Genomic DNA, 114,671 nt, shown 5'->3' with positions numbered 1-114,671 from the left:
CGTGCGGGGATCATCGTCGCTGCGATTCTCGACCTGCTTGACGACACGAGTCTGCGCTTCTTCCGAAGAACGTGTCTCGATCACGTCTGTCGGGACACCGTCATCATCGTCGTCGTCATTGTCCTGCACTGTTGCGCTCGGGGTGAAACCGCGGGCCGGCAGGACCGTTGTGGCAGCTTCTTCCTCGGACTCAGGTTCGGCCCCATCGACTGGTACTTGCCCGCTGGCCGACTGGTCATCGCTGCCCGGCTGGTCATCGCTGGCAGGCTGGTCATCACTGACAGCCTTGCCTTGGGTCTCCGACTGATCCAGCTCACCTGGTTGGCGCAGATCAGCGCCGAGGTCAACTCTCTCCGTCTCCACTCCGTCATTGCGCTCTTCGGATTCCCGACGCCCCCCAGCCTCTGGGACGAACCGTTCACCCGACAACGGGACGAACCGGACCCCGGGCTCGGGAGTGAAATCCTCATCGTCGGCTGTTGAGGCGTTCTCGATCAATTCTTCGTCTCGCGACTGCGCGGACTGCGCCTCGTCTGATTCCTCGGACGGATTGCCCACGACGGCCTCGGAGGGCTGACTTGCAGCCACCTCGGCGCCGGTTGACGCACCGGTGGCGACACCTGCATCGGGGGCGGACGCACTGCCCGCCTGCCGCGGCAAACGGGTGCGGATGGAGGTGAGGATTCCGTCGGTCAGTTCATCCTCGGATACCGATGCGTCGAGGACGACGTAGCGGTCGGGCTCTTTGTGTGCACGTGTCAGGTAGGTCTGCCGGACCCGCTGGTGGAACTGCTGGTTCTCCTCGTCGAGGTAGTTGTTCTCGCCGCGTGCGCCCATCCGCGCTGCGGCGATCTCGGGATCGATGTCAAGGACGATCGTCAGGTGCGGGACGAGACCCTGAGTCGCCCATTTGCTCAGCGCCAGGATCGTCTTCGGGTCGAAGTTGCGGCCAGCGGCCTGGTAGGCGATCGTCGAATCGATGTATCTGTCGGTGATGACGATGTTTCCAGCGTCGAGGCTCGGATCTACCAATGAGGCCACGTGGTGGGCGCGGTCGGCAGCGAAGAGCAGCGCCTCGGTGCGAGGGCTGGGCGGTTCGGAGTCGAAGAGGACAGAACGGATCTGTCGCCCCAGCTCGGTTCCACCTGGTTCGCGCGTGGCTTCGACGTTGTGGCCCTCATCGGCGAGAATCCGTGAGATCCGCTTGATCTGTGTACTCTTGCCCGAACCGTCACCGCCCTCAATGGCGATGAAGAATCCGGCTCCCAGCCGTTCCACGGAGTTTCCGATGCCGTCGTTCGCCCCGTTCTCGAGGGTGCTGGGCGGACGGAATCCGTGCACGATGTCAACGGACAGGCCTTGTAGGCCGTGTGGGTCGAAGATGAAGAGTCCGATGATGCCGGCGACCAGAGCGGCCAATCCCATGATTCCGAATGCAACGTCGCTGGGGGCCAACAGCCATTCCATGGCCGAACCGACAGGGACGGCGATGCCGAGGTCGATGGAGTTGAGGATGAGGGCGACAACTGCACCGCCGACTGCCCCGACCCGCCGCGAGAAGTCGTAGGGCTGTGAACGCACGCCGACTCCGACGAGGAAGGCGATGACTGCGGACAGGACGACCTTGCCGGAGAGCTCATTGATGGCTCCCGTAGCGATCAGCAGAATTCCTGACACGGCCAACGCGAACGCAGAGACACGCGGCCTCGACATTCCGGGAGCGAAGGTGGGCCCCATCTCGAATCCGATGGCCCAACCCACCAAGCACGACGCAATCATGAGGGCGAAGCCCGCTTGTCCGAAGCTGTGTTCGACAGCGGTCGGCTGCGCGAGGATGACTGTGGTTCCCAGCACCGCGAACAGCGCGATGCAGACCCACGGTGTCTTGATGGTCGCGGCAGGTCTGGCCACGCGAGCCTTGATCGCGGGGAATGCGCCAGTTGTCGCTGATTCGGCGTGGAGAGCGCGCTCGGGAGTGAGGAAGATGATCACGGCGCCGACGGCCATGGCGACGCCCACCAGGAGACTCATCCACCCCAGAGCCTGAGTGCCAGCGACGGAACCACCGATGATCTGGAAGGCGAAGGAGACGAAGACGAGGACCGCCGCAGGAATGCCGACCCTACGCCACGGCTTCTCGTTCGTGAAGGGATTGATGCTCAGCAGAAGGCCGACGACGGCTCCGAGGAACAGTGCGGTGACCCAGGTCAGCCAGGCGCTCGGCGCGAGGCTGAGGACGATGAGAAGCCCTGCCTCGACGACAGCACCAATGCTGAGTGCGAGTTTGCGGGCGGCTGGGCCCCTGCTCGCCAAGATCTTCTGCGGAATGAACAGTCCGGCGCCGGCGAGAACGAAGACGATGAGAAGCGACAGGCTCCCCAGCTGATTGTCGAAGTCTCCCACACCGAGACTGTCTGCCGTTGCAGTAAAGGCCCTCCCGCCGATCGTGGCGAAGAATCCGCTGGTGCCCGCCACGACATAGCTGATCGCCACAAGTACGATCAGTGCGCCCCAGGCAGCGGTCTCGGCAACCAACCGGCCAGGGGCTCCGGGAAGTCGATGTCCTGTAGTCGTCAACATACTCACAGACCTACAATATCTGCCGCGACTGACATATCTCTTGGAACCGACCGGATCTCTTTGCCCAGATGCCTGATCCTCTACTCTTGATTGCGTGCACACAACGAATACCGCCATGTCAGCAGTAGCGACCACCGGACTGGGCCCGATCGAGGAACTCGCGTTCGCCAGAGTCCTCCTCGATTCGGTCAAACATGGCAGCCGCGGGGCGACGCTGCGGATGTACCGGCCCGCACCGACGGTGGCATTCGGGGCCAGGGATCGTTTCCTCCCCGGGTTCCCGACAGCCATCGAAGCAGCCCGAGATCACGGTTTCACTCCAGCTCTGCGCAGCCTCGGTGGGCGAGCCGCCGCCTATCATCGCGGATCGCTGGTCATCGACCACATCGAACCCAGTGATGCGTTCATCAAGGACACGACCGCCAGGTTCACCGGGTTCGGGCAGGACTACGTCGAAGTGCTGCGAAGCATCGGGGTCGACGCCCGCCTCGGCGAGATTCCCGGGGAGTACTGTCCCGGTGAGCACAGCGTCAACGTGGCCGGTCGGATCAAAGCGATCGGAACCGCACAGCGGGTGGTCTCGGGGGCGTGGCTGTTCTCGTCATCTGTGATCGTCGAGGACCCTGATCCCATCCGTGCCGTCCTCACCGACGTCGAGGCTGCTCTGGGCATCGAGTGGGACCCGACCACGGGAGGCGCGATCAGTGAAGCTCACCCCGAGATCACGACCGACACCGTCGCCGAGGCGTTCGCCTCCTACTATGCCCACGCCGATCCGCAGACTCCCGGTGAGCCCACCGCTGACGAACTCGCGGCGCTGCCGGACAAGTCCGGCACCCACGTGCTGTAACACCCCCTGCATTGTGACACCCTCCGTGCCATGACAACTCTGCACTGCGACACCGAAGCGATTGGAGACCATCACCTCATGAATGTGCGCGAGGCGACACACAACGACCTGCCGGACATTCTCCGTCTGGTCCATGCTCTGGCCGTGTACGAAATGGACCCCGAAGCGGTCGAAGCCACCGAAGACGACTTCGCTGCAGTGATGTTCCCAGACGATGGGCATCCGAACACCTACGGACTCGTCGCCGAGGTGGAAGGGCAGATCATCGGTATCGCGATCTGGTTCCACTCGTTCTCCACCTGGACGGGAAAGAACGGGATCTGGCTAGAGGATCTGTTCGTCGACCCCGATCATCGCGGCGACGGGGCGGGCAAAGCCCTGCTGGGGCGATTGGCTCAGATCTGCCAGGAACGGGGTCTGACCCGACTCGAGTGGTGCGTCCTCAAGTGGAACGAGCCCTCCATCGGGTTCTACCGCTCACTGGGTGCGAAGGCTCAGGACGAGTGGGAGACCTTCCGTCTCGACGGTGAAGCCTTGGACTCATTTGCCGCCGAGTCGGCAGAGCACGAGTCGAGAGGCTGACAGGTTTCACCTATCTGATTTCTGTCGCCGCGACGTCACCAGCCCGAGTTACCGCCAGCGGGAGTTACCGCCAGCGGGAGTTACCGCCAGCGGGAGTTGAGGAAGAAATGGGCCGATTCTCCGTCTAGATATCGTCCCAAAACTTCCACAACTCGGTGTACTGCTGACACTTGCAACGCCCACCGCCCAAACGACCCACCGTCTAGACGAGGAGGGGCCGCGCGGCCTCAGGGAGTCTTCGGCTTGGCCGCCGTTGTCTTCTTCGCCGCGGTCGTCGACTTAGCGATTGTCTTCTTCGCCGCGGTCGTGTTCTTTGCCGCTGTGGTTGTCGACTTCGATGCCGTGGTCGACTTGGCAGCAGTCTTCGCCGCCGTTGCCTTCGCCGTGGTCTTCTTCGCCGCCGTGGTCTTCGCCGCAGTTGTCTTCTTGGCGGGAGCCTTCTTGGCGGGAGCCTTCTTAGCCGGCGCCTTCTTCTTAGCCGGTCCCTTCGCACGCTTCTCGGCCAGGAGCTCGGCGGCACGGTCGATGGTCATCGACTCGACGGCGTCGTCCTTGCGCAGTGTGGCGTTGAATTCGCCGTCGGTGACGTAGGGACCGAAGCGACCGTCCTTGACGACGACCGGATTCTTCGAAATGGGGTCTTCGCCGAGTTCCTTCAGCGGTGCTGCCGCTTGGCGACCGCCGCGCTGTTTCGGCTGGGCGTAGATCTTCAGTGCCTCGTCCAAGGTGATGTTGAAGATCTGATCTTCCTCGGTCAACGACCGTGAGTCAGTGCCCTTCTTCAGATACGGGCCGTAGCGGCCGTTCTGGGCGGTGATGTCGGTGCCCTCTTCATCCTGGCCGACGACTCGGGGAAGGCTGAGCAGTGTCAGTGCAGTCTCGAGGTCGATCGAGTTCAGGTCCATGGACTTGAACAGGGAGCCGGTGCGAGGCTTCGGTTTCTTCGCTCCGCGCTTGGGCTTCTCTTCGGGCTCGGGCAGGATCTCGGAGACATAGGGACCGAATCGCCCGTTCTTCGCCACGATCGTGTGTCCGGTCTCGGGATCGACACCGAGTTCACGGTCGCCATCACCCTGCGATTCGATGAGTTCAGCAGCCTTGGCTGCGGTCAACTCATCCGGGGCCAGGTCTTCAGGCACAGACACACGTTTCGGGTCCGCGCCCTCTTCGGAGGCCGGGACCTCGAGGTACGGGCCGTAGCGACCCACACGCAGATTCACGCCTTCGCTGATGACAACGGTGTTGACCTCGCGGGCATCGATGTCGCCGAGGTCGTCAACGACTTCCTTAAGTCCTTCGCGGTCCTGGGACTTGTCGCCGAAGTAGAAGCGAGCCAACCACGCCTTGCGGTCTTCCTCGCCCATGGCGATACGGTCGAGCTCGGACTCCAGGTCTGCGGTGAACGCGTAGTCGACGAGCCTGGTGAAGTGCTCTTCGAGGAGGCGGACGACAGAGAACGCCAACCAGCTGGGAACCAGGGCATTGCCGCGAGTGGTGACATAGCCGCGGTCCTGGATCACGGAGATCGTGGCTGCATACGTCGAGGGTCGGCCGATGCCGAGCTCTTCGAGCTGCTTGACCAGGCTGGCTTCTGTGAAGCGTGGCGGTGGAGCCGTCGTGTGACCGTCGGCTTCGGCCTTGACCACGGACAGGGCCTGACCTTCGTCGACCTGCGGCAGGCGTGACTCACCGGATTTCGTGTCGTAGCGTCCGGCGTCGGTGCCCTCTTCGTAGGCTGCGAGGAATCCGCGGAAGGTGATGACGGTGCCGCTGGCACTGAAGCCGGCGTCATGACCGTCAGCAAGGTCGGCGCGGACTTTGATCGTTGCTGTCTTGCCCTTGGCATCGGCCATCTGGCTGGCGACGGTGCGCTTCCAGATCAGGTCGTAGAGACGGAACTCGTCGCCGCTGAGTGACTTCGAGACCTGGGCCGGTGTGCGGAAGGAGTCACCGGAGGGACGGATCGCCTCGTGGGCCTCCTGCGCCGACTTCTGCTTGCCCGAGTAGGAGCGAGGCGACTGCGGGACGAATTCGGGACCGTAGAGTTCGGTCACCTGTTTCCGTGCCGCGGAGATTGCCTGACCCGACAGTGCGGAGGAGTCGGTACGCATATAGGTGATGTAGCCGTGTTCGTACAGCGATTGGGCGGTGCGCATGGCCTGTCGGGCGCTCATGCGCAGCTTGCGCCCGGCTTCCTGCTGCAGGGTCGAGGTCGTGAACGGTGCGGCTGGTTTGCGTGAGTACGGCTTCGATTCGACGGCCGTGACCGTCAGCGCGTTCTTCGCGGTGCCGTTGAGCTGTGTCGCCAGCTCCTCGGCCTTGGCTTGGTCGACGACGGTGGCCGAGGAGTTCTTCAGCTCACCCTTGTCATTGAAGTCGCGGCCCGAGGCCACACGAGAGCCATCGAGGGTCGTGAGGTTCGCGGCGAATGCGCTGCTGCCATCGGGCAGCCCCAGGTCGACATCGAGGTCCCAGTAATCAGCGGAGACGAAGGCCATGCGTTCGCGTTCGCGTTCGACAACGAGACGTGTCGCCACAGACTGGACACGACCGGCGGAGAGTCCGGCACGGATCTTGCGCCACAGGACGGGCGAGATCTCGTAGCCGTAGAGGCGGTCGAGGATGCGGCGAGTCTCCTGTGCGTCGACGAGGGCGACGTCGATCTCGCGGGTGTTCTCCAAAGCCCGTTCGATGGCTTCAGGGGTGATCTCGTGGAAGACCATGCGCTTGACGGGGATCTTCGGCTTGAGGACTTCGAGAAGGTGCCAGGCAATTGCCTCACCTTCGCGGTCCTCATCTGTTGCGAGATAGAGTTCGTCGGCGTCTTTGAGAAGACGCTTGAGTTCAGTGACCTTCTTCTTCTTGCCCGGGTCGACGCGGTAGTAGGGATCGAAATTGTTGTCGACGTCGACAGCGAACTTTCCGTATGGCCCCTTCTTCATGTCTGCCGGGAGTTCGGACGGGGTGGGAAGGTCACGGATGTGGCCGACCGACGCCTCAACGTCGTAACCCTCTCCGAGGTACCCAACGATCGTTCGCGCCTTCGTCGGGGACTCGACGATGACGAGACGGCGGGGCTGCTTCTCGGTTGTGGTCACGCTTTCACATTCCTCTCACGGCGCCGGTTGATCGAATAAACGGACGATCCGGCCCAATGTAACACTGATGATCGTGCTCGACCTGCATCGGGTTGATGCAGTGAACCTCAACGGCAACGGTTTTCGATACTACCGTTATTCCTGCTTCCCATCGTGCACAGGCAGCAGTGCACCGGCAGCAACGAGCTGTCTCACCTGAGCGATGAGCTGGTCTTCGAGCGCGGTCGGGTTGACATCGAGCAGCTGCGCAAGAGCCACCGCTGTCTGCCGCAGAGTCAGGCTGCCGTCGGCGACTGAGACGAATCCGGCCAAGGCTGTGTCGAGGTCGAAGACCTGTCCGAAGCCGATGCCCTGTTCCAGCGTGATCGAGCTCGGATCTGATTCTCCGGGCATATGGTGGCGGTGCTCGACGAGGTCCGGAGAGCGGGTGAATACGGTGTTCGCGATCTCCTCGGCTGCAGCAGTTGCCAGCCACGACCTCAGCGCGAACGTGGTCGTGACGAACTGTGCGAGTCCATGCGGATTGTTCGCAATCGCCGAGGTGGTCCTGACCTTGGTCTTGAACGTCGACGGCGGTTGCCCCGCATCGGTGGCAATCCCATGATCGGCAATCGCTGGGGCAGCATAGTCGGCCGTCGACGCGTGTTCTGGCTTGTGCATGATGACGTATCCGAAGACGACCTCTCTCACGTCACGCGTGTCGAAGTCGTCCATCCAGGCTGCGGTTGCCGCGTTCCAATCCTGGCCGGCACGAGGGATGCCTCCGTCCCGGATCCACGTCTCTGCATAGGCGATGGGGTCAAGTGCCTCGCGTTCGATGACGAGCACCGAGGTGTCCGGGTCCGTGACCCAGGCCTCCGGTCCTGCATCCACCGCCGAGGTGGTCTCCCAGTTCCCGAGGCACACGGACCGCCCGCCCCGTTGGAGATGGTCGGGTATCGCGGTGAACAGGGACCGCACCAGCCGGTCGCCGGTCATCCCGCCGTCCCTGTATTCGAAGTTGGCCACGGTGGTGCGCGGGGTGATGACGAAGGGCGGGTTGGACACGAGCAGATCGACCTGTTCGCGCAGTGGTTCGAGCATTGATCCTGCCCGGAGTTCGATGTTGTCGACGCCGTTGAGTCCAGCGCTGAGTCTAGTCAGGTGCAGAGCACGCTCGGAGATGTCGGTGGCGATGACGCGGTCGCTGTGACGGGCCAAGAGCAGAGCCTGGATCCCACACCCGGTGCCGATGTCGGCGGAGATGGTGACGTGGTCACGCGGCGTCAGTGACACGAGCGTGCGTCCCGCCCCGCCGAGTCCGAGCACGAAGTCACCGTCGAGAACATCGGGATTGATGAGAGTTCCATGGTCGCTGACAAGATACAGGTTTTCGTCACCGGGGCGGAACCCGCGTGGAACGCCGACCGGCAGGTCATAGGGAGTGATCGCAAACGGAGCGCACACGTATCCCGGATCTCCCACCTCGGCGTTCGAAGACTCGTCATCGTTGCTCATCAGGTCACGATTGATTGTCGCGTCACCGTTGCTCATCTTGTCACTGCTGCTGGGCACGAGCAGTCCGGCGTCGACAGCGACACCGAACGCGCCTTCGCCGAGGGCGGCACGCGCCGTTTCGGTGCTGACTTCACGATGGAAATGAAAGAGCATGGCCAGTGCCGCTAGATGCTGGTCGAACGGACTCGGGGCCTCCCCTCGATTCCGTGCCTGCCCATGTGCCTCAGCTGCTTCGAGCACCTTCTGGCAGAAGTGGATCGCAGGGGCGCCGTTGTTGCGCACCAGCGCGGAGGCGATGGGTCCACCCCAGAACTGTCGGAGCCGCGGCTCGGTGTACCCGGCCCGGTAGAGTTGGTCTGCCACGAGGGTCATGTCTTGTTCAATCACACACAAATCCTAACGACTGCACCTCGAGGACCCTGACTGCGCCATAATTGGGGCCATGGCCTCTTCTGCTCTTCTCGACATCGTCACCGGGTTCGGTGCCAGGGATGAACGGATCGTCCACGTGCGCGATATTCCACAGCGGTTCGAACATGAGTCGGACTGGCCGGAGTGGATCGACGAAGAACTCAAACACGCCTGTCATGCCATCGGCGTCGATCAACTCTGGGACCACCAACTCGAAGCTGCGCAGTCCGCGCGAGACGGTTCCGACGTCGTCATCGCCACGCCGACTGCCTCGGGGAAATCCTTGGGGTTCTGGCTTCCGGTCCTCGAATCCATTCAGAGCACCCGCACGAAACTGCGCACCTCCTCGGCGATCTACATCGCACCGACCAAGGCCTTGGCCGCGGACCAGATGGCGAACCTGGAGAAGCTCATCGTCCAAGGCATGCGACCGGCCACCTACGACGGGGACACGTCTCAGGCGTCGAAGGATTGGGCGAGACGGCACGCCAACATCGTGTTCACCAACCCGGACATGCTCCACCGCGGGATCCTGCCACAGCACGAACGGTTCGCCCGGCTGTTCAAATCGCTGCGTTTCATCGTCATCGACGAAGCTCATCGCTACCGTGGCGTCTTCGGCTCCCACGTCGCACTAATCCTCCGCCGTCTGCTGCGCATCGCCGCGCACTATGGGGCTCACCCGGTGGTCATCGGAGCGTCTGCGACGATGGCGAACCCGGATGAGGCGTTCTCCAAGCTCACCGGACGCGACGTGCACGCGGTGAACCAGGATTCGTCTCCACGTGCCTCAGGCAGCTTCGCTCTCTGGGAGCCACCGGTCTCCCCCGGCGGCGAGCGCCGCAGTGGTCTGGTCGAAGCGGCAGATATCCTCACCGACGCGATGTGTGCAGGCTATCGTTCGATTGCGTTCATCGCCTCCCGCCGCGGCACCGAAGCACTGGCCTCGACCGTGCGTGACCAGGTCGGTCAAGTCGATGACTCGTTGAAGGACAAGGTCGCGGCCTATCGCGGCGGCTATCTTGCAGAGGAGCGCAGACTCCTCGAATCCGCGCTGCGATCGGGACGTCTTCTGGCTGTGGCGTCGACGAATGCCCTTGAGCTTGGGATCGACATCTCGGGCCTCGACCTCGTCATCATCTCCGGGTGGCCCGGGACCCTGGCGTCACTGTGGCAGCAGGCTGGTCGTGCGGGACGCGCGGGACAGCGGTGGATGGCCGTATTCATCGCCCGTGACGACCCGCTGGACACTTATGTCGTGAACCATCCCGAGGTCATCTTCGATGCTCCCGTCGATGCGGGAGTCATCCATCCCGGCAATCCGCACGTTCTGGGCGGGCACCTGTGTGCTGCGGCCGCCGAGGTGCCCCTGACGGAGGCGGATCTCGTTCACTTCCCCGACAATGCCGGTGAGGTGCTCGCCGACCTGGTCGAACGAAAGCTCCTGCGGGCACGGCCCACCGGGTGGTTCTGGGCGAAGGACGAATCTGCAGCGGATATGTCCGATATCCGCGGCAGCGGGGGCGGCCAGTTCCGTCTCGTCGAGGCCAGCACCGGTGCACTGCTGGGCACCGTTGACGAGTCCGGGGCCTTCACCGGTGCTCACCCAGGCGCGGTCTATACGCACCAGGGCGCCGATTTCACTGTCCTCGATCTTGATCTCGAGGATCGAGTTGCACTCGTGGAGCGCGCCGAGGTCGACTACACGACGCAGGCCCGGTCCCAGACCGAGATCGACATCGTCAACACCGACCGGCACCGTGCCCTTCCTTCTGGGGTGACGGTGTACAGCGGGACCGTCGACGTCAAGGACCATGTCATCGCTTATCGGATGCGGGCGAAGCGCGGCGGGGCGATCCTCGCCGAACACGAGCTTGATCTGCCCGAACGCACCCTGGAGACCAAGGCCGTGTGGTGGACGATTCCACAGACGCTGTTGGACGAAGCTGAGATAGTTCAGGCCGATCTTCCCGGTGCCGTACACGCAGCCGAGCATGCGTCAATCGGGCTCCTGCCGCTGTTCGCCGGCTGCGACCGGTGGGACATCGGCGGTGTCTCCACCGCCGGCCACGCTGACACCGGGATGGCCACGGTCTTCGTCTACGACGGTCTCGCCGGTGGAGCTGGATTCGCGGAGCGCGGCTATGAGGTCATCGAAGGTTGGCTGAGGGCGACACGTGATGCGATCGCTGCGTGCGAATGCGTCGACGGCTGCCCTTCGTGCGTGCAGTCACCGAAGTGCGGAAACGGCAATGAACCGTTGGAAAAGGATGCGGCTCTGCGACTGCTGCGGGCCGCTCTGGGGTGACAACCTCCGTCTTTTTTGACCACTCGTTCTACTTCCCAGCCACCGCTTTTTCCTTCACCTTCGGCAGCGGACCGGGGATTTCGACCTCCACCTGAACATATGCGCTCTGCTCCGACAATGAGGCGCGGCAGTCGTTGACGACTGCGCCGTTGCGTTTCGCGACCTCCTTCGCAATGTCACAGGGCTCGCCAGCGACGATTCCGCGAACTGCGTCGGCTGCCGCGAGCGCCGCAAGGTCGGCGGCACTCTGCGCGGTGCTGTGGGCTGCGAATGCTTGGCTGAGTCCGCCGATGGCGGTGGCGAGGACCAGGACCATTGAGCACAGTCCGACAACGATGTTCGTCATGGCGGTCCGCCTGAAGTGTGCTGGCCCTGGGCCTCGGCAGCGGTGGAGCGACTTCCCTCTGTTCGCGCCGTCGCCGCCGCTTCGACTTCGCTGAGGAAGACGATCGCCGCCGGGAGTTCGATGGTGATGGTCACCGTCGAATATCCGCCTTCGGAGCGGACCAGCACCTCGGACGCTTTTCCAGCGTGCTTCTTCGCCTCGGACACGACCGCTGCCTGCGGTTCACCGCGGGCGATCTCTCGGGCTGCGGATCTGGCTGCGTCGAAGGCTCTCAGCTGGGAGAAGCCGACGGCGGCTGCCCCTGTGAGCACGATGATGAGAAGCACGATGGCGGGCATGACAACGGCGAATTCTGCGGTGGCCGTTCCCGCATCACGGTGCTGCTTCTCTCGTCGTAGATCACAGGAGCATCCGGTCGCCATGTCAGGCTCCGAGTCCAAGCGCGGTCTGGATCACGCCGGTGACGAGTTCTTTGATCGGTTCCGATTTCAGAATGACAACCAGCAGTGCCGCGAATCCGCAGGCCGCGAGGGTCGTGATCGCATATTCTGCGGTCGTCGCCCCTGCGTCGGGGCCCCATGGTTCTGGAGTGCCGTCCTCTCGCCACGGTTCCACGCTGTCGAAGGCATCCGCGGCAGCATCCGAATCGGTACCAGAGCCAGAGCACTTGGCTGCTCCTGCCCAATCGACATCGCTGGTGTCGACGCCGCGCGCCTTACCCCAAGGCGGGTAGGGCGGCCCGTCACAGTCGTGCGACTTTGTTTCTATGCTCATAGTCTCCTCCTCGTTGAAGCCCTCATTCGCGGTCTGCGATGGGAGTATCAGTCTTGGATGAGACGTGGACTCACGTCCAGAGTCGACAATCGGGCTGTGGAAACAGGTTCACCGTCAACAACCGAAATGCACTCGAGTCGAGGTGAATTCCACAGGCGTAAGCACTCAAGTCAGCTCGGCCTACGAGCCTACGAGCGTGTGCGGGCCAGAATACCGCAGGGTGCGGGTGAGCAGGATTGAGAGTCAGCCCCTGCCTGCCCACTCCTCTTTGAGGATCGCCATGATGACTTCATCGTGACGGCGACCGTTGAAGAAGACAGCCTCACGACGGCGCCCCTCTTCGACGAATCCGGCCTTCGTGTACGAGGCGATGCCGCGCGTGTTGAACGCCCATGTCTGCAGCTCGATACGATTGAGTCCCAGCTGCAGGAAGCCGTATTTGATGCCCAGTCGCACAGCATCGGAGCCATAGCCGCGGCCGTGGAACTCCGGTCCGAGGACGATGGCCAGTGTGGCGGACTGGTTGATCGAATTCCGGCCGAAGAGTGTCACGTGGCCGACGAATTCCTCGGTCTCGAGCAGCTCAATGCTGAAACCGACCGCATCGGTGTCCTTGTTCGCGCTCCACAGCGCGAACTGTTCGGACACCCCGCCTTCGGGACGAGGGAGGACGGTGTGGTTCTGCAAGACCACGATCGAGGGATCAAACCACCACTGCTCGAGGTAGGGAAGATCCTCCTGCTGCAGCGGACGAAGCCTTACGTGACGACCGGTGAAGAGGTTGTCAGCGTATTCTTCGGCTTGTTCGACGTTGGACAGTTGATTGAAGGGCGTAACCGGTGCCATGCCCCCGACCTTACCAAGGTCAGCTGAACGGTCGGTCGACAATCGCTCGTACCAGTCAGAGTGCGCGCTCGGAGCGCGAGATCGGACGGACCTGTCACGTGTGGTCGGACGGCCCTGTCACGCGAGGTCGGACGGTCCTGTCAGAAGAAGACAGTCGTCAGGTCCGACAGCAGAGAAATGACCACGGGAACGACCGAAAGCAGCAGAAAGGCTGGAAGGATGCAGACTCCCAGTGGTACGACGAGTTTGACGCCCAGAGCTGCAGCCGCTTCCTGTCTGCGTCTGCGGGACGAGTCTCTCAACTCCTTCGCGACAGACTCGATGAGTGGTGCGGGTCCAACGCCGGTGTGCTCGGAGAATTCGAAGACTTCGAGGACAGGGGCGAGCCGGTCATCGTCGGACAGGTCTTGGCCTCCGATCGTCATGGATCGCGCGATTCGTCCCAGCCCGGACCGATCGTCTGTCGCGTCGGCGGTCAATGCCAGAGCGACCGGGATCGGCAGCCCGGAGGTGAGGCAGATGGCCACGAGATCGAGGTCGAAGGCGAGCAGGTCATCGACCACCCGAGGCCGGCCCCTGGTATCCCGCTGTGAATCCGTTCGGGGCGCTTCAACACCACCTCGCTGTCGTGGACCGTGCCCGCCCAACAGTCGTCTCAAGCGCCCGTCGGATCTGCCCGACCACAACAGGACCCCAGCCGCGATGAGGACTCCCACCAGGAGTGCGGTCATATCGATCAGCGCTCCGCCCGAGCCATCATCCGCCTCATCCACCAGCGCCCGACGAAGTACAGGGCGAGACCGCCGCCGATGCTCAATCGGCCCGGCAACCCCAAGAGCAGCTCAACGGGGTGGACGCCGATGAGCAGGCCGAGACCGACACCGATCAGCGGCAGCCAGCTGAGCACTCTGACTGTCGCTCGGGGGCCGGCCATCGCTATGCGTCTCTCCCGATCAGCATCGAGGGTGCTGCGCTGCGCCTTCGCATAACGGAGGATCATGTCGGCTGCGGGTGCTCCGGATCGTTCCGACACGGTCCACACCGAAGACATGCCGGCGAAGACTTCGGCGGCTGCCTGCGGCAGTGCTGCTCCCCTGGTGGCAATGGCTCGTCCGGGCTCTTCGCCCAGGGAGATCGCACGTGAGATCGGTGCCAGTTGTGCGTTCTGCCTGCTCAGGGTCGCCATCACTGCCTGCGGGGTCATACCCACTTTGAGCAGATGCGCACAGTTCTCCACCGCCGAGATGGCCCACAGCTTCTCTTGTTCGGGATCCTCCTTGGCCTGCCGTCCACCTCGACGGGAGTCGTCTTTGTCCGGGCGTGTGCGGAGTAGGTCCTGCAGTCGCGATGCCGGGTCAAGCGGTGCGCTGAGGATGATGCTCAGAGCCACCAGCACGGCGATCGCGGTGATCATCAGGCAGCCTTCTGCTCGAGCACCGCTTCGAACCGGGCCAGCGCCCGACGATTGAAAGTTCCCTCGGACAGCGGAGACGGTCGACCCCAGACGGGTTCCATTCTCACCCCGCTGCTGCTCTCCCGCGTGGGAATCGCCAGTTCGGTGATTCCTCGGTCAGCTCCGATTCGGCGCAGGTGGATGACAAGGTCGATGGCGGTCGAGAATTGTGAGAACACTGCTTGTGGACTCATGTTCGCCAATGCTCCCAGCGCTGCCAGACGGCTGGGCACGGCTTCTGCTGTGTTCGCATGGATTGTGGCGCTGCCGCCCTCGTGGCCGGTGTTCAGCGCAGTGAGCATGTCCCTCACCTCGGCGCCTCGACACTCTCCGACGACGAGGCGATCGGGACGCATCCGCAGTGCGTTGCGAACGAGATCCGTCAGCGTCACTTCGCCGCCGCCCTCGACGTTGGCCTGGCGCGCGGCGAGCGCGACCACGTGGGAGTGCCCGACGATGAGCTCCCGGGAGTCCTCGACGATGACGATGCGTTGATCCGAATCGACAAGACCCAGAAGCGCGCCGAGGAGGACCGTCTTTCCTGTTCCGGTACCGCCGGAGATGAGGATGTTGGCTCGGGATCGGACCGCCTCAATCAGGAGCTCGTGCACATCTTCGGGGATGAATCCACCGGTGAGCAGCTGTTCGAAGGTGAAACCGGCGTGCCGGGGAACCCGAAAGGAGATCGTGGTGTGCTCACCGGAAATCGGTGGCACGATCGCATTCATACGTACCCCGTCGGGGAGCCTGACATCGACGAACGGACTGGCATCATCGAGACGGCGGCCGCCCAAAGCTGCCAAGCGCACGGCCAAGGACCGCACTTCGTCCTCAGCACCCAAGGACAGGTCAAGGAGCCGGGGTCCCGCTCCGGTGTCGGCGAAGATCTCACGCGGGCCGTTGACGAACACGTCGGTGGTGTCAGCGACCTCGAGCACTGATTGGAGGGGACCTGCACCGGAGAGCTGCGCGGACAGACGGTTCACGAGTTCGAGGAGGGCGCTGGAACCGAGCACCCGACCGGTGCGCTGAACTGCCTCGGCGACGGCCGCTGTGGTCACAGGCCCCGGATTGTCGAGCAGGGTTTTGCGGACCTCTGCCACGAGTGAGGCGTCAAGCCATTCGCTCATTCCACCCACTCCCCCAGGAGACGGTCGACGAGTTTTCCCAGTCGTGCCCCGCCCGGGATGCCTTCGCCGCGGTCGACGGCGGCGGACAGGCCACGGTCGTCGCGGATGCTGCCGGCGAGGTCGAGTCCGATGGATTCGGCGAGGAGATCAGCATCGAGTCCTCCGGCGCCGGTGTCACGAACGACGAGACGCACGTCTGGGTGGGATTGGGACAGACGTTTTGCGACTTGAGATGCTGCGACTGCAGACCGGACCCGTGCAGGCGAGACGAGAAGAACGTGATGGCAGCGGCGTGTCCACTGTGGTGGGGCATGACGCGGCAGATCGACGATGACGAGTTCGAACGCCTGTCCAGCTGCGGCCAGGAAGTCGTCGAATACATCCGGGTCGAGGTCAAGGATGTCGTCCCGGCCCCACGACAGGATCGCCAGGCCCTCATGGCGGGGCAGCGCCTGGCTCAGCGTTGAGGGGCGAAGCTGTCCACGTGAGGCACTGAGATCGGCCCAACGTGGGCCGGGGACCTGTTCTGCACCGAGCACCAGATCGAGTCCACCGCCCAGCGGATCAGCATCGACGAGGACCGTGGCCACGTCCGGTCCGGCACGGCGGGCGAGCGCGCAGGAGAGCACGGATGCGCCCGCGCCTCCGCACCCGGCGACGACGCCGACCGTGACGCCTGGTGCTACCGGCGGTTCGACGGCTGCGATCATGCGCCCGCTCAGCCATTCCGCGGCTGAGGGCAGAACCGCCAACTGTCCGACGCCGAGGTGGGCGGCACGTTTCCAGGCCGAGCTGGTCTCATCCCCGTCGAGGACGACGAGGATGCGGTCCGCATGGTCCGTGGCTGGAGCTTCGCGAACATCCTCGCCGAGGAGAATGAGAGAGGCGTTCTGCCAGCCGCCCGAGTCCGGAGGCAGAACCTTGAGCGAAATGCCGATGCTTTCGGCGACTCGTGCGCATTCGTCGGTGATGGCGCCGAGGTCGGTGATGAGTGCTATCTGCATGGTGCAAGCGTGGACCTACGATAAGTCGTGAATACAGCTCCACAGTGCAGGCTGTGGACAAAAAGCAGGCGGGGCGGCTCCTGTGCACTCAAGTCACAGGAGCCGCCCCTTCTCGGTCGACTTGGAGATCTCGACTGGTCAGGTCCCTCAGAGGCACAGTCTGACGGATTCTGCTCAGATGGTCAGACGACGTGGGCTCAGGCTGTTGTCCACAGCCCGAGCGCACGAGTCGGCCGTTTTGGGATCAACCCCGCTGGACACCTTCGGTGTTGCGCAGAAGTCCTTCGCGACCATCCGAATCGCGAACCTTGAACCACGATCCGTTGTCCTCGAGACCGAGGAACCAGTCTCCGGGGTAGATCGTGAACACCGGCATTCCGGTGGTCGCATCCACAGCTTCGCGCGGCTCAGGAACGGCGAACCAGAACGCCTGGATGACATTCTGGCCGGTGCCCCGGTTAGGCCCGTCCTGGTCAGCGCCATTCCGGTTCTCACCTGATCGGTCCTCGCGATCGTTCATGCTGCCGCCCGGCTGAACTGCACTCTGAACGACGGTCTCCTCTTCGCCGACTGCGGAGGCATTCGACGAGGCGTTCGCGGCTCCGGATTGTGGAGCAGAAGGCGCATTCTCGGCGTTGTCTCCGCCGTGGCTCCTCGCCTCTCCAGTTCCCGAGCCGCTGCTGCGATGGCCGCCGTTGCCATAGCCGGCTACCGGCACATACTGCGTCGGTTCGTCCGCTTCTGGGTGAGTGGTCCGTTCTGAACCGGATTCTGCGACGCCAGCTGCGACGTGACCGCTGACGACGACGGCATCGTCATCTGCAGCCTCGGTGTGAGGCCCTGCGACGCGAGACTCGCTTCCACGAACCTCGTCGGCGGTCGTGCTTGCTTCTGACTGTTCGGCGTTCGCCGACTCGACTGAGTCCGCCAAATCGCCCGAGGCGGTTGAGGCAGTCGATTCGTCTTCAGGCTTCAGCGAAATTCCTTCGGAGGCACGAAGGTTGGTATCCGAGTCATGAGCGTTGACCTTCGTGGCAAACGAGCTGCTCTCCGCAGGAGATGCGGAGTCGTCGTCGGTCAGTGCGAAGGAGTCATCCTGCGTCGACGTCACAGCCGCACCTGAAGCAGTTTCTGCTTTGTCTCCCTGGTCGCTGGCCGCTTCGCGATCGGCGCTGACGATGCGGTCGGAATCACCTGCTGGGCGCTCGGTCAGGCTATCGACCCGTGCGTCAGCTGCTTCGGATTCGGTGTCCGAGCTGGGAGCGGCATGGCGTCCGCGACGACGTTCGGATTCCGAGCTCGGTTCAGATTCCGAGCTCGCTGAGGCGGCTCCGGCAACAGCTGCACCGACGCCCATGGCGCCCGCACCTGCGACAGCAGCGGTCGTGCCCGCTCCCGAGGAAGTGCTGCTACCGCTGTCGGACTCCGACTCGGCGGCGCCCAGGCTGTCCACACTGGAGTCACTCGTGTCGCGAGAGTCGCTCAAGTCATTTGAGCCACTGGCACGTGAGCTGTCAGCAGACACCGGAGCCTGAACTGCAGTTTCGCCGTCGTTGCTCCACTGCGATTCTTCACGATGAGCACCGAAGCCGAAGGTCTGCGTCGGTTCGCTCTGCGTGTGCTGGGGATCCAGTGAGTGCTGAGCACCCAGGTAGGTCTGACCTGATCCTGTACTCTGCACCGCCTGGTCCGCCGAGTCATCGGCGGACGCTGCGGAATCGAAAGACGACTCCTGCACCCGCTGCTCCGGTGGAGCATACGGGCTGTTCTGCTCGGCTCCGGCGAGCTGGCCGAACTGGTCCTGTCCATTGGGCTGGCCGAACTGATCTGGCGCAGAGAACTGACCCGCTGGTGCCGACTGTGCAGGCGCAGCGACCTGCCCCGGCTGGCTTGGCTGGCCTGGCTGGCCTGGCTGGCTTGGCTGGCCTGGCTGGCCTGGCTGGCCGAACTGATCCGGTCCACCGAACTGACCCGGGCCTCCTGGCTGACCTGGATGTACGGGCGCTCCCGGGTGACCCTGCGGACCGATCGGCCCGTTGGGCTCACTGCTATAGGGCGCACCGAATCCGCCTGGGCCGTTGTGGGCGCCTGGCATGTTCGCCACTGGCGCTGGGTGCGGTGCGCGCTTGGTCGTGGGGCGTGCCTTCGGATGTGCGGCAACGTCATCGCGAACTGCGAATTCCTTGCTGAAGAAGGGAAGCATCGTGAATACGCCTGCAAAGAAGGCGATCAGAGCTGCGAAGAAGGCGAGGTACGCGCCGACGTGCCAGTACTGTACCGAGGTCAGCAGGTGGACGAACGCGAAGGTAAATGAAGCACCGGACAGAACCGAGATCGCCTGGTCAAGACTGAGCGAACCGACTTTGAGTCCACCATTGCCGAATTTGTTGACGAAGACTGCTGCCACGATCAACCAGATCCCGAACACGTCGAATGTCAGGGTCCCCATGGCGTCGATCGTCCAATGCCACAGCGACCACGACATGAACCCATCAGCCTTGAACGGCACGAAAAGAACAATCAACGAGAGGAGTCCGGCGAAGAGCAGGAACAGATCGCGCAGGGTCAGCGGACCGAGAAGCCCCGGGCCGGTGCGAGGACGCTTCTGAGCTGTTGGACCTGCGGAGCCGAACTGGCCTGGTGCTGCCCCTTGGAAGCCGGGAGCAGAACCATAGGCACCCGGCGCTGAGCCGTAGGGCCCAGGTGCTGGCGCTGAGCCGTAGGGCCCTGGTGCTGGCGCTGGCCCTGGCCCTGGCGCTGGCGCTGAACCATAGGGCCCAGGCGCTGGCGCTGAACCATAGGGTCCAGGGCCGGAGTTCTGCGGGCCTGGGCCCGGACCATAGGGCCCAGGGCCTCCCGAACCGACAGGACCGCCGCCGTACCCTCCAGGCCCGGAGGGCTGAGACTCAGGTCCTGCACCGAAGGCAGGTCCTGATCCATATGCGAGCCCCTGGCCGAACTGTGGCTGGTTGCTCGGCCCGGGGTTCTGCGCGTGCGGATCGTGCCACTGCTGTGGTCCTGATCCAGTCGGGTGCTGCGGCGAACTCATCGATTACTCCAGTCGCTCTTGGGGACAGGGTCGTCAAACTTAATGTGTCTATCTAGTTCCCATCCTGACAGACTCCGTCCCTATCCTTGCAGAACAGGATTCCCTGCGCACTCCTTCTGTGCCGCCTGCCAGGTGCAGGTGAATCTCCGGGTATGCCTCCTCCACGTTTCACTCGGTCCGTAGAGTGTGTCTTATAGCACAGTGTCTGGGCGATTGCTACCCCCGGAAACCATCGTTCATCGAACGGACGACGGTGCCCCGAGGCCCCATCTCGGGTATACAGTGCAACTAGAATTTTCGATCCATCAAAGAAGCCGGAGGGAAAAATGACCGACAGCACAGCAGAATCCGAAACCTTTGCCCCACCTGAAGAGTTCGTCACTGCCGCCAACGTCAAGGCCGACGAATACGAACGTGCCGATGCCGACTACCTGAGCTTCTGGGCCGAGCAGTCTCGTGACCTCGTCGACTGGAAAGAAGACTTCGGCGAAACACTCGACTGGACCAACCCGCCGTTCGCGAAGTGGTTCATCGGCGGCAAACTCAACGTGGCCTACAACTGCCTCGACCGCCACGTCATCGCCGGCAACGGTGATCGAGTTGCCATCAACTTCGAAGGGGAACCCGGCGACTCCCGCACCTTCACCTACGCAGAACTGCTCGCCGAAGTGTCAAAAGCGGCCAACACTCTCGCCGACCTCGGGGTCAAAGCCGGAGATCGCGTGGCCATCTACCTGCCCATGATCCCCGAAGCGATAATCTCAATGCTGGCCTGCGCCCGCCTCGGAGCTGCCCATTCAGTGGTCTTCGGCGGCTTCTCCGCCGACGCTCTGCGCTCACGCATCATCGATGCCGAAGCGCGTGTGGTCATCACCGCTGACGGCAGCTACCGCCGCACCAAGGCCACCAGCCTGAAGCCGGCCGTCGACGACGCACTGTCACACGGTGACACCCCTGTCGAGACGGTCCTCGTGGTGCGTCGCACCGGTCAGGACGTCGAGATGGTCGACGGTCGGGACCAGTGGTGGCACGAGTCGGTGGAGACCGCGAGCCCCGAGCACGAATGCGAATTCTTCGACTCCGAGAACCCGCTGTTCATCCTCTACACCTCCGGGACAACCGGCAAGCCGAAGGGCATTCTGCACACCTCGGGCGGTTACCTCACTCAGGTTCTGTACTCGATGAAGGCGGTCTTCGACATCAAGCCCGAATCCGATGTGTTCTGGTGCACTGCCGACGTCGGCTGGGTCACAGGACACTCCTATGTCACTTACGGACCATTGGCAGCCGGCGCCACGCAGATCGTCTACGAAGGCACTCCCGACACCCCTCACCAGGGCCGCTGGTGGGAGATCATTGAGAAGTACAAGGCAACGATCCTCTATGCCGCGCCGACTGCTATCCGCACGTTCATGAAGTGGGGCGAGGAGATTCCAGCGAAGTACGATCTCTCGAGTCTGCGTCTGCTCGGCAGTGTCGGTGAGCCGATCAACCCGGAGGCCTGGCGTTGGTACCACCGTGTCATCGGAGGTGATCGCTGCCCGATCGTCGACACCTGGTGGCAGACCGAAACCGGTGCGCACATGATCGCCCCGCTTCCCGGTGTGATGTCGACGAAGCCTGGTTCTTCGCAGCGCGCGATTCCTGGAGTCTCCGTCGATGTCGTCGATGACGCAGGAAACAGCCCTGCTGGGCCAGAGGGTGGGCTCCTCGTCATTCGCCAGCCGTGGCCTTCCATGTTGCGCGGAATCTGGAAAGATCCCGAGCGTTTCAAGGAGACATACTGGTCGCGGTTCGAGAACACCTACTTCGCCGGAGACGGTGCCAGGCGCGATGAGGACGGGGACATCTGGTTCCTCGGCCGTGTCGATGATGTGATGAACGTGTCCGGACACCGTCTGTCGACAACTGAGATCGAGTCATCCCTGGTCGCCCACCCCTATGTCGCCGAGGCGGCAGTGGTCGGAGCAGACGACGCAACGTCCGGTCAGGCCGTCGTTGCATTCGTCATCGTGGGCAACAATGTCGAAGACTCCCCGGAGACGTCTGAAGAGCTGCGTCAACACGTCGGGAAGGACATCGGGCCGATTGCGAAGCCGAAGAAGGTCCACATCGTGTCTGAGCTGCCGAAGACCCGCTCCGGCAAGATCATGCGCCGCCTGCTCAAGGACGTCGCTGAGCATCGCAAGGTGGGAGACTCCTCGACGCTGGCCGACTCCTCGGTCATGGACCTGATCGAAGAATCGGTGGCGAAGTCCTGATCCTGCGCTGAGACGAACCCGCCGGTGAGAACGGACGCTCGCAGAGAGCCGTTCAGGTTTCATCTGGGGGGTTTTTCTCATTCTGCTGACCGTATTTCTTTGGTCACCGGGCGCGTTCAGACTACTCTTAAGAAAGATTGTCCAAGTTTTTGTCGATAGGAGCACTCATGGCTGAGAGGTCGATCAGCGAACTGATCAAAGGCATCGGCGACGATTCCAAAGCGATCGCCGAGGAAGAAATTGCGCTGGCCAAGGCTGAAGCCACAGCCGGTGCGAAGAACTTGGGCATCGGCTCGGCACTTGCCGTCGTGGCCCTGTTCTTCCTGTTCTTGTCATCGTTCATGGTGATTTTCGCCGGGGCTGCCGCATTCCACGAAGGCCTGGGATGGCCTTGGTGGGGAAGCTTCCTCATTGTCTTCGGCATCCTCGCGGTGCTCGCCATCATCCTCGTTCTGATTGCTCTGCCGTTGTTCAAGAAGGGCAACCCTGTCCCGGGTACGGCGATCAGTTCGGCCAAGTCGTTGATCGCCTCGGTCAAGCGTGCGGTGAAGAATCCCTCCGGTCCGCGGTACTGACAGGTTTCGCAACTGAGCGCAGCAGAATAGCTCCAAACAGCGGTGGCGTCGGGCTCAGCCCGGCGCCACCGCTCCATTCACTCGGCTGGTTTCGTGGTGAGGAATGTGCGGATCTTTTCTCCGAAGAGGTATTCGACCGCGCTTGTCCCGCAAAGTGACCGCGGCTTGTCATGTGGCTGTCTTCGTTTCATCGGCGGACCGTGGGCCTGGTCGGTTTCTTTGTGGCGTCGACGTCGCTTCGCCACGTCGAGCTTGGCGTCAGCCGAATCCGTCTCAGCTGCACGGGAGTCGATGGGCTTGGTCCTCGTCTCGTAGCGGTGGCCCGTCGGGGTCTTCACAATCAGCTTCTCTGGAGACGATACGTGCTTCCAGCCGTTGAGCTCCTTGGCGAAGTTGCAGGCGGCGCATAGACCCGAGGCATTGTCCCAATCAGTCTCGCCACCGGCGGAGTAGGCCGTGGCATGGTCAGCGTGTTTGATCTGCGCATCGCACCACGGTGAGCGGCAGACGTCGTCACGGATGACGATCATGCGTCGCAGCAGCCCCGAGAACTCCCTGCGCCGCGTATCCATGCGCACCAGCTGGCCGTCGTCAGGGCGGGTGTAGAGCCTGCGCAGGAATACGGTTGCCTCGTTCTCGGCCAGGAACGTGCGTGCGGCACCCGCAGGCAAGGGACCGACACCGGGAAGCCAGGCCGGATCGTCTCCGGGGCTCACCAGGCTGGCATCATTCATCACAAGATGGATCTCTGTTGGAACTGCTGCTGCGCACTCCTGACCCGTCGTCCGCGCGACGAGCAGGTCTGCCATGACCTGAGACTGTGAGCGTTGGCCTGACTCCCCTGTCCCGATCAGGGAGGCCGCGGACTTCTTCAGATTTGTGTATACAGCAACAGCCTGGGGCATCGGCAACAGTGCGGTGAGGTATGCCATGTTGCCCGGGGCAGGACGAACCGAGACTGACCGTTCCTCCGTGCATTTCTCGAGATGTTCAACGGCGGCCTTCTGGTCTACTTGCTGCGCCAGGGCACGAACCTCGTTGCCCAGCCGCCCGACTCCCACCTCGGCGAGGCGTGGCGCCATGCGCTCATCGACCTGTCGACGTTTGTCCCTGGGGAGCCAGTCGGTCTCCTTCGCAACGGCACGAGCCTTCTCTTCGGATATACGGCCGGTCTTCAGCGCTGAATACGTATGGGGCAGATCGATGAGCAGGGAGCGTGAAAATTTGAGGAGCGTGCTGCCCCGAGCCCGGGAAACCTTACGTGCGAGGGCGATCTCCGCTCCGACGCCTCTGCCCTGCTTTGTACTCGTCACTCCGTCTTCGGCCTCGCGGTTGCGTCGGCGCATGTCAAAGGTCAAGGTTTCCCTGGCTTGGGCAGCAGCAGCGGCAGCCGTCAGTTCTTCAAGTGCGGCGATCCGGTCGATGGCTTCGACTTCGCTGAGTGCTGGGGGCAGATTCGACAGCGCCTCATGCCACCGCTGGATCTCGGTGATCACGTCGGGAACCGGCTCTGCTTCCATACCAAGAAGGCTAGTACTCGGCACTGACACGACATTTTTCGCGAGTGTTCGCCCTGATCAGGTACCTCAGTCGTCAAACTCGCGAGCTGTCGTCCGCATGCTCTGTCATCGAGCAGTCGACTTCGAAGTGAAGGAGCAATAGCCTCAGAAGTCGATGTCGATGTGTGAGTCGCGGTCCCATTCCCCGGCCCAGCCGAGGTGTTCGAGAGCGAAGTCGAGGATGCCTGCAGTGAAGCCCCACACTTTGAGCACTCCAACGTCGAAGGCCGGTGTCGTGATCTTCAGGTCCGGCCGGGAGAACGTGCCTCGGTTGGCCGGCGCCACCAGATCGGCGGCAGAGACCCGGTAGACGGAGTACGACTCAGCTGTGTCCATCACCCGCACCGCACCGGGCTGCGCCCAGTAGCCGATGACAGGAGTGACCTGGAATTTGCTGACGGGAATGTAGAGCGGATCCATCTGCCCGAGCACGTCGACCGTTGACGGCACGATGCCGGCCTCTTCCCGCGCTTCACGCAGGGCTGCAGCGGCTAAGGAGTCGTCTTCGGGATCCCGTCGGCCACCGGGAAACGCGACTTGCCCGGGATGGTTGCGCAGGGTGCTCGCCCTCTGCAGCAGAACGATGTCGACGTCGTCGACGCCGAAGTCTGCCAAGCGTGATGACTCTGCCCGACCGGCGTCTGTGCGCGGCTGGCCTCCCTTGCCGAAGAGCATGAGGACGGCGGCGTCACGCACTGAATCATCACCAGGAGCCTGCGCCCGTCGCAGCCACTCGGGCGAACCATTCGACGCCGCGAGGCTCTCCAGCTGCGTCCGCAGAGTCGGGTCGTGCGCGACGGGGTCGTGCCCGGTCGAAGCCTGCGCAGCGGATCCCTGCCCCACCGATCCCTGCCCAGAAGTGCCCCGCTCACATGCTTCAGCACTCATGCCTGGGGTGCCATTTCGAATCTGAGCATCGCCCGCGCCTTCTCCGGATCGAGTTCCCCGACCCCGAACGAGGGACACAATGCCATCAATGGGCACACCCCGCAGGCAGGTCTGCGCGAGTGGCAGATGCGTCGTCCGTGAAAGATGACTCGGTGGGAGAGCAGGGTGAGTTCCTTCTTCGGAAACAGCGCCGCGATGTCATGCTCAGCCTTGACTGGGTCACTCTCATCGGTCCAGCCGAGCCTGCGAGCCAGTCGTCCCATGTGCGTGTCCACGGTCAGGCCCGGGGTGTCGAACGCGTTGCCGAGCACCACGTTCGCGGTTTTCCGGCCGACTCCCGCGAGCTTGACGAGTTTGTCCAGTGAGTTGGGGACCTCACCGTCGTGGGTGTCGACGAGTTCGTTCGCGAGCTTGACGATGTTGCGGGCCTTCGCCCGGTAGAAACCGGTCGAGTGGATGAGTTCCTCGACCTCGATGAGGTTGGCCACCGCGAGGCTGTGTGCGTCAGGGAAGACCGAGAACAGTCCCGGTGTCACCGCGTTGACCCGAATGTCTGTGGTCTGGGCGGATAGGACAGTCGCGATCAGGAGCTGGAATGGGGTCTCGAAGTCGAGCTCGCATTTCGCATTCGGGTACACCTCGGCGAGGATTCGATGAATCCTCCTCGCTCGTCGAGTCTTGCCCAATGGGGTTTCCTTGGCGAACTTGCGCGCGCTCTTCTCTGCCACCGTCAACACGACTCACCATCCTAATCCGTGCCCCGCATTTCCGCAGTAGCGTCCCTCATATCGCCGAGGCGGCTCTGCACTTGCCCGGCGAACGGGATCGTCCGCATGCAACCGTGGCCCACCTCGGCGAGGGTGGAGGAAACGCAAACAAAACCCCTTGTTTTGCACTAATGCCGCAAACTCCCGCGCCTTTGCTGGTATCAGCACCGTTGACCAGGTAGATTTATCTGTGATTACCACGACGAGGAGGACACAGTGGATATTGAAGTTGTGCGGGGCGCGACGCTCTTCGCAGGTTTGGACGATGAATCGACAAGCGCATTGATGAAGTTCATGAACCCGCGGAGTCTCCGTCGGGGAACCGCGCTCTTTCACGAGGGCGATGCCGGTGACGAACTGTATATCGTCTCCAGCGGCAAGCTCAAGATCGGCCGCGAGTCCTCCGACGGCCGCGAAAATCTGCTCTCGGTCATCGGACCGGGCGAGATCATCGGTGAGCTCAGCCTCTTTGATCCCGGCCCACGCTCCACCTCTGTCACCGCTGTCTCTCAGTCCGAGCTGCTCAGCCTCAAGCATGAGGACCTCACGACGTGGCTCGATGAGCGTCCCCGGGCAGCAATGAACCTGCTCAAGGCTCTGGCTCAGCGTCTGCGCCGCACAAACGAGACCGTGGGCGACCTCGTGTTCTCCGATGTTCCCGGTCGTGTCGCCAAGGCACTGCTGGACCTCGCGGCGCGCTTCTCGAAGCCGGCACCTGATGGTGTCCTCGTCGCTCACGATCTCACTCAGGAAGAACTCGCGCAGCTCGTCGGAGCCTCGCGTGAGACCGTGAACAAGGCCCTGGCCGACTTCGCTGCTCGTGGCTTCATCCGCCTCGAGGCTCGTTCCGTTGTCATCCTCGACATGGAGCGCATGCGCAACCGCGCCCGCTGATCAGTCCTCGGCAGTTGCCGAACCGCTCAAATCCCACATCGTACGAACGCCCAGGCACTGTATGTGCCTGGGCGTTCGTACGTGGTTGGGCGCCTCAGCCGTCGTTACTTCGCTGTGCAGACGAGAGCCTTGTTTGCAGACAGTGGTCTCGTCTGCAGAACGAGTGAAGGACGGTGTCGGCCGAGCAATGCCGCGCGAGGCGCCTCAGCTGCGTCTGCTCACATCTGGTCGTCGGGCGCCAGGGCTCCCAAGTAGTTCAGCTGCGCCCGCACGATCTGCTCGGCGGCTGCGCGGACGCTCGGATCGACGTCGTGGTAGACGATGTCACAGACTTCGGTGGCACTCGTGGCTCCTTGCGCCAAAGCCGCTCTGACCTGTGCGATGCGTTCGAGCCGGTGGCTGCGGTAGTACTCAATCACCTGGGCAGGAGATTCGATGCTGGGACCGTGTGCGGGCTCAATGGTCGAATAGACTCCCTCACCAAGCAGCCGGATCAGCCGGTCGAGTGACTCAAGGTAGTCGCCCAGCGATCCTTCCGGATGGGTGACGATCGTCGTCCCCTCCCCCAGGACCGTGTCGCCGCTGTAGAGCACGTGATCATGGATGAGACTGATGCTGTCCATCGTGTGTCCCGGAGTCGCTACGACTTCCATGACATCGGCCGTGTCAGTGCCGAATGCGATCATGTCACCATCGGCCACAGGACGGCTCAGACGGGAGAACTTCTCGAGGACCGCGTGCACGGGCACCTCCGGCGCCCACTGCTCCACACTTCCGAGCATCTCCGAGTGATCGTCATGCTGATGTGTGAGGATGATGGCCGACAGCTTCCGGTCGCCGAGCTCAGTCAGGAAGTTCTCACGATGTTCAGCAAGCTCCGGGCCCGGATCGATGAGCACAGCCGAAGTGTCGTCCGCCGAGGTGATGACATAGGTGTTGGTGCCTGTCAGAGTCATCGGGGATGGGTTGTTCGCGCGGATCCTCATGATTCGTCCGTCTCCTCTTCGCCTGCTTCGGCATCGTTGTCCTCGTCACTCAGAGTCAGAAACCCGGGGCTCTGGTCATTCTCGTCGTCACCGACGGCCACCGCATAATCGCGCAGAGTGCCCTTGCGGTAGAGGTCGCGTCCGGGGTGGATGACGACCCGCCACTCGCCGTCGTCGTTGGTGATCTCGGGCCGCAGCGGATGCAGATCGCGGACTTGGGCCATGGCGGCTCCGACGCTTGGTACGTCGACCAGGCTCTCGGCGATGATGCGCGTGCTCGCACTGATCTTGTCGGGATCTCCCTCGGCCTCGGCGAGGATCTCCTCGGGTCGTTTCCATCCTCCCGAGGTCTCATTCGGAGAGAGGAAGTCGACGTTCTGGCCGAAGGGCACTGTGGCCACAAAATAGGTGGTATCGAAGCGGTGCAGCTGGGTCGCCGTGTTGATCCACCGCAGCCAGGGTTTGCAGAGGTCCGGGCGCAGCTTGAGATCACGTTCGCGCAGAATCTGGGACCAGGAGATCTCATTGGAGAACAGCCGTGACCGCGTTCCGCGCCAATCCGTCTGGGGCGCGGCGACGATGTCCCGGTCGACGTCCTCCGCCAGCAGGACACCGGTGGCAGCGAACGAGATTCGTGCCGCGGCCGAGAAATGGTGCAGGGCCCGTGACTTGTTCTCAATGCTCAGAGTCCTTGCACAGCGGGCCGAATTCCATCCGGCCAGAGGCAGATTGCGCAGGTCACCGAGACGCAGATTGCTGACCGGGTAGGCCAAGCGGTTGCGGTCTTCGATTCCCCTGGCATCAAGCTGCCGAGTGATGAAGGTTTCCAAGCCATCCAGTGAGTCTCTGATCAGCACGATCGCCGAGGCAGGTCGTGGAGCTTCGGGGACCGGGAACCGCCCGTCGGACTGCCATTGGTCCAAAAGCCAACGCAGGTCCGACGAGACGGGCAGAGTGCGTCCGCTAAGCGGCATCGTCCTCAACCTCGACGACGACTTCGACCTCAACGGGGGTGCCGAGAGGAAGAGTGTTCACACCCACGGCGCTGCGCGTGTGCTGGCCACGGTCGCCGAAGATCTCACCGTAGAGTTCGGAGACGCCGTTGATGACGGAGGGCTGCTGTGTGAAGTCATCAGCCGAGTTCACGAACCCGGTCACCTTGACGACGCGCACGATCCTATCGAGATCGCCGATGACGCCGGCAATCGCGGCGAGAGCATTGAGCCCTGCAGTCCGTGCCAGGTCATAGCCGGTCTCAAGGTCGACGTCGGAGCCGATGTGGCCCGTCGCGGGAAGTTTTCCGTCGACAACAGGCAGCTGGCCCGAGGTGTAGACATAGTTGCCGGTCCGCAGCGCCGGGACGTAGGCGCCTGCGGGTGTGGCGACATCAGGCAGGGTGAGACCGAGTTCAGCGATGCGGTCTAGGGTCTTCGACATGTTTGGTCCTTCGACGAGGGTGTTTCAGGTCAGATGAGTGCTCAGACTCTGGAGCTTCAGGCTTGGTTGCTTCAGGCTTTGGGACGCTTGAGGTAGGCCACGAGTCCGTTGTTGTCGGGGCCCGGAACAACTTGGACCAGCTCGTAGCCGTCTTCGCCCCACTGGTCGAGGATCTGCTTCGTCGCGTGGACGATGAGCGGCACAGTGACGTATTCCCACTTGGTCATGATTCTCCTTGAGTCTCTGGTTGCCCGTGTCCCGATGCGCCATCGGAACGAGCGCCTGCATGAACCGACAGCCGATCGTACTGCACGAGTGCGACCGGCGATCATTGTCGTTGCCAACACTAGCCGAGAACCCGGGAACCCACCGCCAACCATGCCACAGAGTGAACGCTCCTGAGAGACGAGAAGGGGGTGGGGCGATCGGAATGATCGTCCCACCCCTGTACCTCTCAGGTTGCGCGGCGCTCAGTTACCGGCGAGGCCCGGCGCTTCACCGCCGCCGTCTCCACCGTCTCCGTTGTCGCCATCTCCGCCACCGGTGCCACCGCCACCGTTGTTACTGCCGCCGGTACCGCCACCGCCACCAGTGCCGCCGCCGTTGTTGCTGCCGCCGGTACCGCCACCAGTACCACCGCCACCGTTGTTACTGCCACCGGTACCGCCACCGGTGCCGCCACCGGTGCCGCCGCCACCGTTCTGGGTGCCGGTGCCGCCGCCGGAGCCGCCACTGGAGCCGGCGCCGCCCATGTACTTGCCACTCGGCTTGGGGAATCCGGTGTTGCCCTTCGTCTCCTTGACCGCCTGGTTCATATAGGCCTGCCAGGTCTTACCGGAGATCGTGGCACCGTAGACATATCCGCGCACCGCTCCCTGGCTGTTCGTGCGCCAGTCACGCGTTCCAGCCGGGTCACCGGTCCAGACGGCGGTCGACAAAGTCTTCGTGAACCCGAGCAACCAGGTGTGACCGACATCGAAGTTCGTCGTACCGGTCTTTGCACCTGCTGGTGCTCCGATCTTCAACTGGGTAGTCGTACCACCGTTGAACGTCTGCGTCAGCGCATAGGCGACACCCTTGGCCACCTCTTTGTCGAGGACTTGTTTGCAGCCTTCTCCCGGTACGTCGATCTTCTTGCCCGAACGGTCCTTGATCTCAAGGATCGGCTTCGGACCGCAGAACTCGCCTTCGTTCGCGAAGGTCGCAAACGCCGCTGCCATCGCGATCGGGGTGGTCTCCGTCGTTCCCAGGATCGATGAAGGCGACAGCGCCTGGATGAAGCCGGACTTGTTCTTGAAGTCGAGCTTCTCGCCGCTGCCGTAGCGGATTCCCAGGTCCATTGCGGTGTCCATGATCTTGCACATGTTGAGCTGGTTGCCAATGGCCGCGTAACCGGTGTTCACGGACTTCTTCGTGGCTTCCAGTGCGGTCATAGATCCCTTACCTGGTCCATCGCCGGCGTTGTTCGGGTCCCAGTCACCGCCCATGTTCGGACAGCCGTCATATTTCCATGAGTTTGCCGGGAAGTTGCGCTTCGTAGCGTTAACCGTTGTGTTGAGGCCCCTGCCGGATTTCAGCCAGGTGGCCAGCACGAAGGGCTTCCACGTCGAACCGACCTGGAACCCTCCACCGCCGTTGTGCTTCCTATCGACCGTGTAATTGATGCTGGTCTTTTTGTTCTTGTCCTTCTTTTTGACGTCGCCGACCGTGTATTCGCGGTTCTCAGCCATGGCGATGACCTCACCCGTGCCGGGTTCGATCGTCACCAGAGCATGCCCAGCGCCGGAGGGGTCGCCCACGGGGACACGACTCTTGATCTGCTTGTCAGCGATCTTCTGAATCTCGGGGTTGAGGCTGGTCTTGATCGTCAGCCCGCCGCGCTGCAGGAAGGCGAGGCGTTCTTCAACGGTCTTGCCGAAGGTGTCGTCGTTCTTGATGACGTTTTCAACGTAGTCGCAGAAGAATGCAGCGTTATTCTTCGCCGCCGAACAGCCGTTCGGGGTCTCGTGCAGGTCGAGGTCGAGGTCGGTCTTGACCGCCTTGTCGTATTCCTTCTGACTGATGTGATCGTATTTGAGCATCTGCCCGAGCACAGTGTTACGGCGCTCCTTCACCTGATCGGGGGACCGCTGCGGGTTGAAGGCCGAAGGGTTCTGCACAATGCCGGCGAGCATCGCCGACTGCTGAATATTCAGGTCCTTCGCGTCGATGCCCCAGTATTTGTGGGCCGCAGCCTGCACACCGTAGGCGTTGGGCGAACCAGAGTAGTTGTTGATGTTCATGTAGCGGTTGAGAATGTCCTTCTTGTCGTACTTCTTCTCAACTGCAACAGCGAGTTTGGCCTCACGCAGCTTACGCGCATAGCCAGCCGTGCCCTCTGACTCCTTGGCCGCTGCGACACCTTCTTTGTTCTCGTTAGCGTGGGCGTTCTCCGCCAGCACGTTCTTCACATACTGCTGAGTCAGCGTTGATCCGCCCTGTGTCGTCGAGGACATCATGTTGTGCACCGCTGCACGGGCGATACCCTCGATATCGACGCCGCCGTGCTCGAAGTACCGATAGTCTTCGACCGAAATCGTCGCGTCCTGCATCTCCTGCGAGATCTCGTCGAGGGGCACTTCAACGCGATTCTGCCAGTAGAACTCCGCAATCTCCGAACCGTCGGAGGCAAGCATCGTCGACTTCTCCCCCAGGTCCTGGACCTCCAGGGTCGCGGGAAGGGAGTTGAAGATCTCGACCGCACTGTTTGCGCTGGCAGTAGCTACACCGACCCCAGGGATGGCAAGACCGGCGGCGACGATTCCCGCCACCGCGCTCACGGCGACGAATTGGAGAAACGCACCGGTCTTGGTCGGATTCGGATTTGACTCAGGAGACACCATAAGGCCAAGTTTAACTAATCCGAGTTGTGCAAATTCTCAATAATCGATGAGAAGGTCAGACTCTGGGGACGAGAGTCAACAGGCTGACCTCGGGACGGCAGGCGAAACGCACCGGTGAGAAGGGCGAGAATCCCAATCCAGCAGAGATCTCGACGAGAGATTTTCGGTAGGGAAACAGGCCTCTTGCGCGTGTCCGATCGAGGTCGCAGTTGGTCACCGGCGCGCCCCAGAAGGGCACCCGGATCTGCCCCCCGTGAGTGTGACCGGTCATGATGAGGTCGGCCCCCGCCGAGGTGAACGCCTCCAAGGTGCGCGAATACGGCGCATGCGTGACCCCTACTTTCACCCCAGCAGCAGGATCGAACCGAGGGTAGTCGAACGCCTTAGGGCCACGGCCCTGACCGTCGCTTGGCTGGATCCGGTCACGGTCGATGTGGGAGTCCCCCAGGCCGCAGAAATCAATGCGGGTCCCACGGATCGTCAGACTCGCCTCGGCGTTGTCGAGAAAATGCCATCCACGGGTCTTACTGTGCGTGTCACTGGTAAGCGTGTCGTCGGTGGGCGTGTCGCCGGCTGTAATGTGACTGCCTTCGAAACCGCGAATCAGGGCCTTGACGTCCAGGTCGGGCTGCGTGCGATGCTTCACCTCGGAGGGAGACCGCAGGTAGGTGGCAGGATTCTTCGCCTTGGGCGAGAAGAAATCGTTGGACCCGAGGACGAAGACGCCGGGAACATCGAGTAGTCCGTCGAAGACGTCGAGGACGACGTCCACGATGTCTGCAGAGAGGTTGTCCCCTGTGTTGACGACGATGTCGGGGTCCAGGCGTGTCAGCGCCTTGACCCAGGCGGCCCTGTGCTTCTGCCAGGGCGCCAAATGCAGGTCGGAGACGTGCAGCATCGTGATGGTCTGTGCTCCGGCCGGGAGGATCGGCAGGGTGTGGCGACGGACGGCGAAAAGGTGCGGTTCGATGACCGCTCCCCAGATGCCGGCTGCCGCAGGAATCGCGAGGGCGCCGGCGAATAATGCACGCTTCTTCATTCGTCCAACTCTAGTCGGCCATCCTCCCCACTTTCCCAACTACTACCTAACGGCGGCCCAGCACCATGGCGCGAGGTTGCTGGGCCGCCGTCAGGTAGTTCGGGAGGAGTGCTGGGCTCGCGGCGTCTCAGGCTGGGAACGCGACCGGCTTCTCGTGTTCTCCGGCAGCACGGGCGGTGCGGCGTCGGTGCAGATGCTTCATCCGGCGCTGCCCAACGAAACGGCAGACGAGGTAGATGAGGAATGAGATCGTGGTGACGAACGGGCTGATCGGCACGACCGGCGAGCCCAGAGCGATGAGAATGCCGCCGACGGAGGACGTGACCGCGAAGATGACACTGAGGACCGGAACCCATACCGGGGATGCCGAGAGCTGGGTGGCCGCCGCGGCCGGGGTGATGAGCAGAGCGAGCACGAGGAGCACGCCGACCACCTGCACACTCAGTGCCACGGCCAGACCGAGGGTGAGCATGAAGACGATCGTCAGCCCCGATACCGGCACCCCTTTGGCACGTGCCACCTCAGGATCGAGGCTGGCGAACATGAGCGGGCGCCAGACGACGGCGAGCACGAGGAGCACAATCAGCGAACACACGACGAGGGTCATGATCTGCCCCGGTGTGATGGCCACGATCTGACCGGTCAGCAGTCCGAACTTGCTGGCGGCACGGCCATCGTAGAGGGCGAGGAACAAGATCGCCAGCCCCAGCCCGAAGGGCATGAGCACACCGATGATGGCGTTCTTCTCCGACGCCTTGGCCCCACCGACGCCGATGATCAGCGCGGCGATGATGGATCCGATGATGGATCCGCCCACCACGTCGAAGCCGACGAGGAGGGCGAAGGCGGCACCGGCGAACGAGAGCTCTGAGACACCGTGGACGGCGAAGGGAATGTCGCGGGCCATGACGAAGACGCTGATGAGACCACCGACGACGCCGAGCAGCCCGGCGGCGATGAGCGAGTTGGACAGCAGCGCCACCAGTTCGCCGTAGTCCTCGAAGGTGAACAGACTGCCGAAGATCTCCTGAGCTGACATCAGATCGCACCTCGTTCCATGCTCATCTCGTCCTCGTGGATGTGGTGGTCGACGTATTCGGCTTCGCCGCCGACCACGATGAGCCGGCCACCGACTCGGACCACTTCGACTGGGGAACCGTAGAGTCTGGTCAGCGACCTGGTGGTCATCACCTCGGCGGGGGTGCCGACGAGGAAGTGGCCGCCGACGATGTAGAGGACACGGTCGACGTAGGGCAGGATCGGGTTGATCTCGTGGGTGACGAAGACGACGGAGGTGTTGCGTTTGACCCGCTGCTCATGAAGCAGACCGGCCACGACCTTCTGATGATGGATATCCAGGGACAGCAGCGGCTCATCGCACAGCAGCACCGAGGGGTCGTTGGCCAGGGCCTGGGCCACGCGCAGACGCTGCAGCTCACCGCCGGACAGAGTCCCAGCAGGGGCGTCTGCGTAGTCGCTGGCGCCGACGGAGTCGAGGAGCTCATCGACCTGCTGGCGGCGTCGCCTCCAGAACCGGCCGGGCCCCCAGCGGTGTCCGTCGATGCCCATCCGGACCAGATCGCGGCCCCGCATCGGGGTGTGCTGGTCGATTCCGCGCTGCTGGGGGATGTAGCCGATGGCCGAGTTTCCCGCGTGCACGTTCCTGCCATTGACCTCAGCTGAGCCGGTGGACAGCGCATGCTGGCCCAACAGCACCTTGAGCAGAGAAGTCTTCCCGGTCCCGTTCGGGCCCAGCACCGCCACGAACTCCCCCGGTGAGACATCCAGGTCGAGGTCGTGCCAGAGCACACGCTGACCGAATCGCAGCTGCGCATCGCGCAGACGGATCACCGGTGGTTGGCCAGCTGTTGTGATCTGCTCGGGAGAAATGTCGGAATCAGTGGCCATTCTCAGTGTTCATGTCCTTCGAGCGCAGTGGAGATTTCGGTGATGTAGTCGCCCATCCAATCCGCATAGTGCGCATCGGCCGGCATCGTTTCACTAAGGTCGACGACCGGAACGTCGGATTCCTCAGCCGTGGATTTCAGCCGCTCTGCCTGTGGACCTGCCGCTTGAGTATTGTACCCAAGCAGAACTGCGTCACCCGCCGAAATCTGCTCCTCGGCCTTCTTCAGCACCAGGGGCGGCACGTCGTTGCCCTCTTCCACGGCTGCGAGGAACTCATCGGAGGTGATGTTCGTCAGCCCCATGTCCCTAAACAGCCACAGCGGCACAGGTTCCGTGGCCGCGACCTCATCACCCTCATGTTTAGTCTTGGCCGCATCGATCTGCGACTGCAGCTTCTCCAGCGTCTTGTTGTAGTCGTCTGCGTTGGCTGCGAAGTCATCCTTGTGTTCGGGTTCAGCCTCGCCGAGGTGGGTCGCGACCTCGTCAACAAGTTTCGTCATCGTGGGAACCGAGTACCAGAGATGCTCGTTGAACTCCCCGTGGTCGTGACCGTCATCGCCGTGGTCGTGACCGTCATCGCCGTGCTCGTGGTCATGACCTTCCTCGTCATCGCCATGTTCGTGGACGTGACCGCCGCCCTTGGCTTCCTCATCACCGTGATCATGAGATTCATTGCCGACGCCCTTGGAACCGGGCAGGCCGGAGATCGAGACTGTGTCGATGGTGTCGACCTCGACGTCAGAGGCTTCAAGCATCGTGGTCATGAATGAGTCGTAGCCGCCGCCGTTCTGCACGACCACATCGGCCTTCGACAGCTTCAGGCGGTCCTGTGTCGTCGCCTCATAGGAGTGCGGATCCTGGTTGGGATCATCGATGACTGCGCTCACCTTTGCGAAGTCGCCTGCCACTTGGGACACGATGTCCGCGTACACATTGGTCGAGGCGACGACCGAGAGTTCTGTGGATCCAGAGGCCTGTCCCCCGCACCCGCTCAGAGCGGCAACTGTGGTCAGAGCAATAGCCCCGGACATAATGCCGAGTCGGGAAGAGCGCATGAAGTGCCTTTCAGAGCGTGAGGTAGGACCGTGTGTCAACGACGTTCACACTACTCAGTTCGAAGGTTCACCACTAATATAAATATTTATATATAGCAACTTGTTTATGTGTACCGCCCCCGCGCTCGATCCACGCCGCGCTCGAAAAAGTCGTCGCAGGCGACGATGAATTCCGACGCCGCGTTGATCGGCGGCCGTACGGCCGGCGCTGACACGTCGAACCGCCCGGGAGCATCGGCTCCCGGGCGGTTCGCGTGCAGCTCAGATCGAGCGTTTTTCGGCGAGGAGATCAAGCCGCCTGTGACTCAACCTTCTTCGCCAGCAGCGCCGCGATCTGCACAGTATTCAGGGCAGCACCCTTGCGCAGATTGTCATTGGCGACGAACAGGACGAGTCCCTTGCCTGCCGGAGCAGACTGGTCGGCGCGGATACGGCCCACGAAGCTTGCGTCCTTGCCTGCTGCCTTCAGCGGTGTGGGCACGTCATCAAGCTCGACGCCAGGTGCCTTCGCGAGCACCTCGGTGGCCTTGGCCGGTGTGATCTCGGAGTCGAACTCCGCGTGGATGCTCAGGCTGTGTCCGGTGAACACGGGAACGCGCACGCAGGTGCCTGCCACGAGGAGATCCGGAAGCCCCAAGATCTTGCGGCTCTCGTTGCGCAGCTTCTTCTCTTCGTCGGTCTCGAGTTCACCGTCATCGACGATGGATCCTGCCATGGGCAGGACGTTGAACGCGATGGGTTCGACGTAGTTGTCCGGCGCGGGCAGGTTCACTGCGCTGCCGTCGCGAGCCAGCTTGCGGGAATCTGCGACTCCGGCTTCGAGCTGCCCGGCGAGCTCTTCGACTCCGCTCACACCTGAGCCGGACACTGCCTGGTAGGTGCTGACGATGAGTCGCTGGAGGCCAGCGGCGGAATCGAGCGCCTTGAGGACCGGCATGGCAGCCATCGTGGTGCAGTTCGGGTTGGCGATGATGCCCTTGGGCAATGTGTCCAGAGCTTCCGGGTTGACCTCGCTGACGACCAGGGGAACGTCAGGATCTGAGCGCCAGGCAGAGGAATTGTCGACGACGATGGCTCCGGCTGCGGCGAAACGCTCCGCCTGTGCACGGGAGGTGGCCCCGCCGGCGGAGAACAATGCGATGTCGAGCCCACTGGGGTCCGCCTCGGCGGCGTCTTCGACGGTGATGTCCTCACCGGCGAATTCGATGACCTTGCCCGCAGACCTCGCCGAGGCGAAGAGCCTCAGGCTGTTGATCTCGAATCCGGGATTGTCCGCCAGCAGGTCGAGCATGACGCCGCCCACCTGACCGGTTGCTCCGACTACTCCGATATTGACGCTCATCGTCCGGTACCTCCGTAAACCACTGCTTCGTCGTCTTCACTGTCGAGTCCGTACGCGGCATGGGCGGCACGGACGGCGTCGTCGAGAACATCTGCTCGCGTGACGACGCTGATACGGATCTCCGAGGTGGAGATCATATCGATGTTCACTTGGGCGTTGCTCAGTGCCTCGAACAGGATGGCGGTCACACCGGGGTGGGAGCGCATGCCTGCACCGACGACGGAGAGTTTGCCGATCTGATCGTCGTAGCGAACCTGGTCGAAGCCGATCGAGGTCTTCACCGCGTCGAGGGCTTCAAGTGCCTTGGCACCGTCGTCCATCGGCAGGGTGAAGGAGATGTCTGTCTTGCCGGGTTCGCGCGTGGAGATGTTCTGGACGATCATGTCGATGTTGATCTCCGTCGCGGCCATGGTGTTGAAGATCTCGGCAGCTTTGCCAGGAACGTCGGGAACGCCGACGATCGTGACCTTGGCCTCCGAGCGATCATGGGCGACTCCGGAAATGATTGCCTGTTCCATGTTGGACTCCGTTTCTGATTCCGCTGCTGCCGGGGCCTTCGACCCCCGTGTCGGCCGGAAGGCTTCAGGAATGGGTGAGCCGGTCACCCAAGTGCCTTGATTACGTGAGAATGAGGACCGCACGTGCACGGGCACATTGTAGCGGCGGGCGTATTCGACGCACCGGAGCATGAGGACCTTGGCGCCCGAGGCCGCCATCTCCATCATCTCCTCGTATCCGATCTCATCGATCTTGTGTGCGTTCGACACGATACGGGGGTCTGCGGTGAATACTCCGTCGACGTCGGTGTAGATCTCGCACACGTCGGCATTCAGTGCCGCTGCCAGTGCTACCGCGGTTGTATCCGATCCGCCGCGTCCCAGTGTGGTGATGTTCTTCGCTGTCTGACTGACTCCCTGGAATCCGGCCACGATGGCCACGTATCCCTGGTCGAGTGCCGAACGGATACGACCCGGCGTGACGTCGATGATGCGCGCCTTGCCGAACTGCTCGTCGGTGATCACACCTGCCTGGGAGCCGGTGAATGACTGTGCTTCCTCGCCGAGGTTGGCGATCGCCATGGCAAGGACCGCCATAGAGATGCGCTCACCGGCAGTGAGTAGCATGTCGAGCTCACGGGCTGGGGGCATCGGAGAGACCTGTTGGGCCAAGTCGATGAGATCGTCGGTGCTGTCTCCCATGGCCGACACCACGACAACAACTTCGTGACCGGCCTGACGGTTCTCGACAATTCGCTTGGCCACTCGCTTCACCGATTCCGCATCGGCTACCGAGGACCCGCCAAACTTCTGGACGACTATGCTCACTGCAGTCTCTTCCTTATCGCTGATAAGTTCCGTGCCGGGCGATCGATTCCATGCTTCCAAACATGGTCGTCTCGTGCTTGCATCGATCAGGATTTCAGCCGTGTCGGCTCTCCGGCACCTTGACCATTGTATGAGGTCAGCCGTTTCACTTCACCTTCACCCGTCTTTCAGACCCTGCTCAGGTCCTCGGGATTCGCATCGCAGATCCGCTGGGACCCCCGCGCTGTTCACGATCTCGGGTGGTCGGCTGGTGATGCTCCCTGCTCGTCTCAATCGGGTCTGACGTTGACGGTGAACAGCTCTCCCGGTTGACAGTCGAGAGCCTGGCAGAGCGCGATGAGCGTGGAGTACCTGATGGCCTTTGCACGGTTGTTCTTGAGCACCGACAGATTGGCCAGGGACACCCCGACGAGCTTCGACAGCTCGGTGAGACTGAGGCCTCTGCGCGTCAGCAGTGAGTCCAGATGACAGACGACGTGGAGTGAATCGAATTCCTCAACCATCAGACCAGACCTTCAAGTTCTTCCTGGGCTGCACGGCCGGACTTGAAACAGCGACGGAGAAGTTCAGCGCCACCGATGACTCCGAGAACCAGGAACGCCTGCATGGTGGTGATGCCAGGGCCAACCTCCTGGGCGATGCCGAGGTCGCGGGAGACCAGGTTGCTGCCGAGGAGCATAGTGAGAAAGTAGAGAGCGAACCCTACGGCGACGATCCATTCGAGTACCACGAGAGCTCCGATCGAGCGAGCAGTGAAGGGGGCGCCCGCGGAAATAGCTCTGATGACTGGAACGATCGCAATCGCGGCACCCAGGAAAATGAGAATGACGGCGATCTTAGCGATGATGAGGAACACCATAGTCTCCGGGGCCAGGTCAGATGTCGAGACTGTGATCTGCGTCAGTCCACTCAACGAGGCCGCGGCTGAGGGGAAATCGAGCATCCCCACGGAGTCGGACTCGAATTCCAGCGGCAGTTTGATCTCCGAGTGGACAAGGTCGGTGATCAGCTCAGTGACCGCATAAACTACATAGAATCCGATCGCCAGTCCGACCCAGAGTTCGTATCCTGTGCCGAACGCCTTGCGCTTAGCCTCTTTACCCGGGGACTTCGCGCCGCCCTTAAGGTTCCCGATGACGGTGTCATCGTTCTCGGAACGACGGCCGGCTTCGCCGGGACGCTCATTCTGCTCATTTCCCTGTGACATCGTCTTGCCTTCTCAATCCGCTCATCTACATCTTTATCGTTATTCGATATGCCGATAAACGATATACTTCACGATAATCGATATGCCGTCAAGGGCACATGGGGATCATCTTTGTCACGGTGATGATGTCGACGAGGGAGCAGGCGCTGCGTCAGGAGTGAACGCTCGCGGGGTGCAGCAGGATGGCTGAGTCGGATCAATCCATCTCGCGACGGCCTGAGAAGGCACGGCCGAGTGTGACCTCATCCGCGTATTCGAGGTCTCCGCCGACGGGCAGGCCCGAGGCAAGCCTGGTCACGGTGACACCGATGGTGTTGAGCAGCCGCACGAGGTAGGTGGCGGTGGCCTCTCCCTCGAGGTTGGGGTCAGTGGCGATCACGCATTCCTTGACTTCGCCGTTCTGCAGACGCGGCATCAGTTCCTTGATGCGCAGATTGTCCGGACCAACGCCGGCCATGGGGTCGATCGCGCCGCCGAGCACGTGATAGAGGCCCCGGTATTCGCGGGTGCGTTCGATGGCGACGACGTCCTTCGGTTCCTCGACAACGCAGATCATCGAACGATCACGACGCGGATCCTGACAGACGGTGCACTCTGATTCCTCAGAGACATTGCCGCAGATGTCGCAGAAGCGCACGCGCTTCTTCACATCGGTCAGAGCCTGTGCCAGGGCGCTGACATCGGCGGATTCGGATTGGAGAATGTGGAACGCCAGTCGCTGCGCGGACTTAGGGCCGATGCCCGGAAGCTTGCCGAATTCCTCGACCAGGTCCTGCAGGGCACCTTCGTAAACCGAGCTCATACTTCTCTTTCATCAATGATTTCGCCGCCGAGGACTCGTGCGATCACGGCCACTCCGATCTGTGGAGCTTCCGATACGTCGAGATCCGTGTCCGGATCGTACTCGTCTTCGTCAGCTCCGGAACTCTGGGTATGAGAATCTGCGTTCTCGCTATTCGCATCGTTTGCGGTCAGCGCGCCGTTCGTGTTCTGCGGGTAGGCGTGTCCTCCCGTCTGGGCCATTGGCTGTGGGGTGCCGCCTCCGTGCTTCTCGGCAAGAGCGGCGAAACGGGATTTGAACGGCTTCTTGCCTCCGTGTCCCTGAGGTCGCGAGGACTGTGCTGACGACTCCTGAGGCTGTGAGTGCGCAGTTGGCTGTGCCGCAGAATCCGACAGTCCCATATCGGCATCCGCGTAATCACCGAGGAAGTCGAGATCATCGTCTTCCGGGGGAGGCACGACCAGCGCTCCGACTTCCACAGCACCCGAACCCGCGCTCGTGGACTCATCGGTTGGATCCGTCGGCCCAGCTGCGCCGTCTGGGGAATCACCGAGGTTCGGGGCACCATCGCTTGGCCCATCGTGCCAGGCCGGTTCCTCCCATCGGGGCTGCACATACTCCATCGGTGCATCCGGCGCCACCTGTGACGCGGTGTGCGCCTGTGGATCACTGTCCGATTGCTGATCGGAGGGGTAGTCGGAGGCACCGCTGAAGAAGTCATCGTCAGAGAGATCGGGCACGACGATTTCCGAGTCCGCCACTGACTCGTCCGATACCGAGATTTCAGATGTCTGCTCTTCAGCCGCAGCCTCTTCTGATGCCGCTGTATCAGACGCCGACACTTCAGGGGCTGACTTCTCAGGCTCTGGAGCGTCAGGCTCTGAAGCGTCGGCGGGTGCCCCCGCTGAAAGGCCGGGCTCGGAGCCAATCGGTGACTGTGTCCCCGGTTGTTCTCCCTCCTCATCGTCGTCAGACCACGGTCCCTGAGGAGAGCCGCTGGTCTCCCAGAATTTCTCGTGATCAACCTGCGGCTTGTCGACCTCGCGAGTGCCGACGACCGCGGCGACTTCCTGTGGGCTGGGTCGTCTCTGCGCAGGTGCTGGTCCCCGGTTGCCGGTGGTCTCGTTCATCACCGGGGCCGAGGCGCCCTTGCCACCGGTTCCGCCCCCGGCATCTTTCTGATTCGAATTCCCACCAATACGGCCGACGTCGCCGATGTCGATGCGGGCCTGGATGCCCAGGACATCATTGATCGCCATCGCCAGCTTGGCAGCATGGTCTCTCTGCTGGAAGCCCTGGACAGAACCGGCGTTGTTGAATCCGAGGTAGACAACACCGGCCGAGTAGGATTGTGGGATCGCATTCGCCGCAATGATCGCCCTGGTCAGACGGCTGCGTTTCTCAACTGCGGCAAGGATGCTCGGCCAAGCCCGTCGAATTGCTTCGATTTCGCCACCGATGTTGCCTACGCCAGCCACAGCTCCATCTTCGGGAGCAGAGTCTGCCCCTGGAGCTGATTCTTCAGACGGCGCGCTAGCTTCCTGCTCGCCCTGAGCCTGGGGTGCCTGAGTCTGAGGCGCCGGAGCCTGGGGTGCCGGATCTTGAGAAGCAGGTTCGACCCCAGACTGTTCACGAGGTTCCTCTTCTGCGGCTGCGTTCACCGACTGCGGTGGCTCGTTGAGCATGGATTCCGCAGCCACAGCCATGTCGGCGAGATCGTCGAAATCATCATGTGGTGCTTGATTCGCAGGCTGCGGCGCAGGCGCCTGCGCTGGCTGCGCCGATTTCGGCTGCGCAGTGGTGTCCTGCACACCGCCCGGCCCGGCAGCTCTGCCCTGCTGGGCAACTTCTCTCTGCTGGGAGCCTGCATCCGGCTGAGCAATTCCATCCTGCTGTGCAATTCCATCCTGCTGTGCAATTCCATCCTGCTGTGCAGGCGGAATGTTCGCGGCCGTTCCCGATGCGGACATGCCGATCCGGCGTTCCATCCGTTCGACACGGCTGAGCACGGCGTCGCGACTGCGGCCTGAACCGGGCAGAAGAATGCGCGCACAGATCAGCTCGAGCTGCAGCCTCGGCGAGGTTGCTCCTGACATTTCGGTCAGACCCTGGTTGAGTAGGTCCGCCGCGCGCGAGAGCTCGCCCTGCCCAAAGCCTCTGGCCTGCAGGGTCAGTCGTTCGAGGCGGTCAGGAGGGACCTCCGGAAGGAAGGCATGAGCAGCCTCAGGGGCCGCATTGATGACGATGAGGTCGCGCATGCGCTCGAGCAGATCCTCGACGAAGCGACGCGGGTCTTGTCCCGATTCGATGACACGTTCGACGGCACGGTAGACCCCGCCGCCGTCACCGGCGGAGAAGGCGTCGACGATGTCGGACAGCAGAGAGTCAGGGGTGTAACCCAACAGCGAGATGGCTCCGGCGTAGTCGACACCGTCAGGCCCCGAACCGGCGATGAGCTGGTCGAGGACGGACAGGGTGTCACGCACTGAACCACCACCGGCGCGCACGACGAGCGGCAGCACACCCTTGGCGACCTGCACGCCTTCGCGGGTGCACAGATCGTCCATATAGTTGCCCAGCGCCTCGGGCGGGACCAGCCGGAAGGGGTAGTGATGTGTCCGCGACCGGATCGTGCCGATAACCTTCTCAGGTTCGGTCGTCGCGAAGATGAACTTGATGTGAGGCGGCGGCTCCTCGACGATCTTGAGCAGAGCGTTGAACCCCTGCGAGGTCACCATATGAGCCTCATCGAGGATGAAGACCTTGTACCGGTCGCGGGCCGGGGCATAGATCGCACGCTCACGCAGGTCACGGGCATCGTCGACACCGTTGTGGCTGGCCGCGTCGATCTCCACGACGTCGAGGGACCCCGGGCCGCCGTTGGCCAGATCCTCACAGCTGGGGCACTCACCACAGGGCACAGGAGTCGGGCCCTTGGCACAGTTGAGGCACCTCGCCAGGATCCGTGCAGAGGTGGTCTTGCCACAGCCTCGGGGGCCGGAGAACAGATAGGCATGGTTGATGCGGCCACGTGCGATCGCGGCCTTCAGCGGATCGGTCACATGCTCTTGACCGATGACCTCATCGAAGGTCTCTGGGCGGTATCTTCTGTACAGTGCGGTGGACACATGCTTAGCCTAATGCCAACGGCTGACACGACACACGTGCCCGCTCCTCGTCGTCATGGTGACCTGCAGCCCAAAACGAGACGCAGTTCGTTGTGGCCGGCAGTGTGAATCGGGCACGATAGAGGCTATGAGCCACTCCGTCCCCGATTCCCCTGACAACAACCCTGCCGAGAACGACCCGGCGAAGACCTACCGCATCGGACACAAAGAACGCGACGAAGCGATCGAAGTCCTGCGCGAAGCCGCCGGCGACGGTCGGATCACGGTAGAGGAGCTCGACGAGCGCATGGAGAAGGTCCAATCCGCCCGCTTCCCGATCGACCTTGACGAAGTCCTCTCCGACCTCACCCCCACCCTGCCCTCCGATCGCTTCCGCCTCGGGTCCTCTCTCACCCGAACGACTCCCGCCGGACAGGCCATCGAGACGGGAGAGCCACTGGTCATCAAGGCCGGCTGGGAGACCGAACTCCGCCGTGGACGGTGGCAGGTGCCTCCCTACCTCCGGTGCCACCCCACAGGGTCGAACATCGAACTGAACTTCCTCGAGGTCGAGACCGATCTCGAGGTCATCGATGTCGAAGTCGTCGCAGGCATGGGGTCTGTGATCGTCGTCGTCCCCGATGACTGGGCCGTGAACACTGACGCTCTGTCCAAATCATGGGGGTCGGTGAAATCCGTGGTCAACGCCGTCCCAGAGGGCCGCAAGCCGATCATCGAAGTCAGCGGTTCGATCGGCATGGGTTCCTTCCGTGCCCGATTCGCGAATTTCCTCGACCGTCGTCGGATGGCCAAGTGATGGAACCCGGCCTCGGCGCGGTCATCTTCCTCATCCTGACCATCATCGTGGTCTTCAGCGTAGGTGCCTTCCTCATCTACCGGGTGATGAATCGTCCCGGTGCGCACATCGGCTCACGCCTGCCCAAGGACGATCCCACCGCCGAAGCAGGTCCTGAGGACGGCGTGGACCCGCACCAGCATCCTTGAAATCCGTGTCGGCTCGTGGTCGACTCGTGTCATGGTCGATGTCCAGATCACCCGGATCCAGCCCGACGATGTCGACGGGCTCACGCGTTGGCATGGCCTCATGCGTGAGGCCTACACCGCCGACCGTACCGCCGCCTGGTGGCAGAGTCTCGAATCCACCCTCACCCAGTTCGCCCACCCGCGCTCGGACAAGTCCGATATCGCACTCCTGGCCCACCTCGACAAGCAGGCCATCGGCGGCGCCGAGGTCAACATCGTCACCGATGCACCCGCCGACGTCGAGGTCGGGGTTCTTCCCGCTCACCGGTGCCAGGGACACGGCACCTCGATTGCCGGTGTCGTCGAAGATCTGCTGCACGGGCGCACGGAGCTCGTGCAGACCGAAACCTACTGCCCGGAAGGCGTCGCCTTTGCTCAAGCCCAGGGTCTGAGCATCGGCAACCAGGAGTATCGTCTCCTGCTCGACCTGCCGGCCTACCTGCGCGACGATGCGAACCGCTACAAGCACCCGGACGCGAAGTCGAAGCTCAGCACGGTTCCCGATCCGAGCATGTCGATCACCTCATGGATCGGCGGCTGCCCGGAAAAAGTGGTCGAGGATTGGGCCAGGCTGCGCGAACAGATGGATGAGGATGTTCCCGTCGGTGATCTCACTCGCACGCTCAAACATGCCGGTGCGAGCGCGATTCGCACCCATGAGGAGCGAATGGCAGATCAGGGCTGGATCCTAGTCAGCTCGATCGCGCACATCGACGATGCCTCTCTCGGCTCTGCCCCGGTCGGCTACACGGAGATCATGGTCTCGTCCCACGAATCGGACATCGTCATCCAGGAGGACACCTTGGTCGACCGGGCATATCGCGGTCGAGGCATCGGCCGGGCACTCAAAGTCGCGAACATGCGCCAACTCCACGACATCCCGGAGGTCACCCAGGCGTCGTGGATACAGACCTACACGGCCACGAGCAATGGGCCGATGCACACCCTCAACCAGGACCTCGGATACTTCGCGGCAGACACGATGACCGCACTCGAAGGACGTTTCGACTACAGTGAACTGTGAACTTTCCGGCTACCGAAGCGAAGCAGGCACCGTGTCGTCCAACATCCTCATCATCGCACTGGTATTCATCGTCGTTGTCCTCATCACGGTGATCGTCGTCCGCAAGCGTGCAGCGAACCGCCGCAAGTCCGAAGAGAATGCGGCTGCCCCCCGCCCGAGCGATCCGTTCGCCGCCGAGCAGAACACCGGCGGGGATCCGGAGACGATCAAAGCCGGTGATCTGCTCGAGTTCGGCAATGAGAAGTTCTTCGTCCGCGGCACCCTGCGCATCTCCGAGGGCGGCTACGACTGGGCCGAGCACTTCTTCCAGGCCGACCAGTCCGCCACCCGCCTGTGGCTGACAGTCGAGAAGGACCCCGACCTGCAGGTCTCCCGCTGGCGTGATCGTCCCGACCTGGACATCGAACCCAAGGCCAAGGCCATCACCATCGAGGGCACCGAGTACAAGCTCATCGAGCACGGCACCGCCTCCTATCGCTCCGAGGGCACCACTGGCCTCAACGAGAAGGGCGGTGTGGACTATGCGGACTATGAATCCGATGACCACAGACTGCTCGCGTTCGAACGCTTCGACCACGGCCGTTGGGAAGTGAGCACCGGCGAGTCGATCCCGGTCGGCTCCTTCACCATCTATTCGGGCAGCTGATGGCACTCACTCCCCCAATGACACAGCAGGTGAGCGCTGACGTGGCATTCACCGACACGTCGGCCCAAGCACTGAGCTTCAGCCTGGACCAGCGCCGAATCGCCCCTCTGGCCTCAGAGTTCATCGATCTGCCATCGTCGGATGGGCAGGATCGATCGCGCCTCGAACTCCACGTCATCGGCTCCTCCCACCAGGTGGTCCTGAGCGACCATGACACTGACTCATTCATCGAAACCTTCGCCTGCCTCGGCGAGGATGAGAGTCCCGGCTGGGACACGACCCGCACCACCACTGGAACCTGGTCGGGATTCACCCGGCATCAGTTCCGGTGCGAGCTCACAGACGTGGCCGGCAGCTTCACCGATGCCGCCGCCGAGGTGGTCCGCCGTTCGAGTGCCCACGACCGTCATCTCGTCGTCGACTTCCCCGGTGAACCCGGTGCGCTCACGGCACTGGCGTTGACGAACAGCACACCGGAACAAGTCTCCTGGCAGAGCTGGCACTGCTATCCGCAGCACCGACAGATCGTACACAGCCACAGTGAACTGAGGAGGAGATCATGAGCCGCGATCCCAACGTCTCCATGGGCGGAGGCTCCTTCAACTTCGACGCCGAGAACGGACGCGGCTCCGGCGGCGGAGATCGCGGCTCCGGCGGCAATCGCGGCTCTGGACCCTCGAACAATAACTCCGGAGACCCGAAGCGGCGCTCCGGCTGCGGCACCATCGTCTTCCTCGTCGTCATCGTCCTGATCCTCGGCAGCATCATGAATGGCTGCACAGACGATTCGAACGGCTCGGGCGGGGGCGGCGGAGGATTCTTCTTCCTTCCCTTCTTCGGAGGCGGCTCCAGCAGCACCGGATCGACCTACGGCGATGGCTCCGGATTCCGCGGCGGCGGACCCGGCACCGGCAAATGACAGCGCCCGCAGCAACTGCAGAAATGACAGCACCGACCGCACCTTGAAAGGCAACCATGTTGGCAGACCTCTTCCTTGAGATCGGGATCGTCCTCTCCTACGCCGTGAGCGGCCTCATACTCATGCTCATCGGCTACTTCGTCGTCGACCTCCTCACCCCGGGCAGGCTCCACGTGATCCTGTGGGAGAAGAAGTCGAAGAATGCCGCGATCCTTGTGGCCTCCGACCTTCTGAGTGTGGCGATCATCGTCATCGCTGCGATCCGGGCCAGCTCCGATGACCTGCTCCTGGGCATCATCTCCACACTCGTCTTCGGCCTCGTCGGCATCATCCTCATGGCCCTGAGCTTCCTGCTCATCGACGCCTTCACACCCGGCAAGCTCGGCGACATCATCAAACCTGATGAGTTCCACCCCGAGGTATGGGTCAATGCCTCCGCTCACGTGGGCATCGCGGGCATCATGGCCGCAGCACTCCTTTGAGCTCACTGACCGACACCAGTGACGCCGGTTCCACCGGCGGCACCAAACCGATCACGTTGCCGCTGAAGCCAGGGCCAGCCCGTTTTTTCGTGCTCTTGGCCGTCTTCATCTGCGCCAGCTGCGGCATGGTCTACGAGCTCGCGCTCGTCGCACTGGGTTCCTACCTCCTGGGCGACACGATCGTCCAAGCCTCGATCGTGCTCTCCGTCATGGTATTCGCGATGGGCATCGGGTCCCTGGCCACGAAGCGCCTGACAGAGTTCGCCGCCGTCGCCTTCGCCCTCATCGAAGCGGCCTTGGGCATCATCGGTGGGCTCTCGGTCATCCTGCTCTACCTCGCGTTCGCCTTCGCCGACGTCTACACCGTCGCCATGGTCGCCCTCGCATTCGTCATCGGCGCCCTCATCGGCGCGGAGATCCCACTCCTCATGGAGCTCGTCCAGCGCATCCGCGCGCAGAAGGCCTCAAGTGCCGTGGCCGATCTCTTCGCCGCGGACTACGTCGGCGGCCTGGTCGGCGGCCTCGCCTTCCCCTTCATCCTGCTTCCCGTCTTCGGTCTGCCCCGCGGCGCCCTGGCAGTGGGCATCACGAACGCCGTCGTCGGCATCCTCATCGTCCTCTGGCTCTTCCGCACCGAAATCCGCACCCGCACACAGGTGATCTTGGCTGGCCTGCTCGTCGTCATCGTCGGTGGGCTCACCGTGGTCTGGGTGTACACCGACGATATCGAGATGACCACCCGCCAGCGCCTCTACCGCGACCCGATCGTGTACTCCCAACGCACGGACTATCAGGAGATCGTGCTCACCGAATCGCAGAAGACCGGAGACACGAGGCTCTATCTCAATGAGGACCTGCAGTTCGCTTCGGCAGACGAATACCGCTATCACGAATCCCTCGTCCACCCGCTCATGGACGGCCCCAAACGCAACGTCCTCGTCCTCGGCGGCGGGGACGGCCTGGCGGTGCGTGAGATCCTCAAGTACCCCGACGTCGAATCGGTGACGCTCGTCGACCTCGATCCACGAGTCCTCGAACTCGCGAAGACCTCGGACCACTTCACCGACTTCAATGAGGACTCCCTCGACGATCCCCGGGTGACAACCATCGCCGCAGACGCCTTCACCTGGCTGCGCGAAGCCAAGCACACCGCCTACGATGCGGTCATCGCCGACCTGCCCGACCCAGACGATGTGGCCACCTCGAAGCTCTACAGCATCGAGTTCTATGGACTGATCAAGCAGGTCATGTCTCCCGAGGCCCGCCTCGTCGTCCAGGCCGGTTCCCCGTATTTCGCGCCGGATGCGTATTGGGGCATCGGGGAGGCCGTCGCCGAGGCGGGCCTGGCCACCACGCCCTATCACGTCGATGTTCCCAGCTTCGGTGACTGGGGCTATTTCCTCGCCGATGTCTCTGGACAGGGCGGGACCAGCAAGAAGGGTCCGGACGTGACAGTCCCCCGGGATGCTCCCGAGGGATTGAAATTCGCGACGCCTGAGGTGCTCGCTTCCTCCACCGCCTTCCCGCCCGATCGTGATCGGGCCTCCGTCGGTGACGTCGAAGCGTCGACCCTGCTCCACCCACGTGTGCTCGATCAGGAGCGCGGAGCCTGGGTCGGCTATTGAGCCTCAGTTTGTCGGGGCCTCAGGCTCCCAGTAAGCCAGCGAGCCCGGCGAAGCCGGCGATGGACAGGCCGAGCAGTCCGCCAAGTGCGGCCAGCGAGATGAAGACGATGCCGAGGATGAAGCCCCATTTGCCCATCTCGTTGTCGACGAAGCCTGCACCGCGTGAGTTCTTGCGTGCCATATGTCCGGTGATGATGCCGACGATGGGGCCGATGAAGTTGAAGCCGATGAATGTCGAGAGGGTCGCGACCAGGGAGATGATGCCCAGGACCTTGCCCGGGTCTTCCTCCGCTCGGGAGCGATAGGACTGCGGAGGTTGCGGTTGCGCTCGAGTGCCGTGGAACTGGTTCGGATCGTAGTAACCCTGGCTGCCGGAGTGCTGGTTGTCGTCAAGGTTCGGGGTGTAGTCGGAGTTCGGGGTGGGGTTCATTTCTCTGCCTCTGCTTGAGCCTGTGCTGTTGGTACCAGCCTAGGAACTCTGGGCAGCGGGGTGAATGATATAAACCGTCCACCTGCTCGGGGGTTTTCCCCCGCTTGGCCCGACAACACAGCAGTTTCACCTCACATCGACGAGGGCATGCTCCTCACGACCCATGAGATAGAGCAGGATCTCCACGGGTTCACCCGTGATGGTGATCCCGCTGGTCCTGCCGGAGCTTCCGCTGGCGTGTCTGCCGGCACTGCGTTGGCCGAAGCCGGGGCCAACAATCTCCACACGGCCTTCGGCCTTGGCTGCAAAAGGCAGAAGCGCGGTGCGGCACGCAGTCCACACCGCACGGTTCTCCGGCAGGGACAGCCTGCGTGGGATCCACTCGATCGCCGCACGGCGGATGTCCTCGTGGTGGACTAGGTATTCGGCGGTATTCATCACGGATTCGACGCCGGGCCACCCACCCGGGGTCCACCTCGGCGGGGATGCCACCAGACCCAAGAGTCGCGGATACGGCATCGAGGCATACGCCTGCTCCTGTGCCTCGAGCTTGCCCTCGAACTTCGGCATGAAGATGCCGAGGGCGGCAGCCAGATGGCGCTCGCGAATGACGAGGTGCGTGGCAAGGTCGCGTGTCGTCCAGCCCTCACACAGCGTCGGGGCGTCCTCACCCGCTCTGCGTGCTGCATCGACGAGGCGGAGGCGTTCGGTTCGTGCAAGATTGTTCATAGGGTGAGCCTGTCATCTCCGCCTTGGATTCCTCTGAGTGCCCAGTCGGCCACGAAATCGGCAACTCGGGAGATCGAGCGGTAGTCGGCAAGCTCATCGCCCCTGGTGGGTCCGTCAGTGACGATGACGACCGGCTTCGACTCCTTCGCGGCCGCCCGGACGAATCGCAACCCGGAGAGCACTGCGAGTGAGGAACCGAGCACCACGATTCCACGCGCCTCCTGGCAGATCCGATTCGCTTCCTGCAGCCTCGACGGCGGCACGGAGTCACCGAAGTACACGACGTCCGGTTTGAGGATTCCGCCGCACCGAGGGCAGTCGACGACGACGAAGTTCTGCGTCTCCTCCAACTCCACGTCACCATCGGGAGCCGTCTCGACGTCGATGGGATCGATTCCCACGAGTCTCGCGAAGTCGGGGTTGAGCTCGCTCAGTCTGGCCTGAACCCAGTCCCGGTCGAAAATGTGCCCCTGGCTAAGACAGATGACACGATCAAGGCTGCCGTGTAGGTCGATGACCGGACTCTCGCTGCCCATCTCACTCGCCGCGGCCTGGTGGAGTCCGTCAACGTTCTGCGTGACGATGCCGGCAACGGGCAGCTGTGCAAGCCCCAGATGGCCCGCATTCGGCTGGGCAGAGCGCATGCGCGGCCACCCCACCCATGAACGCGCCCAATAGCGGGCCCGCTGATCGGGATGGGACAGGAAGGTCTGGATCGTCATCGGCTGCCGGGGCACCGCGTCGGGCCCCCGATAGTCGGGGACTCCCGAGTCCGTGCTCATCCCGGCCCCAGTCAGGACCGCCCACCCGGTCGTGTCGATTCTCTCGTCGGCACCCGCACCCACGCTGAAACCGCCTCGAGTGAGGTCGCCTCCGGTGAGGACGTCGATGATCTCCTGATCACCATGGCTGGCTGCGGGCCGCATTCGGCCTCGAAGCGGATCAAAGATGACTGCCACGAATCCTCCCTCGTCGAACTGCTGCAGGGTTAGTCTGGTCCCATGGTCAGCATATTGCTCGTTCATCATTCCCCATCACAGGCAACGGCTGAAATCGCCGAGGCGGCTCTGTCCGGACTGCGCATGCCGGAACTGGGCACCATCGACGTCACAGTCCGTCCCGCGCTGGAAGCGACCACCGCGGACGTGCTCGCCGCCGATGGGTTCGTCCTCGGCACGACCGCGAACTTCGGCTACATCTCCGGTGCTCTGAAGCACTTCTTCGACACGACATATGACGAAGTCAGGGAGCCGACCGCGGGTCGTCCGTTCTCCTATTGGATTCATGGAGGCTATGACACGACCGGGGCGGAGACCGCGATGAAGCAGATCACCACGGGCCTCGGCTGGAAGCTCGCCTTCGACCCTCTCATCGTCACCGGCGAGGTCACCGACGACCACTTCGCCAGCGCCACCGAGCTCGCGGCCACGGTGGCGGCGGCTGCCATGTGAGCGCCCAGGCGCACTATCGCTCCTCCGAGGCCTCGGGTGTTAGTTTCCTGAAAGTACTTTCTATATTGGAAACTACTTGCTACGCTGTAATTACTTCCATCAGGAAGCGCCGTATCTCGGTGACGACAGCACGAAGGAGCTGCCATGACCACGCCCACCCCGCAGCAAGCCAAGGACCTTCTCTCACAGGTCGAGTCGAATCAGACACAGGCACGCTCCAGCGACGCCTGGCCATTGGTCACGATGCTCTTCGTCTACAGCGCCGCAGTCTCCGTCGGGATCGTCGCCGTCGGAGTCATCGAGGACAACACCACTCAGCTGATCATCCTCGGCGCAGGTGGCGCCTGGTTAGCACCGGCCATCATCGTCTATGTCGTCAAGGCCCTGAGCTGGAGTCGTCGTTCGACCATTCTGCTCTGCACCTGGCTGCCGTTGACCTTCATCGCCTTCTCCACAGCGCTCATCGTCGACTCGTTCACCCCCAGTTCCTGGGTGCCATTCGCAGCCGCCGGCTTCCTCTGGGTCATCTCGCCCATCATGGCCCTCTTCGGCCTGCGCCGCTGAGCGCATGCAGATCGGCAGCGCTGACCGTCGGCACCTAGGCAAAGAGACATCCTCATGAACCCGAAGAAGAATTCCACGACAGCCCCCTACTCCCGGGCAGAACCAAGACCCGAGGAATCGCACGAACCCATCCCCCACCTCGGCGGGTCTCTGGCTCGGATCGAATCCGATCTGGGCAATCCCACTCGCCTCGGAATCGTGGCGAGCCTGAAGAATCGGGACAGGGCCGAGTTCAAGCTCCTGCGCGATTCTCTCGGAGTCTCCGACTCCGTGCTCTCCCGACACATCTCCGCTCTCGAGAAGGCGGGCATGATCGAGGTCAGGAAGGGCTACGTCGGCAAGCGACCCCGCACCTGGGTCGCGATCACCCCAGACGGAGGCGCTCGTCTCGACGCTCATGTCCAGGCCCTGCGTGAACTCGCCGGGGGCGGAGCTGATCAGCAGTGACGTGACGGGCTTTCCCCGATAGCATGGGGAAAACCGATGCAAGGAGGCGTCCATGACCAGCAGCACCTCGGCGAACAGCGGACTCGAGTTTCGCGAACTGCACGAAGTATCGGAGCTCATCAGGTCCGGGCGTCTGAGTTCCAGAGACGCCACGCAGGCCATGTTCGATCGCATCACCGAACTCGATTCCCACCTCCTGTCCTTCGTCACCCTGATGCGAGAATCGGCGCTGGCCTCCGCAGACGTCCTTGATGCGCGACTGGCTCGCGGGGACTGGCTGGGACCGCTGCACGGCGTGCCGCTGGCGATCAAGGACCTGGCCTACACTCACGATGCGCCGACGGGCGCGGGCACCACGATCCATGCTGACTTCCAACCCGACTACGATGCCACCGTCGTCGCTCGCCTGCGGGCCGCCGGGGCCGTGATCCTCGGGAAGCTGCGCCTCACCGAAGGCGCATTCACCGGCCACCACCCCGACCTGCCGACCCCGGTCAATCCCTGGGAACCGAACACCTGGTCCGGGGTCTCCTCGAGCGGTTCGGGCGTCGCCACCGCTGCCGGCCTCTGCTACGGCTCGCTGGGCTCGGACACGGGCGGATCGATCCGCCTCCCCTCCTCGGCGAATGGGGTCACCGGGCTCAAACCCACGTGGGGCCGGGTCTCGCGCAACGGCATCTTCGGGCTGGCGCCGAGCCTCGACCATATCGGCCCGATGACGCGCAGCGCACGCGACGCCGCCATCATTCTCGAGGCCATCGCCGGCCATGACCCCAACGACCCGACCTCGTCCCTCGAGCCGGTCCCCCGCTACAGCCAGCAGCTCACCCTCGACCATGCTCCGGTCGTCGGCTTCGACCGCGAATTGGCCGCCGAGCATTTCGATCACGCGACCAATGCGATGCTGGAATCCACCATCGAGGTGCTCGTCGACCTCGGCTGGCGCGTCCTCGACGTGCGCACCCCCGGCCTGCCCGAAGCAGCACAGGAGTGGACTGCCCTGTGCGGCATCGAGACTGCCGGAGTTCACGCAGAGAACTACCCTTCGAGGTCAGCCGAGTACGGACCCGACCTCGCCGGACTCATCGAGGTGGGACGCGGACTGAGCGCCGTCGACTACCACGAACTGCTCGAATCCAGACGAGCATTCACCGGTCGCATGCGTGCACTCATGGCTGACATCGACCTGCTTCTTCTCCCGGGCATCGGGGCCGCGTCGCCGACGATCACACAGATGGAGAACCTCGGCTCGGATGCCGAACTGTTTGCCGCGGTGACGGTTCCCACGGCACCGATCGACAACTGCGGGCTGCCGTCGATCACCCTGCCCTCCGGATTCTCCGACCGCGGCACCCCACTGGCCGCTCAGTTCGTCGCCGGAGACTTCAGAGAAGGCCTGCTCCTCGCTGCCGGGCACACGTTCCAGCAGGCCACCGATTTCCACCGCCAGCACCCTCACATCGTGGCGGTCTAGATCGGGCTCACGTCGCGTCTCTGCAAGGGCTCAGCGCTGACAGTTCAGACGAGCTGCCTGACGCAGGAGGTGGTCGCGTTCGGCGAGGTTGCTCGCCTGAGCTGCGGCCTTGACGTAGAGTTTCGCCGCCACGTCCACTTCTCCTGCCCTCTGTCTCAGATGTGCTTCAACCGCGAAGTAGCGGGGCAGGCCGTCATCGAGTCCGCAGAGTTCGGCCAGTCCGGCCATCGGCCCGTCCGCTTCACCGATCGCGACGGCACGATTGAGCCGAGCGATCGGGCTGTCGCCTAATTTCAGGAGCTCGTCGTACCACTCGACGATCTGGACCCAGTCGGTGTCTTCGACCCGCTGCGCGTCGGCATGCAGAGCCGCGATGGCCGCCTGGATCTGGAATTCCCCGAGTTGGTCGCGGGCGAGCGCGGCCTGCAGGATGCCGATTCCCTCGGCAATCTGGCGGGTCTCCCACAGGGATCGGTCCTGCTCAGCCAGGGCGATCAGGGCACCATCGGCGGTGAACCGGGCGTCGCGGCGGGCATGGTGGATGAGCATGAGCGCCAACAACCCGGAGACCTCAGGATGGTCGATCGACGCGACGAGCGCCCGGGTCAGACGGATGGCCTCTGCCGCGAGGTCCACGTCGCCGGAATAGCCCTCGTTGAACACGAGATAGAGAACCGTGAGAACGGCAGAGACGTTTCCAGGGCGATTGAGTCTGCGGCCGGCCAATGTGCGTTTAGCCCGGGAGATGCGCTGAGCCATCGTCGGCTCGGGCACCAGATGGGCCTCGGCGATCTGGCGGGTCGTCAGACCGCCGACGGCCCGCAGAGTCAGAGCCACCGCCGAGGCTGGGCTGAGGTCCGGATGGGCGCACAAAAAGTAGAGGTCGACGGTGTCATCTGCCGAGGTGATGTGTGGTGAAGTATCCAGGTCGAAGGCTCGCTCCTCGCGTTGTGAGCGTGCCGACTCGCTGCGATTCCGGTCGAGGAACTTGCGCCAGGCGACGGTGATCAGCCACCCCTTCATGTCACGGGGTTCGTCGCCTGGCCACGTGCGAAATGCCTCGATCAGGGCATCCTGAACGGCGTCCTCGGCGGTGGAGAAGTCTGCTCCCCGCCGCTCGAGGATGCCGATCACGATGGGGACGAGGTCCCTCAGTTCGTCGTCGTTCATGCTGAACTCAGGTCATTCCACGGTGGTCAATCCGTGGTGTTCGGGGTGGCTCCCATAAACGGCCGGAGCTCGAGCCACTCACGGATCGGTTCGCCGCCGGCACCCGGTGCGGCCGAAAGCTCGCCCGCCAGCTCAAGCGCCCGATCGTAGGAATCGACGTCGATGACCATCCATCCGGCGATGAGGTCCTTGGTCTCGGGGAAAGGGCCGTCGGTGACCGGCGGCCTGCCCGCTCCGTCGAACCGGACGAAAGTCCCTTCGGGTGAGAGCGCCTGTGAGTCGACGAACTCCCCGGTCTCTTTCAGCCTCGCCGCGAAGTTGTTCATGTAGGTCATGTGCGCGTCGACTTCGGCGGGAGTCCACTGATCCATCGGGGTGTACTGCATGTACTCCGGGGCCATCTTGTAGTGCTTGAGCATCAGGTACTTAGCCATGTTCTTCTCCTCATATCAACTGCTCGTCGCGAACTTCGCTGACATCCCGGGGACGAAGCCACTTGCGGATTCTCGACATCTTCGGCGAGACCTGTCTCGATTCTTCCACGGATAGTCTCCGCTGGGCCTTTGTAACCGACCTGGAACACGGGTCCCCGAATGCGAACACGCAGGCACCCACCTCGGCGGACCCCGTTGACAGAGTGGTCTCATGTCCACGACCCCACGTCTCAGGAGTCCACCATGACGACCACAAAGCTCATTCGGTCCATCACCGTTGCCGGCGCATTCGCAGCCGCACTGTCACTGTCGGCCTGCGACATGCAGGTCTCCTTCGGCGACCCGAAGCTTGACCCGGGAGAAACGCAGGAAGGAGAGGGAGTCTCCGCGACCCCCGACGAGGCACAGACTGAAGACCCCGTCACCGAAGAGGCTCCCGACACCTCGTCAGGCGAAGGCTCTTCGAGCTCCCGCAGCGAGAATGCGGGCACCAGCAACCCCGGATTCGATATCGACGAAAACGGCAATGGCACCATCCCCGCCTCCTTGCTCGAGAAGGACATCGAGAGAGCGTACTCGAAGCAGGGGACGACCGTCGACAAGGTCGAATGCCGCAATGACCTGATGATCATCTCCAAGAGGGGATCTGCCTCCTGCAACGTCACCGCTTACGGCGAGACACGCTACGGCACGGTCAAGGTCACATCGGTCTCGGGTTCGAACGTCGGATACTCGCTCGACTTCCCCAGCTTCAGCTGAGCATGGCTGCAGCCGGCACTCGGCATCAAGGGCAGTCAGGAATATCGGGACCGGGCAGCTGCGTTCTTGGGTATGACACCGACGCACGGTTCGTCATGCTGACAGGTCGTACCTGCGAAGTCGGATCCGACAACTGACTAGGAGTAAGCAATATGGCAATCTCAGACAAGAAGGTCGCGTTCCTCCTCACCCGCGGAGTCGAGCAGGTCGAACTCACCAGTCCCCGCGGAGCACTCGACGAAGCCGGGGCCACGACCGTCATCGTCTCGCCCTCGGAGGGAACATTGCAGGCGATGAACGGCGACTGGGACCACGCCGACGAGTTCACCGTCGACGTCCCCGCCTCTGCGGCCAAGGTTGAGGACTTCGACGCCCTCGTACTTCCAGGCGGCACCCTCAACGCGGATGCACTGCGCCTCGATGAGGACGCGGTGGCACTGGTGAAGGCATTCTTCGCAGCCGACAAGCCGGTGGCCGCGATCTGCCACGCACCATGGATCCTCGCCGAGGCAGATGTGGCAAAGGGCCGGAAGCTGACCTCGTTCGTCTCAACGAAGACCGACCTGGTCAACGCTGGGGCAGTGTGGGAGGACTCCGAGGTTGTCATCGACGGCAACCTCATCACCTCACGCAACCCCGGAGACCTCGACGCGTTCAACTCGGCCATCGCCAAGGTGCTGGGCTGAGGCCCTGGGACAGGCTGAAGCGCCCGTGAACAGCTGACGAAGAAGGCTCCCATCCGAATGATCTCGGGTGGGAGCCTTCTTCTCTCTGCGGAGGATAGGGGATTCGAACCCCTGAGGGCGTTAACCCAACCCGCGTTCCAGGCGAGCGCCATAGGCCACTAGGCGAATCCTCCGCGAGCCAGCCTATCCGAGTCGTGTCGACAATGCGAAATCAAGACGGCCCAGTGTGAACCATCACACTAAGCGCAGGTGAAATCGTCCTTCAGTCTCCGAGCGCCGTCCGAGCCCATTGAGGGAATTGGCAGCCGAGCCGGTCGCCGCGTGAAACCGACCTCAGCCGATTCGACACAGTGCATGAGAGGTCTCCCCCAAAGCCCCCGGCACATTCCTGGCCAAGGAGCCACCGTGAAATTCATGCTCATCATGTGCACAGTCGATCAGGCCGCAGTGGACGCATCCGAAGACGTCGACTTCAACGAGATCGTCGCTGCCATGGGCACCGATGCCGAATCGATGATCAATGCCGGAGGCATGGCCGATGGCGCCGGACTCTCCGATCGAGGGCCGAATGGCGAAACACTGATCATTGACCACACTGTTGACCCTCGTTTTGTGCCTCGAGGATGCTCTCGACTACACTGATCGATGGCTCCCCGTGCGGCGTCATCTTGTGAACTCCCCCAGGGCCGGAAGGCAGCAAGGGTAAGCGAGCTCTGGCGGGTGCACGGGGAGTCCTTCGTTTCTCAAGGTCACAATTCCACAACTCCCCCTCCCCTATATCAGTCCTGGTCAGGACCGCTCTCAACGGCGAGAAACGGGCATTTCCCGCCGATTTCAGGCAGTGCTTTAATACTTTCGTGATTTGGGGTCACTAGCATGGTTTGCAGCTCTCATCCCTTTGCTCGAACGAGGATCCCTGTTTTGTCACCCAAGAAGATTCACGGGGCGGTTGCTGCCTTATCGGCAATCGCTCTGCTCACCGCCTGCACACCCTCCGGCTCAGACCCCGATGCCACTCGCAAGGAAGCGAAGAAGTCCGCCGAGGCCGCTGCCGAACCCATTTTCCGAGTCGGCACCGTCTCCGAGACCGAGGCAGCCAAGTCCTCTGCGCAGGGATCTTCAGCGAAGACGTCCGGTTCCACCACATCGGCCGAGCCGACCAGCACCAAGTCGCCCGCCCCGGAACACGGCGGCGAAGTAGTCGAATCCGGAGCAGAGACCGCGGCCGCACCGGGTGAGCGCATCAGCCTCAGCGTCGAGAACGCGACGCTGAGCAATATTTCGATCACCGAGTCCGAACACCCCAGAATCACATCCGACCCCGGAGTCTTCTTCGACACCGCTGGGGCCGAACTCGAGGCAGCAGACCAGACCGAAGACGCGAAGGCGGGCTCTTCAACGCCGAGCGAAAGCGCTTCGGATGACACAACCGAGTCCGCGGCAAAGCAGGACTCCGCTAAAGACACGCACTCGGTCATGGCTCCCGACGATGCTGCGGCCTGGGTTTCGGCCTACGACCTCGTCGCCGACAGCACCTACGAGCTCTCGGCCACAGCCACCTCGGCGGATGGAGAAGAACACGACTTCACGTCCACGGTCACCGTGTCGGCCGGCGATGCCTCCCCGATGCCCGTGCGCACGATCCTCTCCGATGACCAGACCGTGGGCGTCGGAGCTCCGATCATCCTGACCTTCGGCTCCACCGTGGCCAAGGCGTACCGTGATGACGTCGAGCACCGGCTGACGGTCAAGGTCACCGACAACGACGGCAAGAAACGCAAGGTCGAGGGCTCCTGGGCGTGGCTGCCCGATGACCCGCAGTCGCGCCTGCACTTCCGCCCCAAGGACTTCTGGCCCGCGCACTCCAAGATCTCCGTTGACGTCCCGCTGAAGAACGTCCCCACCACCGATGACACCGTTGGCCAGAACGACCTCACCCTTGATTTCGACATCGGGCGGAAGCAGGTCGTCACGGCCGACGTCAAGTCTCACCGCATGGTTGTGACCCGCAACGGCAAAGAGGTCATGAACTTCCCTGCCTCACTGGGCGCTGCGAAGTCTCCGTCCTACAACGGAACCCATGTGGTCATGTCGAAGGCAGCGGACTACACGATGACCTCCGAGCAGTGGGACTACGAAACCGACGTGCGTTGGGCCGTGCGCATCCACAACAACGGAGAATTCATCCACGCCGCTCCCTGGTCGACAGGGGTCCAAGGTTCGGCGAACGTCTCCCATGGCTGCGTCAACCTGTCCACCGCGCGAGCCAAGCAGTACTACGACTCGGCGATCTTCGGCGACCCCGTCGAGATCACCGGTTCGGATGTCAGCCTGTCCACCTCGGCCAGCGACATCTCCGACTGGGTCTACGACTGGGATGAGTGGAAGAAGCTGAGCGCACTCGACTGACGCGTCATTCGACTTTTGATGTTCTACTTCTTGACGTTCTTCATGGCCTCGTCGATCATCGGAACGTAACGCTTAAGCGCCCAGGGGACGGTGAGCGGGTTGATGATCGACGAGGCGGTGACGAAGGCCTGGTCTTCGGCAGCGACGACCGCGCTTGACTTGATCGCGGGGATGTTCGAGTACACGCTTTGTGACTCGATCTCCCCTCTGCTCTTCTCATCGGAGTAGAACGTAAAGATGAGGTCGGAGTCGTCGAGCTTGTCGGCATTCTCGAGTCCGATGAGAGCCGAGTCCGTGCCCGGCGCGTCGTAGTTCTTCTTGAGTTTGTCGATGATGGGATCGGGGGTCAGACCCAGCGCCGAGACCATCGCCACCCGCTGCTCATCGGGATAGAAGACGCCGAGAGTGCCCGGTCCGTCATTGTAGATGTAGGAGAACGTGAGTCCCTCGTATTCGGACCGCTTCGCCTCGTTCATCTGCGTCTTGATGTCGTCGACGAGCCCCTCAGATTCCTTCTTCTGGCCCAGGGCCTTGCCGATGGTCTCAATCTGCTCATCCCATTCGATGGTCCACGGCTGCTCGGGGTAGGCAACTGTGGGGGCGATGGCGTCGAGCTGCTTGTACTGATCGGCAGTGACGCCGGACCACGGCGCGAGGATGACATCGGGTTCGAGCTCGGCGACGGCTTCGACGTCGAGTTCCGCAGCTCCCTGGAACTGCTTGGGCAGCTCGTCGCCCTTCTCCTTCACAGCCTCATGGATCCACGGCATATAGCCGGTGTCATCACTGCCCCAGGCGTATTCCTCCATACCCACCGGGGTCTTCCCCAAGGCAATGGCGGTTTCGGTCGAGCCCTGACCGAGGGTCACAACGCGCTCGGGTTCAGCCTCGATGACGGCCTTGCCCAGCGCATGTTCGATCGTGACGGTCTGGAAGTCGCTGGAGGCCGACTTCGCAGAGTCACTCGAGTCTTGGCTGCAGGCGCTCGCGCTGAAGGCAAGTGTGACGATGGTGCCAATGGTTATGGCCCGGCGAGAGAGATGAGCTGACATTCCTGCCCTTTCGACTGTGGGGGTCGCGGTCGCCCCCTCAACATGAACATAGGACAGCCTAACTTAACTTCACGATGTTGGTGCAACTCGGCTACAAATCAGTGCAGCCGACCCAACAATGCCGCTGACCCAACAGTGCAGCTGCCCCAGAAGACAGCCAGCACCGCCGTGATAAAATCAAGCGACGGTTTCAAGTGGAAGGTCGAGTCGCAATGCTGCTGAACCTGTGGATGACAGTTCAGTTCATCATGGTGCTGCTCAGCGCCGACGTCGATTCGGTCATTCCCCAGTCGTCCATGCATCTGATCGTCCTCGTGCTTCTGGGTGCGGTCCTGCTGTCTCCGGTAGCACCCTGGGCGGCAAACGCTCTCGTCAGGGTTCTGTCCCTGGCTCCCCACGGTCCCTGGATGGGACGTGAGCGAACCGAAGTTCGCCAGTTCCGTATGCCTGAGGAGCCCGGCACTCCGGGCACCGCACAAGCCAGAGCCCCCTCTCTCGTCGTTCATTCCTTCGCCTGAACGACGACTTTCATCTCCGTGCTCTGAAGCACGGTCTCTGACGTCACTCCTGCCTCCTCCTTGAGAGAGCCGGCCTGTGGTGTCGCCATGCGTCGTTCTGTCGATGAACTCCCATGACGACATCACCACTGCTGCCTGCATGCTTTCGCGCATCGGCAGCGCCCAGGAGGGCCCTCACCATGAACATCTATGAATTTCCACCCATCGAACTGCTCGTCAACGCCGCCTACTCGGTCGTCACCTGGCTCTCGACCCTGCTCGAACCTTTGGCTGGCAGCGCAAGTGCCGCGCTGGCCATCGTGGTGCTGACGATCACCGTCCGCGCCGTCCTGATCCCCGTCGGCCTGTCCCAGGTCAGGGCCGGAATCACCCGCAAGCGCCTGGCCCCGAAGATCGCCGAACTGCAGACCCGACACAAGAAGAACCCCGAGCTCAAGCAGCAGAAGATCATGGAGCTCTACAAGGAGGAGAAGGCTTCCCCGATGGCCGGCTGCCTGCCCGTGCTGGCACAGATGCCTGTGCTCATGGCCGTCTACGGGATCTTCATCCAAACCACAATCGGCGGGCATGCGAATGAACTACTCAATCATTCTCTGCTCTCCATCCCTCTCAACGCCGGCTTCGTCGGCCTCCTGGGCGGCGGGGACCTGACGGTGGCCACGATTGCGGTCTTCGCTGTCATCGTCGTGGTCATCACCGTCGTCGCTGCCCTGTCGCGTCATCTGCTGACTCCCGACATGCCGCAGACGCCGCCAGTCCAGGCTTCAGACACCGATGGGCCCGCTATGCCCGACCTCACAGGTGTGACACGGGTGCTGAGCTTCATGCCGTTCATGACCGCTGTCATCGCGCTGTTCGTGCCGCTGGCGGCTACGCTCTATCTCATGACGACGACGGCATGGACCTTGGCGGAACGTCTCGTGCTCAACCGTGTCCTCAAGGTTCACGAGCAGGACGAGGCCCAGCGGGAGACGCAGAGCAGCCCAGCCGCCTGAGCGAGCCGGCGTAGGGCCAAGAGGCAGAAACAGGGCCGGGGCGGAAGAGATGTCTTCCGACCCGACCCTGGTCTCTGCAGGTAGCCGACTCAGACTGCCACGGGAACCTCAGGAGATCCCGCGATCACGTTCAGCTGACCGTCGTCGACCGTGGCACTGACGGTCCCGCCCTCTGACACTGCCTCGTTGACGAGGAGGTCCGCGATGCGGTCGTCGAGCTCACGCTGGATCACGCGCCGCAGCGGACGAGCACCGAACTCGGGTTCGTACCCTGCATCTGAGAGCCATTCCACAGCGTCCTCGGACACGCTCAGGCTGATGTCCTGGTGTGCCAGGCGCTGCACCGACGCCTCCAGTTGGAGACGGACGATGACTTGCAGCTGCTCACGGTCGAGCCGCGAGAACATCACGGTCTCGTCGATCCGGTTGAGGAACTCGGGACGCATGATCTCCTTGAGCTTGCCCATCACCTTCGCGCTCAGGTCCTTTTCGGTGACCTTCGCGTCGGTGGAGCTGAAGCCCAGAGGAGTGCTGCCCGCCATGAACTCGGAGCCCAGGTTGCTCGTCATGATGATGACGGTGTTCCGAAAGTCCACGGTTCTCCCCTGGCCGTCGGTCAGGCGGCCGTCGTCGAGGACCTGGAGCAGCAGGTTGAATGCGTCCGGGTGCGCCTTCTCGACCTCGTCGAGCAGGATCACCGAATACGGCTTCCGCCGGACCTGCTCGGTGAGTTGGCCGGCTTCGTCATAACCGACGTAGCCGGGAGGCGAACCCACCAGGCGCGATACGGTGTGACGCTCGCCGAACTCACTCATGTCGAATCGGATCATGGCCGACTCGTCATCGAAGAGGGTTGCTGCCAGAGATTTGGCCAGCTCCGTCTTGCCCACGCCCGTGGGGCCTAAGAAGAGGAAGCTGCCGATGGGACGGTTCGGGTCCCCCATTCCCATCTGCGACCGGCGGACGGCCTTCGACACTGCGGTCACCGCATCATCCTGGCCGATGACACGACCGTGGAGGACCTCTTCGAGCTTGGCCAGTTTGGCCTTCTGTCCCTGAGTCATGCTCCCCGCCGGGATTCCAGTGGCACGGGAGACGACCTGTGCGATCTGGTCGGCGTCGACGACGCTGGCCTCAGCAGACGTGCTCTGGCCGGCTCTGCTCTGATCGACATTGTGATCAGTCTGGGCCGTCGCCGCGGTTTCGTTCGGGTTCTCGGCTGCATGCAGCTTCTCCCCAAGACCCATGATCTCATCTCGGAGTTCTCCGGCACGCTCATAGTTCTCTTCGCTGATGGCGGTGCTCTTCTCGGTCTCGAGCCGCTCGATCTCCGTCCGCAGAGCCTGAGCATCGACCTTGGGCCCACGACGCAGGGACAGACGGGCACCCGCCTGATCGATGAGGTCGATCGCCTTGTCCGGCAGGAACCTGTCGTTGATGTAGCGATCGGAGAGCTCCACCGAGGCCCGGATCGCCTCAGGCGTGTACGTCACGTTGTGGTGTTCGGCGTAGCGGCCCTTGAGCCCGTCGAGGATCGCCACAGCATCCTCGATGCTCGGTTCTCCGACGCGCACCGGTTGGAACCGACGTTCGAGAGCCGAGTCCTTCTCAATCGTGCGGTACTCCTTGAGCGTGGTCGCACCCAGCAGGTGCAGATCGCCTCGGGCCAGCCTGGGCTTGAGGATGTTGCCGGCATCCATCGAGTTGGATTCGCCGTTGCCACCGGCACCGACGAGGGTATGGAGTTCATCGACGAAGACGATCATCTCGCCGTCCTCGGCGATCTCGTCGAGCGCACCGGTCAGACGCTCCTCGAAGTCACCACGGTAGCGTGTGCCCGCGAGCATCCCCGGCAGATCGAGTGCGATGACTCGCTTGCCGGACAGCTGTGCCGGGATCTCGCCACTGTGGATGGCCTGAGCCAGTCCTTCGGCGATCGCGGTCTTGCCGACGCCTGCCTCGCCGAGGAGCACCGGGTTGTTCTTGGTGCGCCGGGCGAGGATCTCGATCGTCTCCTGAATCTCTTCGGCACGTCCGATCACCGGGTCGAGTTCACCGTCGGCTGCCAGCGCCGTGAGATCCGTGCCGAAGCGCTCGAGCATGGTCTCTTCCGACTGGCCTGCTCCGGGACCGCCATGTGGGTCACCGGCCTCTGCGGCTTCGGCTCCGGCCTGCAACCGCTCCTGCGTCACACCCGCCTGGGCGAGGATGCGACCGGCAGGCATCTCATGGTTGAGCACGAAGGCGAAGAACAGGTGCTCCGGGTCGACGTAGGTCGAGCCGAACGCCCGCGCCACCTGGTAGGCGTCGAGGAGCGCACGCTGACCGGAACCGGTCAGGGTCAATGCTCCCTCGGGCTTCGTGTTCGAGGTAGCGGGCAAGCGCTCCTCAACGGCATGGGCGACCTGCTCTGGGTCCGCCCCGGCCTGGCGAATCGCTGAGATACCGGGTTCGGTCTCTGCCATGGTGCGCAGAATGTGCAGAGCGTCGACCTCCGCCTGCCCGTGCTCTCTGGCATAGTCAGCGGCGTTGTCGATGACCTCGTGGCTGCGTTTGCTCAGCAGCTTGTTGATGTCGACGCTGCGCCCCTGTCGGGCGCCCTGCTGTCCCTGCAGAAAACGGGCAAGGAACTCGTCAAATGAATCTCCGCCAGAACCGGCGGATCCGAAGAACGTAGCCAATCTGATCTCCTGTCGAAAGTTGAGCGTGTATGACTCAATCAACGACGAGGTCGGTCGTCTTATTCCCGATTGCCATCTCGTTTTATACTCGTAGCAAGCCGCAACGAGGGGAAGGTAGGACCAATGGGGGTCGACGACGATCCAGCGGGGAGCACTGACAGTTCCGAAGCTCACCACAGCACCGGAGAACGCCACTGGTGGAGACGACGGTGGCTGTGGGCAACAGGAGCAGGGGTTGTGGTGATCGTGATCGCGGCAATTGCGATTCCACAGATACTACGACCGGACGATCCCGCGGAAGACGGTGCCCTGCCCTCCAACATCGGGTACGGACTTCCGAGTTGGACACCCCACGGCAGCTTGGCCGATGACGCCGGGTTCATCCGTGATGGCGCCAAACGCCTTCCCGAGGACGGAGAATACACGCTGCTCTGGGCCGGACAGGGCGCAGACGAGGACGACAGTCAGTCCGATTTCGCCTATTTCGCCTCTTACACCGACGCTGACGATGTGGTGCTCGAGTTCTTCGTGGTGCGCAGAGACACAGACGGCCGTTGGAGCGACAGCGAAGACGTTGCCATCGCTTCCTCAGAACACGCGCCCGGTTCCTCCTGGAACTCAATCATTCCTCTGCCGCTCGATGCTGTCGAGGGCTTCAGCGACGACCACGACCAGTTCTATCTCGTCCGAGACAACGTCCGCGCCGAGGAGATCACAAACCTGGGTGGAGATCTCGTGGACGAACATGACCACGTGGTCGGTGTCGACGATGAGCAACCCAACAGTGCAACCATCCTCACAGTCCAAATCTCCTTCGGCAACAGCGCCTACACTTCCCCGTCGTTGTTCTCACCGCTCTTGGCAAGCAGCTGGAAGCAGAGTCAGGCGGAGGGTGTGCTCAACCTCCTGCGATACACCGGCCATGGCGAATCTGTTGCGTTAGCTGATGATGGAGCTCTTACCGAATTGTCGTATCCAGAGCCAGTGAAATTCGACGAAGGCACCGGATTCATGGTCGCGGCGCGAGATCATAACGTCGACTATTACAAAGGCATCGATCCGCCAAACCCGCGGCGACAGCGGTCCGCCCTCATCATCGCGATGCCGGGCCACGATCCGGTCGTCACCGGTCCGGCGCTTGACGGAAATGGCAAGGAAACTCATCTCACTGTGGAGGACGAATACGCAGTCGCGGTCCCCGAGGGAATACCTGGAGGACCCGCCGTCGCAGTCAGCGGCGGAAGTGCAAAAGCCATGCCGAAGCTGCCGGTGATCGGCAAGCCGCTGAAGAAGGGCGGCCCCATGGTCTTCGGTGACGCCCCAGAGTCAACCGCCATCGTATTTCACAGCGAGCAAGGGAACCCGCGCAGCACGTCACTCGTCGTGCAGCACCCGGACAGGTGATCTCGGCAACCAGCGACCCAATTCTTCTCCCACCCAACTCAGCCCTTCGAGGGCCAGCCGTTGGGTTCACAGCCCTGCAGTCCCTTGGTCTGCTGCTGCATCAGCGGGGCCGTCTTCCCTGCGCCGGGGCATGATTCGTGGCCGTGACCGAGCGCGTGGCCCACCTCGTGGTTGATGAGGTACTGGCGGTACTGAGTGGTGTCATCGAATTCGTCGGTGGCAGATACCCAGCGTTTGGCGTTGAGGATGACGTTGTCGCCGTTGCGGCACGAGAGCTTGCCCAGGGTGCGCAGCGGTAAGCACATCGAGTCCACGGTATCGGGACTGGCGATGGAGATCATCGCATCTTCGCCATCATCGACCATTTCGATCGACACATCGTCGAGGTCCTGCCAGCCGCGCTCATCCTGCAGGGTCTTGATGATGAAGGCGGCGGCCTCGTCGACGTCGATTGGGAGATTGTCCTCGACTCGCAGCGCGACCGTGAAGGTCTTGCCCTCGTCCCGGTTGGGTCCGGTCTCCTTCTTCGGTCGATCCCACTCGCCGCTGCCCTTCATATCGATGTCATCTTCGCCGACAGCGGCGGCGCCGGCCGATTCTGCGTCGGCATCAGCAGACTTGCTGGGCGTCGGGGACTTCGTCGGCGATACCGACTTACTCGGCTGGGCAGAGGCCGAACCCTCGCCGGACGCGACCGTCTCGTTCGAGGACGGTGCCGGCCTGGTCTCCTGATCCGAGTCGGTTGCGCAGGCGCTGAGTCCGATGAGCAGGGATGCAGCAACCACCGCCGAGGCTGACCTCAGCCGCTGCGAGGAGCCCAGCAACGATCGACTTGAGTGCAGTGGACCTTGTGAAATGCGAGGAGTTGGCGACACTCTGTCGAGTCTAGCGTTTCACAACCGCTCCACTGAGAACTTTCGCTCAGAACTCGAGGACACCGCCGGGACCACGCAGGCGTGCATGCAGCCGATGCTCCGTGCCTTCGACGACCTGGGTATCACCGGCACCGAGCACATCGAGGGCACGACGGCTCTCCTCGGCGTCCGGGGATTCGATGGAGAACTCGAGGAGTTCGACCGACGGCAGGGCAGCCTCGGCGGGGTGGGTCGACTCGCCCCAGTCGATGAGGAAGGGCTGCGTGCCCTTGCCCGGCAGCGGAGACCGAGAGGTCAGGCGCCATTCGAGCAGCGTGCCGTCGGCGGTCTCCCGGGACATGTCGCGGACCTCGCCGAAGTCGATTCCTTCGGTATTCGCCCCGGCGACCTTCGCAAGGAAGGCGTGTGGGTGGATCGCCCAGGTCTGCAGGGTCAGGCCCTGAGCCAGGTGTGCATCCAGCGGCAGGGTGCCGTCGGCCGGTGGCTTCTGCTGCGTGTCGGGGCCCAGTATCTCGAGGTAGGTGCGGGAGCCTGCGGGCCAGCCGGCTGGCGTGAGGCCGACAAGACAGTTCGCGGTTCCCCTGCCTGGGTGTTTGCCGCCTGCGATGGCGCGGACTCCGGTGAGGCGCTCGAATTCAGCGACCCCGGCTTCGAGCTCGGGCACCGTGATGATGAGGTGGTCAAGATTGGCGGGAATCGTACTCAGATCGTCCATGATCCACCGGGACCTTTCAGTGTGGCGTGCAGGGTTTCCGTGTCTCCTGCCTCAACCTCGATGGTAGTCCCCAAGGATCGCAGAACTCTGGATGTGGTGTCCACATCCGCACTCGTCGCCCAGAACCGCTCGAGACGGACAGCGGGCATCATCCGCCGTGCGGGGTGCGGGGAGTCCTTCCAGTCGATGAGGAAGGGCTGAATTCCCCCGAGCGCCAGCGGTGTCCGCCTCGTGAGTCTCCATTCGAGAAGCGTGCCTTCAGGGGTGCGGCGGGTCATGTCGTGAACCTCGCCGAGGTCGACGTGGGGTTGGCTCGATCGTGAGGCTGAGGTGACGAGCCCGTCGAAGTCGGCCGGGTGGATGGCCCACCGCTGCACCGTGGGCCGGGTGATACCGGCCAGGCGCGCGACTGCCAGCTCGGGATCCTGCTCCGGGTCGGGTCCGAGGATCTCCAAATAGATGTCGCGGTGCTCATCGCCAGACTCGTCGCCGAACTCAAGGCCCAGCAGCGCATTGGCCGTCCCCAGCCCCGGATGGGCACCACCGGGAATAGGCTCCACGCCGAGAATGTTGTGATATTGCTCAACACTTTCGGCGAGATTCGGCACGGCAATGACGAGATGATCCAAGTCCGGAGGTAGCAACATGACTCAATGTTAAGCGATCGGATTGACTACCAGCATGCCGATGGGCTTAACTCGAAGCATGCAGACACACCCAAAGGACCGAATGCTGTGGCGTCGACTCCACATCGACCTCAAGCTAGTCACAAGCTCTAATTGTTGAGCTATACCAACGACTAGTTGAGATATCTGAGCAACTGGCCACACCCCGACCTCGGTTTCATCTGCACAAAGGACCACCTTCCATGACGGACCTCCGTCCATCCACCTCGGCGCGCTTCAAACGAACCTATGGCCGACGCAATTTCCTCAGCCTCGGGCTGGGGCTGGGCACCATCATCACGCTCAGCGCGTGCGCCCCCACCGATGATGCCCCACTGGCCGAGGGCGGCGATCCCGTGCAGGGCGGGGTCCTCACCTACTTCGAGCCTCAGACCTGGACGCTGCTCTACCCGCCCTCGGTCGGGTTCTATCCCAACGGCGGCATCATGAACAACATCTCCGCGCGACTTCTGTGGCAGGACCCGGAGACCCTCGAACTCCACCCCTGGCTGGCCACGGCGCTGCCAGAGATCAACAACGATGCCACCCAATTCACGTTCACCATCCGTCAGGGCGTGACCTACTCCGACGGTTCGCCTCTGACTCCGCAGAACGTGGCGAAGAACTTCGACCTCTTCGGCACCGGCGACGAAGCGCGCACGCTTCCGGTCTCCGAGCAGATCTCGAACTACTATCGCAGCGAGGTCCTCGGTGAGAACACGGTCCGCTTCCACTTCAGCGCCCCCTCCCCCGGATTCGCCCAGGCGACATCGACGATGAACGCCGGTCTGCTCGCCGACTCGACGCTGGGACTCGACGCCGAGGGCTTCGGTCCCGGCGGGGCCACGCAGATCCACACCTGCGGGCCGTTCCACATCACCGAGGAGACGATCGGAACGAAGCTGTCCGTGCAAGTCCGCGAGGACTACGACTGGGCCCCACCTCACTTCGAGCATCAGGGCCGGGCCCATCTCGATGGGATCGACTACCTGGCCAACAACGAGTACTCGGTGCGCATCGGAGCCGTTCTCTCCGGGCAGGCCGACGGCGTCCGCGACGTCCAGGCCCCCGATGAGTCCCGGGTGACCGAGCAGGGTCTGCGTCTCTACGCCAAGGCCACGAACGGCATCAACAACAGCATCAACTTCCGTTTCCGACACGAGCTCCTGGCCGACCTCAAGGTCAGGCAGGCCATCATCGCCGCCGTCAACCGGCAGGAGATCGTGGACAAGCTCTTCACCTCCAACTACCCGCTGGCCACCGGACTCCTGGCCAAGGGAGCCATGGGCTACAAGGATCAGTCCGGGTCCTGGGTCCATGACCCCGACGAAGCGAACCGGCTGCTCGACGAGGCCGGCTGGGGCGAACGCAACGCTGCCGGTTTCCGCGTCAAGGATGACCAGGTCCTGGAGTTGGCCGTCAACATCGCCTTGCCGCAGCCACGCTCGAACGAGGTGCAGACCCTCATCCAGCAGCAGCTGCGTCACGTGGGCGTGCGTCTGTCCATCAACCCCGGTGACCAGTCCAAGCAGACCCTCGATGCCCTCGAACTCGACACGGTCCAGATCTACCATTCGATGGTCGCGCGCGCGGACTTCGACAATCTGCGTTCCAACTACTCCTCGGTCAACCGCGACGTCTTCCTCAACGGCAAGGACCGCGACGATGCGAAGGACGGAAGCATCGACCCCGAGATCGACCGGCTGCTGGAGGAACTCGCCTCGGAGCCCGAGACGAAGAACCGGCAGAAGGCCGCCGAGAAAGTTCAGGACTACCTCGTCGAGAACGCCTATGTTCTGCCGTTCTTCGAAGAGCCCCAGGTGTTCTCCTTCCGTCGCCGCGTCAACGGCTTCACGACCGAACCGGTGGGCCGCCCCGACTTCTACAGCACATGGTTGGAAGGTGGACAATGATCCTCGACATCCGATACCTCGTCCTGCGCCTGGGCCAGGCACTGCTCGTGCTGCTGCTCGCGTTCACCGCGGCCTTCATCCTGCTCAGCCTCATTCCCGGCGACGGTGTCACCGCCAGATTCGCCGACCCTGCACTGGGTCTCTCTCCCGACCAGATCGCGCAGATCCGCACCGAGACCGGGGCCGATGAGTCGTGGATCAGCCGCTACTTCCTCAGCCTCGGAGGGTTCCTCACCGGCAACTTCGGCTTCTCCGTCCAGACCGGTGCCGCGGTGTCGACGATCATCGCCGCGGCCCTGCCCTCGACCGCGGTGCTCGCCCTGTCCGGGTTCGTCTCCGCCCTGGTCCTGGCCGTTGTCATCGCGGTGCTGGCAACCTACGGGCCCTTCGCCTGGCTGCGGAAGCTGCTCGACTCGGTGCCCAGCCTCTTCATCTCGATTCCCGTCTTCTGGTTGGGGATCCTGCTCATCCAGATCTTCTCCTTCCAGCTCGGGTTCGTCTCCGTGGTCTCACCCGGCCCCGCCGAGGCGCTCGTCCTCCCAACCCTGACCGTGGCGGTGCCGCTCTCGGCCCCCATCGCGCAGGTCCTCATCCGCTCCATCACCGACGTCAAGGCCTCCGGATTCGTCAAGGTCACCTCGGCGAAGGGTGCCGGTGAGCTGTGGATCCTCGTCCACACCGTCGCCCGCAACGCCGTCCTGCCGGGCCTGACGATCATCGGCCTCGTCTTCGGTGAACTGGTCGCCGGCGCCGTGGTCACCGAGACCGTATTCGGGCGCAACGGAATCGGCCAGATCACCGCCCAGGCCGTGACCCACCGCGACAACCCGATCCTCCTGGCCGTCGTCGTCATCGCGACCCTGGCCTACGTGACCATCAACCTCATCGTCGACCTCCTCTACCCCGTCATCGACGTCCGGCTGCGCACACAGCCCGGGGCCGCCTCGGCGGGGAAGAAGCCTGCCGATGAACCCACTCGCCGGGCGCTGTCGACGACCGCGGCCAGCGTCGGGGTCGACCTCGACTGGGACGACAAGGACACCCACTCATGAGCCTCATCAGCAGTCTTGCCCCCACCTCGGGCACCGGTAAGCCGGGCTCGGCGGCGAAGCGACGCAGCCGCACCCGCGCGAACATCGGCCCCGCCACCATCGTCTCGGCCCTGGTCCTGCTCATCGCCATCATGTGGGCGCTCTTCCCCGGACTCTTCACCCAGCATGACCCCAACGACGGCGGCACCACTCCGGCGCTGCTTGGCCCCAGCCTCGACCACTGGTTCGGCACCGACCAGACCGGACGTGATGCCTACGCCCGCGTCGTCTACGGCGCGTCACAGTCATTGCTCGCAGCACTCGTGGCTGTCGGTGTCGGACTCATCGTGGGCACGGCCATCGGGCTCATCGCCGGCACCCGCCGCGGCTGGGTCGACGATGTGCTCATGCGCTTGATCGACGTGCTGCTCTCGATCCCGGCGATCCTGCTCAGCCTCTCGATCGTCGTCGTCTTGGGCTTCGGCACCATCAACGCGGCCATCGCCGTCGGCGTCACGGCCATCGCCCAGTTCGCACGACTGTCGAGGTCAGAGGCGGTGCGCATCAACACCAGCGACTTCGTGGCCGCGGCCTACGGTTCGGGCGGCACCTTCTTCTCCGTCCTCGTCCGCCATATCCTGCCCAACTCGATCTCGCCCGTGCTGTCCCTGGCCGTCCTCCAGATCGGATCCGCGATCCTCCAGATCTCGACGCTGGGCTTCCTGGGCTACGGGACTCCCCCGCCGACACCGGAATGGGGCCTCATCATCGCCGAGGGCCGCAACTTCGTCGCCACCGCATGGTGGCTGACCGTGCTGCCCGGCTTCGTCGTCATGGCCATCGTCCTGGCCACCCACCAAATCGGCAACACCCTGAGAAAGGTGACATCATGACCGAGTCCGCACCCCTGCTGTCCGTGCAGGATCTCAGTGTCGCCTACTCCCAGTCCTCGGCCCCGGCCGTCGACGGCGTGACCTTCGCCGTGCGCGCCGGGTCGATGACCGCGGTCGTCGGCGAGTCCGGGTCCGGCAAGTCCACGACCGCGAATGCCGCCATCGGCCTCCTCCCGGAGTCCGCGCAGATCACGACCGGGCACATCCACTTAGGTGAAGTCGATCTCGGTGGCTTGGGAACCAGCGGCTGGCGTGGGATCCGCGGCAGTCAGATCGGCTACGTCCCCCAGGACCCCGGCAGTTCACTCAATCCGCTGCAGACCATCGGCAAATCCGTCGCCGAGGCGCTGCGGATCCACAAGCGCGCCGATCGGAAGTCTGCCCGTGCCCAGGTCATCGAACTGCTGACCAGAGTCGGCATCGATCGGCCACAGATGCGCGCCGATCAGTTCCCGCATGAGCTCTCCGGGGGAATGCGCCAGCGAGTCCTCATCGCCTCCGCGATCGCACTGCGCCCACGACTGCTCATCGCCGACGAGCCGACCTCGGCCCTCGATGTGACCGTGCAGAAGCAGGTCCTCGATCTCCTCGATGAGCTGCGCGCAGAGACCGAGATGGGCGTCCTCTTCATCACCCACGACCTCGCCGTCGCCGGTGAACGCGCCGATGAGGTCGTCGTCATGCAGTCCGGACGCGTCGTCGAGGCCGGACCGGCGGCTAAGATCTTCTCCCGGCCTGCCACCGACTACACCTCGCGGCTGCTTGCCGACGCCCCGGCGCTGAAGACGAAGACCCACCGACAGGCCACAACCACCGCCGCACTCGCCGAGGCGCAGGCCCCCTTCGTCTCGGTCGAGGGCCTGACTCAGGTCTATGCCCGCAACGATGATCAGGTCATCGGCATCGACGACGTGTCACTGCACGTCGAACGCGGCACCACCCACGGCATCGTGGGCGAATCCGGTTCAGGGAAGACGACGACGGGCAAGGCCCTGGCCGGGTTCCTCACCCCACAGTCCGGTCGCATCCGCGTCGGCAATTTCGACACCGATGACTCTTTGCGCGGTCGTGCGGAGCGGGCCCGCCTGCGCGACTTCCGCCGCACGGTCCAGCTCGTGCACCAGAACCCGTACTCGGCACTGGATCCCAAGCACACCATCGGCCAGATACTCACCGAACCGCTGCGCAACTTCCGCATCGGTTCCCGGAATTCGCGACCGACCCTCGTCGCCGAGGCCCTGGAGAGGGTTGCCCTGCCTACCGAGTTCGGCGAGCGCCGACCGGCCGAGCTCTCCGGCGGTCAGCTGCAGCGGGTGGCGATCGCGCGGGCCCTCATCGCCGGCCCCGAGCTCGTCGTCTTCGATGAGGCCGTCTCGGCCCTCGACGTGACCGTGCAGGCCCAGATTCTGACCCTCCTCGACGATCTCCAATCTGACCTGGGACTGACCTATGTCTTCATCTCCCACGATCTCGCTGTCGTGCGACAGATCGCTGATACCGTGTCGGTGATGTCGCAGGGACGACTGGTGGAGAACGGACCGACGGAGGACCTCTTCGCTCGCCCGCAGACTCAGTACACGCGCACCCTCCTCGATGCGATCCCCCGCCCCGTGATGCTCCACGGCAACGGAGACAGCGCCGCTTCGACACCCACATTGCTCACCGCAGCAGAAAGTTGAGACTGACACGATGACGAACAGTTCCACCGGTCCCCGGCTCGGATTCTTCACCCGCCTGCTCGAGGACGCCCCGGCAGCTCAGCGCTACCGGTTCGCACTCGAACAGATCCAGGCGGCCGAGGCCCACGGCTTCGACTCCGCGTGGGTGGCCCAGCACCACTTCTCTGCGACCGAGGGCGGCCTGCCCTCCCCACTCGTGTTCCTCGCCCATGCGGCAGCCCAGACCTCGCGGATCCGCTTGGGCACGGCGATCATCACCCTGCCCATGGAGAACGGCGTGCGTGTGGCCGAAGACGCTGCGGTCACCGACGTGCTCTCCGGGGGACGCCTGGAGATCGGGCTCGGTTCGGGCGGAAACCCGAAGTCCTTCCCCGCCTTCGGCACCAGCTTCGATCAACGACGTGAGGTCTTCGCCGACAACCTCGCGGCACTGAAGACTCTGCTGGCAGGTCAGTCCCTGGAGACCGGGCATGCGCTCTATCCGGAACCGACCCGGCTCTCCGAGCGCCTCTGGCAGGCCACCTTCTCCTCCGGCGGATCCGGAGCTGCCGGTGCCGCCGGTGATGGCCTCATGCTCTCTCGCACCCAACCCCGCTCCCAGGACAAGCCCGAAGCAACCCTCGACGAGGTGCAGCTGCCGGTCATCGACACCTACCTGGCGAACCTTCCCTCCGGTGTGGAGCCCCGAATCCTGGCATCGCGCACGGCCGTCGTCGCCGATGCCGCAGCGCTGCCCGAACTCCGCGCCCGGACCGAACCGGCGCTGCGGGCCGAGGCAGATCGCCTCGTCGGCTATGACACCTCGGGGCTGAGCCTGGACGAGCTGCTCATCGCCACCGACACCTACCTCGGCACCCCCGAGCAGGTCATCGAACGCCTGGCGACAGACCGTGTGCTGAACCGGGCCACCGACGTCAGCTTCCAGGTACACTCGGTGCCGGCGACGAATGAGACGACGCTGCGGTCCATCGAACTCCTGGCCACCGAGGTGGCCCCGGCCCTGGGACTGACGCTCACGACGGAACAGGCGGCCTGACATGACCGACATCATCAACACCCTCGCCGGAATCGCCGCACAGGACCCCCTCGACAAGCTGCGCGATCACCGTGCACAGGCCAAGGACAACGCCCAGCTCAGCTTCGAAGCGCTGCTCGAACCAGCTGAGACCGGTGGGTTCTCCCACCGTGACCGCTATGCCGTCGCCGCATTCACGGCCGGCCTCCTCGGCGCGCCCGCGGCCGAGGAGTTCTACCGTGACCTCCTCCGTGACGAAGACGAGGTCGCCTCCTGGGAGATCGCCGAACTCCTCGATGAGGTGCTGCTCGAACTCGACTCCCGTTCGACCGTGCGCGGCCCCTACGGAACCTTCGAATCGGCTGCCCTGGCGGCCGAGAACGTCCCGGGACCCTGGCTGAGTGTGGAGAAGAAGTCGAGCGAGGTGCTGGGCGCACAGCTGGCCGCCGGCCTCGAATTCGCCCATCTCCTAGTTCTGCATCCCCGCGACTCACGTCCCGAACACATGGCGCTGCTCCTCGACGCCGGCTGGGACGAAGACTCGATCGTCACGCTCGCGCAGCTCGTGTCATTCCTCAACTTCCAGATCCGCATCAGCACCGGACTCACTGCCCTGGTCCACGCACCGGCGACGACCCTGCCCCCGGTCTCGGACGAACCGCCCGAAGCGGGCGACGGTGACGGCGAGGCCACCTCTGCGAGGGACTCTGCCGCTTCGTCGAAGGGCAGCGAGGCTCTGGCCCGGGTCGGCGAGCGCGTCAGCACCTATCCCGGGCTCACCCGTCCGGAGCTGTTCCAGCAGTCCGGGCTGGGCTGGGTGCCCTGGATCTCCCCCGTCGCCGAGGCGGACCTGACCGATGTCCAGCGCGAGGCACTCATCGAGGCGGGGCGGGCGAAGAACCCCTACTTCCGGCTCCTGGCCAGGGATCCGGCGGCCCTGCGGGCACGAACACTGACCGACCTCGACATCTTCTTCAACACCACCGACGGGCTCGGCCGGGCCGAACGTGAGCTGGCCGCGACCGTGGCCTCACGTCTCAACGGGTGCCTGTTCTGCGCCTCGATCCACTCGGACCGGGCCACGGAGGAGTCGGGTCGCCGGGACCTGGTGCAGACGCTGCTCGACACTGGTGTGGAAACGCCGTCGAACCTCGGCGATGCTGTCTGGGACGCTGTCGTCGACGCTTCCGCGGCTCTCACGCTGACCCCGCAGGCGTTCGGTCCTGCGCATGTCAATGCACTGCGCGAGGCCGGCCTCGACGATGGCGACATCATCGACGTACTCAACTGCGCAGCCTTCTTCAACTGGGCCAACCGCCTCATGCTCTCCCTCGGCGAACCCGAGGTGCTCGCACCCGGAAAGTGACGCGGCTCAGCGGCTGCGCACTGCCCTCACCACGACGTCGTCGATGGTGATTGTGCGGCCACCGGGTCCTGCCATGGTGCGCTGGGATTCCTCGGCGGTGACGACGGTCCAGACGACTCGATCGAGACGCTCAGTGATCGAGTCGGCAGTCGCTGAGGCTACTGCCGGCGGGTGAGAATCGCCGTGAGAGTCGCCATGGCCGTGGTGGAGGTGGCCGACGATGAGGAGTGTTCCCCCGGGTGCCACCCAATCCGCGATGCGCCCGTAGAAGTCCAGCTGAGGCATTGCCGGATGCGCGTAGTGGGTGGTGACCAGGTCGTACTGCGTCTCCGGCGCCCAGCTGGAGAGATCGGCCTGGATCCAGCGCACCCGGTCACTGACTCCGGCGACCGCAGCGCGGTCCTTCGCGTGGTCAAGTGCTGCATTCGCAACGTCGGCTCCGGTGACATCCCAGCCCTGAGCTGCCAGCCAGATGGCCTCTGCTCCGGCACCGCAGCCGGCGTCGAGTGCGGTTCCGGATTCGAGTCCGCTGACCTCCTTGATCAGGTGGGGGTTCGGATCGCCTGAGCTCATCGCTGGGGCGCGTTCACCGGTCCAGGTCTGATCCCAGTAGGTCTTGTCGAATGAGTGTGTCATCAGCTTGCCTCCTGTGCCTGCTCGGTCTCGTGCTGCGCCACTGCGCGATCGAGGTCGGTGAAGATGAGGTCGGTGTTGATGTGCTGTGCGGCGAGCGCACCGGCCGCTGCCGCACCACTGACCTGCGCTCCGATGTCGGTAGCATTGCCGGCCACCCAGACGCCGGGGACCGCGGTCTGCCCGAAGGCTTCGGTTTCGATGAAAGCCCCAGCAGGACGGGCCGTGGGCTCGAGCCCGATCCCTGCGAAGAGTTCGGTGCGGGCAACCATCGGCGTAGCGACGACTGCAGCATCCACGGCAATGACCTGTCCATCACCCAGACGCACACCCGTGAGCGTGTCATCGGTGATCTCCAGGCTGTCGATGTCCCCGTCGATGACTGGGATGTCGAGCGCGCGAAGTTTGACCTGATCTTCCTCGCTCAGCTGTTGGTCTCCGGAGAAGAGCATCACATGAGGGCTCCACTGCTTGAACAGAAAGGCCTTGTGGATGGCCATCGGACTGGTGGCGAGGATGCCGATGCGACTGTCGCGGACCTCCCATCCGTGGCAGTAGGGGCAGTGAAGGACGCCACGACCCCACTGTTCGCGCACGCCCGGGATCTCGGGCAGTTCGTCGACGAGGCCGGTCGCCATGAGCAGCCGTCTGCCGACGATCTCTTCGCCGTTTTCCACGGTGATTGTGAACCTGTCGACTTCGCCGCTGATTTCGGTGACCTGGCCGTCGATGATCTCGCCGCCGTAGCTCTGCACTTCGTCTCGGCCTCGGGTCAACAGCTCTGCGGGGCTGATGCCTTCGAGTCCGAGGAGCCCATGGACCCCGTCGGCCGGAGCATTGCGCGGGTGGCCGGCATCGATGACTGTCACCCTCCGGCGTGCGCGGGCCAGGGTCAGGCCAGCGCTGAGTCCGGCCGCACCGGCTCCGACGATCACGACGTCTCGAATCGCGCTCTGCTTCTCTGCCATGTCCTGGTCCTCTCAAAGTATGTGGAGTCGCCGCTGCGGCGCTCCGATACTTCGATGGTGACAACCTATTCGCAGTATTGCAAACAGTTTTGCCGAATGGCAAAATAAGGGGCATGGATGAACTCATGGACCGCACTCTCGATGCTGTTGGGCCACGGCTGAAGCAGCTACGGCAGCGCCGCGACATCACTCTCACCGATCTGTCCGAAGAGACCGGCATCTCGATCAGCACGCTCTCGCGCCTTGAGGCCGGGCACCGCCGTCCCAGTCTCGAACAGCTCCTGCCCTTGGCGCGAGCGTTCGGGGCCACTCTCGACGAACTCGTCGACGCGCCCCCGACCGGGGATCCGCGCATCAATCTGCGGCCCCTGCCCACTCGCGACGGCCGGACGATCCTGCCGCTGACGCGTCGGGCAGGGGGCATCCAGGCCTATAAATTCGTGCTGCCGACAGGCTCGGATGAGGCCACGCCAGAGCTGCGCAGCCATGAGGGCTACGACTGGGTCTTCGTCCTCAACGGCAGCCTTCGCCTCGTCCTCGGCGAGCACGATCTCATCATGGAACCCGGCGAGGCAGCCGAGTTCGACACCCGCACCCCGCACTGGTTCGGCGCCACCAGTGCAGGGCCCGTCGAGTTCCTCAGCCTCGTCGGCAAGCAGGGCGAGAGAGCCCACGTCCGTGCGGCACCGAAGCGCCACCTCGGCGAGGGTTAGCGGTATCTCAGCCGACGTCCATGAGGGTGGACCGGATGATGAAGCGGTTGCCTGTCGGTGACTCGACGCTGAAGCCGCTGCCTCGTCCGGGGACCACATCGATCGTGAGGTGGGTGTGCTTCCAGTACTCGAACTGCTCGACCGACATCCAGAAGTCGAGGCCCGCCTTCTCTGCGTCATCGACGGGCAGTTCGAAGTGGCCGAGGAGAACGTCGGCCTCCGAGGTCAGGAAGTCGCCTTCGGGGAAGCACATCGGCGAGGACCCGTCGCAGCAGCCACCCGATTGGTGGAACATCAGTTGGCCGTGTTTGGCGACCAGATCGCCGAGGAGGTCGACGGCGGCCTGTGTCATGGCCACTCTCGATTTCTCCTCCCCGTCGATGGTCGGTGCTGATTCCAGCGCCGCGGTCTGTGTAGATTCACTCATCAGAAAAATCCTTGTGCGTTCTCCGAGTAGCTGACCAGCAGGTTCTTCGTCTGCTGGTAGTGGTCGAGCATCATCAGGTGGTTCTCTCGGCCGATTCCCGATGACTTGTATCCGCCGAAGGCAGCGTGTGCCGGATAGGCGTGGTAGTTGTTGACCCAGACGCGACCGGCCTGGATGTCTCGGCCTGCCCGGTAGGCGGTGTTGCCGGTCCGGGCCCAGACGCCGGCGCCGAGTCCGTAGAGCGTGTCATTGGCCGTGGTGATGGCGTCGTCGTAGTCCTTGAACGAGGTCAGGGCGACGACGGGGCCGAAGATCTCCTCCTGGAAGATCCGCATATTGTTCGAGCCCTTGAAGATGGTCGGCTGGACGTAGAAGCCTCCTGAGAGGTCGCCCTCGAGTTCGGCCTTGTCACCGCCGATGAGCACCTCGGCGCCTTCGTCCTTGCCGATCTTCAGGTAGGACATGATCTTCTCGTACTGATCGTTCGAGGCTTGCGCGCCGACCTGGGTGTCGGTGTCGAGCGGGTTGCCCTGCTTGATCGCGCGGACACGTTCGACTCCGGCGGCGACGAAGTCATCGAAGATCGACTCCTGGACGAGTGCACGCGACGGGCAGGTGCAGACCTCGCCCTGATTGAGAGCGAACATTGCGAAGCCCTCGAGTGCCTTGTCGCGGTAGCTGTCATCAGCGGCGAGCACGTCTTCGAAGAAGATGTTCGGGGACTTGCCGCCGAGTTCCAGAGTCACCGGGATGATGTTCTGCGAGGCGTACTGCATGATGAGTCGGCCGGTCGTCGTCTCACCGGTGAAGGCGATCTTCTTGATCCGCTTGTTCGAGGCCAGGGGCTTGCCCGCCTCGACTCCGAAGCCGTTGACGATGTTGAGCACACCGGCTGGCAGCAGATCGCCGACGAGTTCGGCGAGGATGAGGATCGATGCCGGGGTCTGCTCGGCGGGCTTGAGGACGACGCAGTTGCCTGCGGCGAGCGCCGGTGCCAGCTTCCACGTGGCCATGAGGATGGGGAAGTTCCACGGGATGATCTGTCCGACGACGCCGAGCGGTTCGTGGAAGTGATAGGCCACGGTATCGTCGTCGATCTGGGACAGGCCGCCTTCTTGGGCCCGGATCGCTGCGGCGAAATAGCGGAAGTGGTCGATGGCCAGTGGGATGTCGGCGGCCAGTGGTTCGCGGATGCCCTTGCCGTTGTCCCAGGTCTCGGCGACCGCGAGCATCTCAAGATTGGCCTCCATGCGATCAGCGATCTTGAGGAGGACGTTCGAGCGCTCGGTGACCGAGGTCTTCCCCCATGCAGGTGCTGCGGCCCAGGCCGCATCGAGGGCGGTTTCGATGTCGTCGGCGGTGGAACTGGGGATCTCTGTGAATGCCTGTCCGGTGACGGGAGTGATGTTGTCGAAGTAGTCGCCGTTCTTCGGCGGCACCCACTCGCCTCCGATGTAGTTCTCGTAGCGCGACTTGAACGTGACGAGCGAACCTTCGGTACCGGGTGCTGAGTAGACTGCCATGACACTCCTTCGTGTGAGTCCATCCGCTCGCATCGCACGCATAGTTTCGCGTGCAGTGCATGGTCGTGGTCGACTGCGCGAAGCGGATGTGTCCGTGTCCTCTCACCATAGGCTGGAGAGAGGACACGGACAATAGCCTGATCGACTTCGCGTTGCTGAGTCGACTCGCGTTGAGGTCGGGTTGAGGGCTCAGCGCCTAGAGTGTGGTGATGAATGCACGATTGGACAGCGCCCGAAAAATCTCTGCAGCGATCGACAGGCTTGACGATTCTGAGGTTCGTGCGCTCGTGGACACGGCTCAGAAGGTCGGGGTCGGCATCGGAGGTACTACCCGGAAAGCTCACGTTGACGGAGCACAGGTCTTTGTGAAGCAGCTGCCGATCACCGTGACAGAAGAGGCCGACCCCTTCGCGACCGTCAACCACAACGGACTCCCCTTCGTCTCCCACTACGGGATCGGCAGCCCCTCCCACGGTGTCGGCAGAGAATTGGCAGCTCACCAAATGACCTCTGACTGGGTCCAGAGTGGAGCGGTGGACTTCTTTCCGCTGCTGCTCGGGTGGCGAATCATCAACCTGCAGTCCGAAATCGACCTCAGCGAATTTCACGAAGTCGGCCCGCAACACCAGTGGGGAGCCTCGTGGCCTCAGGTGGAGACGAAGCTCAGGGAGTTGAAAGCCGCCCGGTCGAGCATGGTGCTCTTTCTCGAATACGTTCCTGAGACTCTCGGTACTTTCATACGCAGAAACTTGGCTGAGGGCAACGGAGAGTCCGACTTCACCGACGTAGTGAAACAGATCGCCGAAGCCACAGCATGGATGGCGAAACAACAGTTTCAGCACTTCGATGTCCACCCGGGAAATATCCTTGTGCGCGAGAGCAGGCTGCTGTTCACTGATTTCGGGCTGTCGCTGCACCCAGAATTCGTGCTCACACCAGATGAAGAGTCCGCCATGCCCTCCCACGCAGACTTCGACAACGACTCCGCGCTGATGCACCTATTCCACTGGGTGCTGTTCGAACTCGGGTACACCAGCGCAGAAGGACGGCTGGCCCTGTTGCGTGCTGCCGCTGCTGACGGCTTCGCCCCTGATTTTGATCCGGTTCGAGCTGCTCTAGGTTCAGGTGCCGATCTCATCGCAGAATATGCGAACGTCGTTGTTCGCATGTCGGAGATGTTCGCCATTCTCACACGGGATGCGTTCGGGGCGAGATATTGTTGCTGACCCTGGCCCTGTCGGTCTATGGGCCCTGCTGCGCACAGTGCCGCCAGACTTCTCGATCCGATAGGACACCGTCACATCCAGGCGAGGTCGAGCCTGACCTGACCCCAAGAGATGTTCGGACCGGCTTCGTCCCGCGCTGCGTCGAAAGCCTCGATATCGTCGATCTCCTCAGCGGATGCCAGCAGTCGGTCATACTCGGCTGCGCTGACAATCACCGCCGCTCTATTCCCCTCGTGCTCAACGATCACGGCTTCCGTCTGGGCTGTTTCCATGACGAAGGAAAAGACTTGCAGGCATCGTAAAAGGAGATGCGGAAACCGCCCGCGACCCTTCACTCACTCGGGCCACCGTCCTCCGGTCGAACGGCAACATACAAACCCATGTCCCGCCTCTGCCCACCGATCATCTTGTGTCCGGGCAAGAGGCTCTCGCGAAGATACCCAGCGTGTTCCGCGGTGCGGATTGACGCGGCATTCCATGGTTCGATGAACAGTTCGACCCGCTGAACTCCCGGAACTGTCCAAGCAAATTCGGTCAAAGCGGCGAGCGCCTTGCCGGCGTATCCGCGACCACGTTCAGCTGGCGAAATCGCGTATCCTGCACTCGCTCGGCCTTCGTCGAGGTCCTTCAGCCACAGACCACAGTGACCGACCCCGTCATCATCGGAACGCCGTGCAATCGTGAACGAGAAGCCAGCCCCTTCGGCATGACGTCCTTGTTGGCGGGCAATCCAGGCGCCGGCCTCCGACGCGGAGGCATTGCCCGGAAGGGAGCCGGTCTGCGGAACGTAAGGATCGGTCGACAGCTGCCGGGCCATTGCACTGTCGCGTGCTTCCACTGCTCGGAGCCGAACTTCCCCACTAGTCGGAGAATCCGCGGGCCAGGGTGGCAGCGTCATAGCAGCGGCATGACCATGATCAGGCAGGGCGTCGCGGCGTCCCACAGGTCGGTCTCCTCCAGCGGGAGGAACCCCATCTTCTCATAGAAGTGACGGGTGCGGTCGTAGTTGGGATCCGGGCTCGAGGCTCCTAATGTCTTGACGTGCAGCAGCGTGGCGCCCCTCGTCCGCACATCAGCCGCGACCGCTCGCATCATCGCAGTGCCGACTCCGGTTCCATGCGCCGACCTGTCGACGACCGTGAAATGGATTTCAGCAGAGTGGTCGAAATGCCAGGAGACGAGGGTGACTCCGACGACCGCGCCGTCGTCACTGCGCACCGTCCATGTCTCCATGGTGCGTGCATCATCGACATATTCTGCGTTGGATTCCGGTCTGCCGAACCATTCGGGAACGCTCAGCAGCAGGCGATCCACGTCATCGGGAACTTGGTCATCTCGCACGGCACTCCACTGTGTCTGTGTCATCCGAACCATACTAACGACCGCTCGCTTCGGGCACCGCCACCTCGGCGACATTCGACGGCTTGGTACTCTGACATCCATGAGTGACATCGATAGCCCGGTTCTCCGCCTGATTCCCTATCTCGCGGCGATCACCGTGACGATCTTCGCGACCCTCGCGTTGACCAGCGGCGGTGAGAGCAACCTGCTGATCACTCTGCTCACAGCCGCCGTCTCCTATTTCGGTACGTACTTCATCGTCCGGTTCCTCATCGGACTCATCTTCGGAAACCGGGGCAGCGAACCTGAAGATCCAGACAGAAGAGAGTAGCCGCTACTTCTTATCCTGGGCGGGCACGACGACCTTGCGGATGATGATCATTCCCGAGGCGGCCACGGGCACCGCGACCACGGCGCCGAGCACCCCACCCAGGGTGCCGCCGGCGATGGCGGCGATGATGACGAGCGCACCGGGCACATCCACAGCGGTCTTCATGATGCGGGGGCTGAGCAGGTACGCCTCCACCTGCATGTACACGAGGTAGTAGATGCCGACGGCGATCCCCAGCCCCGGAGAGACCATGAGGCATGAGCCGGTGATGATGATGGAACCGGTGATCGGGCCCACCAGCGGAATGAGCGAGGCGAGGAAGGCGATGAATGCCAGCAGCGCCGGCAGCGGGGCCCCGATGATGGTGAGGAAGATCGCCGAGCACACGCCGTTGACGATGCCCAAGGACACCTGCCCGAGAACGTAGCGTCCGATGGAACGGGTGACCTCCTCGGTGACGGATTCGACGGTCTCTCGCGAGCTCGCCGCGACGAGCGAGAGCATGGCCGCCTTGATCGTCGGCATCGTCACCGCGAAGTAGATGGTGAGGATGACGACGATGACGACGCCGGCGAGGAAACTGAGGATTCCGGCCCCGATGGACACCACGCCGCCGCCGAGCGAGACCACGTTCTTCGGGTCGGCGACCCAATCGCCGATGTTGTTGAAGATTCTGTCGAGGTCGACGGCTCCGGTGAATCTCTGTTCGAGGTCCGCCACCCAGCCCGTGGCCGCCAGGTCCGCGACGATCTCCGGGAGATCGCCGATGAACTGCTGGATCTGGCTGATGACGGCAGGGGCGATGAGCAGCACGGCTCCGGCGACGATGCCGATGAAGGCCAGGACCACGAGGACGACGGCCAGAGACCTGGGCAGCTTGCGCTCCACCAGCCACAGCACGATCGGTTCGAGACCGAGTGCGAGGAACAGAGCCAGACCGATGTAGATGAAGACTGTCGCCACGGACTGCAGGGCCGCGATCAGCCCGATTGCGAGTCCCACTCCCAGTGTTCCGGTGAAGCCCACCCGGAATGCGCTGTTGAGAGTGAGGGTCTTCCCCTGCCCTTTGCCCATGATCCCCAGTGTAACCAGCGACCATGCACTTCAGAGCGCGCACGCGTTAGGATCGAGGTCGAGACCTGGCACAAACCTCCAACCGTGTAGAAAGTGGTACGTCGACGATGAGCTCCGAACCGAACAGCATCGATGTCTGGGAGGCCTTCCTCGACCCACAGGGCGAATTCTCACTGCCCGACTTCTCCGCCGTCACTCCCGCATCGCTGATCGCCGCCGTTCGAGCAGCCACGGACTTCGCACGCTCAGAGGTTGAGGACATCATCGCTGATGAGAACGACCCCACGTTCGTGTCGACCACCGTCCGCTTCGAGTCCGCGACCATCCCCATGGCCCGGATCGCCGCGGTCGTGTCCTCCGTGGAGTCCAATCACTTCCGTCCCGAACTGGCAGATTCCGTCGCCGAGGTGTGGGATCGTCTGTCCGCTGCCCGGACCCGCATCTTCCTCGACGTCGATCTCTTCCACCGCATCGAACAGGTACCATCGACCGATCTCAACCCCGAGGACAAGCGTCAGCAGGAGCTCACCGTCGAGGAGTTCGTGCGTGCCGGAGCCCGCCTCGGTGCGGAAGAGCGCGACCAGATGTCCACCATCGCGGCCGAGCTCACGACCCTAGGAACCTCCTTCTCCCGTGCCCTGCAGAAGGACACCAGGGAGCTTGCCGTCCATCTCGACGATAAGGCGCAGCTGGCCGGACTCAGCGAGGACCAGGTCGCGGCCGCGGCCAATCGGGCCGCCGAGCGAGGCACCGACGGGTACCTGCTGCCGCTGAACAACTTCACCCAGCAGCTTGTCCTCGAATCCCTGGAATCGGCTGCGACCCGCAAACAAGTCTTGGACAATTCGACCTCCCGCGGTGCCCGCGGCGGTGAGGGCGACACCCGGACTCAGGTCGCCGACACCACGGCGCTGCGAGCACTGCAGGCGAAGCTGCTGGGATACCCGTCCTATTCGTCGTTTGCCATCGACAATCAGACCGCCGGTGGCCCGGATGCGGCCGCAGACATCGTGTCCTCGCTCATCGCGCCGGCCAATGCACAGTTGGCCGAGGAGCTGGCACAGGTCAAGGACCATTACGGCCTCACTGATGTCGCACCCGAGGACGTCAAGCATCGTCTGGCGCAGTACCGGGCCGAGAAATTCGACATCGACGCCGATGAGGTCGCCAAGTACTTCGAGTTCGACACCGTCCTCAATGAAGGCGTCTTCCGCGCGGCCACGGGTCTCTACGGAGTCACCTTCGCCCCACGCGAGACTGTCTCCGCCTGGCACGAGGATGTGCGGACCTTCGAGGTCACCGACGCCAATGAACGCACCCTGGGACTCATCCTCCTCGACCCCTACTCCCGGGACACGAAGCGCGGCGGCGCATGGATGGGTGAGCTGGTGACAAGTTCACGGCTGACCGGGCACCTGCCCGTGGTCACACTCTCGCTCAATCTGGCCAAGCCGGGCGAAGGTCGACCGACGCTGCTCAACCCCACCGAGCTCAACACCCTCTTCCACGAATTCGGCCACGTCCTTCACGGCCTGTTCGCGAACTCGACCTACCCGTCGACAGCCGGGACAGCTGTGCCTCGCGACTACGTGGAATTCCCGTCCCAGCTCAATGAGATGTGGCGCTTCCACCCGCAGGTCCTCCCCCACTACGCCAAGCACGTGGAGACGGGCGAGCCGATGCCCGAATCCCTGGTCACCGCTCTCATCGACAGTGAGAAGTTCGGCCAAGGCTTCGACACGACCGAGTATCTGGCCGCGGCCATGCTCGACCTCTCCTGGCATTCGCTGGAGGCCGGTGAGCACATCACCGACGTCCTGTCCTTCGAATCCGAGGTACTCGCCGCAGCCGGGTTCACCGACCTGGTTCCGCCCCGCTACCGCACCACGTACTTCGGCCACATCTTCGCCTCCGGCTATGCCGCCGGTTACTACTCCTACCTCTACTCGGAGGTCATCGCAGCCTGGGTCAGCGAATGGTTCGAGGCCCAGGGCGGACTCAACCGGGAAGCCGGCGATGCCTTCCGTGAGGCCATCCTGGCCCCCGGCTACTCGATCGACCCGATGAGTGCGATCGAACGCTTCTTCGGCACCCGCCCCGATGTCGCACCCCTGCTGCGCAGGCGCGGACTGGCCGAGCCGGTGGAAGAATCGGCGCCCGCCGAGGAACCGGCCGAAGAGCCCACCGAGGTCGGTGCCGCCGAGCCGAAGGGGCACCGCAACCATGCGGCGGTCTCCCAGGTCCTCGAAGCCAATGGAATCGAACCACAGATCAGACTCTTCACCGATGCCACCCCTACCGCAGCCTCGGCGGCGGAGAAGGTCGGCGTGGAGGTCGGAGCGATTGCGAACAGCCTGATCTTCTCCGCTGAGGGCGAACCGGTGCTCATCATGACCTCCGGTCGCCACCGCGTGGACACGGACTTCGTGGCCGGACTCATCGGGCTGAGCTCCCTCGATCGGGCCGATAAGGATCTGGTGCGCACCGCGACGGGGCAGGTCATCGGCGGGGTCGCCCCATGCGGGCATCCGCAGCCGATCCCCACGTATGTCGACGTGGCGCTGAAGGACTATCCTGTTCTCTGGGCTGCGGCCGGCACACCGAACTCGATGATGCCGCTGACGTATGAGCAGCTGCTGGCGATCACCGGAGGGAAGGAAATCACTGTTGTCGAAGAAGGTGCCGAAGCCTGAGGGCTCGGACGAGCCGAGCACTGGAGGCCCGGAGGCGCTGAGCGCTGCGGGCAGATTGGCGGCCTTCGCCTCCTCCCGAGGACGCTACTATGCGGTGATTCTGGCCGTGTTCTCTGCGGTGCTCATCATCTCCAACATCTCCGCGACGAAGGTCATCGGCTTCGGACCCATCGTCACCGACGGCGGTGCATTCCTGTTTCCCATCGCCTACATCCTCGGCGATGTGATCAGCGAGGTCTACGGTTTCAAAGCCGCCCGCAAGGCCGTCATCACCGGTTTCGGACTCCAGATCCTGGCGACTCTCGTGTTCTGGCTCGTCCTCATCTCACCCCCGGGACCCGGCTATGAGAACCAGGACGCCTTCGCCGCCGTCCTCGGCTTCTACCCGCGCATCGTCGCCGCGTCCTTAGTCGGCTACTTCTTCGGCCAGCTGCTGAACTCGTATGTGCTCGTGGCTGTGAAGAAGCGCATGGGCGAACAGAAGCTGTGGGTCCGCCTGCTCACCTCTACCGGGGTCGGAGAGTTCGTCGACACTCTGCTGTTCTGCGTCATCGCCTTCGCCGGGGTCATCCCCGGACTCGATTTCATCAACTACATCGTCTTCGGCTTCGTCTACAAGGTCGCCGTCGAAGTCATCCTCATGCCCGTGACCTATCGGGTGATCAAGCTCGTGAAGAAGCACGAACCCAGCTACGAGCTGCCCGACGGCAGCACGACCGCCTAGCCGCGCTCAGGCCTTCTTGGCGTAGTAGCGGCCCAGCACCTCGGCTTCGAGTTCGGCGAAGCGACCGTCGATCATCGACTGTCGGATCTCGGCGACGAGGTTGACGACGAAGTACTCGTTGTGGACGGTGCACAGGGTGGAGAAGAGCATCTCCTTGGCCTTGTACAGGTGCCGCAGGTAGGCCCGCGAGTAGTTCTGGCACGTGTAGCAGGCACAGTCGGGATCCAGCGGCCCGAAGTCCCTGCGGTACTTCGCCCCGGTCAGGTTGTAGCGGCCGTCGCGGGTGTAGATCGCGGCGTTGCGGGCCACTCGTGAGGGCGAGACGCAGTCGAAGGTGTCCGCGCCGGTCTTGATCGCCTCGAACAGGTCATCGGGTTCCGAGATGCCCAGCAGGTGGCGGGGCTTGTTCTCCGGCAGCTCCTCGCACACCCAGCGGATGATGGTGCCGAGGTTCTCCTTCTCCAGGGCGCCGCCAATGCCGAAGCCGTCGAAGTCCATCCCACCCAGATCGCGTGCTGCCTTGCGCCGCAGGTCCTCGTACTGTGCACCATGGAGCACGCCGAAGAGTGCCTGGTAGGGCCGGTGGGTGCGGGCGGCGGTCTGGCGCTGGTGCTCCTCGATGCAGCGCAGAGCCCACTGCCGGGTGCGTTCGAGCGACTCGACCTGGTAGCCGCGCGTGTTGACCAGGGTCGTCAGCTCGTCGAAGGCGAACATGATGTCCGCGCCGAGTTCGTGCTGGACCCGCATGGAGACCTCGGGGGTGAAACGATGCATGGTCCCGTCCAGGTGGGACTTGAAGGTCACCCCGTCGTCGTCGACGTTCGACATGCGTTCCTTGCCGACGGCAACGAGATCATCGTTCTGTTCGCCGGTCGACTCCATCGAGATGACCTTTTTGAACCCCGAGCCCAAGCTCATCACCTGGAATCCGCCGGAGTCCGTAAACGTTGGGCCGGGCCAGTTCATGAACTTGCCCAGTCCTCCGGCCTCGTCGATGAGGTCAGAGCCGGGCTGCAGGTAGAGGTGGTAGGCGTTGGCGAGCACCGCCTGGCCGCCGAGTTCGGCCACCTCGTCGGGGCGTACGGCCTTGACCGTGGCCTTCGTGCCGACCGGGATGAACGCGGGCGTTGCGATGTCCCCGTGCGGGGTGTGGATGACGCCGGTGCGACCCCCCTGGTCGAGGCGGGTGCCGACCTCGAACCCGAACCGGGAGCGGTCGTTGATGGGCGCTGTCTCAGATTCTGCGGAGGATTCGATTCGGGTCACGCGACCAGTTTAACTGGGAGCATGAGTCAGACCTTCATCCACCTGCTCCAGGCTGCTGTGCGCTCGGGCGACCCTCTCGTCATCGACGGCGGCCTGGGTACCGCGCTCGAGTCCCGCGGCATCGATCTGAGCCACGAGCTGTGGTCGGCGGCTCTGCTCCGGGACTCCCCCGACACCCTCGCCGAGGTGCACGCCGACTTCATCCGCGCCGGTGCCCAGATCGTCACGACCGCCAGCTACCAGGCGACCCCCTTGGGGTTCGAGCGGGCATCGATCCCCGCCGAGGAGGGTCTGCGTCTCATCGCACGTAGCGTCGAGATCGCGGCTGGGGCCGGTGATGCCCTCGTCGCCGGGTCCGTCGGACCCTACGGCGCGGCATTGGGCAACGGCGCCGAGTACACCGGCGACTATCACCTCAGCGACGAGGAGTTCGCCGCCTTCCACCGTCCCCGAATCGAGGCTCTGGTCAACGCCGGTGCCGACCTGCTGGCCATCGAGACACAGCCTTCGTTGCCGGAGATCACAGTGCTCGCAGGCCTGGCCGATGAGTACGGGATTCCCGCGTGGCTGAGCGTGACCCTGGCTGACCAGGGGGACCTCGCCGATGGTTCTCACATGGCCGACCGGACACCCTTGAGCGACCTCGCCGAGGCGGTTGCTGACTCGAGAATGATCCGCGCCGTCGGCGTCAACTGCGTCCGGCCGTCACTCGTGGCCCCCGCGCTGGCGGCCTTGGCGAGCGCCACGGACCTCCCGCTCATCGCTTACCCGAATTCGGGTGAGACCTACGATGCGGCCACGATGGAATGGCGCGAGGACTCTGCCTTCGACACGAGCCCGTCGACCCTGGCACCGTGGGTGTCGGCCGGTGTTCGCATCATCGGCGGCTGCTGCCGGACGACACCGGCCGACATCGCCGGCTTGGCCGCGTCGGTGCAGGCACTCAGCCGAACATCTTCCCCGGATTGAGGATCCCCAACGGGTCAAGGGCGTTCTTGATCTGGGTGTGCATCAGCCTGGCTCCGGCATCGAGTTCGCGTCCGAGCCACTCGCGCTTGAGGAATCCGACACCGTGTTCCCCCGTGATCGTCCCACCCAGATCGAGGCCCAGCTGCATGATCGCAGCGAACGCCTCCTGCGCTTGGCTGACCTGAGCCTCGTCCCCGGCGTCGAAGACCACCGAAGGATGCATGTTTCCGTCACCGGCGTGACCGGCCGTGGCGACCTCGACGTCGAAGCGGGCATCGATGAGCGCCAGGCGTTCGAAGAACTCCCCGAGAGCGGAGCGCGGCACGCACACATCATCGACGAGCTCTCCCCCACCACGAGTGTGGGCGTACTTCTCCATCGCCGGGGCCACCGCTCGGCGGGCTGCGACGAGCATCTGCGAATCGGCAGGATCGTCGGAGACGAAGACCTCGGAGCCGCCGTTGGACTCCGCGACCCGGCGGAAGGCTTCGAGCTCCTCCATCGCCCCGGCGCCCTTGGCATCGGACTGCACGAGCAGCAGTGCACCGACATCGTCCGGCAGACCGAAGTCGCCGTAGGCATTGATCATCGCCACGCTGGGACCGTCGATGAACTCCAGCATCGACGGATTCGCCCCCGACCCCATGTACTCGGTGACGGTGCGTCCGGCCGATGCGGTGTCGGGGAAGATTCCCACTGCGGTGATCGGCTGCGTCAGTGCCGGTTTCAGGGCCAGAGTCACCTCGACGATGGTGCCCAAGGTGCCTTCGGACCCGACGAACAGGGCCGCCAGGTCGAGACCGGCGACACCCTTGGCAGTCGGACGGCCCAGCTTCGTCACGGTTCCGTCGGCGAGCACCACGGTCATGGCCCGCACATAGTCCTTGGTCACGCCGTACTTCACGCAGCACATGCCACCGGCATTCGTGGCGACATTGCCGCCGATCGTCGAGATCGCCACCGACCCTGGATCGGGCGGGTAGGCCAGTCCGTGTTCGGCCAGCGCCGTCTTCAGGTCTTGGTTGATGACGCCGGGCTGGACGCGGCAGGTCTGATTCACCTCGTCGATCTCGAGGACCTGATCCATCGCTGCGACATTGAGCAGGAGGCCGCCGTCGACGGCGTTCGCGGCACCGGACAGGCCGGTCCGTGCGCCCTGGGTGACGACGGGGATGTGGTGCTGCGTGGCGAAGGACATCACTGCCACGACGTCATCGACCGTGCGTGCCCGCACCAGGGCCAGGGCCTGGCCCGCCGGGCAGAACAGGGCCTTGTCGGAGGCGTAGCTGTCGATGACGTCCCTGTCGGTGACCAGCGCGCCGGGGCTCAGCCGAGCCTCCAGGTCCTGGGTCGGAATCTCGGCTGTCACACTCATGCGGTCCGCGAGGCTGCGAACTTCGTGGCCACTTCGCGCACCCGGTCGAGAGCTTCATCGGGTCCGATGCTGATGCGCACCCCGCCGCTGAGCTTCCGCACGGCCACGGCCTGGGCTGCGCAGGCAGCTTCGAAGTCTTGTGCGTCATCGTCGGGCAGGCTGACCCACACATAGTTGCCCTGCGAGTCGGTGACGGTGAGTCCCGCATTCCGCAGATCCTGTGCGAACTGGTCACGAGTGGCCGCGACGTCCTTGGCCCGGACGAGGACCTCGTCGTTGCGCGACAGTGATTCTACGGCCGCGACCTGAGCCGTCGAGGTGACGCTGAAGGGTGCGATGACCTGGCGCAGTGCGGTCGCGATCGTCGGATCGGCGACGCCGAAGCCCACCCGCAGGCCAGCCAGGCCATGGGCCTTGGAGAAGGTGCGCGCCAACACCAGATTCGGGAACTTCCGGTAGGCGGCCATCCCATCGACCACCTCGGCGTCGGTGGCGAACTCGAAGTACGCCTCGTCGAGGACGACGATGACCTCGGCAGGGACCTCGGCCATGAAGCCGTCGAGCTCAGCCGTCGAGATCGACAGGCCGGTCGGATTGTTGGGCGAGCAGAGCAGGATGAGGCGGGTCGTGTCGTCGATGGCGGCAACCAGGCCCTGGAAGTCGTGCCGGCCGTCTTCGAGCAGCGGCACGGGGCGCTTCTCGGCACCGCGCGCCGAGGCGAGGATCGGGTACATCTCGAAGGAGGGCCAGGGGTAGACCACCGAGGTGCCTGCTTCGAGGGTGATGTTCGTCAGCGCGGAGAGGATCTCCGAAGCGCCGGCACCGGGCACGACCTCGGAGGCATCGACGTCGAGGTGGGCCGCAATATCGGCGACCAGCTTCGTCGACTTCGGATCGGGATAGTTCGCGGGCACCTGCCCGGGGTCGGTGATCGACTTGAGGACGCCCGGCAGCGGTGCCAGGTGGTTTTCGTTCGAAGACAGTTTGTACGGTTTCAGACCCGGCGTGGTGGTCGGGGGTTTGCCCGGCACATAGGGCGGGAATTCGGCCAGGGCATCACGAAGCAGGAAACGATTCGACATGTGCCCATATTTGCACATCCTGTGGCGGGCGACACAAGGCGTCCACGGGCTAAACGTCCGAATGGTCGGAAAATGCGTGTGACTGCGGACGATCGCCGGCTGTGAGGTTGCTCGCACGGGACTCCTGTACGCAGGGGCGGGTTACTGGTTCGCGCGTGGCGAAGAGTAGTCTGTGAGTCGAATACATGTAGTCAGTGACGAAGGATGAGAGTCGAAATGCCCTCAACGCAGGAAAAGGTTGACGTTGTCTTGATCGGCGGCGGCATCATGAGCTCCACTCTTGGTGCCATGCTGACCGAACTTCAGCCCGAATGGGATATCCGGGTCTACGAGAAGCTCGACTATGTCGCCGAGGAGAGCTCCGATCCCTGGAACAACGCAGGCACCGGCCACGCCGCCCTGTGCGAGCTCAACTACACTCCTGAGGACGAGAACGGCCACGTCGATCTCGCGAAGGCCTCGCAGATCAACGAGCAGTTCCATCACTCCCGCCAGTACTGGTCGCACCTCGTCGACAACGGCGTCCTGGCGGAGCCGAAGTCCTTCATCAACCAGGTCCCTCACATCAGCTACGGCCGTGGTGAGAAGGGACGCGACTACATCAAGAACCGCTACGAGCAGATGGTGCGCAATCCGCTCTTCTCCGAGATGGAGTACACCGACGACCCGGCCACCCAGGCCGAGTGGCTGCCGCTGATGTTCGAAGGCCGCGGACCCGGCCAGGTCAACGGCATCTCACGGACGAAGGTCGGCACTGACGTCGACTTCGGTTCGCTCTCGCACCAGCTGCTCAACTACGTCGGCGACAAGGGTGCCACGATCCGCACCAGCCACCAGGTCACCGACCTTGAGCGCTCCTCCGACGGCTGGGTCGTCACCGTCAAGGACCTGCTCTCCCACGAGACCCACAAGGTCAACGCGAAGTTCGTCTTCAACGGCGCCGGCGGCGGTGCCCTGCCGCTGCTGCAGAAGTCGGGCATCCCCGAGGGCCGCGGCTACGGCGGGTTCCCCGTCTCCGGCATCTTCCTGCGGACCTCGAACCCAGACCTCGTCGCCCGCCACCAGGCCAAGGTCTACGGCCAGGCATCCTTCGGCGCACCCGCCATGTCGGTGCCTCACCTCGACACCCGTGTCGTCGACGGCAAGGACTACCTGCTCTTCGGTCCCTACGCCGGCTTCTCCCCGAAGTTCCTCAAGGGCGGACGCTTCACCGATCTGCCTTTCTCGGTGCGCGGAAACAACCTGCCCACGATGCTCAATGTGGCCAAGGACAACACCGACCTCGTCACCTACCTCGTCTCCGAGCTGGCCTCGTCGAAGAAGGCCCGCTTCGAGTCGATGCACGAGTTCATCCCGAACATCGACCCCAGCAACTGGGAGTTCATCCAGGCCGGTCAGCGCGTACAGGTGATGAAGAAGGATCCCAAGAAGGGCGGAGTTCTGAGCTTCGGCACCGAGCTCATCTCCTCGGCCGACGGCTCGATCGCTACTCTCCTCGGCGCCTCACCTGGTGCATCGACGGCAGTGTCGATCATGCTCAACCTGCTCAAGACCTGCTTCCCACGCCAGTACAGCGCTTGGGAGCCTGCGATCAAGGACATGGTTCCCTCGCTGGGCCGCAGCCTCGCCGATGACGAGACACTGCTTAAGGAGCTCTCCGAGTACACGGCTCGCACCCTCAAGCTGATCTGATCGGCTGACGACTGGTAGCTGACAACAGCTGAATACAGAAAGAACGGCGGACCCTGTGGGCCGCCGTTCTTCGTGTGTCAGCGTCTATGAGTGAGTCAGTGCCTCACAGCTCGACCTGGCGGTTGACGTCCTTGTAGAGCAGGTAGCGGAAGCGACCCGGTCCACCGGCGTAGCAGGCCTGCGGGCAGAAGGCGCGCATCGAGATGAAGTCGCCCTCCTGCACCTCCACCCAGTCGCCGTTGAGACGGTAGACGGCCTTGCCCTCGAGCACGTAGAGACCATGCTCCATCTCATGAGTCTCGGCGAAGGGGATCACCGCACCGGGTTCGAAGGTCACGATGTTCACGTGCATGTCGTAGGCCAGGTTGTCCGGATCCAGGGGACGCGTCGTGCGCCACCGGTTGTCGGTGCCCGGCATCGACGCGGGCTCGACGTCAGACTCCTGACCGAACTTGGCCTCCGGGGTCAGCCCGGCCACGGGCTGGTAGCGCTTGCGCACCCAATGGAAACGTGCCGCCTCGGCGCCGGTGGACTTCACGCTCCACGTCGAACCGGCAGGCAGGAATCCGTAGCCGCCGGCGGTCAGGGTGTGGGCCTGGCCCTCGTGGGTGATCTCGAGTGTTCCCGCCATGAGGAAGATGAACCCCTCGACCTCGGCCTGCGGTTCTGGCTTCTCCGAGCCGCCGCCGGGAGCGACCTCGAGGATGGTCTGGGAGAACGTCACCGCTCCCCCGGCCACCGGCTTGCTCAGCACCCACGACCTGGTCCCCGTCCATTCGGGCAGATTCGAGGTCACGATGTCGCGCATGACGCCGCGCGGGATCACGGTGTACGCCTCGGTGACGATCGCGCGGTCAGTCAGAAGGTCCGTCTGCGGCGGGTGCCCGCCGGTGGGCGCGAAGTAGGTGTAGGGGTCGGTCGTCGTCATGGGTGTGGTGTCTCCTTGAGATCGGGGCTGGTCAGTACAAACCGGCGGTCTGGCGCCGAGGTTGTCGGCAGGTCACTCTGCCGCGCCGGTGGCGGCGATATGATTGAGGGTCGCGATCGACATCTTCGTCCGATCCGTCACGAACTCCTCGGTGTGGGCGCCACAGGAGAGTCCGCGGCCCAGGTAGCGGGCCAGCGCCCGTGCCGTCGCCGGCTCGTCGAGGACACCTGAGTCCTCCTGGAACACATAGTTGCGCAGTCGAGTCGCCGCCCGCTCCGCCCCTTCGCGGTAGAAGCGGAATGTGGCGAGGAAGCGTGTGGGCAGCTGGTGCGGGTGCATGTCCCACCCCTGGTAGATGCCGCGCTTGAGGTGCCTGCGGACCAGTCCGGCATGCAGGCTCCAGGCCCGTTGGATCTCTTCGGGCTCACCGAGAGGCATGATGTTCGTCGAACCATCAGAGAGGTGGACGCCGGTGCCGGCGACCGCGAGCATCATCTGGTTCTTCGCGAAGTCGGCCACCGGGTGATCCATGGCCTGGTAGGCGGCGGCGACGCCCATCGAGGCCGAATAGTCGTAGGTGCCATAGTGCAGGGAGGTGATGCGCCCGGCCCCAGCATCGAGGACCGGTGCCAGCGGCACTGTTCCGTCGGCGCCGAGGATGAGCTGCGGGGTCTCGACCTGCACCTCGAAGGTGATCGTGCCCTCGGCGAGGCCGTGCTCGGCTTCGAGTGCACGGCAGGCCAGGACCATGGCGCTGACCTGGTCGACGGTGCTCACCTTCGGCAGCGTGAGGACAAGCTCCTTCGGATACGATCCGTGGGCGGCGATCACCTCGGCGAGGTACACATCCAGGGTGCACAGACCGCGTGCCCTGGTATCGGCTTCCAAGCACTTGAAGCGGATGCCGAAGAACGCCGGCGCACCCGCCTCGGCCAGTCCTGCGATCCCATTGCGTGCGGCCTCACGCACACAGCCGTCCTCGGTCTCATCGCCACGATTCCCGAACCCGTCCTCGAAGTCCATCCTCAGGTCCTCGATCGGTTCGGTGGCGAGCTTCCGGGTGACGGCCTCGGCGAGCATCTCCGCTTCCCGAGCGACCTGGTGCAGATTCGGCATCGTCTGGCTGTCGGGGGCGAGGGCCTCCTTGCGGGAGGCGATGATGACGCGTTCGGCCAGCTGAACCATCCCGCCGTTGGCCTCGACGCATTCCAGCGCCTGTTCACCCCACTCGCGGGGCAGTGCCGGGGTCGAGAGGTGCCCGGGGACGTAGACGGTGTGCACGGGCTGCCGGACATCACGCTCGCCGGGATACCGCGTGCTCAGCAGCTCGTCCGTGTCCGCCAGGAGTGAGTCGATGTCGGCCAACGTTGATTGATCCAATTTCACATTCTCTTTCGTAGCATCATTGCGCGGGAGGACTGGTCTCCCAACATTGTCTCTCATAAAACAGCGACCGGCCCCCTGTTTCAGGAGACCGGTCGATGATCAGGACGAAACGGCCGCAACCGCCTCTGCGACCTTCTTCGCCACTTCGGGGTCGAAGACCGAAGGCACCACATAACCCGGATGGAGTTCGTCTTCCGGGATGCACGAGGCGATAGCGTCCGCCGCAGCGACCATGATGTTCTCGTCGATGTCGGTCGCCTCAGCATCAAGCAGGCCGCGGAAGATGCCCGGGAATGCCAGCACATTGTTGATCTGGTTCGGATAATCGCTGCGGCCGGTGGCCACAACGGCTGCGTACTTGAGCGCCTCTGCGGGGTCGACCTCAGGGTCGGGGTTGGCCATCGCGAAGACAAGAGCATCTTTGTTCATGGCCTGGATGTCGCTGCCGTCGAGCACGTTCGGAGCGGAGACGCCGATGAACACGTCCGAGCCGACGACGGCTTCCTTCAGAGTGCCCTCGAAGCCCTCCGGGTTCGTGTTGCGCTGCAGCCACAGCTTGTGCTCAGTGTCGACATTCGACTCGGGTCCGATAGCGCCGTCACGGCCACAGGCGATGATGTTCTTCGCACCAGCGACCTGGAGGAGCCGGATGATCGCATTTCCCGCAGCGCCCACACCGGACACGACGATGCGCTGATCTTCAAGCTTCCTGCCCACGACCTTGAGCGCATTCTTCAGCGCAGCCAGTGTCACGATGCCGGTGCCGTGCTGATCGTCGTGGAAGACGGGGATGTCGAGCTCCTCGCGGAGTCGGGCCTCGATCTCGAAGCACCTCGGGGCGGAGATGTCCTCGAGGTTGATGCCGCCGTAGGCCGGAGCAATGGCCTTGCAGATCGAGATGATCTCCTCGGTGTCCTTGGTATCAAGGGCCACCGGCCAGGCATCGACGCCGGCGAACTGCTTGAACAGAACGGCCTTGCCCTCCATCACGGGCATCGCCGCTTCCGGCCCGATGTCGCCGAGGCCCAGAACCGCAGTGCCGTCTGTGACGACCGCAACGGTGTTGCGCTTGATCGTCAGACGACGAGCGTCGGCCTTGTTCTCCGCGATGGCCATGCACACTCGGGCCACGCCAGGCGTATAGGCCCGGGAGAGGTCGTCACGGTTGCGCAGAGGCACCTTGGGCGAGGATTCGAGTTTGCCGCCGAGGTGGAGCAGGAAGGTCCGGTCGGAGACCTTGTGAACCTCGACGCCGTCAAGTTTGTCGAGTGCAGCCGATACCTCGTCGGCGTGGGCGACATCGCGGGTATCGGCGCTGACATCGATCATCACCGCGTGCGGGGTGGATTCGACGACATCGAGCGCGGTGATCGCGGCACCGGTTGCCGCGGCTGCAGCCACGAGGTCGGACGTCGATGTCCGGCCGACCGCTGTCTCCACTCGAAGAGTGATTGAGTATCCGGGACTTGGAACAGCCATGGAAGTTATCCTCTCTGATAAGTCTTTTCCGTAGTACGGATAATATCTTCTGTATAGTGGAAAATCTAGCCAGAATGATCGCGAGCGGAAACTTTCTTCCATTTCGAGACTAGACTGAGTCACAGTTTCGCTCAGCGATCCTGGTTGTCATGTCGACGGCACTCATCGTCGAGCTGCCACGCAAGTCAATGAACACGAATTCAATAGACGAGGAAGAGGAACTGGGATGACCAGCAACGATACGAAGGCCCCCGCGATCCGCCAGACCAAGGGCGGCGTCCAGTCCGTCGAACGCGCCTTCGGGCTCCTCGAGTGCATCGCGAACTCCTCCGGTTCTGCAACGCTGAGTCACATCGCCGCCGAGGTGAGCCTGCCCCTCCCGACGATCCACCGTCTGCTCAACACTCTGGTCAACCTCGGCGTGGTGCGTCAGCTGCCCAACCGCGGCTATGCGCTGGGACCGGGATTGATCCGCCTGGGCAACCTGGCCGGGACCCAGCTGGGGGCCATCGCCCGCCCCTACCTGCGCACGCTCGTGGACGAACTCGGTGAGTCCGCAAACGTCGCCACCATCGACGGAGACATGGTCGTCTACGTCGATCAGGTCTCCTCGCAGCGACAGATGCGCATGTTCACCGAGGTGGGGCGGCGGACGCATATGCACGACACCGGTGTGGGCAAGGCGATCCTCGCCGGCCTGGAACCCGAGCAGGTGCGTCACATCGTGACGACCGCCGGGATGCCGACGCCCACGGAGTACAGCATCGGCACCGTCGAGGATCTCGAGGCCGAGCTGGTGCGCATCCGTGACCGCGGGTACTCGATCGACGAGCAGGAGCAGGAGCTGGGCGTGCGCTGCTTCGCGATGTCGATCCCCGATGCCCCCGCTCCCCTGGCGATCTCCGTGTCCGGACCGATCAGCCGTGTCGACCAGAACTTCGCCGATCGTGCGATTCCGCTGCTGCGCTCGGCCGCCGAGGCGATCTCCCACGATATGCGCGGCGGCGCCTGAGGCACTGGGGCTCACTGCACAGCCACCACAAGCTGCACAGCCAAAAACGGGTGGCGTGTCGAGACTCGTAGTTTCACCTACGATTCTCGACACGCCACCCGTTTGTCGAGTCAGGCAGCCTCAGGAATCGCCTCCGGCGGTTCCTGAGGTTCCTGCGTTGACCTCGTTCAGGCGGTACTTCTTCGCCGCCTCAACTGGCACCGTGCGGGCGATCTCGCCGCGGTCGGCCAGCAGCTGCAGGGTGCGCACGACCATCGAGTGGGCGTCGATCTTGAAGTGGCGCCTCGCTGCTGCACGCGTGTCGGAGAACCCGAATCCGTCAGCACCCAGGGTTGCGAAGTCCTGCTTGAGGAACGGCCGGATGAGGTCCGGCTGCGTGGAGTCGAAGTCACTCGTTGCCACAATCGGCCCGGCCTCGGAGCCCAGGCGCTCACGCACATAGGGCGTACGCGGCTCGGCCTCGAAATTCTCGAGCTTCTCGGCCTCGCACTTCAGAGCGTCGCGGCGCAGCTCGGCCCATGAGGTGACCGACCAGACAGCCGCGTCCACTCCCCATTCCTGGGCCAGCAGACCACGGGCCTCAAGGGCCCACGGGACTGCGACTCCGGACGCGAGCAGCTGAGCTTGCGGGCGATCCCCTGCCCCAGCCTCGGCGCCGGTGCCGGCTTCTGCCACGCGATGGATCCCGCGCAGGATCCCATCGACGTCGACATCCTCCGGCTCGGCCGGCTGGAGCATCGGCTCGTTGTACACGGTCAGGTAGTACATGACGTTGCGGGCGTCGTCGCCGAGGTCGTGCTCGCCGTACATACGGTGCAGGCCATCGCGCATGATGTGCCCGATTTCGTAGCCGAAGGCCGGGTCGTAGATCCGCACAGCCGGGTTGGTCGCGGCCAGCACCGGCGAGTGGCCGTCGGCGTGCTGGAGTCCCTCACCGGTCAGCGTGGTGCGTCCGGCGGTGGCGCCGATGATGAACCCGCGGGTCATCTGGTCACCGGCGGCCCAGAAGGCGTCGCCGGTGCGCTGGAAGCCGAACATCGAGTAGAAGACGTAGATCGGGATCATCGGCTCGCCGTGCGTCGAGTACGCGGTGCCGGCGGCTGTGAAGCCTGCCGCTGCACCGGCCTCGTTGATGCCGACGTGGAGCAGCTGACCCGAGGTCGCTTCCTTGTAGGACAGGAAGAGCTCACGGTCGACGGCGAGGTAGTTCTGCCCGTTCGGGTTGTAGATCTTCGCGGTCGGGAAGAACGCGTCGATGCCGAAGGTACGTGCCTCATCAGGGATGATGGGCACGATCCGATTGCCGATGCCCTTCTCCCGCATGAGGTCCTTGAGCAGGCGGACGAAGGCCATCGTGGTCGCGGCCTGCTGGTGGCCCGAGCCCTTCTTCGTCTGCGAGAAGGCCTTGTCGGAGACCGCGGGCAGGGTCTTCTTGCTGTTCTCGGGCTTCCGGTTGGGCAGGAACCCGCCCAGTGACTTCCGCTTTTCGAGCATGTACTGAATCTCTTCAGCGTCGTTGCCCGGGTGGTAGTAGGGCACCGCGTAGGGGTCTTCGTCGATGACCTTGTCGGTGATCGGGATGTCCATCCGGTCGCGGAAGGCTTTGACGTCTGCGGCGGTGAACTTCTTCATCTGGTGGGTGGCGTTGCGCGACTCGAAGGTCGTGCCCAGGCCGTAGCCCTTGACCGTCTGGACAAGGATGACGGTCGGCTTGCCGGTCGTGTTCACTGCCTGCTGGTAGGCGGCGAAGACCTTGTGGTAGTCGTGGCCGCCGCGCTTGAGGTTCCAGATGTCGTCGTCGCTCAGGTGCTCGACGAGGCCCTTCGTCTCCGGTGAACGACCGAAGAAGTTGTCGCGGATGAACCCGCCGGACTCGGCCTTGAAGGTCTGGTAGTCACCGTCGAGCGTCTCGTTCATGATCCGCACCAGCGAGCCGGTGTGGTCGGCGTCGAGCAGGGCGTCCCATTCGCGACCCCACAGCACCTTGATGACGTTCCAGCCGGCGCCGGTGAAGACCGCTTCGAGTTCCTGCACGATCTTGCCGTTGCCGCGCACGGGTCCGTCGAGGCGCTGCAGGTTGCAGTTGATGACGTAGGTGAGGTTGTCCAGGCCCTCGTTGGCGGCCAGCTGGAGTGCACCGCGTGATTCCGGTTCGTCCATCTCACCGTCGCCGAGGAAGGCCCAGACGCGCTGGTCGGAGGTGTCCTTGATGCCGCGGTTGTGCAGGTAGCGGTTCATCTGCGCCTGGTAGATCGAGTTGATCGGGCCCAGGCCCATCGACACGGTCGGGAACTGCCAGAAATCAGGCATCAGACGAGGGTGCGGGTAGGAGCTCAGTCCGTTGGGGGACTTCGAGGCCTCCTGTCGGAAGCCGTCGAGCTGCTTGTCGCTCAGGCGGTTCTCGAGGTAGGCCCGGGCGTACATGCCGGGTGAGGCGTGGCCCTGGAAGAAGACCTGGTCGCCGCCGCCGGGGTGGTTCTGGCCGCGGAAGAAGTTGTTGAACCCGATCTCGTAGAGGGTCGCGGCACCGGCGTAGGTTGAGATGTGCCCGCCGACGGAGATCTCGGGACGCTGGGCCCGGTGGACGAGCATCGCGGCGTTCCAGCGCAGCCATTTGCGGTACTTGCGCTCGAGGCGCTCATCGCCCGGGTAGGCAGGTTCCTGATCGGCCGGGATCGTGTTCACGTAGTCCGTGGTCGTGACCTTCGGCTGGGCCACCGAGTTCGATGCGGCACGGCGGCGCAGGGCCTCCATGATCTCGGCCGCACGCAGGGTTCCACGCTGGCTGACGAGTCCCTCCCAGGATTCGAGCCACTCGTCGATCTCTTCGTCACCGGTTCCCCTCGGGATCGCCGAGGTTGTGTCCTGGGTCATAGTTCTCCCTCTCAAACACGTCAGGCCCACGGGAAGGTGTTTCCCGTGGACCCGACTATGGAAATTATCAGCAGAAGCCGGCGATCTGCGCCCAGGCGTCCTTGTTCTCCTCCACACCGTCACGGGTGAAGGTGGCTTCGATCAACCCGTAGGGGCGATCAGCGACGATGAGCACTTCGTTCGGGTTCTCCAGTCCGAAGCGTTCGATGTCGTAGAGGAAATGGTGCTTGTTCGGGCAGGAGAAGCGGATCTCATCGATCTCCGGCACAGCCTCGATGACCTTCTCACCCATCTGGTACAGGGTGTGCTGCAGGGCATGCGAGTAGTGGTCGGTGAACGAGTCGAGGATGATCTCCTTCACTTGTCTGTACACGCCCTCGAAGTCGAGGTCCGAGGTGTTGTAGATCCAGCGGGTCGCGATGTCCGTGGCGAGGATGCGGTCGTCGGTCTCCGGCAGGGTCGTGTACTTGTCCTTCGGGTAGCCGACGAAGCCCGACTCGGTGGTCTTGAGTACGGTGAGCCCGTAGAAGCCCGAGATCAGGGTGTCTTTGTCACCGTCGCGGGTGAAGACCGCGGTGCGGGTCTCAGGCGCTGACTTGTAGAAGGAGTGGTCGTGGTCGTTGATGCGGCTCCAACCGTATTCCTCGGCCGCCCAGCGTCCGCCGGTGACCCAGTCGAAGCTCGAGGTGAAGTGGTCCGCGAGGCCCATGATGAACTGCTCGGGCGAGGTCACGCCGAGTTCCTTGGCCTTCGCGAAGACCGTGTTCTTCTGAGTGTCGGTGGCCACGACGTGCTCGTTGTTGCCCTCTGTGTGGGCAGTTTCGAAATCGCCCCGCAGCTCCGAGGTCACGTTGAGGTCGCGGATCTCGTGACGATCGGTGTCACGGTAGACCCTCATCAACCGGTTCTCCGCCTTGCCGTACTGGTTCGTTGTCAGTCGTACCTTGCTCATCTTCTTGCTCCTGTTGCTGAAACCAGCGACCCCGGCGCGCTCGTCACCGAGTCTGCCTTGGCCGCTGTGACCAATTGATTTGCGAGGTTGCCGGACGACTCGTCCTGCCAACTTCGGCGGTTTGTTGAGGATCATGATCCTGTAAGGGGGCCTGCTTCCCCTGATGTCGTATGGGTGGTGTCAGCTTCTCAGCTTCCCCGGTAGGTGCTGTAGGCGAACGGGCTCAGCAGCAATGGTATGTGATAGTGGCCTTCACCGGCCTTGACCGTGAAGTCGATCGTCACCTGAGGATGGAAGTGATCCTGCCCTTGGGTCTCGAAGTAGGCACCGGTACCGAATACGATCCGATAGTCTCCGGCGCCGAGGTGGTCCGGTCCGAATTCCGAGACACGACCGTTGCCGTCCGTGCGGGCGTTCGCGATCACCTCAGCACCGGAGTACAGCGTGACCTCGAGGTCAGCGGCAGGAGTGCCGAGCGTGGAGTCGAGTGCGTGGGCGGAGATGAAGCTCATGCAAGTATTCCTTCGAGTCTGAGTGCGGCGATCTGGATCAGCTGCTCGCCGACCTCTGCGAGCTCCTGGGTGTCGGTGTTGGACATGCGGCGCTGAAGCTCAGCGAGGATCTCCTCGGGGCTGCGTCCAGCGGCGCGGATGAGGAAGACGCGGTCGAAACGCTCTTCGTAGGCGGCGTTGCCTGCGGCGAGACGGTCCTGAACATCCCCTTCGAGGGAGCCCAGGCCAGCCTGCTCACGAGAGGAATGGGCCGCCTCGGCGGAGGCCCCCTTGGCCTTCTCACCGATCCGGGGATGGTGAGACATGGCACGGGCGATCTCATCTGGGCTCAATGGGTTCGCGCTTGTGCGAGCCGAGTCCAGGGCCGCGGCCAGGTCGGAGTAGGGCCGGGCGGCCACGACACCATCGATCCACCGGTCGACGTCCAGGCATGGACGCAACGCCGTTCGGGCGTCATCGGCAGGGAGCTGATTGAACTCGCTCAGGTCCACACTGACCTCCTGAAGAAATCGAGATGCTGGCCCGTCTCAGAACGTGTTTCACATCTCGGAAGTATATTTCCATTTAACTGGTTCGAGTGTGGCCCGAGGTGCCTTCGATGTCAAATCCCAAACGATCACCTGGGGCACTAATTTGGAAAACTTCTTCCGCAGAGTGGATAATGATTGTGCGAATGGTGGAATCGGCTGGTCCGACTGCTGAGCGCTCTCCGCCGATATCACGACAATGAGGTTGAATGACGTCATGAGCAGGGAAAGACCAACGATCGTCTGTGCCCCCGATTCCTTCAAGGGCTCGGCCGGTGCCCCCGCCGCCGCAGCCGCCCTGGCGCGCGGTGCCCGCCAAGTGTTCCCCGACTCGCAGATCACCGATCTGCCCTTCGCCGACGGCGGTGAGGGCACCCTCGACGCTCTGCTCGCAGTGTGGGGCACGCCAGCCCGCTCGGTCGACGTGGTCGATGCCCTGGGGCGACCCGCGACCGCCCTGTTCGGCATCTCCGCCGACGGGAAGACCGCAGTCATCGAGGCGGCACAGGCCAATGGCCTCCCCCAGGTCTCCGACGTTGAGCTGCAGCCCGAGCGCGCTGGCACCTATGGCGTCGGGCTCATCGCCAGCCATGTCCTGGCACAGGGAGTCGAAGAGATCCTGCTGTGCATCGGCGGATCGGCGAGCACCGACGGCGGGGTCGGCATCGTCTCCGCTCTGGGCGCGACGTTCAGCGACTCCTCCGGGGAGCCCGTCGCCCCCGGCGGCGGCGGCCTGTCAGCCCTGGTCTCGGTCGATTCCTCGGGGCTCGACCCCCGCGCGCTCGACGTCCGCTGGCGCATCGCCGTCGACGTCGACAATCCGCTCACCGGCCCCCGCGGTGCCGCCGCAGTCTTCGGCCCGCAGAAGGGTGCCGACCCCTCCTCGGTGTCCGTCCTCGATTCCGGCCTGGCCCACCTCGCCGAGGTGCTCGCCGGTTCCTCGGCCGAGGCCTTGTCTCTGGCCGCGACGCCTGGCTTCGGTGCAGCCGGCGGCATCCCTCTGGCGCTGACTACCCTGCTGGGCGCCGAGGTTGTGCCCGGATCGACCATGGTCGCCGAGGCGGTGGGCCTGACCGAAGCCCTGTCGAAGGCCGATATCGTGCTCACCGGCGAGGGGTCCTTCGACTCCCAGTCCCTGGGCGGGAAGGTCGTCGCGGCCGTCCGGGACCATGCCCCCGCCTCGGCGAGGATCATCGTCGTGGCCGGACGCGTCGCGCTCAGTCCCGCCGAATGCCGCGAGGCAGGAATCACCGCCGCACTGTCGATCGCACCCGGCCCGGCCGAGCTCGCCGAGCTCTCCGACCGCGCCGAAGAGCTCATCGAAGCCACGGCGGCACACGCGTGCGCGCTCTTGGGCGCGGGCCTAATGGGCGCAGGTACCGCGGGCGCGCAACAGAACTGACCACCAGCAGCACAAGCAGTCACCCACGAAAGGACGCATCATCATGGCGACACAACTCGAAGTCGGACAGAACGCACCCGACTTCTCCCTCACCGACGCCAATGGAAAGACCCACTCGAAGGCGGACTTCGCCGGACAGAAGTTCATCCTCTACTTCTACCCCGAGGCCGCGACACCCGGCTGCACGACCGAGGCCTGCGACTTCCGCGGCAACCTCTCGTCCCTGGCCGCTGCAGGATTCCAGGTGCTCGGGGTCTCCCCCGATGACGCCGAGGCACTCCAGGCGTTCACGGACGACCAGCACCTGACCTTCCCACTGCTCTCCGATCCCGGCGCGGAGCTCGCGAAGACCTACGGGTCGTTCGGAGAGAAGACGGTGGGCGGCAACACCTTCGAGGGCACCCTGCGCTCAACCTTCGTCATCGCCGAAGACGGAACACTCAGCGACGTCGAATACAACGTCGACGCCGAGGGCCACGTCCGCCGCCTCCGCGAGAAGCTCGGCGCCTGAAGCCAGCTCTTCTTGCACGGCTGAGCAACCTTCCCGGCGCTTGGCAACCTTTAGCGAGGTTGCTACGCGCCCGAAAGGTTGCTCAGTTCGACGAGAGCCGCGTGGCAGTTGCATTGAGGATGTGATGGAAGAGCTCTGATCGGTAGAGCTGCCTCCAGGTCAACCGGATCACCAGATAGCCCGCGGCGCTGAGGGCCGACTCCCGCAGCTTCTCCTTCTCGATCTCCTTCTTCGGATCCCCGGAGCCGAGTCCGTACTTACCCATTCCGTCGACCTCGACGATGATCTTGGCCTTCTCATGGCAGAAGTCGACTCGTCCCAACCAGTTCCGGGCAGTGTCGAAGATGTTCACCTGTGGGAGGAATCCGACAATTCCGAACTCGTAGAATCGCACAGCACAGACCGATTCGGCGACGGATTCCCGACGACCGTCGGCTAGCTCAAGAGCGTTCTCCACATTTCGCGAACCCTCTATCTCAACGCAGGCAGAGACAACCGTCCTCACATCGTCGAGATCTGCAGAGCCACAGCGCAAAGCATGGTCGAGCATCGGCACTGAGACGCTCAGCGGATAGTCACGCGCTACGTCGATGAGCGACCGCTCCAGTGAGGTCACTGCATATATGCCGATCTTGACCATCTGGGTTTGAGGTATCAAACGACGCCGGACCCGCAGATTGGTATAAGTGCGGCTGACCTTTGGCCGTACAACTTCCACCCGATGCTCGCTGAGGGAGCTCACGGGCAGTTCATGGATGAGCGCTGCGGACAGGTGGCTGAAGATTTCTCCTCCACGTGGAGTACGCCGACTGAGCAGACCCTCCTGAAGATGCTCTGCTCGAGCCCGGATAAGTACCTTGAGTCTCTCGACCTGGTCCCGGATATCCCCGAATTGGACGAACTCACTGCTGGAACCGCTCTTGATCGATTCCCAAAGCTCGCTATGAGCTGCATCAGCGCAGACGAACTCGGTGACATATCGGCCTCGCGCCACCCTGCGCAGGCAGCAGCGCAGCGCTCGCCGGATTTCCTCTCGAGAGAATCCCAAGCGAACCAGACGTGCGGCGGTGATGTGCGCATACATAACAACTAAATTGCATCATTCAACAGCAAACAGCAACATATTCCGCGATTCTGTGGATAAACCTGTGCACAGAGGTGGTCGTATCGTCAGCAACAACTTCGTACCTCAGCAACCCGAATGCTTCGCGTCATCAAACTGAGCAACCTTCCGGGCGCTGAGCAACCCCGCTAAAGGTTGCTCAGCGCCCGGAAGGTTGCTGTAACGATGAAGCCCCTTGCGAGGCGCGCCTCAGCGGGCGCGGAGGAGGTGGCCCTGGGGCTCGTCGAAGTTCACGGGGGCGCCGCGGAGGATCGTCTGCTTGACGGCGCCGCGGACGGTGCGGGCGTCGTAGGCGCTGATCTGGTTGCGGTGGTAGAGCTCGGCGGCTGCGACCGTCCACTCCTCGTCGGGAGCGAAGACTGCGAAGTCCGCGTCGTTGCCGAGTGCGATCGCGCCCTTGTTCTCCACTCCAGCGACGGAGGCGGGGGCACTGGACATCCAGGCCACCACCTCGGCGAGGTCGATGCCGCGCTTGGCGGCCTCGGTCCATACAAGGGAGAGACCCAGCTGCAGCGAGGAGATTCCGCCCCAGGCTGCCCCGAAGTCGCCGGTGTCGAGCAGTTTGAGTTCGGCCGTCGAGGGCGAATGGTCGGAGACGATGCAGTCGATCGTGCCGTCGACCAGGCCCTGCCACAGGGCCTCGCGGTTGGATTCCTCACGGATCGGCGGGCAGCACTTGTGCGTCGTCGCTCCGTCCGGGATCTCCTCGGCGGTGAACACGAGGTAGTGGGGGCAGGTCTCAACGGTGAGCTTCACGCCCTCGGCCTTGGCCGCGGCGATCTGCGGCAGCGCATCTGCCGATGACAGGTGCAGGATGTGGGCGCGGGCACCGGTCTCGCGGGCGGCCTCGATGACCCGTGCGATCGCGACGTTCTCGGCCTCGCGCGGGCGGGAGGCGAGGAAGTCGCTGAACTTGCGGCCCGAGTTCTTCGGGGCCTCGGCCATGACCGAGTGGTCCTCGGCGTGGACGATGAGCAGGCCGTCGTACTTCGCGAGCTCGGCCAGATCGGCGCGCAGCTCATCTGGCTCCAGCGGTGGGAACTCATCGACTCCCGAGTCTTCGAGGAAGCACTTGAAACCGTAGACGCCCGCGTCGAAGAGGGGCTTGAGGTCACCGGTATTGCCGGGGATCGCCCCGCCCCAGAAGCCGACATCGATGAATGCCTTGGATGCGGCTACTTCGCGCTTGATGTCGAGGGATTCGACGTTGACGGTCGGCGGCAGGGAGTTCAGCGGCATGTCGACGATCGTCGTCACCCCGCCGGCGGCTGCGGCGCGGGTGGCGCTGGCGAAGCCTTCCCATTCGCTGCGGCCCGGGTCATTGACATGCACGTGCGAATCGACGAGCCCGGGCAGGAGAACCTGCGACTCATCGACGTCGACAACCTTCGCATCCGCCGAGGCGGCACCGCTGAGCACCGCTCCCCCGGTGGCGACCTCGACGATCTTGCCCGCACGAACGCCGATCTCGGCCGCGCTCACGCCCTCGGGCAGAACTGCCCGCTGTGCCCGAATGATCAGGTCGAAGTCCTGGTCAGGACCCTGTGTACCGGCGTCATCGACGTTCATGCATCCTCCTCGTTTCATCGGCCCGCAGGCCAAGTTCTCTGCTCGGCATCGATCCCGGTCGTTTCCACGGCATCGATGCCCGATGTCTGCTGCGACGTGTCTCGCCAAGCATGTCAGACAAGTCCCGGGAGTGTCGGAACCAACCCTCCGACGCTCCCGGGACTATGGTATACCAATTGTGGTGCAGCCGACATCTGGCGCGGCTACTGAACCGCGCCGCGCCGGCCGCGCCCCAACTACTTCGCCGCGGACATTTCGCCCATCGGAGTCAGCGCCGTGGGCGCATCGGCCGGAGTCTGAGCGAGGACGTCGAACTCATTGATGTTGTCCAGTGCGGCGCCCATCGAGATGTTCGTGACGCGTTCGAGGATGACCTCGACGACAACGGGAACCTGGTGCTCGTCCATGAGCTCCTTGGCCACTCGCAGGCCCTCGCCGATGAGTTCGGGGTCCTCGACGCGCAGCGCCTTGCACCCCAATCCCTGTGCGACGGCCACATGGTCGACGCCGTAGCTGGCAGCTTCTCCCGAGGAATTGATGTTGTCGAAGGCCAACGACACGTGATAGTCCATGTCGAAGCCGCGCTGCGATTGCCGGATGAGCCCCAGGTAGGAATTGTTGACCACGACGTGCAGGTAGGGGATCTTGTGCTGTGCCCCGACGGCCAGCTCCTCAATCATGAATTGGAAGTCGTAGTCACCGGAGAGGGCGACAACCGTCTCCTCCGGCTTGGTCTTCGCCACCCCCAGCGCTGCCGGTCCGGTCCAGCCCAATGGTCCGGCCTGACCCGCGTTGATCCAGTGGCGCGGCTTGTAGACGTGAAGCATCTGCGCACCGGCGATCTGGCTCAGGCCGATCGTCGACACATAGGTCACGTCCTCGTCGAAGGCGGCGTTCATCTCCTGGTAGACCCGCTGGGGCTTGATCGGCATATCGGTGTAGTTGGTCTTGCGGTGCTCCGTGGACTTGCGCGCCGTGCACTCGCCGGCCCAGCCGGTGAAGTCCGGCAGTCCCGCAGCCTCAGTCCGCCCGCGTGCAGCGGACAGCAGGGCGTCGAGCGCGGCCCCGGCGTCGGAGACGACACCGTAGTCGGGTGAGAACACGCGCCCGATCTGCGTGGGCTCGATGTCGATATGGACGAACTTCCGGCCGTTGCGATAGACCCCCAGATCACCGGTGTGACGGTTGGCCCAGCGGTTGCCGATGCCGATGACCAGGTCGGACTCCAGGAATGAGGCATTGCCGTAGCGCACGTGGGTCTGGATCCCAACCATGCCTGCCTGCAGCGGGTGGTCATCAGGGATGGTGCCCCAGCCCATCAGTGTCGGTGAGACCGGAATCGATGTCGCCTCGGCGAATTCGACGAGCTTGTCCGCGGCATCGGCGTTGAGGATGCCGCCGCCGGCGATGATGAGCGGGTGCTTGGCAGCCGCGATGAGGTCGAGGACCTTCTCCGCCTGCGCCGAGGTGGCCGCCGGCTTCGACGGAACCAACGGTTCGTAGGTCTCGATATCGAAGTCGATCTCAGTCTGCTGGACGTCGATCGGCAGGTCGATGAGGACCGGGCCCGGCCTGGCCGAGCGCATGAGCTGGAAGGCCGACTGGAAGACGCCGGGGACCTGCCCTGCTTCGAGCACCGTTTTTGCCATCTTGGTCACGGGCTTCGCGATCGAGGCGATGTCCACGGCCTGGAAGTCCTCCTTGTCGAGGACCGCGACGGGAGCCTGTCCGGTGATGCACAGGATGGGCTGCGAGTCCGCGGCTGCGGCGTAGAGACCGGTGATCATGTCTGTTCCGGCAGGCCCCGAGGTGCCCAGGCAGATGCCGATGTTCCCGGCCGCTGCCCGCGTGTATCCGTCTGCCATGTGCGAGGCACCCTCAACGTGGCGGGCCAGCGTGTGGCGGATTCCGCCGTGGGCCCTCATCGCTGAGTACAGCGGGTTGATGGCCGCACCCGGCAGGCCGAATGTTTCGGTTGCGCCTTCCTTTTCGAGGATGAGCACCACCGCGTCAACTGCACGCATACGTGTCATTGTTCTTCCTTCTTGTCAGTGGTCCGGAGTCAAGTGGTCCGGATTCGAGTGGTCCGAGTTCAGAGAGCCGGCGACGACGCTGTCGCCGGCTCGGTTCGTGGTGGGACGAGGCCGCCAGTGTCGTTATGCCGATGGCCCCGCCCTGTCTGTGGCAGCTCAGTGCTGTCTGCGGCAGCTCAGTCCTGGTTCTTGCCCGAGAGCTGTTCGACGACGGTGAACAGACCCGAGTGGTCGAGTCCTCCGTTGCCCTGCTGGACGGTCGAGGCGACGAGCTGCGCGACGGCCGAACCGAGCGGAATCGCGACCCCTGCCTCGCGGGCGGCGGCGGTGACGATGCCCATGTCCTTGTGGTGCAGCTCCAGGCGGAAGCCGGGGTCGAAGGAGCGGTCGAGCATCTTCTGCCCCTTCTGGTCGAGGACCTTCGATCCGGCCAGTCCTCCACCGAGGACCTGCAGCGCCGAGGTGGTCTCGACTCCGTAGGCCTCGAGGAAGACGACCGCCTCGGCGAGGAGTTCGATATTGCCGGCGACGATGAGCTGGTTCGCGGCCTTCACGGTCTGCCCCGAGCCCGAAGGTCCGACGAGGACGATGGTCTTGCCGACGGCGTCGAAGACATCGGACACGGCATCGAAGTGGCCCTTGTCGCCTCCGACCATGATCGACAGCGCACCGTTGATCGCTCCTGCTTCGCCGCCGGAGACGGGTGCGTCGAGTGGCTTGAGGCCCTTCTGGGCAGCCTGGGCGGACAGGTTCTTCGCAACGTCGGGGCGGATCGTGGAGTTGTCGATCCAGTAGGCGCCGGCCTTGGCGTGGGCGAGGATGCCCTCGTCGCCGGTCAGCACGTCCTCGACGTCCGGGGAGTCGGGCACCATGGTGATGATGACATCGGCTCCGTCGACCGCCTCGGCGATGGTCCCTGCGGCCTGGCCGCCTGCTGCGGCAAGGTCTGCGGCCTTCTCCGGTGAACGGTTGTAGCCGCGGACGGTGAAGCCTGCATTGACGAGGTTCTTGGCCATCGGCAACCCCATGATTCCGAGTCCGATGAATGCGATTGTCTTGCTCATGTTCATGTCCTATCTGAAGTGGGTGTGGCGTTCAGTTCGCGAGCCATTCGAATGCGGTGGCGCGATCCTGCTTGTATTCGAGTGCAATGGATCCGGTGTAGCCGAGCTCGTAGGACCGGTTGATCCAGTCCTGGAGCGGCAGTTCCCCCGTGCCGGGTGCCCCGCGGCCGGCGGCGTCGGCGATCTGGATGTGACCGAACTTCGCGGCATCGGCCTCGATGACCGCGGCGACGTCGTCACCGTTGATCGACATATGGAAGAAGTCGGCGAGGACGGCGATGTTGGCAACGCCCTGAGCACGGACCCGCTGGACCACCTCGGCGGCGTCGGAAGCACGCTTGAGGGGGTAGTCATCGGCTCCGGAGACGGGTTCGACGAGCACGGTCCCCTGGATGGCGGCGACGGCGTCGGCCGCGAACTTGAGATTCTCGATCGCGACCTCGTCCTGCTCCTCAGGGGTCTGGCCCTCGGTGCGCAGGCCGTAGAGGGCGTTGAAGGCGCGGCAGCCTGTGCGGCGGCCGATCTCGACGACGATCTCGACGTTCTTCGCGAAGTCGGCCTCTGCGCCCTTGATCGAGACCATGCCGCGGTCACCGGCGGCCATGTTCCCGGCCCAGAAGTTCAGTCCCTTGAGTTCGACGCCTGCACTGTCCAGCGAAGCGATGAATTCATCGACCTCCGCCGAGGTGGGGGTCGGGTTGCCGTCGAAGGGCCACCAGAACTCGACCTGGCTGAAACCGGCGTCCTTAGCGGCCTGGGCGCGCTCCATCACGGGCAGTTCGGTGAGCAGGGTGGAGCAGTTGAGGATGTAGCTGTCGGCATTGGTGAAATCGAATGTCGCCATGGGATTCTCCTTCGCGTCGCTGCGAGTGCGGGTTACCAGGTTTTCGTATCGTGGAAAGGTGTTTCCGTTTGATGAAATCAAGCATAGGCAGGCAACTGAGATGGAGTCAACCCACCGAGGCGGATCAGTCCGAAATTCTCGGATGCCCACAGGGCACGTACGGACCCCGCCCGCCAGCACTGACCAGACAGGGGACTTGCCCCGAACGCCGGAACCCGCTACCCGAATCGCCGGTTTGACTTTGCAGAAAAAGAGGCCGAACGTAGTGGAGATCACATTTGTGGAAGATCGAATCCACGATACGGAAGAGTAATGAGGCTTGCTTCGGAAGGCTGAGATATGACCGAGAGTTCGACGACGAAGTCCCTCCCGCCCGGGTCCACGCGGCCCGAGGACGCGTGGCTCCCGGTGCCCAAGCTCTTCGCCTACGGGCTCCAGCACGTCCTCACCATGTACGGCGGCATCATCGCGGTGCCGCTCATCATCGGCAAGGCGGCCGGCGTCGACGGCGATCAGCTCGTCGCACTCGTCACCGCCAGCCTCTTCGTCGGCGGGATAGCAACCCTGATCCAGAGCATCGGCTTCCCCCTGGTGGGATCGCGTCTGCCATTGATCCAGGGAGTCTCCTTCGCCGGCGTCGCGACGATGCTCTCCATCCTCTCCGGCGGCGGCAACCTCGGCGACATCTTCGGCGCGGTCATCGTCGCCAGCGTCATCGGATTCGTCGTGGCTCCGTTCTTCGCCCGGATCATCCGCTTCTTCCCACCCGTGGTCACCGGCGTGGTCATCACGGCCATCGGACTCACACTCATTCCGACTGCGGGCAATTGGGCCATGGGCGGCGACGAGGCCGCCGCCGACTACGGTTCCGTGCAGAACATCGCACTGGCCTTCATCACCTTCGCCGTCATCCTGCTGCTGAGCAAGGTGGGATCGGCCACGATCTCACGGCTGTCGATCCTGCTCGGCCTCATCATCGGCACGGCCATCGGTGCTGCGATGGGCATGACGGACTTCTCCGACGTCGGCGACGGCGCTCCGGTAGCGCTACCGGGACTGCTGCCCTTCGGCGCGCCGACCTTCGACCTTGCAGCGATCGGCTCGATGCTCATCGTCATCCTCGTCATCAAGACCGAGACCGCAGCGGACGTGCTGGCCGTCGGCGAGATCGTCGGCACCCCGGTCGACAAGAAGCGGGTCTCGGCCGGGCTGCGCGCCGACATGCTCTCCTCGGTCATTGCGCCCTTCTTCGGGTCCTTCACCCAGTCGGCCTTCGCCCAGAACGTGGGCCTCGTGGCGCTGACCGGAGTCCGCTCCCGCTTCGTCGTCTCCGCGGGCGGTGTCATCCTCATCCTTCTCGGGCTCATGCCCGTACTCGGTCA

At 63.6% G+C, this 114,671-nt stretch carries 106 protein-coding genes, 1 tRNA gene and 1 other RNA gene (2 of these 108 only partly in view); 43 read left to right on the top strand and 65 right to left on the bottom strand.

What is annotated here, in order from left to right; genetic code table 11:
• On the bottom strand, positions 1-2,580 hold the 5' portion of the coding sequence (gene tmk / locus BANT918_RS06160) for a dTMP kinase (protein WP_233430373.1). It extends 189 nt beyond the left edge of the window; the window shows 2,580 of its 2,769 coding nt (coding positions 1-2,580); it begins with the start codon at positions 2,578-2,580; its stop codon lies beyond the left edge, outside the window.
• Between the two features lie 115 nt (positions 2,581-2,695).
• Here tmk and BANT918_RS06155 point away from each other — a divergent pair, with 115 nt between their 5' ends.
• A complete protein-coding gene (locus BANT918_RS06155; protein ID WP_233430372.1) occupies positions 2,696-3,430 on the top strand; it encodes a lipoate--protein ligase family protein in 735 nt (244 codons plus the stop codon).
• Between the two features lie 30 nt (positions 3,431-3,460).
• Positions 3,461-4,012 (top strand): N-acetyltransferase family protein, encoded by a 552-nt coding sequence (locus tag BANT918_RS06150; RefSeq protein WP_418904412.1) that lies wholly within the window; start codon positions 3,461-3,463, stop codon positions 4,010-4,012.
• Between the two features lie 227 nt (positions 4,013-4,239).
• Here BANT918_RS06150 and topA read toward each other — a convergent pair whose 3' ends face one another.
• A complete protein-coding gene (gene topA, locus BANT918_RS06145; RefSeq protein WP_101619421.1) occupies positions 4,240-7,110 on the bottom strand; it encodes a type I DNA topoisomerase in 2,871 nt (956 codons plus the stop codon).
• Between the two features lie 135 nt (positions 7,111-7,245).
• Positions 7,246-8,994: a methyltransferase gene (locus tag BANT918_RS06140; RefSeq protein ID WP_233430371.1), complete on the bottom strand. Its 1,749-nt coding sequence runs from the start codon at positions 8,992-8,994 to the stop codon at positions 7,246-7,248.
• 55 nt (positions 8,995-9,049) lie between these two features.
• Here BANT918_RS06140 and BANT918_RS06135 point away from each other — a divergent pair, with 55 nt between their 5' ends.
• A complete protein-coding gene (locus BANT918_RS06135) occupies positions 9,050-11,326 on the top strand; it encodes a DEAD/DEAH box helicase (RefSeq protein ID WP_101619419.1) in 2,277 nt (758 codons plus the stop codon).
• A gap of 28 nt (positions 11,327-11,354) precedes the next feature.
• Here BANT918_RS06135 and BANT918_RS06130 read toward each other — a convergent pair whose 3' ends face one another.
• The 10 genes from BANT918_RS06130 to BANT918_RS17355 form a co-directional block, all read right to left on the bottom strand.
• Positions 11,355-11,672, bottom strand: a complete 318-nt coding sequence (locus BANT918_RS06130; RefSeq protein ID WP_101619418.1) for an Rv3654c family TadE-like protein — start codon at positions 11,670-11,672, stop codon at positions 11,355-11,357.
• On the bottom strand, positions 11,669-12,094 hold the full coding sequence (locus BANT918_RS06125; protein ID WP_101619417.1) for a TadE family protein: 426 nt from the start codon (positions 12,092-12,094) through the stop codon (positions 11,669-11,671). Before BANT918_RS06125 ends, BANT918_RS06130 begins: the two co-directional genes overlap by 4 nt.
• A gap of 1 nt (position 12,095) precedes the next feature.
• Positions 12,096-12,446, bottom strand: coding sequence for a DUF4244 domain-containing protein (locus BANT918_RS06120; RefSeq protein ID WP_101619416.1), 351 nt, complete (start codon positions 12,444-12,446; stop codon positions 12,096-12,098).
• A 243-nt stretch (positions 12,447-12,689) separates the two neighbouring features.
• Positions 12,690-13,292, bottom strand: coding sequence for a GNAT family N-acetyltransferase (locus tag BANT918_RS06115; protein WP_101619415.1), 603 nt, complete (start codon positions 13,290-13,292; stop codon positions 12,690-12,692).
• Positions 13,293-13,432: 140 nt separating this feature from the next.
• Complete coding sequence (locus BANT918_RS06110; protein ID WP_101619414.1) at positions 13,433-14,023, bottom strand: type II secretion system F family protein; 591 nt, start codon at positions 14,021-14,023, stop codon at positions 13,433-13,435.
• A 5-nt stretch (positions 14,024-14,028) separates the two neighbouring features.
• Entirely contained in the window at positions 14,029-14,706 is a 678-nt protein-coding gene (locus BANT918_RS06105) for a type II secretion system F family protein (RefSeq protein WP_101619413.1), read from the bottom strand.
• Positions 14,706-15,875, bottom strand: coding sequence for a TadA family conjugal transfer-associated ATPase (locus tag BANT918_RS06100; protein WP_101619412.1), 1,170 nt, complete (start codon positions 15,873-15,875; stop codon positions 14,706-14,708). Before BANT918_RS06100 ends, BANT918_RS06105 begins: the two co-directional genes overlap by 1 nt.
• The gene (gene ssd / locus BANT918_RS06095) at positions 15,872-16,879 is read right to left on the bottom strand and encodes a septum site-determining protein Ssd (protein WP_101619411.1); all 1,008 of its coding nucleotides are present in this window, start codon (positions 16,877-16,879) and stop codon (positions 15,872-15,874) included. The genes BANT918_RS06100 and ssd overlap by 4 nt, the downstream gene beginning before the upstream one ends.
• 244 nt (positions 16,880-17,123) lie before the next feature.
• Positions 17,124-19,388: a hypothetical protein gene (locus BANT918_RS06090; RefSeq protein WP_167389399.1), complete on the bottom strand. Its 2,265-nt coding sequence runs from the start codon at positions 19,386-19,388 to the stop codon at positions 17,124-17,126.
• A gap of 56 nt (positions 19,389-19,444) precedes the next feature.
• Entirely contained in the window at positions 19,445-19,819 is a 375-nt protein-coding gene (locus BANT918_RS17355; RefSeq protein WP_167389398.1) for a hypothetical protein, read from the bottom strand.
• Between the two features lie 435 nt (positions 19,820-20,254).
• Here BANT918_RS17355 and acs point away from each other — a divergent pair, with 435 nt between their 5' ends.
• Complete coding sequence (acs, locus tag BANT918_RS06085) at positions 20,255-22,189, top strand: acetate--CoA ligase (RefSeq protein WP_101619409.1); 1,935 nt, start codon at positions 20,255-20,257, stop codon at positions 22,187-22,189.
• A gap of 167 nt (positions 22,190-22,356) precedes the next feature.
• Positions 22,357-22,764, top strand: coding sequence for a phage holin family protein (locus tag BANT918_RS06080; protein ID WP_101619408.1), 408 nt, complete (start codon positions 22,357-22,359; stop codon positions 22,762-22,764).
• 77 nt (positions 22,765-22,841) lie between these two features.
• On the opposite strand, the gene BANT918_RS06075 is transcribed toward BANT918_RS06080, so the two are convergent.
• The 3 genes from BANT918_RS06075 to nth all read right to left on the bottom strand — a co-directional run bounded on the left by BANT918_RS06075 (position 22,842) and on the right by nth (position 25,948).
• The gene (locus BANT918_RS06075) at positions 22,842-24,284 is read right to left on the bottom strand and encodes an HNH endonuclease (RefSeq protein WP_101619407.1); all 1,443 of its coding nucleotides are present in this window, start codon (positions 24,282-24,284) and stop codon (positions 22,842-22,844) included.
• Positions 24,285-24,428: 144 nt separating this feature from the next.
• Positions 24,429-25,211: an NUDIX hydrolase gene (locus tag BANT918_RS06070; protein ID WP_101619406.1), complete on the bottom strand. Its 783-nt coding sequence runs from the start codon at positions 25,209-25,211 to the stop codon at positions 24,429-24,431.
• Entirely contained in the window at positions 25,208-25,948 is a 741-nt protein-coding gene (gene nth / locus BANT918_RS06065; RefSeq protein ID WP_101619405.1) for an endonuclease III, read from the bottom strand. Before nth ends, BANT918_RS06070 begins: the two co-directional genes overlap by 4 nt.
• Positions 25,949-26,194: 246 nt before the next feature.
• On the opposite strand from nth, the gene BANT918_RS06060 reads away from it, so the two are divergent.
• Positions 26,195-26,872: a Crp/Fnr family transcriptional regulator gene (locus tag BANT918_RS06060; protein WP_101619404.1), complete on the top strand. Its 678-nt coding sequence runs from the start codon at positions 26,195-26,197 to the stop codon at positions 26,870-26,872.
• Positions 26,873-27,090: 218 nt separating this feature from the next.
• On the opposite strand, the gene BANT918_RS06055 is transcribed toward BANT918_RS06060, so the two are convergent.
• The 15 genes from BANT918_RS06055 to BANT918_RS05990 all read right to left on the bottom strand — a co-directional run bounded on the left by BANT918_RS06055 (position 27,091) and on the right by BANT918_RS05990 (position 43,962).
• Positions 27,091-27,858 (bottom strand): MBL fold metallo-hydrolase, encoded by a 768-nt coding sequence (locus tag BANT918_RS06055; protein WP_101619403.1) that lies wholly within the window; start codon positions 27,856-27,858, stop codon positions 27,091-27,093.
• On the bottom strand, positions 27,855-28,832 hold the full coding sequence (locus BANT918_RS06050; RefSeq protein WP_101619402.1) for a hypothetical protein: 978 nt from the start codon (positions 28,830-28,832) through the stop codon (positions 27,855-27,857). Before BANT918_RS06050 ends, BANT918_RS06055 begins: the two co-directional genes overlap by 4 nt.
• A complete protein-coding gene (locus tag BANT918_RS06045; RefSeq protein WP_101619401.1) occupies positions 28,822-29,295 on the bottom strand; it encodes a RidA family protein in 474 nt (157 codons plus the stop codon). Before BANT918_RS06045 ends, BANT918_RS06050 begins: the two co-directional genes overlap by 11 nt.
• Positions 29,296-29,366: 71 nt before the next feature.
• Positions 29,367-29,522: a hypothetical protein gene (locus tag BANT918_RS17350; protein ID WP_096158366.1), complete on the bottom strand. Its 156-nt coding sequence runs from the start codon at positions 29,520-29,522 to the stop codon at positions 29,367-29,369.
• A 243-nt stretch (positions 29,523-29,765) separates the two neighbouring features.
• Entirely contained in the window at positions 29,766-32,177 is a 2,412-nt protein-coding gene (locus tag BANT918_RS06040) for a transglycosylase domain-containing protein (protein WP_101619400.1), read from the bottom strand.
• A gap of 55 nt (positions 32,178-32,232) precedes the next feature.
• On the bottom strand, positions 32,233-33,216 hold the full coding sequence (locus BANT918_RS06035; RefSeq protein ID WP_101619399.1) for a metallophosphoesterase: 984 nt from the start codon (positions 33,214-33,216) through the stop codon (positions 32,233-32,235).
• A gap of 127 nt (positions 33,217-33,343) precedes the next feature.
• Positions 33,344-34,255, bottom strand: coding sequence for a metal ABC transporter permease (locus tag BANT918_RS06030; protein ID WP_101619398.1), 912 nt, complete (start codon positions 34,253-34,255; stop codon positions 33,344-33,346).
• Entirely contained in the window at positions 34,255-35,124 is an 870-nt protein-coding gene (locus tag BANT918_RS06025) for a metal ABC transporter ATP-binding protein (protein ID WP_101619397.1), read from the bottom strand. Before BANT918_RS06025 ends, BANT918_RS06030 begins: the two co-directional genes overlap by 1 nt.
• A 2-nt stretch (positions 35,125-35,126) precedes the next feature.
• A complete protein-coding gene (locus BANT918_RS06020) occupies positions 35,127-36,179 on the bottom strand; it encodes a metal ABC transporter solute-binding protein, Zn/Mn family (RefSeq protein ID WP_101619396.1) in 1,053 nt (350 codons plus the stop codon).
• A 289-nt stretch (positions 36,180-36,468) separates the two neighbouring features.
• The gene (locus BANT918_RS06015) at positions 36,469-37,521 is read right to left on the bottom strand and encodes an aspartate-semialdehyde dehydrogenase (RefSeq protein WP_101619395.1); all 1,053 of its coding nucleotides are present in this window, start codon (positions 37,519-37,521) and stop codon (positions 36,469-36,471) included.
• Entirely contained in the window at positions 37,518-38,846 is a 1,329-nt protein-coding gene (locus BANT918_RS06010) for an aspartate kinase (protein ID WP_101619394.1), read from the bottom strand. Before BANT918_RS06010 ends, BANT918_RS06015 begins: the two co-directional genes overlap by 4 nt.
• 269 nt (positions 38,847-39,115) lie before the next feature.
• Positions 39,116-39,349: a helix-turn-helix domain-containing protein gene (locus BANT918_RS06005; RefSeq protein WP_101619393.1), complete on the bottom strand. Its 234-nt coding sequence runs from the start codon at positions 39,347-39,349 to the stop codon at positions 39,116-39,118.
• Positions 39,349-40,053 (bottom strand): DUF2975 domain-containing protein, encoded by a 705-nt coding sequence (locus tag BANT918_RS06000; protein ID WP_101619392.1) that lies wholly within the window; start codon positions 40,051-40,053, stop codon positions 39,349-39,351. Before BANT918_RS06000 ends, BANT918_RS06005 begins: the two co-directional genes overlap by 1 nt.
• A gap of 196 nt (positions 40,054-40,249) precedes the next feature.
• On the bottom strand, positions 40,250-40,855 hold the full coding sequence (gene recR, locus BANT918_RS05995; RefSeq protein ID WP_101619391.1) for a recombination mediator RecR: 606 nt from the start codon (positions 40,853-40,855) through the stop codon (positions 40,250-40,252).
• Positions 40,852-43,962: a DNA polymerase III subunit gamma and tau gene (locus BANT918_RS05990; RefSeq protein ID WP_101619390.1), complete on the bottom strand. Its 3,111-nt coding sequence runs from the start codon at positions 43,960-43,962 to the stop codon at positions 40,852-40,854. The genes recR and BANT918_RS05990 overlap by 4 nt, the downstream gene beginning before the upstream one ends.
• A gap of 127 nt (positions 43,963-44,089) precedes the next feature.
• Between BANT918_RS05990 and BANT918_RS05985 the strand changes: the two genes are divergently transcribed.
• Genes BANT918_RS05985 through BANT918_RS05950 form a run of 8 tightly spaced genes read left to right on the top strand, consistent with a single transcriptional unit; the run spans position 44,090 to position 49,681 of the window.
• Positions 44,090-44,758 carry a DUF1707 SHOCT-like domain-containing protein gene (locus BANT918_RS05985; protein WP_101619389.1) on the top strand — a complete coding sequence of 223 codons (669 nt, stop codon included), beginning with the start codon at positions 44,090-44,092 and terminating at the stop codon, positions 44,756-44,758.
• A complete protein-coding gene (locus BANT918_RS05980; protein WP_145996945.1) occupies positions 44,755-44,946 on the top strand; it encodes a hypothetical protein in 192 nt (63 codons plus the stop codon). Before BANT918_RS05985 ends, BANT918_RS05980 begins: the two co-directional genes overlap by 4 nt.
• Before the next feature lie 31 nt (positions 44,947-44,977).
• The gene (locus BANT918_RS05975; RefSeq protein ID WP_101619387.1) at positions 44,978-46,009 is read left to right on the top strand and encodes an N-acetyltransferase; all 1,032 of its coding nucleotides are present in this window, start codon (positions 44,978-44,980) and stop codon (positions 46,007-46,009) included.
• A complete protein-coding gene (locus tag BANT918_RS05970; protein WP_233430370.1) occupies positions 45,999-46,655 on the top strand; it encodes a DUF4178 domain-containing protein in 657 nt (218 codons plus the stop codon). Before BANT918_RS05975 ends, BANT918_RS05970 begins: the two co-directional genes overlap by 11 nt.
• A 29-nt stretch (positions 46,656-46,684) precedes the next feature.
• A complete protein-coding gene (locus BANT918_RS05965) occupies positions 46,685-47,218 on the top strand; it encodes a DUF2617 family protein (protein ID WP_167389397.1) in 534 nt (177 codons plus the stop codon).
• Positions 47,215-47,574: a hypothetical protein gene (locus BANT918_RS05960; protein WP_101619385.1), complete on the top strand. Its 360-nt coding sequence runs from the start codon at positions 47,215-47,217 to the stop codon at positions 47,572-47,574. Before BANT918_RS05965 ends, BANT918_RS05960 begins: the two co-directional genes overlap by 4 nt.
• Positions 47,575-47,630: 56 nt before the next feature.
• Positions 47,631-48,056 carry a DUF350 domain-containing protein gene (locus tag BANT918_RS05955; RefSeq protein ID WP_101619384.1) on the top strand — a complete coding sequence of 142 codons (426 nt, stop codon included), beginning with the start codon at positions 47,631-47,633 and terminating at the stop codon, positions 48,054-48,056.
• On the top strand, positions 48,053-49,681 hold the full coding sequence (locus BANT918_RS05950; RefSeq protein WP_101619383.1) for a polyamine aminopropyltransferase: 1,629 nt from the start codon (positions 48,053-48,055) through the stop codon (positions 49,679-49,681). Before BANT918_RS05955 ends, BANT918_RS05950 begins: the two co-directional genes overlap by 4 nt.
• Positions 49,682-49,700: 19 nt before the next feature.
• On the opposite strand, the gene BANT918_RS05945 is transcribed toward BANT918_RS05950, so the two are convergent.
• The 3 genes from BANT918_RS05945 to BANT918_RS05935 all read right to left on the bottom strand — a co-directional run bounded on the left by BANT918_RS05945 (position 49,701) and on the right by BANT918_RS05935 (position 51,799).
• Positions 49,701-50,111: a DUF4190 domain-containing protein gene (locus BANT918_RS05945; RefSeq protein WP_101619382.1), complete on the bottom strand. Its 411-nt coding sequence runs from the start codon at positions 50,109-50,111 to the stop codon at positions 49,701-49,703.
• A 126-nt stretch (positions 50,112-50,237) separates the two neighbouring features.
• A complete protein-coding gene (locus BANT918_RS05940; RefSeq protein WP_101619381.1) occupies positions 50,238-50,840 on the bottom strand; it encodes a TIGR03085 family metal-binding protein in 603 nt (200 codons plus the stop codon).
• Positions 50,837-51,799, bottom strand: a complete 963-nt coding sequence (locus BANT918_RS05935) for a Sir2 family NAD-dependent protein deacetylase (RefSeq protein WP_101619380.1) — start codon at positions 51,797-51,799, stop codon at positions 50,837-50,839. The genes BANT918_RS05940 and BANT918_RS05935 overlap by 4 nt, the downstream gene beginning before the upstream one ends.
• Before the next feature lie 42 nt (positions 51,800-51,841).
• Here BANT918_RS05935 and BANT918_RS05930 point away from each other — a divergent pair, with 42 nt between their 5' ends.
• The 4 genes from BANT918_RS05930 (at position 51,842) to BANT918_RS05915 (ending at position 54,776) form a co-directional block, all read left to right on the top strand.
• Positions 51,842-52,291, top strand: a complete 450-nt coding sequence (locus tag BANT918_RS05930) for a flavodoxin family protein (RefSeq protein WP_101619379.1) — start codon at positions 51,842-51,844, stop codon at positions 52,289-52,291.
• Between the two features lie 144 nt (positions 52,292-52,435).
• Positions 52,436-52,855 carry a hypothetical protein gene (locus tag BANT918_RS05925; protein WP_101619378.1) on the top strand — a complete coding sequence of 140 codons (420 nt, stop codon included), beginning with the start codon at positions 52,436-52,438 and terminating at the stop codon, positions 52,853-52,855.
• 54 nt (positions 52,856-52,909) lie between these two features.
• Positions 52,910-53,302, top strand: a complete 393-nt coding sequence (locus BANT918_RS05920; protein WP_101619377.1) for a winged helix-turn-helix domain-containing protein — start codon at positions 52,910-52,912, stop codon at positions 53,300-53,302.
• Positions 53,303-53,354: 52 nt separating this feature from the next.
• Positions 53,355-54,776 carry an amidase gene (locus tag BANT918_RS05915; protein ID WP_101619376.1) on the top strand — a complete coding sequence of 474 codons (1,422 nt, stop codon included), beginning with the start codon at positions 53,355-53,357 and terminating at the stop codon, positions 54,774-54,776.
• Between the two features lie 30 nt (positions 54,777-54,806).
• Here BANT918_RS05915 and BANT918_RS05910 read toward each other — a convergent pair whose 3' ends face one another.
• Entirely contained in the window at positions 54,807-55,946 is a 1,140-nt protein-coding gene (locus BANT918_RS05910; protein WP_101619375.1) for an RNA polymerase sigma factor, read from the bottom strand.
• A 26-nt stretch (positions 55,947-55,972) separates the two neighbouring features.
• Entirely contained in the window at positions 55,973-56,380 is a 408-nt protein-coding gene (locus tag BANT918_RS05905) for a YciI family protein (protein WP_101619374.1), read from the bottom strand.
• A gap of 243 nt (positions 56,381-56,623) precedes the next feature.
• On the opposite strand from BANT918_RS05905, the gene BANT918_RS05900 reads away from it, so the two are divergent.
• Both BANT918_RS05900 and BANT918_RS05895 read left to right on the top strand, forming a co-directional pair.
• Complete coding sequence (locus tag BANT918_RS05900; RefSeq protein WP_101619373.1) at positions 56,624-57,139, top strand: hypothetical protein; 516 nt, start codon at positions 56,624-56,626, stop codon at positions 57,137-57,139.
• A 152-nt stretch (positions 57,140-57,291) separates the two neighbouring features.
• Entirely contained in the window at positions 57,292-57,825 is a 534-nt protein-coding gene (locus tag BANT918_RS05895) for a type 1 glutamine amidotransferase domain-containing protein (protein ID WP_101619372.1), read from the top strand.
• A gap of 88 nt (positions 57,826-57,913) precedes the next feature.
• Here BANT918_RS05895 and BANT918_RS05890 read toward each other — a convergent pair.
• Positions 57,914-57,998: transfer RNA gene (locus tag BANT918_RS05890), tRNA-Ser, on the bottom strand.
• Positions 57,999-58,230: 232 nt separating this feature from the next.
• Here BANT918_RS05890 and BANT918_RS17535 point away from each other — a divergent pair.
• The 3 genes from BANT918_RS17535 to BANT918_RS05875 all read left to right on the top strand — a co-directional run bounded on the left by BANT918_RS17535 (position 58,231) and on the right by BANT918_RS05875 (position 60,234).
• The gene (locus tag BANT918_RS17535; protein ID WP_101619371.1) at positions 58,231-58,467 is read left to right on the top strand and encodes a hypothetical protein; all 237 of its coding nucleotides are present in this window, start codon (positions 58,231-58,233) and stop codon (positions 58,465-58,467) included.
• Between the two features lie 2 nt (positions 58,468-58,469).
• Positions 58,470-58,565: signal recognition particle sRNA small type (gene ffs / locus BANT918_RS05880), an RNA gene on the top strand.
• Positions 58,566-58,746: 181 nt separating this feature from the next.
• A complete protein-coding gene (locus tag BANT918_RS05875; protein ID WP_101619370.1) occupies positions 58,747-60,234 on the top strand; it encodes an Ig-like domain-containing protein in 1,488 nt (495 codons plus the stop codon).
• A gap of 23 nt (positions 60,235-60,257) precedes the next feature.
• Here the strand turns inward: BANT918_RS05875 and BANT918_RS05870 are convergent, their stop codons facing one another.
• Positions 60,258-61,286 (bottom strand): iron-siderophore ABC transporter substrate-binding protein, encoded by a 1,029-nt coding sequence (locus tag BANT918_RS05870; protein WP_101619369.1) that lies wholly within the window; start codon positions 61,284-61,286, stop codon positions 60,258-60,260.
• 212 nt (positions 61,287-61,498) lie between these two features.
• Between BANT918_RS05870 and BANT918_RS05865 the strand changes: the two genes are divergently transcribed.
• The gene (locus BANT918_RS05865; protein ID WP_101619368.1) at positions 61,499-61,804 is read left to right on the top strand and encodes a hypothetical protein; all 306 of its coding nucleotides are present in this window, start codon (positions 61,499-61,501) and stop codon (positions 61,802-61,804) included.
• Between the two features lie 179 nt (positions 61,805-61,983).
• Positions 61,984-62,799, top strand: a complete 816-nt coding sequence (locus BANT918_RS05860; RefSeq protein ID WP_101619367.1) for a YidC/Oxa1 family membrane protein insertase — start codon at positions 61,984-61,986, stop codon at positions 62,797-62,799.
• An 89-nt stretch (positions 62,800-62,888) separates the two neighbouring features.
• Here BANT918_RS05860 and BANT918_RS05855 read toward each other — a convergent pair whose 3' ends face one another.
• Positions 62,889-65,480, bottom strand: coding sequence for an ATP-dependent Clp protease ATP-binding subunit (locus BANT918_RS05855; protein WP_101619366.1), 2,592 nt, complete (start codon positions 65,478-65,480; stop codon positions 62,889-62,891).
• A gap of 237 nt (positions 65,481-65,717) precedes the next feature.
• On the opposite strand from BANT918_RS05855, the gene BANT918_RS05850 reads away from it, so the two are divergent.
• On the top strand, positions 65,718-66,884 hold the full coding sequence (locus BANT918_RS05850; RefSeq protein ID WP_145996944.1) for a hypothetical protein: 1,167 nt from the start codon (positions 65,718-65,720) through the stop codon (positions 66,882-66,884).
• Between the two features lie 38 nt (positions 66,885-66,922).
• On the opposite strand, the gene BANT918_RS05845 is transcribed toward BANT918_RS05850, so the two are convergent.
• The 3 genes from BANT918_RS05845 to BANT918_RS05835 all read right to left on the bottom strand — a co-directional run bounded on the left by BANT918_RS05845 (position 66,923) and on the right by BANT918_RS05835 (position 69,121).
• Positions 66,923-67,669: a DUF3152 domain-containing protein gene (locus BANT918_RS05845; protein ID WP_101619364.1), complete on the bottom strand. Its 747-nt coding sequence runs from the start codon at positions 67,667-67,669 to the stop codon at positions 66,923-66,925.
• Positions 67,670-67,805: 136 nt separating this feature from the next.
• Positions 67,806-68,474: a VOC family protein gene (locus BANT918_RS05840; RefSeq protein WP_101619363.1), complete on the bottom strand. Its 669-nt coding sequence runs from the start codon at positions 68,472-68,474 to the stop codon at positions 67,806-67,808.
• Positions 68,462-69,121, bottom strand: coding sequence for a VOC family protein (locus BANT918_RS05835; protein ID WP_101619362.1), 660 nt, complete (start codon positions 69,119-69,121; stop codon positions 68,462-68,464). Before BANT918_RS05835 ends, BANT918_RS05840 begins: the two co-directional genes overlap by 13 nt.
• A 221-nt stretch (positions 69,122-69,342) precedes the next feature.
• On the opposite strand from BANT918_RS05835, the gene BANT918_RS05830 reads away from it, so the two are divergent.
• Genes BANT918_RS05830 through BANT918_RS05805 form a run of 6 tightly spaced genes read left to right on the top strand, consistent with a single transcriptional unit; the run spans position 69,343 to position 77,036 of the window.
• Positions 69,343-71,052: a TIGR04028 family ABC transporter substrate-binding protein gene (locus BANT918_RS05830; RefSeq protein ID WP_101619361.1), complete on the top strand. Its 1,710-nt coding sequence runs from the start codon at positions 69,343-69,345 to the stop codon at positions 71,050-71,052.
• Positions 71,049-72,104, top strand: coding sequence for an ABC transporter permease (locus BANT918_RS05825; protein ID WP_101619360.1), 1,056 nt, complete (start codon positions 71,049-71,051; stop codon positions 72,102-72,104). Before BANT918_RS05830 ends, BANT918_RS05825 begins: the two co-directional genes overlap by 4 nt.
• On the top strand, positions 72,101-72,976 hold the full coding sequence (locus BANT918_RS05820; RefSeq protein WP_096158334.1) for an ABC transporter permease: 876 nt from the start codon (positions 72,101-72,103) through the stop codon (positions 72,974-72,976). Before BANT918_RS05825 ends, BANT918_RS05820 begins: the two co-directional genes overlap by 4 nt.
• Positions 72,973-74,655 carry a dipeptide ABC transporter ATP-binding protein gene (locus BANT918_RS05815; RefSeq protein WP_101619359.1) on the top strand — a complete coding sequence of 561 codons (1,683 nt, stop codon included), beginning with the start codon at positions 72,973-72,975 and terminating at the stop codon, positions 74,653-74,655. The genes BANT918_RS05820 and BANT918_RS05815 overlap by 4 nt, the downstream gene beginning before the upstream one ends.
• Before the next feature lie 10 nt (positions 74,656-74,665).
• Positions 74,666-75,691, top strand: coding sequence for a putative FMN-dependent luciferase-like monooxygenase (locus BANT918_RS05810; RefSeq protein WP_009883210.1), 1,026 nt, complete (start codon positions 74,666-74,668; stop codon positions 75,689-75,691).
• 1 nt (position 75,692) lies between these two features.
• Complete coding sequence (locus BANT918_RS05805; protein WP_009883211.1) at positions 75,693-77,036, top strand: alkylhydroperoxidase domain protein; 1,344 nt, start codon at positions 75,693-75,695, stop codon at positions 77,034-77,036.
• Between the two features lie 6 nt (positions 77,037-77,042).
• On the opposite strand, the gene BANT918_RS05800 is transcribed toward BANT918_RS05805, so the two are convergent.
• Complete coding sequence (locus tag BANT918_RS05800; protein WP_009883212.1) at positions 77,043-77,672, bottom strand: SAM-dependent methyltransferase; 630 nt, start codon at positions 77,670-77,672, stop codon at positions 77,043-77,045.
• On the bottom strand, positions 77,672-78,637 hold the full coding sequence (locus tag BANT918_RS05795; protein ID WP_101619358.1) for an NAD(P)/FAD-dependent oxidoreductase: 966 nt from the start codon (positions 78,635-78,637) through the stop codon (positions 77,672-77,674). Before BANT918_RS05795 ends, BANT918_RS05800 begins: the two co-directional genes overlap by 1 nt.
• A 113-nt stretch (positions 78,638-78,750) precedes the next feature.
• Here BANT918_RS05795 and BANT918_RS05790 point away from each other — a divergent pair, with 113 nt between their 5' ends.
• The gene (locus tag BANT918_RS05790; RefSeq protein ID WP_096146582.1) at positions 78,751-79,350 is read left to right on the top strand and encodes a helix-turn-helix domain-containing protein; all 600 of its coding nucleotides are present in this window, start codon (positions 78,751-78,753) and stop codon (positions 79,348-79,350) included.
• A gap of 7 nt (positions 79,351-79,357) precedes the next feature.
• On the opposite strand, the gene BANT918_RS05785 is transcribed toward BANT918_RS05790, so the two are convergent.
• Together BANT918_RS05785 and BANT918_RS05780 are read right to left on the bottom strand one after the other, a co-directional pair.
• On the bottom strand, positions 79,358-79,777 hold the full coding sequence (locus BANT918_RS05785; protein ID WP_009883215.1) for a DUF779 domain-containing protein: 420 nt from the start codon (positions 79,775-79,777) through the stop codon (positions 79,358-79,360).
• The gene (locus BANT918_RS05780) at positions 79,777-81,300 is read right to left on the bottom strand and encodes an aldehyde dehydrogenase family protein (RefSeq protein ID WP_101619357.1); all 1,524 of its coding nucleotides are present in this window, start codon (positions 81,298-81,300) and stop codon (positions 79,777-79,779) included. The genes BANT918_RS05785 and BANT918_RS05780 overlap by 1 nt, the downstream gene beginning before the upstream one ends.
• Positions 81,301-81,509: 209 nt before the next feature.
• Here BANT918_RS05780 and BANT918_RS05775 point away from each other — a divergent pair, with 209 nt between their 5' ends.
• The gene (locus BANT918_RS05775; protein WP_101619356.1) at positions 81,510-82,526 is read left to right on the top strand and encodes a protein kinase; all 1,017 of its coding nucleotides are present in this window, start codon (positions 81,510-81,512) and stop codon (positions 82,524-82,526) included.
• 71 nt (positions 82,527-82,597) lie between these two features.
• Here BANT918_RS05775 and BANT918_RS05770 read toward each other — a convergent pair whose 3' ends face one another.
• The 3 genes from BANT918_RS05770 to BANT918_RS05760 are packed head-to-tail and all read right to left on the bottom strand — an operon-like array spanning position 82,598 to position 83,891.
• Positions 82,598-82,798 carry a type II toxin-antitoxin system Phd/YefM family antitoxin gene (locus BANT918_RS05770; RefSeq protein WP_101619548.1) on the bottom strand — a complete coding sequence of 67 codons (201 nt, stop codon included), beginning with the start codon at positions 82,796-82,798 and terminating at the stop codon, positions 82,598-82,600.
• A gap of 59 nt (positions 82,799-82,857) precedes the next feature.
• Positions 82,858-83,424 (bottom strand): GNAT family N-acetyltransferase, encoded by a 567-nt coding sequence (locus BANT918_RS05765; protein WP_101619355.1) that lies wholly within the window; start codon positions 83,422-83,424, stop codon positions 82,858-82,860.
• Positions 83,421-83,891 carry a GNAT family N-acetyltransferase gene (locus tag BANT918_RS05760; RefSeq protein WP_101619354.1) on the bottom strand — a complete coding sequence of 157 codons (471 nt, stop codon included), beginning with the start codon at positions 83,889-83,891 and terminating at the stop codon, positions 83,421-83,423. Before BANT918_RS05760 ends, BANT918_RS05765 begins: the two co-directional genes overlap by 4 nt.
• Before the next feature lie 76 nt (positions 83,892-83,967).
• Between BANT918_RS05760 and BANT918_RS05755 the strand changes: the two genes are divergently transcribed.
• Positions 83,968-84,198 carry a hypothetical protein gene (locus tag BANT918_RS05755; RefSeq protein WP_101619353.1) on the top strand — a complete coding sequence of 77 codons (231 nt, stop codon included), beginning with the start codon at positions 83,968-83,970 and terminating at the stop codon, positions 84,196-84,198.
• Between the two features lie 3 nt (positions 84,199-84,201).
• Here BANT918_RS05755 and BANT918_RS05750 read toward each other — a convergent pair whose 3' ends face one another.
• Positions 84,202-85,272, bottom strand: coding sequence for an AI-2E family transporter (locus BANT918_RS05750; protein WP_101619352.1), 1,071 nt, complete (start codon positions 85,270-85,272; stop codon positions 84,202-84,204).
• A 107-nt stretch (positions 85,273-85,379) separates the two neighbouring features.
• On the opposite strand from BANT918_RS05750, the gene BANT918_RS05745 reads away from it, so the two are divergent.
• Positions 85,380-87,965, top strand: a complete 2,586-nt coding sequence (locus BANT918_RS05745) for a M3 family metallopeptidase (protein ID WP_101619351.1) — start codon at positions 85,380-85,382, stop codon at positions 87,963-87,965.
• Positions 87,940-88,689: a queuosine precursor transporter gene (locus BANT918_RS05740; protein WP_009883226.1), complete on the top strand. Its 750-nt coding sequence runs from the start codon at positions 87,940-87,942 to the stop codon at positions 88,687-88,689. The genes BANT918_RS05745 and BANT918_RS05740 overlap by 26 nt, the downstream gene beginning before the upstream one ends.
• A gap of 6 nt (positions 88,690-88,695) precedes the next feature.
• Here the strand turns inward: BANT918_RS05740 and tgt are convergent, their stop codons facing one another.
• Positions 88,696-89,955 (bottom strand): tRNA guanosine(34) transglycosylase Tgt, encoded by a 1,260-nt coding sequence (gene tgt, locus BANT918_RS05735; protein WP_208618038.1) that lies wholly within the window; start codon positions 89,953-89,955, stop codon positions 88,696-88,698.
• Positions 89,956-89,976: 21 nt separating this feature from the next.
• On the opposite strand from tgt, the gene mmuM reads away from it, so the two are divergent.
• Positions 89,977-90,924: a homocysteine S-methyltransferase gene (gene mmuM / locus BANT918_RS05730; protein WP_101619350.1), complete on the top strand. Its 948-nt coding sequence runs from the start codon at positions 89,977-89,979 to the stop codon at positions 90,922-90,924.
• Here the strand turns inward: mmuM and BANT918_RS05725 are convergent.
• Together BANT918_RS05725 and BANT918_RS05720 are read right to left on the bottom strand one after the other, a co-directional pair.
• A complete protein-coding gene (locus tag BANT918_RS05725; protein WP_101619349.1) occupies positions 90,899-92,299 on the bottom strand; it encodes an FAD-binding oxidoreductase in 1,401 nt (466 codons plus the stop codon). The two genes, mmuM and BANT918_RS05725, sit on opposite strands and share 26 nt — an antisense overlap.
• Positions 92,296-93,381, bottom strand: a complete 1,086-nt coding sequence (locus BANT918_RS05720; protein ID WP_101619348.1) for a histidinol-phosphate transaminase — start codon at positions 93,379-93,381, stop codon at positions 92,296-92,298. The genes BANT918_RS05725 and BANT918_RS05720 overlap by 4 nt, the downstream gene beginning before the upstream one ends.
• A gap of 216 nt (positions 93,382-93,597) precedes the next feature.
• Here BANT918_RS05720 and mqo point away from each other — a divergent pair, with 216 nt between their 5' ends.
• Complete coding sequence (mqo, locus tag BANT918_RS05715; protein ID WP_101619347.1) at positions 93,598-95,073, top strand: malate dehydrogenase (quinone); 1,476 nt, start codon at positions 93,598-93,600, stop codon at positions 95,071-95,073.
• A 103-nt stretch (positions 95,074-95,176) separates the two neighbouring features.
• Here mqo and BANT918_RS05710 read toward each other — a convergent pair whose 3' ends face one another.
• The 3 genes from BANT918_RS05710 to BANT918_RS05700 form a co-directional block, all read right to left on the bottom strand.
• Positions 95,177-96,001, bottom strand: coding sequence for a bifunctional allantoicase/(S)-ureidoglycine aminohydrolase (locus BANT918_RS05710; RefSeq protein ID WP_101619346.1), 825 nt, complete (start codon positions 95,999-96,001; stop codon positions 95,177-95,179).
• Between the two features lie 72 nt (positions 96,002-96,073).
• A complete protein-coding gene (locus tag BANT918_RS05705; protein ID WP_101619546.1) occupies positions 96,074-97,381 on the bottom strand; it encodes a DUF6986 family protein in 1,308 nt (435 codons plus the stop codon).
• A 105-nt stretch (positions 97,382-97,486) separates the two neighbouring features.
• Positions 97,487-98,866, bottom strand: coding sequence for an NAD-dependent malic enzyme (locus BANT918_RS05700; protein ID WP_101619345.1), 1,380 nt, complete (start codon positions 98,864-98,866; stop codon positions 97,487-97,489).
• Positions 98,867-99,092: 226 nt separating this feature from the next.
• On the opposite strand from BANT918_RS05700, the gene BANT918_RS05695 reads away from it, so the two are divergent.
• Positions 99,093-99,878, top strand: a complete 786-nt coding sequence (locus BANT918_RS05695) for an IclR family transcriptional regulator (RefSeq protein WP_101619344.1) — start codon at positions 99,093-99,095, stop codon at positions 99,876-99,878.
• 120 nt (positions 99,879-99,998) lie between these two features.
• Here BANT918_RS05695 and aceE read toward each other — a convergent pair whose 3' ends face one another.
• The 4 genes from aceE to uraD form a co-directional block, all read right to left on the bottom strand.
• On the bottom strand, positions 99,999-102,752 hold the full coding sequence (gene aceE / locus BANT918_RS05690; RefSeq protein ID WP_101619343.1) for a pyruvate dehydrogenase (acetyl-transferring), homodimeric type: 2,754 nt from the start codon (positions 102,750-102,752) through the stop codon (positions 99,999-100,001).
• Between the two features lie 67 nt (positions 102,753-102,819).
• Positions 102,820-103,704: a factor-independent urate hydroxylase gene (gene pucL, locus BANT918_RS05685; protein ID WP_101619545.1), complete on the bottom strand. Its 885-nt coding sequence runs from the start codon at positions 103,702-103,704 to the stop codon at positions 102,820-102,822.
• Positions 103,705-103,892: 188 nt separating this feature from the next.
• Positions 103,893-104,216, bottom strand: a complete 324-nt coding sequence (gene uraH, locus BANT918_RS05680) for a hydroxyisourate hydrolase (protein WP_101619342.1) — start codon at positions 104,214-104,216, stop codon at positions 103,893-103,895.
• The gene (gene uraD, locus BANT918_RS05675) at positions 104,213-104,707 is read right to left on the bottom strand and encodes a 2-oxo-4-hydroxy-4-carboxy-5-ureidoimidazoline decarboxylase (protein ID WP_101619341.1); all 495 of its coding nucleotides are present in this window, start codon (positions 104,705-104,707) and stop codon (positions 104,213-104,215) included. The genes uraH and uraD overlap by 4 nt, the downstream gene beginning before the upstream one ends.
• 253 nt (positions 104,708-104,960) lie before the next feature.
• Here uraD and BANT918_RS05670 point away from each other — a divergent pair, with 253 nt between their 5' ends.
• Complete coding sequence (locus BANT918_RS05670; RefSeq protein WP_233430368.1) at positions 104,961-106,145, top strand: glycerate kinase; 1,185 nt, start codon at positions 104,961-104,963, stop codon at positions 106,143-106,145.
• Positions 106,146-106,188: 43 nt separating this feature from the next.
• A complete protein-coding gene (locus BANT918_RS05665) occupies positions 106,189-106,656 on the top strand; it encodes a peroxiredoxin (protein WP_101619339.1) in 468 nt (155 codons plus the stop codon).
• Positions 106,657-106,738: 82 nt separating this feature from the next.
• Here BANT918_RS05665 and BANT918_RS17345 read toward each other — a convergent pair whose 3' ends face one another.
• From BANT918_RS17345 to BANT918_RS05635, 5 genes are all read right to left on the bottom strand, one after another.
• A complete protein-coding gene (locus tag BANT918_RS17345) occupies positions 106,739-107,272 on the bottom strand; it encodes a DUF559 domain-containing protein (RefSeq protein ID WP_162619313.1) in 534 nt (177 codons plus the stop codon).
• 696 nt (positions 107,273-107,968) lie between these two features.
• Positions 107,969-109,348, bottom strand: coding sequence for an allantoinase AllB (gene allB / locus BANT918_RS05650; RefSeq protein ID WP_009883245.1), 1,380 nt, complete (start codon positions 109,346-109,348; stop codon positions 107,969-107,971).
• A 236-nt stretch (positions 109,349-109,584) separates the two neighbouring features.
• A complete protein-coding gene (gene gcl / locus BANT918_RS05645) occupies positions 109,585-111,381 on the bottom strand; it encodes a glyoxylate carboligase (RefSeq protein ID WP_101619338.1) in 1,797 nt (598 codons plus the stop codon).
• Between the two features lie 176 nt (positions 111,382-111,557).
• Positions 111,558-112,445, bottom strand: coding sequence for a 2-hydroxy-3-oxopropionate reductase (locus BANT918_RS05640; protein WP_101619544.1), 888 nt, complete (start codon positions 112,443-112,445; stop codon positions 111,558-111,560).
• Positions 112,446-112,476: 31 nt separating this feature from the next.
• On the bottom strand, positions 112,477-113,289 hold the full coding sequence (locus BANT918_RS05635) for a hydroxypyruvate isomerase family protein (RefSeq protein WP_101619337.1): 813 nt from the start codon (positions 113,287-113,289) through the stop codon (positions 112,477-112,479).
• 339 nt (positions 113,290-113,628) lie between these two features.
• Here BANT918_RS05635 and BANT918_RS05630 point away from each other — a divergent pair, with 339 nt between their 5' ends.
• Positions 113,629-114,671, top strand: partial view of a nucleobase:cation symporter-2 family protein gene (locus BANT918_RS05630; RefSeq protein WP_101619336.1) — the 5' portion only. Its footprint extends 535 nt past the window's final position; the window shows 1,043 of its 1,578 coding nt (coding positions 1-1,043); it begins with the start codon at positions 113,629-113,631; the stop codon falls past the right edge of the window.

Source organism: Brevibacterium antiquum CNRZ 918 (assembly GCF_900169145.1).
Taxonomy (GTDB): Bacteria; Actinomycetota; Actinomycetes; order Actinomycetales; family Brevibacteriaceae; genus Brevibacterium; species Brevibacterium koreense.
The sequence above is the reverse complement of the archived record's forward strand: the minus strand, read 5'-3'. Positions and strand labels throughout refer to the sequence as shown.

Excerpts from the sequence above, each read along its gene's own strand:
- BANT918_RS06155 (WP_233430372.1), top strand. The coding sequence starts at position 2,696 with ATGTCAGCAGTAGCGACCACCGGACTGGGCCCGATCGAGGAACTCGCG.
- BANT918_RS06150 (WP_418904412.1), top strand. The coding sequence starts at position 3,461 with ATGACAACTCTGCACTGCGACACCGAAGCGATTGGAGACCATCACCTC.
- BANT918_RS06135 (WP_101619419.1), top strand. The coding sequence starts at position 9,050 with ATGGCCTCTTCTGCTCTTCTCGACATCGTCACCGGGTTCGGTGCCAGG.
- BANT918_RS06130 (WP_101619418.1), bottom strand. The coding sequence starts at position 11,672 with ATGACGAACATCGTTGTCGGACTGTGCTCAATGGTCCTGGTCCTCGCC.
- BANT918_RS06125 (WP_101619417.1), bottom strand. The coding sequence starts at position 12,094 with ATGGCGACCGGATGCTCCTGTGATCTACGACGAGAGAAGCAGCACCGT.
- BANT918_RS06120 (WP_101619416.1), bottom strand. The coding sequence starts at position 12,446 with ATGAGCATAGAAACAAAGTCGCACGACTGTGACGGGCCGCCCTACCCG.
- BANT918_RS06115 (WP_101619415.1), bottom strand. The coding sequence starts at position 13,292 with ATGGCACCGGTTACGCCCTTCAATCAACTGTCCAACGTCGAACAAGCC.
- BANT918_RS06110 (WP_101619414.1), bottom strand. The coding sequence starts at position 14,023 with ATGACCGCACTCCTGGTGGGAGTCCTCATCGCGGCTGGGGTCCTGTTG.
- BANT918_RS06105 (WP_101619413.1), bottom strand. The coding sequence starts at position 14,706 with ATGATCACCGCGATCGCCGTGCTGGTGGCTCTGAGCATCATCCTCAGC.
- BANT918_RS06100 (WP_101619412.1), bottom strand. The coding sequence starts at position 15,875 with ATGAGCGAATGGCTTGACGCCTCACTCGTGGCAGAGGTCCGCAAAACC.
- ssd (WP_101619411.1), bottom strand. The coding sequence starts at position 16,879 with ATGCAGATAGCACTCATCACCGACCTCGGCGCCATCACCGACGAATGC.
- BANT918_RS17355 (WP_167389398.1), bottom strand. The coding sequence starts at position 19,819 with ATGGATCAGGACCTGCCTTCGGTGCAGGACCTGAGTCTCAGCCCTCCG.
- acs (WP_101619409.1), top strand. The coding sequence starts at position 20,255 with ATGACCGACAGCACAGCAGAATCCGAAACCTTTGCCCCACCTGAAGAG.
- BANT918_RS06080 (WP_101619408.1), top strand. The coding sequence starts at position 22,357 with ATGGCTGAGAGGTCGATCAGCGAACTGATCAAAGGCATCGGCGACGAT.
- BANT918_RS06075 (WP_101619407.1), bottom strand. The coding sequence starts at position 24,284 with ATGGAAGCAGAGCCGGTTCCCGACGTGATCACCGAGATCCAGCGGTGG.
- BANT918_RS06070 (WP_101619406.1), bottom strand. The coding sequence starts at position 25,211 with ATGAGTGCTGAAGCATGTGAGCGGGGCACTTCTGGGCAGGGATCGGTG.
- BANT918_RS06055 (WP_101619403.1), bottom strand. The coding sequence starts at position 27,858 with ATGAGGATCCGCGCGAACAACCCATCCCCGATGACTCTGACAGGCACC.
- BANT918_RS06050 (WP_101619402.1), bottom strand. The coding sequence starts at position 28,832 with ATGCCGCTTAGCGGACGCACTCTGCCCGTCTCGTCGGACCTGCGTTGG.
- BANT918_RS06045 (WP_101619401.1), bottom strand. The coding sequence starts at position 29,295 with ATGTCGAAGACCCTAGACCGCATCGCTGAACTCGGTCTCACCCTGCCT.
- BANT918_RS17350 (WP_096158366.1), bottom strand. The coding sequence starts at position 29,522 with ATGACCAAGTGGGAATACGTCACTGTGCCGCTCATCGTCCACGCGACG.
- BANT918_RS06040 (WP_101619400.1), bottom strand. The coding sequence starts at position 32,177 with ATGGTGTCTCCTGAGTCAAATCCGAATCCGACCAAGACCGGTGCGTTT.
- BANT918_RS06035 (WP_101619399.1), bottom strand. The coding sequence starts at position 33,216 with ATGAAGAAGCGTGCATTATTCGCCGGCGCCCTCGCGATTCCTGCGGCA.
- BANT918_RS06030 (WP_101619398.1), bottom strand. The coding sequence starts at position 34,255 with ATGTCAGCTCAGGAGATCTTCGGCAGTCTGTTCACCTTCGAGGACTAC.
- BANT918_RS06025 (WP_101619397.1), bottom strand. The coding sequence starts at position 35,124 with ATGGCCACTGATTCCGACATTTCTCCCGAGCAGATCACAACAGCTGGC.
- BANT918_RS06020 (WP_101619396.1), bottom strand. The coding sequence starts at position 36,179 with ATGCGCTCTTCCCGACTCGGCATTATGTCCGGGGCTATTGCTCTGACC.
- BANT918_RS06015 (WP_101619395.1), bottom strand. The coding sequence starts at position 37,521 with ATGAGCGTCAATATCGGAGTAGTCGGAGCAACCGGTCAGGTGGGCGGC.
- BANT918_RS06005 (WP_101619393.1), bottom strand. The coding sequence starts at position 39,349 with ATGGTTGAGGAATTCGATTCACTCCACGTCGTCTGTCATCTGGACTCA.
- BANT918_RS06000 (WP_101619392.1), bottom strand. The coding sequence starts at position 40,053 with ATGTCACAGGGAAATGAGCAGAATGAGCGTCCCGGCGAAGCCGGCCGT.
- recR (WP_101619391.1), bottom strand. The coding sequence starts at position 40,855 with ATGAGCTCGGTTTACGAAGGTGCCCTGCAGGACCTGGTCGAGGAATTC.
- BANT918_RS05985 (WP_101619389.1), top strand. The coding sequence starts at position 44,090 with ATGAGCCACTCCGTCCCCGATTCCCCTGACAACAACCCTGCCGAGAAC.
- BANT918_RS05975 (WP_101619387.1), top strand. The coding sequence starts at position 44,978 with ATGGTCGATGTCCAGATCACCCGGATCCAGCCCGACGATGTCGACGGG.
- BANT918_RS05960 (WP_101619385.1), top strand. The coding sequence starts at position 47,215 with ATGAGCCGCGATCCCAACGTCTCCATGGGCGGAGGCTCCTTCAACTTC.
- BANT918_RS05955 (WP_101619384.1), top strand. The coding sequence starts at position 47,631 with ATGTTGGCAGACCTCTTCCTTGAGATCGGGATCGTCCTCTCCTACGCC.
- BANT918_RS05945 (WP_101619382.1), bottom strand. The coding sequence starts at position 50,111 with ATGAACCCCACCCCGAACTCCGACTACACCCCGAACCTTGACGACAAC.
- BANT918_RS05940 (WP_101619381.1), bottom strand. The coding sequence starts at position 50,840 with ATGAACAATCTTGCACGAACCGAACGCCTCCGCCTCGTCGATGCAGCA.
- BANT918_RS05930 (WP_101619379.1), top strand. The coding sequence starts at position 51,842 with ATGGTCAGCATATTGCTCGTTCATCATTCCCCATCACAGGCAACGGCT.
- BANT918_RS05925 (WP_101619378.1), top strand. The coding sequence starts at position 52,436 with ATGACCACGCCCACCCCGCAGCAAGCCAAGGACCTTCTCTCACAGGTC.
- BANT918_RS05920 (WP_101619377.1), top strand. The coding sequence starts at position 52,910 with ATGAACCCGAAGAAGAATTCCACGACAGCCCCCTACTCCCGGGCAGAA.
- BANT918_RS05915 (WP_101619376.1), top strand. The coding sequence starts at position 53,355 with ATGACCAGCAGCACCTCGGCGAACAGCGGACTCGAGTTTCGCGAACTG.
- BANT918_RS05910 (WP_101619375.1), bottom strand. The coding sequence starts at position 55,946 with ATGAACGACGACGAACTGAGGGACCTCGTCCCCATCGTGATCGGCATC.
- BANT918_RS05905 (WP_101619374.1), bottom strand. The coding sequence starts at position 56,380 with ATGGCTAAGTACCTGATGCTCAAGCACTACAAGATGGCCCCGGAGTAC.
- BANT918_RS05900 (WP_101619373.1), top strand. The coding sequence starts at position 56,624 with ATGACGACCACAAAGCTCATTCGGTCCATCACCGTTGCCGGCGCATTC.
- BANT918_RS05895 (WP_101619372.1), top strand. The coding sequence starts at position 57,292 with ATGGCAATCTCAGACAAGAAGGTCGCGTTCCTCCTCACCCGCGGAGTC.
- BANT918_RS05870 (WP_101619369.1), bottom strand. The coding sequence starts at position 61,286 with ATGTCAGCTCATCTCTCTCGCCGGGCCATAACCATTGGCACCATCGTC.
- BANT918_RS05865 (WP_101619368.1), top strand. The coding sequence starts at position 61,499 with ATGCTGCTGAACCTGTGGATGACAGTTCAGTTCATCATGGTGCTGCTC.
- BANT918_RS05860 (WP_101619367.1), top strand. The coding sequence starts at position 61,984 with ATGAACATCTATGAATTTCCACCCATCGAACTGCTCGTCAACGCCGCC.
- BANT918_RS05840 (WP_101619363.1), bottom strand. The coding sequence starts at position 68,474 with ATGGACGATCTGAGTACGATTCCCGCCAATCTTGACCACCTCATCATC.
- BANT918_RS05835 (WP_101619362.1), bottom strand. The coding sequence starts at position 69,121 with ATGTTGCTACCTCCGGACTTGGATCATCTCGTCATTGCCGTGCCGAAT.
- BANT918_RS05830 (WP_101619361.1), top strand. The coding sequence starts at position 69,343 with ATGACGGACCTCCGTCCATCCACCTCGGCGCGCTTCAAACGAACCTAT.
- BANT918_RS05825 (WP_101619360.1), top strand. The coding sequence starts at position 71,049 with ATGATCCTCGACATCCGATACCTCGTCCTGCGCCTGGGCCAGGCACTG.
- BANT918_RS05820 (WP_096158334.1), top strand. The coding sequence starts at position 72,101 with ATGAGCCTCATCAGCAGTCTTGCCCCCACCTCGGGCACCGGTAAGCCG.
- BANT918_RS05815 (WP_101619359.1), top strand. The coding sequence starts at position 72,973 with ATGACCGAGTCCGCACCCCTGCTGTCCGTGCAGGATCTCAGTGTCGCC.
- BANT918_RS05810 (WP_009883210.1), top strand. The coding sequence starts at position 74,666 with ATGACGAACAGTTCCACCGGTCCCCGGCTCGGATTCTTCACCCGCCTG.
- BANT918_RS05805 (WP_009883211.1), top strand. The coding sequence starts at position 75,693 with ATGACCGACATCATCAACACCCTCGCCGGAATCGCCGCACAGGACCCC.
- BANT918_RS05800 (WP_009883212.1), bottom strand. The coding sequence starts at position 77,672 with ATGACACACTCATTCGACAAGACCTACTGGGATCAGACCTGGACCGGT.
- BANT918_RS05795 (WP_101619358.1), bottom strand. The coding sequence starts at position 78,637 with ATGGCAGAGAAGCAGAGCGCGATTCGAGACGTCGTGATCGTCGGAGCC.
- BANT918_RS05790 (WP_096146582.1), top strand. The coding sequence starts at position 78,751 with ATGGATGAACTCATGGACCGCACTCTCGATGCTGTTGGGCCACGGCTG.
- BANT918_RS05785 (WP_009883215.1), bottom strand. The coding sequence starts at position 79,777 with ATGAGTGAATCTACACAGACCGCGGCGCTGGAATCAGCACCGACCATC.
- BANT918_RS05780 (WP_101619357.1), bottom strand. The coding sequence starts at position 81,300 with ATGGCAGTCTACTCAGCACCCGGTACCGAAGGTTCGCTCGTCACGTTC.
- BANT918_RS05775 (WP_101619356.1), top strand. The coding sequence starts at position 81,510 with ATGAATGCACGATTGGACAGCGCCCGAAAAATCTCTGCAGCGATCGAC.
- BANT918_RS05770 (WP_101619548.1), bottom strand. The coding sequence starts at position 82,798 with ATGGAAACAGCCCAGACGGAAGCCGTGATCGTTGAGCACGAGGGGAAT.
- BANT918_RS05765 (WP_101619355.1), bottom strand. The coding sequence starts at position 83,424 with ATGACGCTGCCACCCTGGCCCGCGGATTCTCCGACTAGTGGGGAAGTT.
- BANT918_RS05760 (WP_101619354.1), bottom strand. The coding sequence starts at position 83,891 with ATGACACAGACACAGTGGAGTGCCGTGCGAGATGACCAAGTTCCCGAT.
- BANT918_RS05755 (WP_101619353.1), top strand. The coding sequence starts at position 83,968 with ATGAGTGACATCGATAGCCCGGTTCTCCGCCTGATTCCCTATCTCGCG.
- BANT918_RS05750 (WP_101619352.1), bottom strand. The coding sequence starts at position 85,272 with ATGGGCAAAGGGCAGGGGAAGACCCTCACTCTCAACAGCGCATTCCGG.
- BANT918_RS05745 (WP_101619351.1), top strand. The coding sequence starts at position 85,380 with ATGAGCTCCGAACCGAACAGCATCGATGTCTGGGAGGCCTTCCTCGAC.
- mmuM (WP_101619350.1), top strand. The coding sequence starts at position 89,977 with ATGAGTCAGACCTTCATCCACCTGCTCCAGGCTGCTGTGCGCTCGGGC.
- BANT918_RS05725 (WP_101619349.1), bottom strand. The coding sequence starts at position 92,299 with ATGAGTGTGACAGCCGAGATTCCGACCCAGGACCTGGAGGCTCGGCTG.
- BANT918_RS05720 (WP_101619348.1), bottom strand. The coding sequence starts at position 93,381 with ATGTCGAATCGTTTCCTGCTTCGTGATGCCCTGGCCGAATTCCCGCCC.
- mqo (WP_101619347.1), top strand. The coding sequence starts at position 93,598 with ATGCCCTCAACGCAGGAAAAGGTTGACGTTGTCTTGATCGGCGGCGGC.
- BANT918_RS05710 (WP_101619346.1), bottom strand. The coding sequence starts at position 96,001 with ATGACGACGACCGACCCCTACACCTACTTCGCGCCCACCGGCGGGCAC.
- BANT918_RS05700 (WP_101619345.1), bottom strand. The coding sequence starts at position 98,866 with ATGGCTGTTCCAAGTCCCGGATACTCAATCACTCTTCGAGTGGAGACA.
- BANT918_RS05695 (WP_101619344.1), top strand. The coding sequence starts at position 99,093 with ATGACCAGCAACGATACGAAGGCCCCCGCGATCCGCCAGACCAAGGGC.
- aceE (WP_101619343.1), bottom strand. The coding sequence starts at position 102,752 with ATGACCCAGGACACAACCTCGGCGATCCCGAGGGGAACCGGTGACGAA.
- pucL (WP_101619545.1), bottom strand. The coding sequence starts at position 103,704 with ATGAGCAAGGTACGACTGACAACGAACCAGTACGGCAAGGCGGAGAAC.
- uraH (WP_101619342.1), bottom strand. The coding sequence starts at position 104,216 with ATGAGCTTCATCTCCGCCCACGCACTCGACTCCACGCTCGGCACTCCT.
- BANT918_RS05670 (WP_233430368.1), top strand. The coding sequence starts at position 104,961 with ATGAGCAGGGAAAGACCAACGATCGTCTGTGCCCCCGATTCCTTCAAG.
- BANT918_RS05665 (WP_101619339.1), top strand. The coding sequence starts at position 106,189 with ATGGCGACACAACTCGAAGTCGGACAGAACGCACCCGACTTCTCCCTC.
- allB (WP_009883245.1), bottom strand. The coding sequence starts at position 109,348 with ATGAACGTCGATGACGCCGGTACACAGGGTCCTGACCAGGACTTCGAC.
- gcl (WP_101619338.1), bottom strand. The coding sequence starts at position 111,381 with ATGACACGTATGCGTGCAGTTGACGCGGTGGTGCTCATCCTCGAAAAG.
- BANT918_RS05640 (WP_101619544.1), bottom strand. The coding sequence starts at position 112,445 with ATGAGCAAGACAATCGCATTCATCGGACTCGGAATCATGGGGTTGCCG.
- BANT918_RS05635 (WP_101619337.1), bottom strand. The coding sequence starts at position 113,289 with ATGGCGACATTCGATTTCACCAATGCCGACAGCTACATCCTCAACTGC.